This is a genomic window from Acanthopleuribacter pedis, from assembly GCF_017377855.1.
In the GTDB taxonomy this organism is placed as follows: Bacteria; Acidobacteriota; Holophagae; order Acanthopleuribacterales; family Acanthopleuribacteraceae; genus Acanthopleuribacter; species Acanthopleuribacter pedis.
Genome location: NZ_JAFREP010000003.1, coordinates 57,672 through 173,014, shown reverse-complemented (window position 1 = coordinate 173,014; position 115,343 = coordinate 57,672). Strand labels below are relative to the sequence as shown.

Below are 115,343 nucleotides of genomic sequence, written 5' to 3'. Positions count from 1 at the left end.
AACATTGCTCCAGAGGCGGATTTAAGGGATTCGATAAACATAAAAAACAGTTCATTCGAAATGCGTGAATTGAACGCTCACGGCATACGAGAACCGAAATCATGGCGAATACACGGTGTATCAAACAAGGCTACCCTACAGGAAAAACCCGTGAGCGCCAAGGCTTTGCGTTCACCTTGACCCACGATGCAGGCTTCATTGTCCAGACCGAGTCAACCTTCATCAATATTGTGAGGAAGCCGCGGCAATTCAGTGACGGTTGACGCACTATTCCCTTGGTTGGTGATGGGCCGGCGCGCCGAGTTTCCAACCTGACCCTAAAAAATGATGAGACCGGGCGACGATCTTGCAAACCAGACCACAAAACGACACGGAATCCAGGCTAGAATGGGTCCTTTCGTCGGAACCTGTCCGAGGTTTTCTTTTTCCAAGCCACTGGAGGCACCGTGTCACAACCCGCAACCGCGCCCCTGCGTCGCCTTTTGCGTTACACCACCCCCTGGCGCCTGCGCATTCAAGCGGCGTCCCTGTGTTCCTTTCTCAACAAACTCTTCGATCTGGCCCCACCGCTGTTAATCGGCGCCGCGGTCGATATCGTGGTGCAACGGGAAAACTCTTGGTTTGCAAACTGGGGTGTGGTCGCCCTTGAGGATCAACTGGCGCTGCTCACGTTTTTAACGGTGCTGATCTGGGGTTTGGAATCCATTTTTGAATACGCCTTTAAAGTGTTGTGGCGCAACCTCAGCCAAGATATCCAACACGCCGCCCGACTCGACGCCTGGGCCCATCTGCAGAAGCTGGAACTGGCCTATTTCGAACGAACCCATTCCGGGCGCATCATGGCGGTGCTCAACGACGACGTCAACCAACTGGAACGCTTTCTCGACGGCGGCGCCAACGAGCTGATTCAGGTCAGCACCACGGTGATCATCGTCGGCGCGATTTTCGTGGCGGCCTCACCCACCATCGCCCTTTCCGCGATGTTGCCGATGCCGCTGGTCATTTACGGCGCCTTTAAGTTCCAATCCCGCCTGGAACCGCTTTACGGCGAGGTGCGCGAACGGGTTTCCCGCCTCAGCAGCCACCTGGCCAACAGCCTGGGCGGCATCGCCACGGTCAAAAGTTACGTCTCGGAACAGTACGAAATCGAACAACTCGACCGTGAATCGCAACAGTACAAAATCGCCAACGCCGCCGCCATTCGCACCAGTTCGGCTTTTGTGCCGGTCATCCGCATGGTGATCCTGGTGGGTTTCTGCGGCACGCTGTACCTGGGCGGTAAAATGACCCTCGACGGGCAGCTCGACGTGGGCATCTACAGCGTGCTTATCTTCCTGACGCAACGCCTGTTGTGGCCGCTGACGCGCCTGGCGGAAACGGTCGATCAGTACCAACGCGCCATGGCGTCCACCCAACGCATCATGGATTTGCTCGACACGCCGGTCGGCATGGTTTCCGGCACCACGGCCCTCAAACTCCATCCCGGCGACGGCGCGGTGCGTTTCAAAGACGTGGGGTTCGCCTATACCGAGGGCCACCCGATCCTGCGTGATTTGAATTTCGCCATCGAAGCCAAACAAACCGTGGGCGTGGTCGGCGCCACCGGCTCGGGTAAATCGACCCTGGTCAAGCTGCTGCTGCGTTTTTACGACGTCACCGACGGCGCGATTTCCGTCGACGGCATCGATTTGCGCGACGCCGACCTAACCGATCTGCGCCGGAGCATCGGCCTCGTCAGCCAAGACGTTTTCCTGTTTGACGGCACCATCCGCGAAAACATCGCCTACGGCAGTTTTGACAAAAGCGACGCCGAAATCGAACAAGCGGCGCGTTTTGCCGAGGCCCACGAATTCATCACGCGCCTGCCCAACGGCTACGACACGCGCGTGGGCGAACGGGGCCAAAGATTGTCGGGCGGTCAACGGCAACGGCTCTCGATTGCGCGTTCCATTCTAAAGGACCCCGCGGTTCTGATTTTGGATGAAGCCACCTCCGCGGTGGACAACGAAACCGAAGCCGCCATCCAACGCAGTTTGGAACGGGTCGCCCACCAGCGCACGACGGTTGTCATCGCCCACCGCCTCTCGACGGTTCGCAACGCGGATCAAATCCTGGTGTTGGATCAAGGTCGTCTGGCCGAGCAGGGCACCCACGAAAACTTGTTGGCGCAAAACGGGGTCTACGCCAAGCTGTGGCACGTCCAAACCGGGGAACAAACCACGCATGATCCTTCTTGATCCCAAACGGCCATACCACCCGCAACAGCCACGCGGGTGGGTGTGACCGATTTTTGCCTGGCGTCGGCGCAAAAGCCGCTTGATTGCGCATACACTTTTTGAAGGACATGGTGGTGGCTCTGGTTGTCATCATTCCGCGCTGCCCAACCAACCGAAACGAAACGGCCCCTCACGGGAACGAAGCCAGGTTGTGGAAAAAGCGAACCAAGGCACATCAGAAATCCGTAAATGGGGGTTTCCCATCCCAACCCGCCGAGGCCGGCATCACAAAATGCGTCCTTATCTATGTGAGCGGAAGCGACGATACCCAAATAAAATCCGAGGTCTTAACCATGAGTGAAAATCCCTTTCAAGCACCCGATCAGCCGTTACCCAATCGCCGTCAAACGGACGACGCGCTTCAAAATCTGTCGAAAAAAGAACTCAAAAAATTAAATCAACAACATCGCAACGTCATTATCATGGAGTGGCTCATCGCCATCGGCGCCACGGTCATGCTCCTCGTCACGGTGCGCCTGCTCATGGACCAAGAAATGATTGGGGCCGGCCTTTCAAGCATCTTCACGCTCTGGCTGTTCGCGGTTTCCTTTCTTTCAATGAAGCGGCTACCAATCGGACGATACCTTGCCATTACCCACTTTTCGTTGATGATTCTTTCCTCGATCTTCCATTTGGTAACGGGCGCGGGCGGCTTGGGGGGGCTTGTCATTCCAATCGTCTTTCTCGCCGCCTATATTCAAGCCGCCCCTGTTTTTGAACGCGGCGCGCCCAACCGAAAAGAGGTTAAACTTGCGATCAGAAACAAGGACGAATGAACGGATTGACGCCCGAATGTGGCCGCCACAATCGATCTGCACGCCGACAAACCGGGCCGCCGTAGCGAGGACCGGAATATAAAATCATTGCCTCGGCCAAACCGATTGGCCGGCAGAGATGGCACGTTCAAAAGGGATCGCGCGCCGGATGGAATGGGCTGACGTGGTTAAACCAAATGGTTTTGCTACCTAGCCAATCCTATTCCATCCTAAGGAGCGCTAATGAATATAAATAGCTATCATGCGTCCACCACCCAACACCAAACCATGGGTTCCCTCGAAACGTCCACCTCAACCGAGGCAACGCTTCGCCTCGAACAGTTACAGGATGTGCGCAACTACCAAGCACCCACGGTCCAACACCCAACCAAGGAAACCCAGGAGAAATCCGATTTAACTCAGGAATCGCGCGGTCTCACCGATATGTCCCTGGATGAACTCAAAAAATTCAAGTTTCGCACCGGTTTGGTGACCTTAAGTGAACGGCTTACCGTCACCGCATCCGTGGTGACGGTGCTCCTCACGGCAATCATGGCCTTTGAAGGTGGCATCATGTGGGCCCTTTTATTAGCCGCGCTGTCAACCTGGTGGGGCGTGGTCGCGTTCCTCTCCATGAAACGTCGCCCCCTCGGCCGCACCATTGCCATCGTGCATTATGCCGCTATCGCCCTCGCGGCCCTCGGATCGATTCTTTTTGCGAACGGTTTTACGCTTATGATGATGATGCCCTTGCTCTTCCTGGGGGTTCACATCGAAGCCAAAAAGGTTTTCCAACCCAATGCACCCAGCAAAGCAGCACTTGCGGCCGAAATCAAAAAAAGGCAGAAAAGCCTTCAACAGTAGGTTTGTCACCTCAATTTTCACGTGAGCCCACACGCCAAAGGCCTCACGACCGCCCTGGAAAAGTAGGCGGCCGTGGAACCAGAAGAAACGGAACTTAGCCGATAAAGCGTTCGACGACCCAAAACAGGCCGATGCAGCCGATCAGCACGCTGGCGGGCCGAACCAGGTAGGGTTCGTAAAAAGCCTTGGCGCGCCACCAGCCGAACACGGCAAAGGCACCGACCAATACCGCGATCTGGCCCAGTTCGACGCCGATGTTGAAGGCGAACAGCGCCAGAACCAGTTGGCCCTCCGGCAATCCCAACTCGGTGAGCACACCCGCGAAACCCAGGCCGTGGAGCAAACCGAAGGCAAACACAACCAGGGTATGGCGCATGCGGTATTCACGACCCAGGGCGACCTCAATCGCCACGTAACAAATCGACAAGGCAATGAGGATTTCCACCGGGCGGCTGGGTAACTGCACGATACCGAGCACGCTCAAAGCCAGCGTCAGCGAGTGGGCCAGGGTGAAACCCGTGACCATGATCAGCAAGGGTTTGCGGCGGTTACACAGCAAAAACAGGCCCAGTACAAACAGAATGTGGTCGAGGCCCTTGGGCAAGATGTGGAGAAATCCGAGCACGGTGTACCGGCCGAACACCGTGGCCGCGCCTGGCGGTTTCAAGTCGCGGAAGGCCAGGGGTTCGGAGCGTGCGCCTTGGGGCAGGGGCACCACTTGCGCCTCGGCCGGGGCGTCGACGAAGATCAATTTAACCGCCGGGAAACTGCGCGAGGCAAAAAAGCTAAAGGTTTGGCTTTCCGCCGGGACGGTGCCCTCGAATCGAACCAGGGTGCCGAGGAAACTGGGTACCGCCGCTTCCGCTTCAACCTCGGCCGTTGCGAAGCGCGCCTCCGGGGCGAGCACCACGTTAAAAGGAACCGGTTGATCGTCGAAACGCACGCGGATGCGACGCTCGAAATGGCGCGTCAACCCGGCTTTTAATTCGGCCAGTTCCTCCGGCGTTTTGGCGCTGAGCGCGTCGTACAAGGCTTGGTCGTCGCTTTCCTGGGGCACACCCAAGGCCAAGGCGTCCAGGTCACAACGCATTTCGATTTGAAAGAATCCGTCGCGAAAGGCGACGTGGGTTTCGGTCAGGGTAAATGAATGCGCCCACAAGGGCAGGCTCAACAGCAGGCAAAAAACAGAAACAAGGATACGCATAGTCTTTCCTAACGAATAAGGACCACGTTCGCGCGAACACGAACGTGGTCCCTGTTGTATCAACAATGGGGATTACTTCATTTTAAAAGCGAACAGCTTGTTGCGGCTGGCGATGTACAACACGCCGTTGGCGGGAGAAGGCGTGGTGTAGACCGCGCTACCCAGGTTGAACTCACCCAGGACCTTTTCTTCCTTGCCGTGCTTCAAGATGGCGATGTCGCCGTCCTCGTCGCCGATGTACACTTTGCCGTCAACGAGCATGGTGGAGCCCCAAACCGCGGCGAACAGGTCGTGTTTCCACACGGGTTTGCCGGTTTTTTCGTCCAACACGTGCAGGATGCCGTCCAGCTCAGATACGTAAACCAGGTCGTCTTTAATGCTGACGGTCGACATGGTGCGGCCGAAATCTTTGTTGCCGTAGTGCCACTTGGCGCCGGTTTTGGTGATGTCCCCTTTACCTGAGGCGTCGATTTTGTAGAAGTGGCCGATGCCGGAACCGTGTTCAGGATCCTGACCGACCCCAATGTACACGTGGCCTTTGTAGAACACGGGCGTGGAAATCAGGTTGTTGCGCGTGCCGGTACCGCCCAGCTCCCATTTGGAGTCCTTAGGGTTGCAGTCGAATTTCCAGATTAACTTGCCGGTTTTGGGCTCCAGCGCATAAACCCAGCCGTCACCGCCGGGGAACACCACTTGGCCTTTGCCGCCGATCTCGCCGTAGGCGGGCGAAGACCATTGACCGTGAAGTACTTGCTCGATTTCGCCGAATTCCCAGACCAATTCGCCGGTTTCCGCGTTGACCGCGATGAAGGCGGGCGAAAGCGGGGAGGGCAGGTTGAGGTGGCCCTCGTCAACGCCGTTGCCAGTGAGCAGGAAGACCAAACCGTCCTTGACCAGCGGCGAGGAAGTGGCCAGGTTGTGGGGGAACACGCCCAGTTCTTCCATCATGTCGTAGGCCCAGATGATGTCGCCGTGTTTTTCGCCTTTGTAGGTTTCGTTTTGCACGCCCTGGTTGCCGTTGGCCAGGCCTTCCACATCGGCACAAATCAGCTCACAACGGTTGTTGACGTAGTACAAACGGTTGCCGACGACTTGCGGGGTACTGCAAACGCCCTGCAAGGGCCAGTCGTTGACACGGCCGGCTTTGAGCTTGTCGTGAACCATTTGCCACAGGAAGGTCCCGTCTTTTTCGGAGAAGGCCATGATGTTACCTTTGTCTCCTTTGATGTCGGGATGGCGTTCAGCCTGGTTGTTGGTGCCGACAAACACGCGCCCGTCGGCGATGACGGGGTTGCCGTAACTTTGAGAACCAAGCTGGGCAACCCACAACAGTTGGGGGTTGTCCTTGGGATCCAGCTTGGTGGGCATGTTCTTTTCTTTGTCGTTCACCATGTTGCGATCCATGCTGCCGCCCCACAGGGTCCAATCCGCGGCTTGGACGGTGGTTAACAAGGCAAACACCAGGATCGACACAATTACCTTTTTCATGGGTATTCCTCACTTATCATCGCAGAACATCAAATCAAACGGGGGCGTCCGCCTCATCCTAGCAGACATCCGCCCCGGCGTTGGTTTTGCGTTACTTGTTCATTTCGACCACAACGTTGTCGTAGTAGACCGGGGTGCCGGGTGACTTGGCGGTGATGGCCACGGAGTAGCCGTAGAGACCGGGGCTGCCGCCCTCGTTGGGAACGGGATCGGTCATTTCGATGGTCCAATCCTTGGGTTCCTCGGTACCGCGTTCCCAGACCTTGCCGCGAACCAGGCCTTTGCCGTCGACGATGTCGTAGGACATTTTCATGGTGTACCACTTCTCGGCTTCCCAGGCGAAAGGCACGTCCACCTGCAGGCGCGGCATGGGATCCCAGGTCACCAAACGCACAACGCGTTTGCGCACGGTCCCCATCAGCACCATGAAATAACGCGAGTTGATCAGCCCCATGTCGGGCACAAACCGTTTGCGTTTGGCCTCGCCTTTGACGTCGGCCTGAATGGTGTAGCCGGCGGGCAGCGGCGGCATGATGTAGTTGCGCATGCGGGCAAAGGGCGGCGCGGGCCGGTCGGCCAGCTTCTTCAGGACTTTGCCACCGTCTTGTTCAATCACCATGCTTTTGGTTTTGGACGTAATCCAGCCGGCGGGCGGAACCTCGGCTTTTAGGTCTTCAAAATCCTCGTGGTAAGGCAGCTTGGGGAATACGCGTAACCGCGCCTGATGGGTTAAGTCGCCGTATTTGGCGGTGATGGTTCCGCCGCGGGTGTTGGTGGTTTCACCGGCGACAAAGGTTTTGCCGTCTAACTTGCCGGGCAAGCCTTTGGCACTCAGCTCGGCTTCAACCATACCCATGGGCACGCCCTTGGCGTCGAAAGCGGCCACGCGAAAAGCCTGCTTCTCACCGGGCGCGAGCCAGGTTTCCGCGGGCATGATGCGAATGCTCGCCGCCTTGCCGGACGCTTTGCGTTTGCGGGGCGGGATCGCCTCGGCGACAGCCTTGGCTTCGCCGATTTTGGCTTTGTTGCCGATGCAGTAGATGTCCTGGATGGTGGGCAGGATCACCCGGTTTTGCACGACGGCGGGAGACGCGAAGATTTCAATCGGCGAGCCGTCTTGCTGACGGAACACTTCCTCGTGCAGATGCTTGGCGCCGTTTTTGTCGGCTTGAATGATGTGGTAGGCGCCGTTCATTTCACCGATGTAAATTTTGCCGTCGGCGTAGACACCCGAGCCGCGCGCGGCGGTGCCGTAGTTGAGGTGCCACAGTTGTTTGCCGGTTTTGGGATCCAGCGCGTAGAGGTTGGCGCTGTTGTCGGCGACAACCAGGAAGTCGTCGGTGAGAATCGGCGAGGCGTAGCCGTCGGCCAGGCCCATGATGTCCCACTTGGGTTTTTGGTCCGAGGCGTCGCCGCTCATGCGCGCGTCAAGCGCCAGCAAACGACCCATTTGCGGGGTGCCGATGTTTTCCTCGGAGTGGGCGATGTAAACGATGCCGTCGGCGTAAACCGGCGAGACGTTAATGCCGCGGTTGGCGAAGCGGTAATTCCAAACCATTTCGCCGGTGTAGGCGTCGAGGGCTTGGGCCGAACCGTCGGCCATGCCGGTGAAAAAGACCTTGCGTCCGTCGAGGTTGGTCACAAAAGGCACGGAATAGGTGGTGTCGAGCGGTTGCGCGCTGGTGGTGGACCACCACAGGGTTTCGCCCGTTTTCTTGTCGAGCGCCAAAAAGCGGTGGTTGGGGCGCGCGTGGGGTCCCCAACTGCTGTTCATAACGCCGATAATCACGAGATCGTCGACGATAAACGGCGAGTGGACCCGGCCGCCGTAGCCGGAAATACGGCCGAACTGTTCGGTCAGCGAATGCTGCCAAACTACTTTGCCGTCTTTGTTAAAGCAATAGAACAGGCCTTGAACGCCCTGGGCGTAAATGTAACCGGAGGTGGGGTCGCCGGCGAGCACGGCATTGCCGACGCGGTGGGCGACGATATCGGTCAAAAAGACGTTGAAGCGGTACTCCCACACCACTTCACCGGTATTGAGGTCGAGCGCCATCACCCGTTCCTGCGCCGTCTCACCCTCACCGGCCAGGTTAATGATGTACACGTGGCCGTTCATCACCAGCGGCGCCATACGCGAGCCGTAGGGCGCGTGCCACAGCAGGTTCTCCCCTTTTTGGGACCATTTTTCGGGCAGGTTTTCGGCCTCGGCCGTCCCCTTTTGCGTGGGGCCTCGCCAGTGAACCCACTGGTCGGTACCGGCCGTCAGCGGCAGGCAGAAACAGGCCAATGCCAGGAAAAGACCGGCCCGTGCCGGTAAACGCGGCATCATCGTTTGCTTCATAATGCATCTCCTGAATGGGATAAAAGCAGTTTTTTCAAAAGTGTGGCGTTCACAACCCGACGCGGTTGGAATCTTGGGCAACAAGGTGACGGTTTTGGCCGTGTCGGGGTCCGGTCCCGGCCCCCAATCGGGCGGCGCGGGTGCCACGGGTCATCATTCGGTTCCGGGTGGTGTGTTCGGCCGCGTGTTGGTTCCGGTCACAGGGGTCCGGTGGACGCGAAACAAACGGGCCGCGCAATGGCGGCAAACGACAAGCCAACACACGGGCCTCGCCAACAGCGGGTTTCGTGGACAACACCTTGGTTGATGCACGGCTAGGGCCGGTGAAACGAACGCAGCTTGTTAACGAGATGCTTCATCATACCGCGACCGACGCTGGGAGAAACAAGGAATCACGGGAAAGCCGTGGAATCCTTCGTGTTTTCCATGGACCAGGGCCGGAAGCCATAAGGTGCATGAGTTCATTAACCGAGCGAAAAAAGCGACAAAAGGCTCTTTCCGACAATATCTTCAAACCCAGGCACACGCATAACCGTAAGATACGCATGGCGGTGCGAGAAGTTCCAGCTTCCTCGTCGTTAGCCCGCCTTCCCCGCGGCGATCCGCGGGTCGCAGGTGTAACCGGTGCCGATCTTTGCCATAATGAACGGGACCCCACATGCTTCACGCCGCAGGCCACACGCGCCGGTCCGAGCCGAAACAGCCGGTTCCTACCGGGCGCCAGGCCCCAAAGCCATGCGACGAACGCGCCTTCTTGCTGCCGAAATGACCCGTTCGACCGGCGCGTTGAACCCCGAACCCCACGCCATATCGAGGTTTTTTCCATGACATCTCTTGAAACGCGAATCGAACAAGCCAAAAAGCAATTGGACGATCAAGTCCGCGAAGTCGTGAACTGGCACTTTGACCCCGAAAAGGGCACCCCGTTCTGGTTGAAGTACGCCGCGTCGCTGGATTTCGACCCGCGCGACCGCATTCGCGGTTACGACGACCTCAAACTGCTCGGAACCTTCGAGGACGCATGGCTGCGCAAAACGCCGGTACGCGAATGGATCCCCCAAGGATTTGCCGGCCGGCCGGTCAGCGTCTTCGAAACCGGCGGCTCCACCGGGGTTCCCAAGTCACGCATTAATATTGAAGACTACCGCACCGATTACGAGCTGTTTAGCAGCACGCTCAGCGACGAAGCCTTTCCCAAGGGTGCCGATTGGTTGATGGTCGGTCCGAGCGGCCCGCGCCGCCTGCGTTTGGCCATCGAACACCTGGCCCAACACCGCGGCGGCATTTGTTTTATGGTCGATTTGGATCCCCGTTGGGTCAACAAACTGATCAAAGCGGGCAAACACACCGAATTTACGGCGTACCGCGACCACGTGGTGGAACAAGCGTTGGTCCGCCTCAAAACCCACAAAACCATCGAATGCCTGTTCACCACGCCCAAGCTGTTAGAAGCGATTTGCGAAAAAATTGATCTGGCCGACGTGGGCATCAAAGGCATCTTCTGCGGCGGCACCGAAATGAACGCCCAGTTCCACCGCTTCGCCAAGGAAGAACTGGTACCCACCATCGAATTCGTCCCCACCTACGGCAACACCTTGATGGGTCTGGCCTGCCACAAGCCCTACCAAAACGACGGTGATTACACCATTACCTACTACCCGCCCCTGCCGCGCGCGGTATTTGAACTGGTCGATCCCGACCAGCCGGACCGCCGGGTCGCCTACGGCGAAACCGGCCGCGTGCGCCTGACCACGTTGACCAAGGAATTTTTCGTGCCGCGTTTCCTCGAGCGCGATGAAGGCGAACGCGCCGAACCCACCGAATGGTATCCCTGGGACGGCGTGTCCAACCTACGCCTGTTCACACGGTTCTCAGAATCCGTGGTTGTGGGGGTTTACTAATGCTGCACGTTCCCGTCCTGCGCGCCGGCAAAGCCTACCGCAGCCTGAACACCCAAACCCTGCACGACATTCGCAGCGGGGAACCCCTCGCCCTGGTCAGCCAAGCCAACAGCGGCTTGATCGCACGCGATTTGAACCAAACCGCCGCCTACCAGCAAACGCTGGCCGCGATTCCCGCCCAAAAGCTCTACGACATGTCCAACCAAGCGGCCGATCTCTTTTTGGAAGCCACGCTGCCGGTCGATCCCATTGACGGGGTCATGCAGTCACGCGAGGAATTCATTCGGTGCCAGTCGGGAACCACCGGCCTGCCCGCCAACATGTGCGCGGCCAACATGGAAAAAGTGGCCACCGCGCTGCGCATGACCAAAACCATCATCGACGGCCTCAGCCAAGGCGCGAATCAAGATACGCTCAACCGCGCGTACCGCCGCGAGGCCGACGCGCTCGGCGCCATTTTGCCCAGCAACTCGCCGGGCGTACACGCGCTGTGGGTGCCGACCCCGGCCATGCGCATCCCCGTCATGCTGCGGCCCGGCAGCCAGGAGCCTTGGACGCCGATGCGCATTATCCAGGCCATGATCGCCGCCGGTTACCCGCCCGCGGCCTTTGGGTTTTATCCCAGCGACCATGCGGGCGCCAACGAAATCCTGATCCGCTGTGATCGCGCTTTGTTTTTCGGGGACGCGCGCACGGTCGACGCCTGGCGCGGCACGGGCCGCATCCAAATTCACGGCCCCGGCTGGAGCAAAATGATCCTCGGCCCCGACGCCCTGGAAAACGGCGAGCAGCACGTGGATGTGCTGACCCAAGCGATTGCCGCCAACGGCGGGCGCAGTTGCGTCAACACCTCCGCGGTGTGGGCGCCGCCCGGCAGCCGCGCCATTGCCGAGGCCTTGGCGAAAAAATTGGCGGGCATCAAAGCCACCGCACTCGACGATCCCAACGCCCAACTGGCCGGCTTCACCAACCGCCGCCTCGCCCATCTTTTGGACGAACGCATTGAGGCGCAACTGGCCCAAGGCGGCGCGGAAGATTTGACCGCCAAATACCGCGGCGGCCCGCGTTTGGTGGAAATCGACAACACCTTGTTCCTCCAGCCCACCTTGATTTGGTGCGACCACGACCATCCGCTGGCGAGCGCGGAATATTTGTTCCCCTTCGCCGCGTTTGTTGAAGTGGAACCGGACCAAATGGCCGAAAAACTGGGACCGACCCTCACCCTCTCTTTAATCAGCGAGCAGGAATCCCTCATCAACGCCATGCTGGACTCACCCCACATTGACCGCATCAATATCGGCGCGCTGCCGACCAATACGGTTCGCTGGGATCATCCCCACGAGGGCAACCTTTTCGAACTGCTCTACAAAAGGCGCGCGGTCCAATTCGCCGCGAGCTAACCCAACCCCTCCCCCAACACCGACGGTTTTCAGTGTTGGGTTCCATCAGGTTCCCGCCCACCATCTTGTGCGAAAAGGTTGCTATGTCCCACCATCCTCACGAACACCAGCCGTATAACCCCGAAGCCGGTTTTGATTTCGACCCCACCACCCACCTCATTTGCGGTCGCGGCAAGCTCAATCTTTTGCCCGAAACGGCCCGCTCACTCCAAGCCGGACACATCCTGCTGGTGACGGATCCCGGCCTGATTCAGGCGGGCCACGCGGAACACAGCTACCAACTGCTGCGCGACGCCGGTTTTGACGTCACCCAGTTTGACAGGGTCTGCGAAAACCCCACCACCACCACGGTGGAGCTGGGCACCCAATTCGCCAAGGACCAGGGCGATATCGATTTGATCGTCGCCCTCGGCGGGGGCAGCGCCATGGACTGCGCCAAGGGCATTAATTTCTTGCTCACCAACGGCGGACGCATGGAAGATTACTGGGGTTACGGTCGCGCCAAGCAACCCATGCTCCCCTCCATCGGCATTCCCACTACCGCCGGCACCGGCAGCGAGGGCCAGTCATTCGCGCTGATTTCCCAAGAACAGACCCACCGCAAAATGGCCTGCGGGGATCGCAAGGCGCGCTTCTCCGCGGTGATCCTCGATCCCGAACTGCTGACCAGCCTGCCGATTAACGTCATCGCCACCACCGGCATTGACGCCATGACCCACGCGCTGGAAAGTTTCGTCTGCACCCGCCGCAATCCCCTCTCTTCGATGTTCGCCCGCGAGGCCTGGCGCCTGCTTGCAACCCATTTCGAAACCGTCCTTAACGACCAAAACAATATGGACGCCTGGGGTTCGATGCAACTGGGCGCACACTACGCGGGCATGGCCATTGAACACGCCATGCTCGGCGGCGCCCACGCCTCCGGCAACCCGCTCACGGCCTTTTTCGACGTGGCCCACGGCAGCGCGGTGGGGCTGATGATGCCCCATGTGATTCGCACCAACCAAAGCGAGGTCGGCGATTTGTACGCCGATCTGGCGCGCGCCGGCAACCTCACCCCCCGCCCGGATCAAAGCCCGGCCGAGGCGCTTGCCGCCCAATTCGAACAGTTTATGGACCTCGCCGGTTTGCCCAACAAGTTGTCGATGTTCGGCGTGGAAGAACAACACCTGGGTGAATTGGCCGAAAACGCGATGACCCAGTGGACCGGCAACTTCAATCCAATCCCCTTCGACAAAACTGATTTCATTCAGCTTTACCGCAACGCGTTGTAGCGAGGTATCGATGCACCATCAAACCGGCCGTCTTTTAGGCGCGGCCCTCCTGCTGTTTGTTTCTTCACCCGTCTTGGCCGACGACTGGACCATGTACCGCGGCAATCCCAGTTTGACGGGCGCGGCGACGGCTTCCCTGGCCCGCAACCTCAAGGTCAAATGGGTGTTCGAAGCCGAGGACGACGTGGAGTCCAGTGCCGCCATCGTCGGCGACACGGTGTACGTGGGCAGCCTCGACGGCACGCTCTACGGCCTGAAGCTCGACGACGGCTCGATTCGCATGCAATTCAAAGCCAAGGACGCGATTAAATCCTCGCCGCTGGTCCACAAGGGCCGCCTCTATTTCGGCGACGAAAGCGGCACGTTTTACGCGCTCAACGCCGCGGACGGCAAAGAACTGTGGCGTTTTGAAGCGGAGGCGGGCATCGCCGCCTCCGCCAATTTCGACGGCAACCACCTCTACATTGGCGCCTACGACTACAACCTCTATTGCCTGGACCTCGAAACCGGCAAAAAGCTCTGGGCCCGCGAAACCGACGGCTATATTCACGCCACCCCGGTTCTGGTGGGCACCGAGGTGATCATCGCGGGCTGCGACGGGCTGATTCGCGCCTACCACAAAAAAACGGGCGATCCGGCCTGGCAATACGAAATTGGCGGCTACATCGCGGGCAGCCCGGTCAGCGACGGCCGGACCCTCTACCTGGGAACCTTCGGCAACGAGGTGGTCGCCCTGGATCTCACAACCCACAAACCCCGTTGGACCTACCGTCACCCCGAGCGGGCGTTCCCCTTTTACGGTTCTCCCGCGCTGAAAGGCGACATGCTGGTGATCGGCGGTCGCGACAAAATGATTCACGGCATTCAAATCAAGGACGGCAAAGGGTTGTGGACCCACAAAAGCCGCGCCAAATTTGACGCATCGGTCGTCATCAGCGGCGATTTGGCGGTGGTCGGCGATATGTCGGGCCGCCTTGAAATGGTCGACATCAAAACAGGCGAAAAGGTGTGGCGCTACGAAGGCGACGGCGCGATGATCGCCTCACCCGCGGTCGGTCGCGGCCACCTGGTACAGGGTCTCAAAAACGGCCTGATCCTGTGTTTTAGCAAAGCAAAGCCCTAGTTAGCGAGAAGGAGTGGACATGGCAGCCGAGGAAACAACCAAAACCCAGCAAACCGAGGTCGGTAGCGTTTTTATTTCAAATTACCCACCGTTTTCGGGTTGGCACGAACGCGCCGTGGACCCGCTGCGCGACGTTTTTGCAACGCCCCCCGCGCACGAACACCCACTGGGCCTGTACGTCCATATCCCTTTCTGTCGCAAGCGCTGCAAGTTCTGCTACTTCAAGGTTTACACCGACAAGAACAGCAAGCAGATCCAGCGCTACGTGGACGCCTTAATCACCGAAATGGGCCGAATCAGTCAGGTCCCCGCGGTGCAAGGCCGCAAACCGAAATTTTTGTACATCGGCGGCGGTACCCCGTCCTATATCAGCGCCAAACACCTGCGCCGCTTGTTCGAGGGACTGCGGGAAAACTGGTCGTTTGAAGCCATGGAAGAAGTCACCTTTGAATGCGAACCCGGCACGCTGACGGAAGCCAAGCTGGACGCCATTCGCGAGGTCGGGGTGACCCGGCTCAGTCTCGGCGTGGAAAATTTCGACGACGCGATTTTAAGCGAAAACGGACGTGCCCACCTGTCGGGTGAAATCTACCGCGTCTTGCCCTGGATCAAAGCGCGCGGTTTTGACCAACTCAACATCGATCTCATCGCGGGCATGGTCGGCGAAACAGAAGATAACTGGCAACAAAACATTGAAAAAGCAATCGAAGTAGACCCTGATAGTATTACGATTTACCAAATGGAACTTCCTTATAATACGGTTTACTCCAAAGGCTTGTTACAAGGCGCCGAGGGAGAGGTATTTGCCGATTGGCAAACCAAACGGGCCTGGCACAGCGAGGCGATTGATCGGTTACAGGACGCGGGCTACGCAATTTCCAGCGCCTACACCATGGTGAAGAAAAACAGCCCTTCGCGCTTCGTTTACCGCGACGCCTTGTGGCACGGTGCCGATCTCCTGCCCCTCGGCTGCTCCAGCTTCGGCCATCTCGGCGGGATTCACTACCAAAACCATCCCTCAATCGAACGCTACATCGAAGCGGTGGAAGCGGCCGAGCTACCGGTCCGCAGGGCCTACCAAACCAGTGAACGCGACCGCCTGATCCGTGAAACCATCCTGCAACTCAAGCTGGGCGAGCTGGATCCCAAGGGGCTCAACGAGAAGTTTGGTGTGAACCTGCTGGAAACCTTCGACGAGGCTCTGACCCATTGGCAGGCGGCGGACATGCTCAAGGTGACAGACGGACGTATCACCCTAACCCGACGTGGGTTACTCCAGGTAGACAGCTTGCTGCCCGAGTTTTACGATGCGCAATGGCGCACGGCGCGCTACACCTAACTGTTGAGGACAACGCGGCCAGACCCGCGTTGGCGAAACCACCCATCGCTTGCCGCCGGTGTGCGCCGGCCTCGGCAAGCGGTTGTTGGGTGTTCCAATCCCCATCACCCTCTTAAAAACCGCCTCATTAAAATAAAATACACACGTCCAATATTAGAAACTTCAGCAAACCCCCTCCCCCCAGCTACAAAAATAACCAAATCAAAAAAAACCATCCACACACGCAACATCAGTCAAAATCGCACGACGCTTCCATAAAAAAACACTGTTATAGCCACATTTTTCTTGGCAATTCGAAAACGATACGTTGTAATGTCAAGGATCAATTTAATTTTGTTTCATTCTTCACTTGATCTCGCACCAGGAACTTTTGACATGCACCGTGTCCTCATTTTCGAGAATGACGGGTCCGTCGCCCAATTGCTGTCTTACCGGATCCGTTGTCGGCTCTCATTTCCCATTAGCTCCGCACACACACTCGAGGAAGCCGCATCGCTCTTGCAGACCTTCCGCAAGGACTTCTTTGTCTTTTTGGTGGAGTGGCCCGAATCGCGCGCGGCCCAGGCCATTCTCGAAAACTTGATTGACGAACATCAGTTGCCCACCATCGCCTTTACCACCTGCGACACTCAGGAAGAACCCACCACCAAAAGTCCCTGGATCCTCGACACGGTTCACAAAACCTGCATCCACGAGGTCGACCACATCGTTCGACTCATCAACCGGCTCGATAAAAACAAGGGCGTGAAGGTCTTGATCGTGGACGACGCGGCTTATTCGCGGCTGCACCTGCGCAACCTCCTGGAAAAACACCGTCTGACCGTTTTTGAGGCCGCCGACGCCTATGCCGCCCTTGAAATCCTGGGCAAAGAGCCGGATATCCGGCTGGCCGTGATTGACTATTACATGCCCTCGATGGATGGTTTGGCGCTCACCGCCCGCCTGCGTGAAACCTACTCGCGCGATGAACTGGCGGTTTTGTGCATTTCCGCCGCGGACGGCAAAACCATCCCGGATCGCCTATTACGCGCCGGCGCCAACGATTTCCTCGCCAAACCCGTAAGCAACAGCGAATTTCTTTGCCGGGTCATCAACAACCTGGACCGGCTCGACACCATCCTCGAAATTCGCGAGGCCGCCTACCGCGATTACCTCACCGGCCTCTACAATCGGCGTTACTTTATGGAAGCCGGCCACAAACTTTTTGCCAATGCGCAACGGGGCAACCTCAATCTGTGCATCGCCATGATTGATGTCGACTACTTCAAATCCATTAACGATACGTTCGGCCATGACGCCGGCGACCAGGTATTGCGCCAGGTTTCCGCCCTGTTGCAACGCAACCTGCGCAAGGCCGATTTGGTGTCCCGTTACGGTGGGGAAGAGTTTTGCGTGGCGGCCCTCAACCTCAACTACCGCGAGGCCCTGCGCGTTTTCGAAAAAGTGCGCGCCACCATTGAGGAAAACGTCTTTTACATCAACCATAAACCCATTCATGTACGGGTCAGTATCGGCGTTTCCACCTACCTCGCCAACACCTTGGACGAAATGATCCGCGAGGCCGACCGCGGCCTGTACCAGGCCAAAAACAAAGGCCGTAACCAAGTGGTGGTTAACCTCAAATAATTTCTCAGGATCCCAGGACAAAATGAGGATGGGCGTCGGGCCTGTTTACCCTTGCCCGCCCAACAAATGTTGGGCTGGTTGAATCACGCCCGCGGATAAACCCGTCACTTCGATCACCCAAGTCCCCCTGAACCGCAACACGACAAACTATTTAAATCAAAACAATGAAAAACCTAGCCATTATTGCTCACCGAAGTTACGGCTTCATCCGCGGACGGGTACCTGCAAACAAGCGCACCAAAGCCCCAGCCGCATCCTCTATCCATCCTGCCCATCCTAAGACCTAAGAAGCGCGATAACTCGCGGTGGTTTTGACTAAACCTCTGGGCTACAACGGCCTGTGAAAATACGCACCGCACCCAGCGGGTGCGCGTCGTGCGCGACCCCGGCCCGCTTTCCCCAAGCCATTTCGCTCCAGATCTTTAGCCAACCCCTCTCGCTCTTATCGCGCCTCTTAGGTAAGAACGCGTTTTGTTTTCTGCGAAAACCGAACCAGCGGGCATTAAAAAAGGCAACGTGTGGAACGTTGCCTTTCTTGGTTTAGCGATGCGGTGGTCCGCCGGGACCGCCGGGGAAGGGATCGGGATCCGGCAGCGGGTCAGGTCCGGGATCGGACAGGGTCAAGCTGCCGTTAACCATGGCGAAATCACGCGTCTTTAATACATCACGGGCCTCTTGGCTACCCGCCGCAAAACCGGCCGCACGCAGGCTTTGCTCGGGGTTTTGGGCAAAATCGGCTTGCTGCCGGGGGTCGGCGGCGAGCTGGGTCATGAAATCCAAAACGGTGCTCACTTCTCTCTCCTTGTGAATCTTAATCAAAGTGAATTTTAAATCAGGCCGGCTTCCTCGGCGGCTTTGAAACTGGGATCGTCCTCGGGCAGGGTACCTTTCGCAAAACGCAAACCGGCCGCGAAAAAGGCATTGAACGGATCGGCGTTGTCGGCTTCTTCCAGTGCGTAGACCTGACCCTCCACCGGCTTAACCACCTGATCGTGCAAACCCTGGTTGAAGATGTCGGGATAGGTTTTGGCGGCGTGGGCCAACAACAGGTAGGCCGGACGCCACAGCATTGGATCGCGTTTGCCCATGATTTTCAGCGAAATCGAGTTGTAAACCTGTGCCCAAGCGTAATCGGTATTGAGTTCCCGAGCCCGTGTAAAACTTTCCGAAGCTTGTTTGTTAAATTCATAACGTTCGTCAGGCGTAGCGCCCATGTAACGCAAAACACCACCACGGTGGGCCCACGCCCAGGCATAGCAGTTATCGAGTTTGAGTGCTTTGTCAAAAGCGGCCAACGCATCGACAAAGGTTTTTGTCGCCTCGGCCACTTTCCCGGTAGCTAATAATTGAACACCGATGAGACGCAGGCAATCGCCCATATGCGCCAAGCCCCATGGGTAGTTGGGGTTGTGCGCAATCGCCTTGTGGTAACTGTCCATAGCCTGGGGAAAACGCTTGTCCATGCAAAGGGTGTCGCCCTTGTGGGCGTGAACCCACGAAAGGAAGCGATCATTTTTAGGACATTCTTTTTCACCCATTTCCAATGCGGTATCAAACGCTTTTAACGCGAGATCGGTCACCTCACGCTGTTCACTCACCTCAAGTAATTCGTCTCGTTCCAACATGCCGCGGTAGATGTCGCCCTGTTTGGCCCAACCGAACGCGTCACGTTTAATCTCTGCCATGAGATTCCTCCAAGTTACTCAGCCCAGCTTGTTCATCAAAGATTCTGTCGCGAATCTTAATGACACCCGCGGGCTCGGCTATGAATTGTCACGGAAAACGTTAAGCTTCAATTATAACGCATCCGTAGAAAATTACAGCAGAATCCAAACTTATCCTACAGTTAGATCGCCAAACCTATCTGTTACAAGGAGTTGAAACTCCTGGTCGTCGTAAAAACCATACCAGGCAGGATCGTGACGTGCAAATTCAACAGCTTCTTTCTCAAGCGGTAAGGCTCTCCGTAACAACGCCTTAGCTTGATCACCCGCGCCGTACAAGGCCGTCAAACCGGCCAAGCGATACAGGGCGATTCCCTGCTCGGGGCCCGGCTCGAGCGCGAGCGGCTGGAGCAGCTTTTCAGCCCGTTGCCGCCACAAGGCCGCATCGCGCCCGCCGTCGAAACAGGCCGCGATCACGGCGCGTACATAGGTCGCAAAATGGTCGTTTTTTTGGCACCGCAGGGCCTCGTCACACATCACCCGCGCCTCCTGATAGCGCCGGTTAAAACACAGGAGCAAGGCCCGTTCGGAACGCCAAAAACCAATAATGGTGTCGTCCATGGCGATGGCACGGTCGAAATCAACCAAGGCGCGTTGGTAATCACGAAACAGTTCGTACATGCGCGCGCGGAAGGCAATCGCCCATACGTAATCGGGATCGTGTACGAGCGCTTGCTCAAAGTCGGCCAAGGCGGCGCGGTAGTGTTCCTTGCCGCGTTGTCGGTGGGCCGCGCCGCGATGGGCCAGCGCCCAGGCGAACCGCGGTGCCCATTCAAGCGCACGGGAGAATAAGGCCACCGCCCCACTCGGGTCGCCGGCCAAACGCATCTGTTCGCCCTGTTGCGCCAGGCGTTTGGCTTCCATCGCCGCTTTGCGCGGGGTGACCGCGTTGGTTTCCCCCATGGCTTACACCTCGGCGGGTGCGATCAGCGCGCGGTAACCGGCATCGTCGTGAAGGGCATGCCACGCGGGATCGTGCCGTGCCGTTTCGATGGGTTCATGGTGTAAGTTGATGGCCGAGCGCAAGCATGCCAGCGCCTCATCGCGGCGGCCTTCAAGCGCGGCACAGCCGCCCAAGCGGTAATCGATTAAACCGGGATCACCGCTTCCGGCACGGCGCAAACGCTGCAATAAAGCTCGGGTCGCGGCAATCGGCGCGGCGGCGACGCCCTTCAGTTGGGCCAGCGCAACCGTGCGCGTGTAAGCCGCGATGAAGTCGTTTTTGTCCTTGGCCAAGCCTTGATCACACAGCGGCACCGATTCCTCGAATCGGCCCAGATAGTTCAGCAGCATGCCCCGTTCCCCCTCTTGGTTGGGTAACAAGGAGGGGTCCAACGCCAAAAAAGCGTCGACATCGGCAAGGGCTTCATCGTACCGTTTGAGCGCGATGGTGACGTGGGGTCGGTAGGCCAAGGCCCAAACGTAATCGGCCCGTGCGGCGATGACGGCGTTTAAATCGTCCAACGCCGCGTCGTAGCGGCGTAGGTAATAAAAAGCCGCGCCACGATGGGCACGCGCCCAAAGGTAGTCGGGCAAACTTGCCAAAACGCGGGTAAAACCGGCAACAGCCTCCTCAAAACGAAACAACGCCCGCAAGACCTCGGCGCGGTGGGCCTCGGCCCAAAGGTAATCGGGCTGTTTGCGCAGCGCTTCATCAAATAATTGGAGCGCGGCTTCCAAGTCGCCTTGTTTGCGCAAGCGCTCGGCGTTGGCGGCCGTCTCCCGGGCGGAGGCTTGGCGCGGTTCCTCGCGATTCGGCATGGTTTCCTCTTTATTATTAGGTGCTTCGTTCCGGGTGACGCGCGGCGCGGTCCGCGGGCACAGCATGGTTCGCTACCGTCTCATAATAATTGCCTGAGAATCGAAGCCCGGCGCCCGCGTCCCCCGAGGCAGCCCTTTTGAGCAATGGCGACCCATGAGAACACGGGCATCGGCGCTTATTATAGCCGGCGCAAGAAGAGAACGCCACGTCTTGACATTCGCGAATGACGCCGGTGAAAACACTTGCCCAGCACGACCGCTCCCAAGTAGGGTTGGTTCCAGCGCGCCAACCGTGAAAGGTCGTTTATGAATCACCCCACCACCGCCTCCTTGACCATCGTCGGTACCGGTATCCAACTCATCAATGATTTAAGCCATGCCGCACGCACTTGGATCACCGAATCCGATACCTTGTTGTTCCATGTCGCCGACGATTTAAGCGCCCAATGGTTGCAACAACTCAATCCCGCCGCCCGACCGCTGTTGCCGGAAGCGGTTACCGGCCGTCGCGCCGAGGCCCACCAACACATGGTTGGCCGAATCATGGCCGCGCTCCACAACGGCGAACAGGTCTGTGTCGTTTTTTACGGTCATCCCGGTGTCTTTACGGACCCAGCCCACCGCGCGGTTAAGGCGGCCCAAGCGGCGGGCTACCCGGCCCGCATCCTGCCGGCGATTTCTTCGATGGCATGGCTGTTCGCGGATTGTGGGATCGACCCCGCCAAGGGCGGCCTGCAAAGCTACGAAGCCACCGCCTTTCTGCGCGACGAGAAACCCATCGATCCCGGCGCCCATCTGATCCTGTGGCAAATCGCCTTTATCGATAATTTGGAAGGCGAACCCACCACATCGGCGCAAGGCCTCCTGCGCCTACAAAACCGCCTGTTACAGGTTTATCCTCCCGACCACTCATTGACCCTATACCTGGCCGCGGTTTATCCCACCCAACAAGCCCAATGTACACCCTGTCGCACGGGGGATTTGGCCGCGGTAAAACCGCATCCCGCCACAACTTTATATGTACCGCCTTTGCCGGATGCGCGGCCATGATTCCCGAGACCCTGGTTTTTTTAGGTCCCTCCCTTGCGCGCGATCAAGCCGCCACCCTTCTGCCAGGGGCTGTTTTGTTACCGCCGGCGGCCCAGGGCGACATCTACCGATTTCTCGCACTTCCGATTCGGCGTATCATCCTCATCGACGGGGTGTTTCACGGTCAACCCGCGATTTGGCACCGAGAAATCCTCGCCGCCCTTGAAAACGGCATTGAGGTGGTTGGTGCCGCCAGCATGGGCGCCCTGCGCGCGTCGGAAACCGCGCATTTCGGCATGCTCGGCATCGGGGCGATTTTCGCGGCTTACTGTAACGGCCGGCTTACCGGCGACGACGAGGTCGCCTTGCTCCACGGTGACGCCGACCACGATTGGCGCCCGCTCTCGTTGCCCCTGGTGAACATTCGCGCAACCCTGCGCGCGGCACGAGATCGCGGCATCTTGGCCCACGGCCGCGCTCAAGCATTGTTATACGCGGCCCAGGCGATGCCTTTCGAAGAACGCGGATGGTCCGCGATCACCGCGGCGGCCGGCATCCCGGCCCATCACGGGTTCCTCTCTTTTGCCAAATACCACGGTGTCGACCTCAAAGCCCAAGACGCCGCGACCTGTTTGGCCTGGGCGGCGACCCACCCGCCCACACCACCCCACCAACGTTCGGACCGCGTGTTTCAACGGGATCGCTACCACCAAAGCACCCGCGACCGACAAACCGGATGTTTGGGCCGAGACGGTGCCGTCACACCGAGCGCAACGCTTTTACAGCAATGGCGCGAGGACGGTACCTGGTCCGCGCTGCAAGCATCATTCATCAATGATTGGACATGCCGCACCCTGCTGGTCGGCAGCGAGGTCGAACCGGCCGATGATGCGGCGCTCGCGGCTTTTTTGGCCGATTTTACCGAATACAGCCCCGCACCCGACAGCTTGGAACGCGCGCGCCGCGGCGTGACCCAAAACGGCTACCGCCGTGCCGTCGCGGTGCGCATCCAGTTCGCGCGTTTGCTGCGGGAAACAGAAACAAAGGATCATTTGGAAACGGCGGCCGACCTTGCCGCCGATCTATGGCGGCAACCCCAACCCGCGGTGCGCCGGGCCTTCGCGGCGGCATCCCTGCTCGCTAATTGGGCGGCGGGCCACGGCATCCAGGCACCGCCCCAAGAAACCGAACCCTTTCAGCAGCAAACCCTGGCCTTGAAACAGGCCTGGCTTGAGGCGGGTATGGACGGAGAAACAGCCGCCAACCTTCACCGCCAACTCGCTGTCGGTACCTGGGTTTTGCGCAAACAACCGGCGTATTTCGGCTTCATTCACCCCAGTGTGCCATCCGGTATTCTGGAAGAATGTCGCCTGCGCGGCTTCCCAACAGGACAACGCCAACCAACCCACGCCCCACCTTTGGTTTTAAACCAAGCTTCACACCAAGCTTCACACCAAGCCGGCCGCCAAGCCCCGCCCCAAACCCTGGTAAGCCGACAACAACAAGGTGCCACCCCCTTCTTGTTCGGCGACAACCCACCGATGCAAACCCATTCCGCCACCCAACCCCTCGCCCACCATAGTTTCCAGACAGGGGTACCCAGCGGGACGCAACGGGTCCGCACCCCGGCCGCGACGCTTCGCCTGATGCGGCCGCACTGGGCACGCTTCGGAATTACCCGGCTCGCGGACGTAACCCGCCTCGATCTCGACTTCGGGGTGCCGACCTATTGCGCGGTGCGCCCCAACGGCCACGTCCTGCAAACCGCCAACGGCAAAGGGCTGAGCCATGACGCGGCGCGTGCCTCGGCCCTCATGGAAGCGGTCGAACTCTGGCACGCGGAACACCCGCCCGACAACTTGACCTTCACCAGCGCGACCGAACTGGCGGCGGCAGGTCACACAACGATTCCCTGGCCGGAAGACGGCCACCATGCCAAGGCGGGACCCAACCGACGCATCCACTGGGTCAAAGCGGACGCGCTCCATGGACCGGCTCAAGCCTGGATCCCGGCGGATCGCATTTGGTTTATGTTGCCCAGTTTCGGCCGCACCACCACCAATGGGTTGGCGAGCGGGAACCACCGCCATGAAGCGGAAATCCACGCGGTTTACGAATGCCTGGAACGCGACGCCTTGGCGGCACTTGATCACGCGGGCACGCTTCATCTGGCGAATTTCCCCGTGCTCGCGCCAAACTCGCTGCCACCCGGCCCGCTGCAAGACATCGTCAACAGAATCCAAGCGCAAGGCTGTTTCCCGCGGCTAATCCTAGCCCCGACGCGTGCGCGACGGATCACGGTTTGGGCGGTTCTGGTGGATCCCCATCCCGCCGCCCGCGTCTCCACGATCAACAGTGGGGCGGGTTGCCATCACCACCTGGACATTGCCCTCAGCCGCGCCCTGACCGAGGCCGTTCAATCCCGCCTGTCTTTCGTACACGGCGCCCGCGAGGATATCCGCCACAAACCGATTGGCGCGGATCAACCGCAAGCGAATCCGGCCGATTCGGTGATCAACTATTTCCGCGATCTCCGCGCCAACTGCCGCTACGACGAATTCAGCGCCCAATCGCAGCATTTCCAGACACTGGCGGAGAGCCGCCGCAACTTGGTCACCGCGCTTGAGGCCGACCAACTACAAGCCTGGTCGGTGCGGCTCACCAAACCCAAGCTGCCCATCGAGGTGGTAAAAGTGGTGATTCCCGGTCTGCGCCTCAACCGACAATTGGTCTAACCCGCATTTCTCACGAGGCATTCTGCTACCAATCCTTGTGAGCAATGCGGGCCAACTCGGAACGCACCCGAGCAACGCAAAACGGCCGGCGGCATCCCTTGCCGACCGGCCGTTAAAGACAAATCAAATCCGTTGATTATGCAGGGTTAAACGGTTCGCTTTCCTTTTGAGCGATACGCGAAAAAGCAGGACGGGCCGTCATCCGCCCAACGTATTCCGCCACATGGGGTGCGTCCATGTCCATGCCGGCCTTTTGCGCCCAGCCGAGGGTGTGGGTGATGAACACATCCACACATGAAAAGTTTTGGCCGATCATGAATTCACGGCCTTTCAACCAATCGGCCAAAATGTTGAAAGCGCGATCAAACTCAAACTTCACCGCGGGTTTCAATCCATCGACCCGCAAAGCCTCGGGCAAGGCAAACTTGTGTTTGGCCGCGGTCCACAAGGGCTGCTCCAATTCGGACACGGCATAAATCAACCACTGGTGATAATGGGCGCGCTCCGGTGTGCCCAAGGCGGGCATCAAACGTCCGTCGCCATAGGTTTCGGCCAAGTAATTGGCAATCGCGGCCGATTCGTAAATCACCAAATCCCCGTCCCGCAGAACAGGGATCTTCCCGTTGGGATTCAGCGCCAAAAAAGCAGGAGAATGGGTGTCCCCGGCTTTAAAATTCACCTGGCGAAAACGGTAGGGCAGGTCGAGCTCTTCAAGGATCCATTGAACACGGTTACTGCGTGTCGGATTCAATCCGATCAATTCAATCATGGTCGGCTCCTAAAGGAAAAAGTGATGCCCCATTATACATTCAGGATGGGTTGGGGATGGGTGCCGGCGTGGCTTTGGTTGGGATCCGTTATTTCCCAGCAATGATGGTTGCGGGAAGCATTCTCCCGCGGGATTGCTTGGAACGCGTTATTTCTCAGCGAGGATGGGTGCCGGCGTAGTTTTGCTTGGGATTCGTTATTTCTCAGGATCGCAGGACAGAATGAGGATGGACGAGGGACCTGTTTACCCTTGCCCGCCCAACACATGTTGGGCTGGTTGGATCGCGCCCGCGGATAAACCCGTCACTTCGGTCACCCAAGTCTCCCTGAGCCGCAACGCGACAAACTCTTTAAATCAAACCAATGAAAAACCTAGCCATGCTTGCCCACCGAAGTTACGGCTTCATCCGCGGACGGCTACCTGCAAACAAGGGAACCAAGGCCCCAGCCGCATCCTCTTTCCATCCTGCCCATCCTGAGATATAAAAAAGGCTCAAGACAAACCCACTGGAACAACCCAACTCAAAAAATCCTAGCTAGAAGAAGCCCGACCCAGCCGAGGAATAACCCACCGCGGCTTTACCCGCGGCCTGCTCGCCTTGTGCGCCTTCCGCTTGCTCCTCGTACCAATGCTCATTAAAGATTTCGGTTTTGGGGAGGAAGATGCGCAAGATGAGGAAGCCGGCCAAGAAAAAGTCGAAGTAGGCGAACACCTCGATCCAGTTGCCGAACAGGAGTTTGCCAATAAAAAGCAGCAAACCGTAGAGCATGATCACCCCGCCGAACCAGCAGATGAAGAGGTAGGCAACCGGGGGCCGCTGCATGCGGCGGTTGAGGCGTCGGTCAACGGGAGTCCACCAACCGGCGGGCCGGACTTTGACATAAAAATCGACCAGCTTGCTCGCATCGGTGGGTTTGGTGAAGTGGGTGACGAGGAACCACACGAAGGTGGTGAACAAAACAACGGCGACGTAGGTGTAACCCTCGCCCCAGATTTGTTTCATGATGATGCCGTCGGGATGGAACTGGAAATAAGCAAAGGCGAAAAACGGGGCGATGGTGGCGGCGATTTCACTCCAGGCGTTGATACGCCACCAGAACCAACGCATGATCAGCACCAAACCAAGGCCGGCCCCGCATTGGAAAATAAAAACCCACACGTCTTTGATGGCGGTGATTTGGGTCATGACGGCAAGGGACAAGGCCATGATGACAAAGGTTGCCACCCGCGCCCAAACCAAGGTTTTGGCATCGCTGACCTTTTTGCGGGAAAAGCGTTTGAACAAATCGTTGACCAGGTAACCGGAACCCCAGTTGAGTTGGGTCGAAACGGTGCTCATGTACGCACCGAAAAAGGCGGTCAGTAGCAGGCCACGCAGGCCGACAGGCAGGTAATCGCGCATCGCCATCACAAAACCGTGGCGACGCTGGTCGGCACCCAGCTCGGGGTAGAGAATCAGGGTACACAGGGCGACGATGATCCACGGCCAGGGGCGGACGCAGAAGTGAAACAGGTTAAAGGTCATGGTGGCCCAGAAGGCGTCTTTTTCGGACTTGCAGCTCATCATGCGCTGGGCGACATAACCGCCGCCGCCGGGTTCGGCACCGGGATACCAACTGGCCCACCACTGCATGGCCATGAAGGCGAAAAAGGAGCCGAGCGGCAACATCATCAAACCTTGAGCCATCCCGCCGGCATCGCCGATTTGCGGGAAAAAGTTGAGTGCACCGGTGGGTTCAAGCTGTTCGCGCAAACCGCTCATACCACCGACCCCGGGCGCATTGACCACCACCACGGCGAGGATCACACAGGCGATCATGGCCACAAAAAACTGGAACACGTCGGAGACGGCAATACCGGTAATCCCGGATATCGAAGCGTAAACGGCGGTAAACAGCATGGCGCCGCCCACGGCAAGAAGCGCATGGAGTTCGGATAACCCAAAGAAAACCTGAAGGATGGTCGCCATCGCCAAATTGACCCAACCCAGGATCAGCACGTTCATAAACAGGCCGAGGTACACGGCTTTGAAGCCGCGTAACATCGCGGCGGAACGGCCGCTGTAGCGCATCTCGATAAATTCGGCCTCGGTTAGCACCCCGGATCGGCGCCAGAGGTGGGCGAAGAAAAACGTGGTCAGCATGCCGCCGGCGAGCGCGTTCCACCACAGCCAGTTGCCGGCAATCCCGTTTTCGGCGACCAGCTCGGTCACGGCCAGCGGGGTGTCGGCGGCGAAGGTGGTTGCGACCATGGAAATACCCGCCACAAACCAGGGCAGGTTGCGACCACCGAGCAAGAAGGAGGTAAGGTTTTTGTTACCACGCTTGAAGTAGTAAATATTGATGCCCAAAGAAACGATCAACATCGTTGCAAAAACAATCCAGTCGATGCGGGAAAAAACCATGGGCTACTCCGGGAGGACGAATGTCTTTCACGAGGAAGGACAAAGGATTAGGAAGGCAGGCGGCGAATGCGGATGGCGGTTTGTGTTTCTAAAGCGCAGGACGTCATGAAAGGGTGACACAAAAGAGCGGATCGGAGCAAAGCCGGGCATACATCCATCGGCGAAACACGAGCAAGCACCAGGGTGGTTTTGTTGATAAAACCTACACGACGTCAACCCTTTTTTCTGTGACGCAAACCAAATGACATCACCTTTTGGAGAATCGCAAAAAATTAACCGGTGTGCCGTCCACAAATACGCATTAGAAAACTTCTTCACCCATCATAGAGCAAGATCGCTCTTTAAAAAAAGGGATTAAAAACGAACTTCGGCCAAATCCTTCACAAGGATGAACAACCAAAGGTTAACAAAAGACCCTATAGGAGTTCTAACGAGGTCGTCATTTAGACGGCAGGACATTTTTGGGGCGGGATGGCTTGAGGGCTTTGCCGCTTGAGCGCTGCATGGCTTGGTGTTCTTTTATTTCTCAGGATCTCTTGATGATTACAGGATGCGGCCTTGGTTTTTCTCCCCTTTTGCACCATTTCCCGACACGGATGGTGCCGTTACTTCGAATGGTGTCTCCGTGGTTTGCTCCCGTAATCCACCGAGGCACAACCATTGCGACAACGGTAAACAATTAGGAACCAGACACCCATTCAAAAAAAAAGCGATGCCCCATGGATAAACATATTAATTCATGAACGTTAAACAAAAACCATCACATCCCCGTGCGTTCCCACAATCGGAGCGACGGGGTTATCCGCGGGCGCGATCCACCCAGCCCAACATGTGTTGGGCGGGTAAGGGAAAACCGGCTCCCCACCCATCCTCAATTCATCCTTCGATCCTGAGAAATAACGGATTCCAACCCAAGCCAAAAAGGACACCCACCCCATCAAAAACATCCCACCTAGAAGAGGCCCATCTGCGTCGGTTCGGTCAACTCCTGAAAGGACAGGCTCATCAGCCCAAGCAACGGGTTGGCAATCGGTTCAATCTGTTTGTTGATGTACAACTCGTAATCGTAGTCGTTGGGTTTGTGGGCGGCGGGGACCGGACCCCGTTTCGTGAAGACGTAATCGATGTAACGGCCGGGATGGTGGTCCAGCATCCGCGCCGCTTTCACGTGGGGCGGCACGTTTTTGGTGTAACTGTCCAAATCCTTGGTCAACTTTTTGCGGTACACAAGCTGCTCATCCAAACCACCGCCCCGCAGATCGGCCGCCAATTCCTTGAGGTAGGCGCCGATATCTTCCTCCGATAGGAACTTTTGGTACAGCTCCTGCTGGAAGTTACGGGCCAAGGCCGTCCATTCAGAACCCGTGAGCGGCATGCCTTCGATTTCGAGGCTTGGTTGATCGCCCGCCACGCGCAACCCCGCGAAGCGCCGCTCCTCACCCTCACCCGAGACCAACACCAACCGCTGGTAACCGTATTCGAAGCTCAGCACCAATTGCGCATCAATTTGGAAAGCGCGCTTCAGTTGTTGGGTCGCAAAATCGCTGATCTGCTGCACCCAAGACCGTCCTTGCTCCTGGAGATCCCCTCCCTCCGGGACCTGCAGCAGCATCAGGTCGCGGTCGGCAAACAACAAACCCACCCCTTTTTCCTTGAGGAAGGCGGCACACTGTTCGTTAAACCAATTGGAACAAGCGGTCAGCGCCTCGGCAATTTCCGGCTGGTAGAAACGCGAACCCTTGGTCGCCATGGCGTCCAACATCGCTTTTTGGGTGACACGGCAGGCTTTCACCATCTGGGCGTCCTGCTTCCCACGCGCCACTTGGGACCAGTCCATCAAACGTTTCATAACCTCGGGCAACACGTGGTGCTCGCGCGAGAAACGTTGCCCGTCCGGGGTTTGCACCACGGCCTCGCCGGCGGTCAAACGCGCCAAGGGATCGATGTGGAAATTGCGCATCATCGAAAACGCCAAATCGCCCAAATCAACCGCGATTACATCTTGGTAAACTCCTGGCTTTGCTATGAATGCGCGATTTGCTTCGCCTTTGTTTTTCTCCCGTTCGTCGCTTTCACGCGGCGCCACGTAGCCACGACGGTGCAGGCGCGGCAGGTATTGAAAATCGAAAGCGGCCTTGGCGATCAAACTGGTGTCCGGCAACAAACCAGAGGCAGCCGCCCGCTTCAACACGAAATCGATTAGGCCGACCTTTTCGTAAATCTCGGTGACCAACACGCAGTCTTCCAGGTTGTACCGCGCCAACGCGGCCTTGTCCTCGCGGAACTGGCGCTCAATCTCGGCAACCTTGTTGTTGTCCGAGGCAATCAACTTCCCGGTTTGCAAGATGCTCTGGGCAACGGTTTCCAACTTAAAATTTTTGAAGCGGAACCCCGCGGCGCGCATGTTGGGCGGCCCGTCAACCACGACCCGACCCGAAATCGAGGCATAGGCACCGGCGCCCGGCCGATCCACCAAGCTCACCTCGCCCTCCCCACGCGCGAAGGCGAAAGGAACGTTAAAGGCAGCGCATTTTCGCTCTAAGTACATCAAATCAAAGCCGATAACGTGCCAGCCAATCATGATGTCGGGATCCCACTCGCGGAATTCTTTAAAAAAGGCCTCAAGCAATTCCTTCTGCGAGGCGTAGTAGGTGCAATCCTCCGGGCGTTCCTCGTAACGATCCGCCAACATGTATACTTTTTTCTTTTCACCGCTGGGTCCAGTCTGATGCACGGCGATGGAAAACAACATGTCGACGGTCACGCCGGTTTCAATATCAATCGAAGCGACTTCTAATTCAGGCACCACCATCGCGGGCTTTAACTTGGGATTGCGAAAAACCTGCAATCCGTTTTCCTCCACGGGTTCCCCTTCAATTTCAACCCCGGCCTGAATAAAGCGCTCCATTAAGTAACGTTCCGCGGGACGGACTTCCGGTTCGAAGTGACGCACGCCGGTCGCCTTGAACCGGTCGGCGGCGGCGCGCAAATCACGCTGCTTCTCAAAGTAAACCGCATCGACCGGTCGCCCGGTGAGGGTTTTAAGGCCGACGGATTTGCGGTCAAAGGGCACATCCAAGGCGGGCAACTTCTGGTCGCGGTCAATAAAGAAGACCGGCTTGCTGTTGTCGATAATGATGTGAACCGGTCCCAGTTCCTTCGATTTGCCGTAAAAGTGCAACGCGTGTTCGGTGTCGGTGTCCAACCATTCACTGGTCAGCAAAAAAGCGGTATGGGTCGACGGCATAGCCTATCTCCTGGGGAAACCACGAAAACCTTGGTGCATGAAACGCGGTGGGGCCGTCACATGAAGCCCGAAAAAAGGCGTCGCGTTCCTTCGCGGTCGGCGGTCGAAATCGAAAGAACCCCTACGATAGCACAGGAAATTTGCGGCACTCTATCAAATTTTTGCGGGCTTTTGCAGCGGGTGAGGCGCGGGTAACCAGGGGTAAAAAGCACGGTGTTTTTTTAACTTGACATAGCCAACCGATGAGCATATTGCAGCCGCGCCAGGTTTATGGTTTACTGAGACAACGCTCATAATTGATACCTATTCATAGAACTGGCACCGCGCGACGCTCCCCCCCCCCGCTTGCGCGCCACGTCGTATACGAACCGTGGGCATGTTTCCCCGCAAAAACCGCCGACTGCGTTTGGCTTCGCCAAGGCGACAGTTCTCCTTGACGCTCACCCGTTCTCACCGCCTCCCCGGGGAGGTGTCCCCGCAAAGGAGTCTCCAATGGTTTCCAGTTACCAAGGCAAACTGCACGAATTAGAAAAGGAAAAGTACCCAACCGTCGCCGAAATCATGTCGCGTTCTTTTGTCACGGTTACACCCGATACCGACATCTACGCCGCGATGGACATCATCCTCGCCAAAAACGCCAGCGCGGCGCTGGTCGTGGATCCCGATCACAGCAACGTACTCTTAGGGATTGTCTCAGAGAAAGACATGTTGCGGCTGATCACCCAAGACAGCTACGAGAACATTCCCCACGGGGGTGGGGTGATCAACTACATGACCCCCGCCGATAAAGTGGTCCACGCCAGGCCCGACATGGGTCTCAACCACGTGGCCGAACTTTTTATCAACACCCCGTTCAAGAAAGTACCGGTTCTGGAAAACGGCAAACTGGTGGGCATTGTCCGCCGCTGGGAAGTGCTGAGCAAGATCTCGCAAATCTACAAACAGAACATTGAATACCTCAAGGTGCACAACGGCTAGCCGCGGAACACGCCAAGTCTCGCTTGGGCGCGACAACGCGGATGTGGTTAAATGGGCGGCCGAATCGATACCCGAAGGAGTTCGCCAATGTCTGAATGGACCATTTACCACAACCCGCGTTGCAGCAAAAGCCGTCTGGCCCTGGAGCATCTGCGCAACCACGACATTGAACCCACGGTGGTTAAGTATTTAGAAGAACCCCTCGGAGCGGTCACCCTCGACAGCCTGTGCCGCGCCATGGCAATCGAACCCCTGGCGATGATGCGCACCAAGGAACCCCTGTTTAAAGAGCTCGGTCTCAGCGCCAAGGATGAGCGTCCCCGCGCCGAATGGCTCAAAATCATGGCGGACAACCCCAAACTGATCGAACGCCCCATCGTGGTGCGTGACGGGCAAGTGGTGATCGGTCGCCCACCGGAACGGGTGCTCGAACTCCTTTAGGCAGGATGGTTTGGGGATCCGGCTTCGGTTGCGCTTGGTCCTTGGTTTTTGCTTGGTTTCCCTTTTTTATTTCTCAGGATACGAGGATGGCGATTTAGCGCCGTTTGCTTATTGAGGCCGGTTTCCGCTTTTGAAAAGGGCGATTTCTGGTGCCTGCTTGGCGGGGCTTGGTCTCGCCTTTGATAAGTTGGATGGGGCGATTTTTTTGCGCCTGCTTGGCGGAACCTGGTTTCGCCTTGGATAAGTTGGATGGGGCGATTTTTGTCGCCTGCTTTTCGAGGCTTGCGTTCGCCTTTGATGCGGCGTCGCTAGTTTGATCCCCAACCCCACAGCAATGCTGACGCGATGCCGACGGTCGCCGCCAACAGCGCGGCGCCGAAGCCAAGCAGGTGGAACAAGGTCTTGAACCAGGGCGTTTTCTCGATGTGGGCTTCTTGCTCGGGATCACAGGCCAACCAATCGCGGATCCACCATATCTGAAGCAACAGGGTGAGCAGGGCGTCGTCGAGCCATCCGACGCCGAGGATCAGATCCGGCACCAAGTCAACCGGCAGGATGAGGTACAGCCAAGAGACCAGCCAGGCCACGATGGGGCGTAACCATGCGAAACCGCGGTGGAACAACCACACGCGGGTGCGCCACCAACACAGCACCAGGCCGCGTGTGATGTTTTCGCTGATGATTCGGCGCAAACCGTACCAACACGCGAGGACCAAGGTAAAGGGGATCAGAGAACTTGCAATGATCGACCACGGGATTTCGTTCATAAGCGGGGCTCTTTTTGGAAATGGAAGCGGGATTCAAGTCGGCTGCCGTGGCATCCTTCCACGGGAAGTAGGGCGTCACCCAAACGCAAAACCAAGGGGATGTCGGTAACAGGCCGATCCCCCGTTAAGGAATCGAAGGCGGTCTCGAGCCGGGCGAAAAGCGCGTCTTCCGCTTCCGGTGCGCCGTCGGCGCGGCACAACCAGGACAAAACGGTGTCGAGATCTTGGTCAAGCACGTAGCCAAGGCCGTGTTCGCCGTGTAGGTAGAGGCGGCCCTCCTCGTCGAGGACGGTTTTGTCGAAACGGGTTTGGTGACGATCACATTGGTCGCGGAAGCCGAGCTTTGGGTCACCGGTCCAGGTGAGGATGTGGGGCGCCTGCTCAAGAGAGACGAACACGCGCTGGGGTCCGTTTTGAAAAAACCAGCGGCCTGAACCGTCGCGGTCGTAGTTGCTTTTGAGATGGGCCAGGATGAGGGGGTGTTTAATGCGTTGGCCGCGCACGTACCAACGCCCCGTACCGTCGAGGGTCAACCAACCGGTAACGGCGGGTACATCCGGCCAACGCGCCATGGCGCGTAAGGTGTCGGGGTCCAGCAACCTAACCTCCTTGTTTCCGGGGTGCCGGCTGCAATTCTCTCATACTTGGCCGGCCGACAACCAGGGTCGCGTTTGTATGAACAGGCGGTTAAAAAATGAAAAGGTCTTCACTTTTTTACATAAAGCTATCCTTTTTTACAAAACCTATGATAGACTTCGCCGCAATTCACCTGCTCGGTACGCGCCCTTGCGCAACCAATTTTGAGCGCCCTTTATTTTGCCGCGCCCACTGAACAACAGGCCAACGCCTTCTTGGCCCTTCCTGTTTGATTGCTGTCTCGGCATTTGATTGATGCGTTTTTCTACGTCCTTCACCGTCGTCTTTCGCGTTTGTTAGGAACCAAGCGGCGCGCGACACGCCCGTCCCTTTCGGGTAATGCGCTGCACCAGTCGGGTTTGGCAACCATTGATCCACCCGCACCGGCCACCGCGAATGTTTTACGACGGCCCAGGCCCTTCCCGCGTCCTCCCCTACGCCGCCGGCGCCCATCACCCACGGGTTTTTTTGGGTTATGCAGGCTGGAGGACCCAACCCGTTTCCAAAGAAAACTTCATGAGAGACCGGTTCCCACCTTTGGGGAAACCGGCAGGAGATTGTTATGCAGGCCATGATGCAGGGGCCTAAGGTCCCCGTGCGCCCCATTTGGCGCCTCGCCTTGATTCAGATGGTATGTGTGTGTTTTGCGGTAAGCGCATTTGCAGGTGACGTTCGCTTCACCAACGGTATTTTTTACAGCTCCGAGGACGGTACGGAAATTTCGGCCAACCTTTGGGAGCCAACAGGTGTCGATCAGGGCAACCAGTATCCGGCCATCATTTTCGTCAACAGTTGGGCCATCGACAACCGCGAGTACATTGTGCAGGCCGCCAAGTTCGCCAAAGAAGGGTACATCGTGTTCAGCTACAGCTCACGTGGCTGGGGCGAATCCGGCGGACTGGTCAATGTCGCCGGTCCCAAGGACATGCAAGACCTCAGCGCCGGCATCGACTGGCTGCTGGCCAACACCAATACCCAAGCCGAGAACATCGGTATTTCGGGGATTTCCTACGGCGGCGGCATTTCGTTGCTGGGCCTGGCCCAAGAGCCGCGCTTGAAGACCGCGGTGGCCATGAGCGCCTGGGCCGATTTACGCGAATCGCTTTACAGCAACAACACACCGCGTTTGGTGTGGGGCGGCATCCTGGTGGGTTCCGGTTACCTGACCGGTAACATGGACCCCATCATCGCGCGCCAGTACAGCAACATTCTGACCAACACCGACATTGAAGCCACGCTCGAATGGGCGGCGGAACGTTCACCGATCCGCACCATCAACCGCATCAATGATCGCGGTGCGCCGGTCTACATCAGCCAAAACTGGGGCGATGAACTGTTCCAACCCAACTCGTTGATCGATTTTTACAACAAACTGGAAGGCCCCAAACGCCTCGACCTCAACCCCGGCATTCACGCCACGGCCGAGTTGGGTGGTTTGATCGGTATCAGCAACACGATTTGGGATAACGCCCACGACTGGTTCGATTACTGGCTGAAAGGCGAAGACACCGGCATCATCGAGCGCAAGCCGGTCACGATGGTGGTCAAAAATACGGGTCGCCGTGAAGCATTCGATGAAGTGCCCGGCGACCTTTCCCACGAAACCATGTACCTCGGCCCACGCGGTACCTTTAGCAACGGTTCGCTCGACGTGTTCACCAACAGTTGGAGCCGGACCAACAAAATCTACAGCGGTATTCTCAGCGGCGCCACCACGGGCCTGCCGGTGGTAAGCCCGATCTTCGAAGCCCACCTAGAAATCCCGATCTTCACCTGGATTCCCGGCGTCAACCGCTTCCTGGCCACCTGCTACGAATCGGACCGCTTGGCGGACACCATGAAAATCCGCGGCATTCCCGAGTTGGACATTTGGATTACGCCTTCCGACAACCAAGCCCAATTGGTGGCGCACCTTTACGACATGGACTGGGCGGGTACGGCGCGTTTGATCACCCATGGTCCGATCACCCTGCACGACGCGGTACCGGGTCGCGCGGTGAAGGTCAACATCCCTTTCGTGGCCACGGCCTACGATGTACCCGAGGGCAACAAGCTGGTGCTGGCTGTCGACACCTACGATCCCCAGTACGGCCCACCCAGCCTGGAATTCTTCAACGTGCGATTCCCACACTCTGGGAGCCGTCAATCGGAACTGAGCCTGCCCGTCATTGACTAACCCCATTGCGAAAGCCATCCCGGGCCGCGGCAACGCGGCCCTTTTCCCCGAATGGGTGACAAAGATTCAGCTTCTCACGAGCGATCCTTGTAAAAAGTGCGGGTTCCCTGCAAAACGTGGCATGATCCCCCAAGTCCCGCGCGCCAAACACATCAAGCGGAGGTCTTGCTTGGGTTGGTTCAAAAAGTTTGCGTGGTTCGGGCGTCAAAAATCCCCCGACCCAACGCCGGCCCCCAAACCAAAAAAAGCCCCGCTCACCATGACGGAGGAAATGATGGCGGCCATGCTCGCGGACGGACTGAGCGTGGCGGAGATTCGCGCGGTTTACGCGGACATGGACGAGGCCGCGTTCCAAAAATCGATCCGCCGCGTGGTAAAACGGCTGCCCAACTTTTTTTAAACCGGTCGGACTCACTCAAGGTTTCGGGCCAAGCGGAAACCTTGGTCGGGGCCGGTGTAATCGGCGGGGTTGGTGCCGCGCACGGAGACGCGGCAGACCCAAGCGGTGTTTTGATAACTGCCGCCGCGCACGCTGTACTCAAAACCCTCGCTGTCGCCGTGGGGATCACGGGCGGCGGAACCGGGATAACGCCAAGGGCTGTCGGCACACCACTCCCAAACGTTGCCGATCATGTCATACAAACCCCAGACATTGTTTCGCTTACGGCCGACTTGCTGGGCCGTGGTGAGCCCTTTTTCGAGGGTATTGTCCAAAAACCACGCGTATTGGCCGAGGCGCTCGCGACCGTGGCCAAAGTACCAGGCGTCGCTGTGACCCGCGCGACAGGCATATTCCCATTCGGCCTCGGTGGGCAGGCGGTACTGGTTAACCCCTAAGGCGGCATTCAGCTTCAAGGCGTAGTTAACGGCTTGGCGGTGACTGACATGGGTGGCCGGGGCGTTGGGGTTGTCTATGGCACCCGCTTTGCCCGCCCAGGGTTTGGTTTTCATGAGGCTGATCCATTGGCCTTGGGTGACGGGAAATTTCGCCATGTAAAAGGCGCGGGTGAGGGTGACGGGCGTAACCGGGCGCTCATTGGCCTCGCCGTCGTTGGAACCCAACAGAAAGGAACCGGCCGGGATTAAAATGAACGCCATTTTGACTTTTTTGCAGACGTACTTCTTTTTGCCTTTGGTGAGGCGCCCAAATTGTTTGCGACGCTGTTCGTAAAGCGTTTTGTCCGCCCCTTGGTAGGCCTTGAGGAGCCGACCCATTTCATCGAAGTCTTTGACCTTCACGGCCCGCGCCCAAGATTCCTCGGCCTGGGTTAATTGACGGCGCTTCTGGTCCTGTCGTTTGACGGCTTGGTCCATGGCGGCCAACTGACGATCGTCTCGTTCCGCGTGTTGGGCGAAGGTATCGCGGAGCTTTTGCATGTTGGTCAGATCACCCAAAATCTCGGCCTTGCGAAAATGCTCGAGCAAATAACCGAAAATAGGGCCTTGATCATCGCCGTCTTTCACCGCGGCCACGGTTTTAAAGTACCCGTTGCGCCAAGGCGCGATGCGTTGCGGGGCCGCGCCGGGCGTGGTGAATCGGCCGGCGCGACGCGCCAGCAGCACGGCCACCCCACCAAGACCACCAACCCCCATTAAACCCATGCCGCTTCCCACCAAAAGCGGCGTGTTTTGCCAAACGCCGAGAATGGTGGCCATCGCCCCCAGCCCAAAAGCCGGCCAGGGCCAATCGGAAACCATCCACGGCGGCAGCCCGCCCGCTTCGACTTCCTCCGTGGGAACACGCCGCGGCGGCGGCGCCTCCGGCTCTTGCAGTTGGAGATATTCTTGGTAAGCCGGCACGCTGCTGAGCGCGGCGCGCAACTGGTCAATGGTGCGAAAACGCTGTTGCGGATCCCGATGGACAGCTTCCCGCAGCACCGCGACCAGCTCAGCCGAAAGCCAAGCGGTGGGGTCCTCTTCGGCCGCGGCGGCTTCGAGGGCGGCAGCCTCTTGCGCGGCTTTGGCACCCTGGGGCGCGTGCGGTTCGGGTTCCGGCCCGGCGGATTGCGGCGCCTGGGCCTCAGCGGTGACCGCGTCCTGGAGCCGCGCGGTTTGGATGTTCAGCATCCAGGCCAATAAGGTGCCGGCACTGAATACATCGTCGCCGGCGTCGATCTCATCCTCAAAGGCGCCGGAGGCGCGGAAGGCGGCGTTAAAGCCGGCGCGGAGGTCGCCCACAAAACGCGCCTGCTGGTAGAAGGGCGTGGAAAAGAAATCAAGAACCAGGTGGTCACTTCGGCTCACGCGCACCACCCCGGGCTGGATGTTGCCGTGTAACAGTTCCGCCTTGTGGGCCTGGGACAGGGCGGCCAACATCGGCATGACCTGGTGAACGGCGACACCTTCGGTCAAACGACGCATGGCGAGGTGGGCTTTGAGGGAGACACCCAGCACCGGTTCCTTGGCGACATAAAAGGTGCCGTACTCGTGGAAGGTGGTGCGAATTTTAACCAGGCAGGGATGGCTCAACTCCTGCAAAAGGGCGATTTGCGATTCAAAACCTTTGAGCCCGGTATCGAATAACATCTCGCCACGATCATCGCGAACATGGACGCCGAGGCCACGCTCATCGCGGAAACCAATGCCCTTAGGACAGTATTCGAACAGGCGCACGGCGTTGTCAAATTCCTTGTCCCAAGCGCGGTAATGGAAGCCAAAAGGAAGGCTTGGTTCCGCCACGGCCCCGACCGCAAACCGCTCGCGCAGGAGCGTCCCAATCGGTAAGGCGTCGCCTTGCTCGGTCTCGCCGTGGCGAAAGCCGCACTTGGCGCAGGGTTCATCCATCGTAAAGGGTTGTTCAAAACAGGCTGCACAACGGGCCATCGCCACCAGCTTCGGACGAATCCTTGCGAATCAGGGATGGCTAGGAAAGGCTCTTCACCATGCTGAGGTAGTTGGAACCCCGCTCGGTGCGGTAGTCGACCTGATCCATGATTTGCTTCACGAGATAGCGCCCATAACCGTTTTCAGGTATAGATTCAATGTTTTCAATATCGTAACACAAACGAGGTTCGTTGGTGCCACCCATTGGTTCGGCCTCGTCGATGATGATCACTTCCAACCGCCCGTCGCCGACACCAAAACGTACTTTAATATCGTGGCCCTTTTGAAACTTATAACCATGCTCAATAACATTGTTGAGCATCTCGACCACGCAAAGCTCCACCTGGTAGGCAACCTCACTGCCCATCTCAAAATGATTGCAAAGGGCACGCACGGACACACCGGCCAACGCCACGTCCTCGAGGTTACTATCGATTTGAAACTGAATCTGATGGGTCAGGTTGGAGATGAGCGGTTGATGCATAAGACCTCGCATGGACACGCCTTTCACATGGTCAAAGGTGGAAATAAAAATGCAACACGCCCGTGGTTTCCCGCGGTTGAACCGGCGAACGGTGAACCATGGGGACCAGAATCAGACCGTTTACGTGCGATTCAACCTAAGAAACGCGATCCCTCGCGGTGATTCGGTTCAAGGTCTTCGGACCGCCCGTTTTCCGGTTCGCCGCGAGCCCGGAAGAAGCCCGGGTCGGCAAAAAGAGCGCAAATACAAACACGTGGATTATAACGTAAGAATTCTGACTTCCGAGCAGAAAAACGCACATTAGGAAATGATGAACAAGCAGGGGACTTTCAATGATGAGGCGGCGGATGGGTATGGATTGGGGTTGGTTTGGTCTGTGATTTTTTGGTGAGGATGGACGGATTTGCCGGGGTTCCCTCTCTGGTCAGGATGGGCGATTTGGTAGAGGTTCCCTCTTTGGCCTGTTTGCGTCGTGGATGGATGGGTCGCTTCGACTTCTTTTCTCAAGATATTTCGATTTTGAGGATTGCGGTTCCGCCTCGCTCGCTTTTTTGCCGGGGTTACGCCGCGGATGGTGCCGTCACTTCGTTGATCTGGTTCAGGTTTTGATGCGGTGACCCACCGCGCCGAATCCCTAAAAAGTAACCCTTACCTGTCACAACCCTAAAAAGGAAAAACGGAGAGGCGCCATCCTCAACTTATTGCGGCACCTGAGAATGAAGGCTGATCAAGCCATACTTGGCCGGCACGACCGCGGCGTCCCGGAAAACGTCCCGGCTACCACCAATCGAAGCAACGACACCATCCGCGTCGGGAACGCCTAAAAGAGGTCCACGAGGCCCGGCCGCATCCTCATACCATCCTGACATCCTGAGAAATAAGGAAGAAAACACCATGCAGGGATAGACCCACAAGCGATTAAGCCGTCCTCGATCTAATCCAGCTCAGCTAAATCAACCGCGCGCGGTCCGTCCCGATCATCCTCGCGCGGGGCGCGTTCGATGGCCAAAACCGAGAGATCGTCCTCGAATTGGTCGGAAAGCCGCCATTCGTGCAGTTCTTTTTTGGTTACCAGCAACCCTTCCCGCAGTGGTGCCTTGCGATGTTTATCCAAAATGCGCATGAAGCGCTCGGTCGAAAAGGGTTCATTTTTGGGATTAAAACAGGTGGTCACCCCGTCGGAATAAACAAACAAGCGATCCCCCGCGCGGAAGGGGAAACTGTAAACCTCGAACTCGGTATCCGGGAATACGCCCATGGGAAAACCGCCGTCGCCCACCAGTTTCGGGGGGGCGTCGTGGGGTAGATAGATAATCGGTGGGTGCCCGGCCTGGGTGAAGTGAACCTCTTCCATCGCTTTGTCGATGATGCCGTAAACCATGGTGAAGTACTGTTGCCCGTCGGAACGCACCTCAAAAATTTGGTTGAGCCGGCCGGCCAAGGCCATCGGGTTGGTGAAATCCAGGTAACCGTAGGTGGTGTGACCCATCACCACGCCCTGCATCTGGAAGGGATCGGGCGAAATCACATGGGACAGCGTGAAGGAAAGCATGGCCGCGGGAATCCCGTGCCCGGCAACATCCAACAGAAAAAACGCGGTGCGTTCCTCGTTCAGTTTAAAGAAGTTAAAGAAATCACCAGCCACGACTTCACAAGGCACAAACATGGATTCAAAGCGAATGTCGTCAATGGTCGCCGACTCCGTGGGCAGCAGTGCTTTTTGGAATTTGGCGGCCAACCGCAAGTTGCTGGCGGTGGTTTCCAATTGATCGGAGATCTGTTGGTGCGCCCGCTCGAGTTTGCGGTGTTGATCCACCAAGGTTTTTTCGTACTTGAGAACCCGGTCTCCGGCAAGAACCTTTACCTTGAGTTCCAAGGGGTTACACGGCTTGACCATAAAGTCGTCGGCACCGGCTTCCAAGCCGGCGATCAGGTCGTTCTTGTCGCCCTTGGCGGTGAGCAGAATAATATAGATGTAACGGGGGAAATCATGCTGCCGAATACGACGACACAACTCGAGGCCGTTCATGTTGGGCATCAACCAATCGGTGATAACGAAGTTAATCGTTTCAGTTTGAAGGATTTCCCAGGCTTCGGTACCGTCCGCGGCGGCGATAACCTCGTAGCCCATCTGTTGCAATTGCCGCTGAAGAATGGCTCGCGGAAAGGGCGTATCTTCAACAATAAGAATACGTGATAGCGCCAAGCTAATGCTCCCGGTTTAAGTTGAACCAAATCATGCCCATCCATGGGGCGGTTCCAACCACCTCATCAAACCGCACGGGGTAACTGCCTCAAGAGAGGATTTTGTCTTTGCCAATCCAAAGGCCGGGGTTCCGGTGGGGAAAACGGAAGAATGGGTGTTTCCCCAAATCTGTTTCCTTGCCGCGGCGGGCGGTACGAAACGGAATGCCACTCGGAGCAACCACCAGACGGACGCACGGTGCGATGAAAGGTTGCCACATTGTAGCGCAATTCAAGCCGGTGATCGTTTGATTTCGACTGAAGCGAACGATAAAAGCCGGCGCAAACAGGACAAAGAAGCCTAAACAACACCTCGAGGTAAAGTCGCTCAACCTCCAAAATAGCCGCTACGGTATGCCAATTTAACCCCGCGCCGCTTGCTCTTTATCTTGATTTTTCGGTATTTACCGGCTTTTCCAGGCGGCGAGTTGTAACCCAATACATAAAACACCTGATTGGCGGCGATGGTTTTGATCATCGGGCCCCGCAAGGTAAACACGCGCGTGAAGGAACCCCCCGATTCATTGGCCAATTCCCGCAATCCGTAGCCGACATCGTTGACATAAGACCGGTAAAAACCGCGAACCTCGCTCGAAACCCCAGCTTGGTACTTGGCGCTGCCGGCCCGCTTGCTTTCCGCACCGGTGTTGTAAACGTCAAAGGTATGGAAAATAACCCGGTTTTTGATACAGGTATGCAAAACACGTTGCAAGTCTAAATCCTTGCGGTAACTCCGGCCGCGCAACAGCGAGGGTTGTTGTCGTTGGCGGCGTGGATCCACGGTGCCGCTGCGCGCCTCGGTCAAAATATGCACGGCCATCTGGGTCGCCGACGAAGGTTCACTCATGGTGAAACCGGGTGACACAAAAAACATCAGCTTGAGGGACTCGGTATCGGTATAAGTCGCCGCCAAAATTTCCAGTTCGCCCAGCACGCGCTCAGTGCGGAATTGATGCATTTCCATGAATTGGTTGAGGGTATCGTTGAGGCAACGCTCCAAGGCACCGCCACCCATGCCGTTGAAATTCTGGACACATTCGCGAAAAGCCTCTTCCAGGGTTTCAAAATCACCGATCTCGCCACGGGTGCCGCCGGATCCGACCGGTCCACGGGACATCTGAAAGCCGCGATCACCGCCGTCGCCCAGCAAAAGCCCGCGGTTCCCGCCCCGAAACTTGAGGTCCTTCATCCGGTGTTCAAAGGCGTCCAAGGCGGCAATGGCGCGCTTCGGTGAGGATACAAAACCGTCGCTGACCGAACCCCGCTCCAAGCTGTGAATGTTGATTAGATAGGTGAATGGCGGCTCCAGGTTTTTGAGGAAGTCCCGCAACATGGCGAAGGTTTTGGTTTTCTGTCGTTCATCAAGGGACTCAAAATCGAGGGCCAAAATAATTTGGCGTACACCCGGTGGGGTTTTGCCGCGGTCGTAATCGCGCATGCCGGTTTGCACCACGTCCGGCACCCCGACCTGAAAATCCTTCATTTCAAAGAAGGTAACCTCAACGGGTTTTTTGTTTTCAGTGACCACAAAATCTTCTTTTTTGAGATCGTGAACGGGATTGCCGCGCCGGTCGGCGGCTTTGACATCAAGGAGGACGTAGGTGACCCGCAACTCTTCATCAATCACGGGGTTCTGGAGCCACACTAAGGCCAGCAGGTAGATACTCATCCAACGCCTCCATAAGGGTTTCAGGGGAAAGGTGATTAACCATACCATTTCCGTCTTTACACATGAAACGCCCTCGCGGGGCGCCTCCCCCAGGAACGACCCGGTTTTGCAGCCTGCCCGCGAGTGGTGGTGAACCGCCGAAACCGGCCCCTCCCTTCAGTTGGGGTCGCGGATTTAGCGGGCTGCCAAGCGGCGAGTTCGCCGGCTTTTTCCCAACGTATTAAGGGTGCCGATGGGTGAGGCGAACACTGGGTCCCGTTAAAATGCCGGTCCATCGGCCGGCCCCGAAGGCAGACCGTTCCTTCCACACCAGGCTTGCGCTAGAATGGGGACCACGATGCAAGAGAAGTGGGTGTGGCGTGCGGCGTGTTTTTGGCAACATCCAGCGTTTTATTTCGTTAGAGAATCCAACCACGATCATCCCTTGTCGCACGCATCCGATGCAGGGTCCATGACCCGCCGAGCAACCCTTACCCGGCGGCACACCCTCGGCGACCAACCGCCGGCTTTTCGATCACAAACACGAGGAGGACGGAACGTGAGCCAACCGGTGAATCACGATTTCGAATGGAACCGCACATTATTTTCTTTTTTATGCCGCACCCCGGTGGGGGTTTGTTTGCTGCTTTTGGTTTTACTCAGCGCCTGCGGCGGCCCCAAACCTCCCGTTCGCGGGCCGAACCTGAACAGTGACGGCGATACCGTTTACGACAACAACCGCGGCGGCGGCAACGATGACGCAACCCGTATCTCGGAAGACGAGGTCGGTTATCCCACCAGTCCCTACGACGAGGAATCCATCGACTCACAAAAACTCAATGTGATCGATACCTACAACAGCAACTTGCCGGGGAACCTGGATTGGGACCCTGTCTTTTTTAACTTTGATCAGTCCGCCCTAACCGAATCGGCCCGCGATAAATTAAGCCGCTATGCGCAAGCACTCAAAGCGAATCCCGACATGCCGATCCTCCTGGAAGGCCACGCCGACACCCGCGGCACCGACGATTACAACCTCGCCCTGGGTGAGCGCCGTGCCCAAGCGGTCAAACGTTACCTGCTCCAACTCGGTGTTCCAGCCAACCAGATGCGCACCATCAGCTACGGTGAACTGAAACCCCTCGATCCGAGCAAAGGGGAAACCGCCTGGGCCAAAAACCGCCGCGTTTCTTTCACCTTCTAGCAAAATCCGCGGGGCCCTGTTTGCCGGTCCCGAAATCGGGCCGCCACCACCGGCCGCGGCGTCATTTCGTCGTCCGCGCGCCGGGCCGGCACCCTTCCCTCCGCGCCGGCCCCCCCGCGAATACAGCGGGTACCAAACGGGTCAAGGTCCAAATCACAAAGTCTCTCGCGCCGGCCGCAAGGGACGACGCGCTTCGATCCAGCAGCCGTAAGATCTTGATTTTAAAACGTCAGGACAGGAGCCAGGCGTCACACCGGCACCTAAAGCCGTCAACCGGCGCACGTAAATAACCCATGACAGACAGGCCGCCGTCATGGACGATTCGGATCCGTCGGGAGAACTTGGCCCAGCTCCTGCTCTGTTTAAGCTACAATGGGTGGCTTTGGGTCTCCACCCACCTCGCGACCCCGGTACGGCCCCCTCGGCCCGCCGAACCCGATGATAGGATTTGCATGGATATGACGGCACGCGCGTTTTTTCGTCCCGTTTCCCCAAAGATGCTGTTTTGCGGCTGGCTTCTGCTCACCGGCCTGTTGTGTTTGGGACAAAAAAACAACAACTTCATCACGCTTTACCACGGCACCGAAGCCCACCCGATTGAAATCTTGCGGGGCACGCGTCCCCCCTATTTGCGCCTTGACGCCGTACTGACCTCGCTCCAATTAGCGACCCCCATCCTCAGCGAGCGCACGCTCATTCTGAATGTGAGCCAACGGGAATGCCGCATCAACCTCGATACTCAAGACGCTTATTACGCCCGCATTAAAGCACCTTTTGCGATTCAGGAACGCGAGGGTGCTGTTTTTGTGCAAGCCCTCCACCTCACCCGTGTACTGACCGATCTCATGGGCGTGCAGGTCATTTACGACCGCTCCAGCAAAAGCATGCACGTCCCCCTACAGCAAGATATGGTGGCGACCATTCGCACCCTGCGCCGCGGCGGCCAATTCCAAATTTCGATTTTGTTCAATCAGGCGGTCAACCCGCCCAAGGTGGAACAACTCCAACGGGCATTGCTGGTTAAAATCCCACACAGCCCCATTTTGTTTGAAAAAGAAAACTTCATCGCCAACGAAGCCGTCCTCGCCATGGAACCGTTTCACAACCTCCCCGACGGCTCCACCGAACTGTTGTTTAAAATCGGCCCGGATGTCACCAAATACGAGGTCGCGCCTTTTATCTCCAAGGACCCACGCACCCTCATCACCCTGAGTGGTCATTTTCGGCCCGAGGTCGAAACCACCGCGGATATCCAACACGAAATTCAGGGCGGCATCCGCCGTATTGTGATTGATCCCGGTCACGGCGGCATCGACGTCGGCGCCACCGGCCCCACCGGCCTCCTTGAAAAAGACGTGGTGCTGGATCTCTCCAAACGACTCGCGGAGAAACTCAAGGAAGCGGGCGATTTTGAGATCAAGCTCACCCGCGAAGAAGACATCTTCCTTTCGTTAAAAACCCGCACCGCCATCGCCAACCACTTCAAAGCCGATCTCTTCATTTCGGTCCACGTCAACGCGGTGCGCATCGCCAACGCGCGCGGCAGCGAGACCTATTACCTGTCCATGGACGGCGAAAGCAACGCCAGTGTCGACAGCCACAACCGCGAATTTGGCGAAGAAGAAAAGGAACAGGCCAACGGTGAGCCCGACCCCCTAAGCGACGACCTGACCTTGATGCTGTGGGATATGGCCCAAACCAAACACACCGAGGACAGTTTCCGACTGGCCAAACATATTCAGGACCAGCTCAACAGCTTGGCCGGTATTCGCAGTCGCGGCGTAAAACAAGCGCCGCTCAAGGTACTCAAGGGTGCGTTAATGCCGGCGATTCTGTTCGAAGCCGCCTTCATCTCCAACCCCAGTGAGGAACGAAAACTTCGCAGTGATTCGTTCAAAAACGACCTGGCCACGGCGGTCACCGAGGCGGTCCTGCTCTACGATCAAGACGTACGTGCGCGCGCCCAAAAGCCGTCGGAGTCAGAGCCCTTCCCAATGAATGATGTCGTGGAGGATCAGACGCCATGAAGCATTGCGCCCTCCTCCTCTCAGCGCTTCTGCTCGGGTTCCTGGCCGCCTGCCAAAGCACTGAACGGGTCACGGCCCCTATTTCCGACGAAGCGCAAACCCAAGCCGACCTCGCCCTGGTTGAAAACAACGCGCTCGACCAAAATCCGACACCCTCTAACGACCCTTCGCCCTGGTTCGACGAGGACGCGCAGCGCAAGGTTATGATCTATTTTCGCCACAGCGAATACGACGGTCTGATTCCGCTTCAGCGCGCCATCGTGAAAAACAGCCGCACCAGTCAGCTGTTGCAGGTTATCGACCACCTGACCATCCCGCCCAGGGAAGCAGAGGGTCGCGCGATTTGGCCGAAGGACACGTACGTCCGCGAAGTTTACATGGTCGCCGACGGTACGGTGGTCATCGACTTCAAGCAAAAGTTCCTGGCCAACCTTCAGGTCGGCGCGGGCGGCGAAACCTATTTGGTCTACAGCCTGGTCAACAGCATCCTCGACAATTTCGAGGATGCCACCCAGGTCAAAATCCTGGTGGAAGGCAACGGCAGTGAAACCCTCCTGGGACATGTGGACATCGAAACCCCGCTCAAACGCAGCGCCATGGTTTACACGGTCATTCCCGAACCGCGTCTGGAGGACCTCATCACCATTGAGGAACTGGAACCCCTGCCGACCCAAGCGGAATCCAACACGCCAAAAGACGCGCCACAAAATTAAACGCCCCCCCCATCCCCCAGCCCATCGACGAGGTCCCTCATGAGTGAGAAAAACACCAAAATACTGGACGCCATCAAAGGCAAGGACAGCAAAAAAGAAAAAGATCCGGCAGAACTGAGTGTGGTCCGCGACTACACGCAGTTTTTTCTGTGGATGATTTGTTTTTTTCTGTTTTTCAGCACCTACGTGTTCCAAAACTTCAAGATCCCCACCCAGTCGATGGAGAACTCCCTGCTGATCGGCGACCACATCACCCTAAACAGCATGGTGTTTTCGCGAGGCGGCGGCGCCTTGGACCGTGCCCTGATGCCGATTCGTGAACCCAAACGCGGCGACGTGGTGGTGTTTAAGTTTCCACTCGATTCACGGGAACGTTGGGTCAAACGGCTCATCGGGTTGCCGGGCGAAAAGGTCGACATCCACAACGATCAGGTCTTCATCAACGGCGAGGCCTTGGACGAAGATTACATCTACCTGAAATCGCGCTTAACCGGCAGCGAACTGGGCGACCGCGATCCCAACAACAGCAACCTGCCGATGCATTACGACACCATGAAACCCGGCCTGGAAAACGCCGACCCCAGTCATATTTACAACCGCACCATTTCCACGCGCATGCTGATCAACCAAACCAAAATACAGGTTCGCCAAATGCGCAAGGAGTTTCCTGAAACAGATCAAACCTTCATTGACCAACTGGAAAAACGTCTCGATGAGGCAAGCGGCGAAACCATCCCCGAGGGGTTTTACTTGGTGATGGGCGACAACCGCAACCGCAGCCGGGATTGCCGCGAATGGGGCTTGCTGCCGAGCGAGTTGGTCGAGGGGCGTCCCTACTGGGTTTGGTGGAGCTACGGCGAAGAAGCCAACACCCACGAGGCCCAAGGCCTCGGCTTTTTGTGGGTTTACGCCCGCGTTCCGCTGCGCTTCTTCACCCACACCCACTGGGACAAATGCCTGACCCGGATCAAATAAGGTTGGGATTCGAAGCGCCGGTGGCGCGCCATCCCGGGTTCCTCGAAATTCACCAAAAACCACCGGCCACTTTTTGGTTTTTTCTCCGTTTTTCACCAGAAAGAACCCAACTTTCTATCGAATTTCATTCGGGCGGGAAAGAGCCAAAACACACATCCCCCTCAATTCAAAGTACTTGCCAAAACTTGACACCTTTGGCACCGGGGTTGCTCTACTCCCTTCCTGAAAGCGGGAATACCTAGCCGGTATGCGCGCCCCTGAGCAAGGCGCCCATGCAAACAAAGCTACGAATTATCCCACGAGCAGCAATAGCAAATAGACAGAACGCTTCAAACCCACGAGTGAAGCTTCAGTCTCCTCTGAATAAAGTTGATTTTGCCCGGCAATTGCCGGGCATTTTTTTTTGGCGAAACGCCCCATCGCCGCGTCTGTGAACCTCACCCACGCCGGCGGCGTCCAACCAAGGCAATGATCGCAATTCCCTACCAGCTCACGAAAACGCATGCCGGTCGTTTTTTTTCCGGGCATGCTCGGTTACAATCAAGCTGTCCTCATGCCTTTCACTTTATTCGAACCTGGAGGCCCCACCGATGAGCAATACCGGTCACACTGTCGGATCCCCACTTGAACTGCGTATGGGCGCGGTTCGCGTCTTGGCAAAAATGGCCCTATCGGACGGAATCATCACCAGCGAAGAACGCACCCTGATGGAAGAAATCCTTCAAGAACTCCAGGTCAACCTAAGTGCGGACGTCCTCTTCGAAGAAGTCAAACAAAAGCCGATTCACGAGCTCATCGCCCAAGTCGACAAATACGAGGACCGTTTTTTCATCGCCCTGCGCGCCTACGCCATGGCCCACATCGATTTCGACTTCGACCCGGAGGAACGCAAATTCTTTAACGACCTGGTCGGCATGCTCCAAATCAAGACCGAGGACCTGGCCCTCATCGAAGCAACGGAGCAAAACGAAGGCGCGGGCTTCACCCCTGAATTCGATACCCGCCTTCGCGCCCATTACGAAAATTCTTCGTTTGCGGTTTAACCTCATCAAGCTACGCGAATTTATTCAGTGCGCGACTGGGCCCCGATCTATCCCAATAAGGTAATTTACAGCGAGCCTCAAATCACGCCCACACGCGAAATTAGCGTAGACCATTATCTTTATTTCGGATAAGCTGTGACTTTACGCTTTGTAGCCGCGATCCGTCGCGTTCCTAAATCACGGGCCCATCCGGTGGCCGCATGCCGGCACCCTCCCGCCTCAAGACGGAACGCCGCCACGCGCATCATTGCCGTTCCACCTCTCATTGCCGGTGCGCCGTCGCCTTAACTCGTGCTTTACATTTCCTTCCCTACCAAACTTTTTTCCCGCTCTCTCCGTAAAGCTCGTGTGCGTGATGACGTTCTACTCGCGATGAAGATCCTGTTTCGATGTGATTGAACCATTTCTATTTCCACCATGGTTTCGCAGACCAAGCATCCTTGGCCGGCTAGCCTTTTCCCCAGGATCCCGAGGGCCATGCACCCACTCCAGCGGAAAAGCGAGGGTATCTTGTTGAAAACAAACCGTGAAGCTGAACAAAAAGCGACTCAGGCGATTCAGCGACTCCAGGAACAAACCGATCTTTGGCTCGTCGAACGCGACGATCTACAGCGCGACAGCGACCTGATCGACGGACAATACCAACAGACTTTTAACCACGTGGCCTCGATCCTCCTCCCCACCATCAACCGCACGGTTGTGGAAGACGTCGCCAAGGTGATGGGCGCCCCCCTGCTCCTGGAAACCTACGAACGCTGGGAAACCGGTTACCACGAACACAGCAGCGCGGTGGCCGCCATCACCCAAGATCGCGAGTTTGCCTACCGCGACGCCCTGATCGACCCCGATACCGGCTCCTACATCCTCAAAATCGAACGTCTTGAGAACAAAAAGCATTCGATCACGCCGCGCCTTTCCGAATACGATTTCCCCGAATTTCAGTACCTCTACCAACGCCGCTTCGGCGACCAATCCCAGGAAAGCAATTTTTCGCGATTTATGCGGGTGGTCACCCTCTCCGCCCAACGGGAAACCAAGGCGATGCAGGTGATCGAAGCCAACCTCGGCAAAGGCTCCTTTCCTCGGGCGGCGGAAGAGTACGGTGAACTCCAGCAAACCCTCGACGAAATCAACGAGGATTTGGCCGTAACACAGGCCAAAATCGAACATATCCAGGCTGTTACCGCCAAATACGACAAACACCAAGCCTGGCTGGACCACTTCCCTGAAACGGTTAAAAAAGAGCTGCTCGACATCCTCGCGGAACACTTGCGCGCGGCCAATTTCGACGAAATCTTTACCCGCACCAACGACTCCGTACGCGTTTTGCTCGCCCACTGCCAAGCCCTGCGCAAAAAACGCGGTTACCTGCGCGACCTGATGCGGTTCGTGGAAAAACAAATCAAAGATCGCGAGCAAATCATGGCCGAAATGGAACGCAACCGCGAACGCTGGGCCGCCGAACCGGACGAAACCCCGGCCTCGGATCCCACCAACTGGCTGGTCGACCAAGTCGAAGCCAAAAAACGCGGCACCCTGCGCTGGATTCGCTTCATCGGCCTCGCCCGCCGGAACTTCCTCGCCTTCCACCGCTTCAACTGGTACAGCGCCTACATGCAAGCCGGCCGCTTTCTCGCCTTCGACGCCTTCACCTTTAGCACCCCGGAAGAAATGCCGCCCGACGAAGCCTGTCGCAAGTTGTTTCCCGAGGTCAATGTCTGGCGCCAACGCCACAAACAGGACAAACCCGATTTCAGCTTCTTCGAGCAAGCACTGGCCAAGGTCCCCGACGGCCACGAATGGCACGACATCGCCGCGGCCCGAGCCGGCCGCAACGAACCCTCGTTTACCTAGCCCGCATTTCTCACTAGGAATTCTGCTACGAAGCCGAAGCCCGTGCGATTATAGTAACTTGTAGCTCTCGGGATCGGCCTTGAGCATCCACCAGTCGTCCAACCGCACCAATTCACCGGTAACCGCCACCGGCTCGGCCACCATCGGCAACACCGCCTGGTTCACCTGACCCTGGTTGCGGTCGACCAACAAAAAAGTTTTGACCGTCCCTTCCCCGTCGCGCACCACCAACACCGGCGGAATGCCGCCGCTGATGCAACGCACCGCGCAGGCCTTGTGGGTCTTGAGTTCGCCCGGATTCATCACACCCAAGAAACACTTGCTGTCGACAATCTCGCCCTTCAGGGTGACCTCCCCGAATGAAACCGGCTTGTCACCGACGCCGCCGCCGATTTCCCGAAGCGCATCCTCGGCCGCCAACTCGATCATGGTTTTGTTGTCGCGGTAAATCAAGGTGCCTTTCAGCGAAACCTTTTTGCCGTCAAACGGCGCAACAATCGGATCGGCCCCAAACTTAAACGGCGCCACCAGCAAATACCGCGAGAAAGCCTCCGCGTCACCGGCGGCATCCGGTCGCGCCACGCGCAACATCGGGTAGGGTTTGGCGGCAATCACGCCTTCAAACTCGCGCACCACGCCGAATTCAAACAAAGCAGCGGCGATGTCTTTCTGCTCGCGCACAATAAGGAAGGCCGCGACCGCGCCCAGCAGCAACAGCAGCACCACGGTGCCCCGCACCGCGCCGGCAATGCCGGCCGGCGCCTTGGGTTGATAACCCACATAAAATTCGTCCTGGTCCTGCTTCATGCGACGCCCTCCCCTTGAATCAGCGCGGGTTCGACCTCGGTACCCGGTGGCAACGGCTTGGGATCCACGTAGATCTTGCCCTCCGTCACCTTGGCGCGGAAGGTCGGGATCTTTTCGGTGAACGGGGGCGGTGAGGCACCGTCCTTGGGCCGGTACTGATAACCATGCCAGGGGCAGGTAATGCAACCGTCGACGATTTTGCCCTCACCGAGCGGACCGTTCTGGTGCTGACACACGTTGGAAACGGCCGAAACCTTGCCCTCATATTTGAAGACCGCGATGCGTTCGCCGGCGGCACAAATCATGCGCGCCCGATTTTCCAGAATCTCATCCACCCGGGCCACATACACCCAGCCGTTGTCCGCCTCGGCTTCTTTGTCGGTCGCGCCTTCGCGCAAGGCCGCGGCCGCGTGCAACCCAAACAAACCCAACACGCCCAAACCGAGCAAGGCCGTGGTCACCGGGGCGGCGTGGTTTTGCAGGTAACCCAAGGCCACATGGGCAACGAGCAACGCGTAAGCCACATACACCAGCATGTGCAGCGCCTTCCAGACCGGGGCGGTCAAGTTGGCCAACCAAAAATCGTGGCTGGTGGCGGCCATTAAAAACAGAATACCCAAGGCCAAAAAGCCAAGCAGTTGGAAAGGAAAGTTCACCACGCTTGCATAGTCGCCGTTGCTGGTTAACAAGCTGACCAAGGGGAACTGGTCCCCTCCAACGTGGTATTGAATCAGCGCCAACACCCCGTGGGCCAACCCCAACACAAACATGGAAACCCCCATGTGGCGACGGTTGTACAGCAGCGGCAGCAAACGCGGGAACAAACGGGCGGCGGGCCCGATGTACAGAATCACGTGCAGCAGCACAAAGGAAGCGGTGCCAAAACCGCGGATCAGCAGGGTTTCGGCGGTGATGCTGGGAAACAAGACGGCACCCAACACCATGAACACGGCAAGGTACAACAAGATGCCGACCGCCAACCAGCCGTCATAGACCTTCTTTTGGCGGTTCCATCCCACCGCCTGGTAGGCAAGACTCACGGTGACCCCCCCGCGCCCGCGGCGGACGCCCTTTTCACTTGCGGCAACGCAAACGCCAGCACCGCTTCGCCATGGGCGAGGCTGTGGATCACAATGCGACCGGCCTGTTGCCTGCCCGCCTCCGGTAGGAAGAAACGGCTGTTGGGACCGGACTGCAGCGGCCCCAGTAACAACCGCGTTCCATCTTCGCCGTCGGCCTGCCAATACACCAAACCGTCGGCGATCAAGGGCGTCTGTTCAAAGGCCAACTCCAGCCGCGCGGCGGCAGCTTGGTCGTAAACCCTGGCCGTTAGCGGCGGGTTTGTGGGCACAGCCTGCTCCCAGACGAGCGTGCCTTGGCCCGAATCACCCTGCAAAGGTCCCGGTAACGGCGATTGGGTCGGCACATTTCGCTGTTGGCTCGCACCAAGGATCAGCACGACCAGCGCCGCCGGGAAGAGCACGAAGGTCATCAGTTGATGCCGTTTGCGCAGGGGACGGATCACGGGGCACCCCCGGCCCGTTCCCGATGGGGATTGGTTTCTATCGGGGGCTGTTGTTGTCCCTGCAACAGCCGACGCAACAACAACGGCCACAAGGCCGCGGCCCCGGGAAAAATTAAAACGCGAAAACCAGGCGAGCCGTCGCGCGCGTTGGGGTCGATCTGGTTGCAGCCCTTGGTTACAAAATACGCGGCAAAAACCACACCGACAATCACATAAACACCGAAAACCAGGACGATGACGGTCGCAACCGTTTCATTCACGGACGGCCTCCCTAGTGCTTGCCCAAACTCGGCGCGACGGCCAAGCGGCAGAAAAACGTCTCGCAACGCAATTCGAACAGGACGAATCCGCGTGAGGGATCACGGAGATTTTTGTGGAAAAGTGGTGGAACGATTAACTAACTATACCGCGACTCGTCCCGTGTTCAAAAACAACGTTCGCTAAGTGCATACAACGCGGGACCAGGCAGGCTCATTCCCAAAAATAAAAAAAGCCCGATTACACTTGGGCAATCGGGCGCGAATTCCGCCATTGTGGCGAAACTGGTGTTATGTCTTTGTAAAAAATGCCTCGTGTGCCACGCCGTCAGCAAATACCGACGCTGTTCGCGGGCAGCTAGCTTTAAATGTTGTCGCTAAAATTCCGCGACGCAAGTAAAAAATCACACATAACACAAAAAAACCCGAGCCACGGTACTGCACCGCAACTCGGGTTTGTTTTCTTTCAGCGAGACGGTTTTTAGGCGTCGCTTTCGGCACCCATCCCAAAATGCTCCAGGAGGAAGGGCAGGTTCAGTTCGGGATAGAGGGGGAAGCGCTCCAGCAAGGCGCCCATGCGTTGCTGTGCCTGGTCGATAACGGCTTGATCCAGCTCGTACTTAACCTGGCTGGGCTGCCCCTTGGCTTTGCCTTTGGTTTTGAGGGCGGCTTTGGTGTTGCTCAGCACCAGGTGCAGAATGGCGGCGATTTCTTTCATCTCGGCGACGCCCATGCCCAGGCTGGTCACAGCCGGGGTCCCAAGACGCAGGCCGCTGGTGTACCAAGGACCGTTGGGGTCAAAAGGTACGGTGTTGCGGTTGAGGGTAATCCCACAAGAGCGCAGGGCGGTTTCGGCTTGGCGGCCGTTGATATTGAAACCCTTGGCCACATCGATCAACATCAGGTGGTTGTCGGTACCGCCGGAAACCACGGGCATGCCCAGTTCGGAACAGGCATTGGCCAGGGCGTCGGCGTTGTCGACCACATGCTGGGCGTAGGTTTGGAATTCGGGCGAAAGCGCTTCCTTAAAGGCAACGGCTTTGGCGGCCATCACGTGGGCCAAGGGACCGCCCAGAACCATCGGGCAACCCTTGTCGACGTATTCGGCGAATTCGTCTTTACACAACACAATCCCACCGCGTGGACCACGCAGGGTTTTGTGGGTGGTGGAGGTACAGATGTGGGCGTGGGCGACCGGGTTGTAATCACCGGTAAACACCTTGCCCGCGACCAAACCGGCGAAGTGCGCCATGTCGACCATCAGCACAGCACCGACCTCGTCGGCAATCTCGCGCATTTTGGCAAAGTTAATTTTGCGGGGGTAGGCGCTGTAGCCGGCCAAAAGAATCAGCGGCTTGACCTCACGGGCTTGGGCGGCAATGGCGTCGAGATCGAGTTCCCCCGTTTCGGGGCTGACGCTGTAGGAATGGGCTTCGAACAACAGGCCCGAAATATTCAAGCGATAGCCGTGGGTCAGGTGCCCGCCGGAATAGAGGTCCAGACCCAACAACCGGTGGTTCTGCGATTTGGCGCGCAGGTCGCGCCAGGCTTCTTCATCCAAGGCCATCACACTTTTGGCCTCGCGTTTCGCCAGTTCGGGGGCTTGAACGCGGGCGGCCAAGATGGCGAGGAACGCCACCAGGTTGGCGTCGGCACCGGAGTGGGGCTGAACAAAGGCGTGGTCGGCGTCAAACAATTCGCACGCCAAGCGGCAGGCCTCTGCTTCGATGGTGTCGACGTTGCCGCAACCGGCGTAGAAACGGTGGCCGGTAAAACCCTCGGCGTATTTATCGGTGAACAGGTTACCGTGCGCCAACTGGGTCGCCAGCGATGAATAGTTCTCACTGGCGATGAGCTTGAGGTTGCGGCTCTGGTCGCGGTATTCGCGCACAATGGTTTCAGCGACGACGGGCATCGTTTGGGAAACTTGATCTAGGGCGGCATAGAAACCGGCCGCGGCGCTGTTGGGGGCCTCACCGCCGAGGTTCTGCAAATAGGTTTGTAATACGCTGTTTTGGGGCGAAGTCATGAAACCTTCCTTCAATCTTACTGACACCTGAGCGAGTGGCACAGCCGAGGAAACGCGCGAGGCGCGGGAAACCGGAGCCACCACCCACATGGGTCGTGCGTTATGGAACGTGGTGGACGGCGGCAACAGCCCCGACCCGTGGGTGACGTTTGATAGAACAGGTCCACCCTGTTGTGGCCGCTCGGTTCTGCGACCGCGCGGCACGCCGGCCGGGCGAAAACCGTACTCCCCCGCACGGGTCGCCGACGGAACCAAACGGCCCCCCGGCAATCATCCCCAACGAGGGTTCAGCGAGTCATGCATGGGCGGGCGTTTCGTGCCGTCTCACTTTACCATTCCTGTTGGCTTAACCCCATAGCGGAAAACGATTTTTTGCTGGGGACCGAACCGGCGGATCAGTTGCCGCGACGGCGGCGGCGACGGCGACGCGGTTTGCCTTTATGACCGGTGTTTTGACCGGGTCGGCGCTCACCGCCGCCCTTGCGACGACGGCGACCACCGCCCGCATGGTGCTTAAAAAAGTGTTCGAGTTGTTGGCTTAACTGAGGTTCGAAAGAGCCCACCCAAAATTCAAGCATCCCGGCAACTTCGCTGCTGATCGGGGCGCCGCCGTAGGCGCCTTTTTGTTGGCGCAACGCACCCAAACAGGCCAAGGCCTCGATGATCGGCGTACGGAACGGCATCCCAAGCGACCCCAGAAACGCATCCAAGGCAGGCCGCTCCTCCTTGCTGGAGGTGGTGGGCTGGTGATCCGTCAATAAAAACAAACTCATCCACAGCTTGGTGTGGGTTTCCTTGGCGTAACTCCCGCGGGAATAGTGGATCGGCACGGCGTGGATACACTCGGCCACGGCCCCAAACCCCAATTTTTCGAGGAGTTGGTCACCGGAAGGCCACAACCGCCGCAACAAACCCATTTGCCGCAGACGAACCAACACATCCTCGGCATCTTCGCTCAACAAAATCCGGGTCAGTTCCTCATATTTTCGACCGGGCCCAATTTCGTTGACCGTGGCCGCCATCTCTTGAATAACTTTTTCCAAGTCGCCGGCAATGGTAAAACCGTGGCGCTCCGACAACTTGAGCGCGCGCAACATGCGCACCGGGTCTTCCTGAAAACGCACGCGCGGGTCACCGATGGGCACCAAACGACGTTGCTCCAGGTGTTCAATCGCACCCAAGGGGTCAATCACCTCGAAGTTGCGAATGTCGTAATAAATGGCGTTAATCGTAAAATCCCGCTGACGCGCATCCACGAGCAGCAACTGCCGTTGCTCGTCGCAGGTAAACGAGGCCTCGCGCTCGTCCGTGTCCTCGTGATCATCGCCGAGTTCGGCTGCATCCCCGTGGTTGTCTCCGTCATCTTCATCGGCCGGTTTTAAACTCGAAATTTCAATCACATCACCGGCAAAATAGGTGTGCACGATGGGAAAACGTTTGCCGATGGTTTTCGAGTTCCTAAAAATGTGGCGAATTTGATCAATCGAGGCGTTGGTCACCACATCGTAATCGCGCGGCTGAACCCCTCTCATTAAATCGCGTAGTGCCCCACCGACAAGCAGCGCCATATACCCTTTGCTTTTGAGGCGATACAACACCTTGAGCGCGGGTTGCGAGATATTTTTTCGAGATATATCGTGTTCACTTCGGGGAAGGACGCGGTAGGCTGACACCAATAACCTCTTTCACAATAAACGAAGCCGATTATAACCGAGCAAACGGCGGACGGCGAAATGATTCGCAACCAACTTTCGGCCCCACGTCCAAATTCCCGCGTCCGCGCCGGGTGGGCCGGTTGCCAAAACAAACCCGAACCCCTCCCATTGTGGCAAATCCAATCCTCGGCGACCAGCACCTTTTTCAAGAAACGCGCAATGCCCGCGGTATCCAAACACCATGCAAACTGCTAGAGTGACAGGCATTACCAAAAAAATGACGGCCACCGCGTCACCCTGTAGTACGACAGGAGCCCTTTTCATGTTCACCACGCTTGATACCTTCGCCTTAATCGCCTACTTGGGCGTGATCGTGGCCATGGGTTTGTACCTGTCCCGCAAAAACCACGATTTCCACGATTACATGTTTGGCGGCGGCCGCATGCCCTGGTGGAGCATCGGCATCTCGCTGATCGCTACCTCCGTCAGCGCCTCCACCTTTCTGGGTAACCCCGCCGAGACCTTTCAGGGCGACATGACCTACCTGATGTTTAACATCGGCAGTTTGGTTTCCATTATGATTGTGGCGGTTTGGTTTATTCCCCGCTTCCAGCGCATGAAGGTCGTCTCGGCCTACGAACTTTTGGAAATCACCTTCTCGCGGCCGGTGCGTCTGCTGGCGGCAAGTTTTTACACGGCCCATTTGCTCCTGCGCACGGGCATTTTGCTCTACGGCCCGGCCCTGGTCCTGTCCCAAATGCTGGGCCTCAACATCTACCTGGCGATCTGCATCACGGCGTTCATCGCCATTGTCTACACCTGGTTCGGCGGCCTCAAGGCGGTTGTTTGGACCGATGTGTTGCAATTTTTCGTACTGGCGGGCGGCGGCCTGTTGGCGCTCTGGACCTGTACCGAGGCCGTCGGCGGCTGGGCGGAACTGAGCGAGGCGGCCATTGAAGCCGGAAAAACCAAATGGTTTGATACCACGGTCGACCCCAGTCAGGCGGGCAACTTTCTCTCCGCCGGCGTGGCCTATATCGTGTTCGATCTCGCCATTCGCGGCTGTGACCAACAGTTTGTGCAGCGCTACATGTCCTGCCGCGACGCCTTCGAGGCCAACCGCGGTTCCTACCTCTCGCTCCTCCTCGGCGCCCTGATCGGCCTGCTGTTTTTCTGGGTCGGCGCCGCGCTCTACGTCTATTTCGAGGTCACCCGCGTCACCTTCCTCCCGCCCGCCCTCGGCGTCAATGAAATTTTCCCCTACTTCATCCTGCACGTGCTGCCGCCGGGTTTGACCGGCTTGTTGGTGGCCGCCATTTTCGCGGCGGCGATGAGTTCACTTGATTCCGCGGTGACGGCCTTGGCCAACACCACGGTCACCGATTTCCTGCCCCACAACGAGGACGTCAAAAAATGCCCGAAGGGAACCCTGCTGCGCGCGCGCATGTGGGTCCTGTTTTGGGGTGTGATCGGCACGCTCGCGGCCTTTGTATGCGTGGCGGGCGAGCAATCGCTGCTCACCAAGGCGCTGTTTTTTACCAGCCTGTTCATCGGCCCCCTGCTCGGGCTTTTCCTCTGCGCCTTTTTCTTCCCCTACCTCGCCTCACGCGCGGTGATCATCGGCGCGGTGCTCGGCATGGCAAGTCTGTTGCCCTTTTCCACCATCCCCGTGATTCCCGCCGAATGGTTCCAACCGGTATATCCGCTTTCGTGGACATGGAAGCCCTTGGTTTCAATGTCCTTTTGTTTGATCACCGCCCATATTGCAAATCTGTTCGTGAGATCGAACGGGGAAGAGACCGTCCCTTAAGCGCGGTAGGTTCCGCGCAAATATGCGATAATCGCCCCCGATTCAAACAAGGCGGTATCGGTGTTGGGATCCACCAAATAAGGCACCTGCATTTTGCCTGACCGCGCCACAAAAGCCTGGCGCGCCCGGCTACCGCGCGCCACATTATGCAGTAAATAAGGCAGGCCCAGCTCGCTCAAAACCTCGCGCACCAGCCGACAATATGGTGAAGCCTCGTAGCTGTAGAGTTCCAAAAGCTGCTCCGGCTCCACGGTGCCCCGGTAAAAGGTCCCCCGCCCAAGGCGCGGCAACGAGGCCATTTGCGAGGAAAAGTTCCCAATCGGACCACTGGCCAACAAAAAGGGCCGCCTGCCCGCACCGTAGGTGCGAAACAGGTAACGCACAATATCGCCCGATTCGTACATCGCGGTGTCGGTGTTGGGATCCACCAAATAGGGGAACATCCGCTTCCCGCCGTTTTCGATGACCCAAGCACGGTAGCGCGAGGGTCCCTTGGGACAGGGATGAACCACAACGGGTAAGTCCAACACGGTCAATGCCTCACGCACCTTGCGGCAAAAAGGACAACCTTCAAATTCGTACACTTCTAACGGCTTTTCGGGGCGTGGCCCCAACGCGGAAACCCGCGAACCCAAACCAAAACGCGCCCAAGTCGCCACAAAGGCTGTTGCCGTATTTATCGCGTGTAAAACCATCACCCTTCTCCTCGGTACGCTTGCCGTGTCCTTCTTCCCGGCGGACGACACGGGAACAAGGTGACACGGTTTGCTAAAGACCGGCTTTGTCCTGCAGATAGGTTACCGCTTTTTTAATGCCGCCCAAAGAAAGGTCTTCCATGTGGAAAACCTCGCGAATGGCGTTGAGCGTGTACTTGCCGTAGGTAATGTCCCACTCCCCCGCGGGGATCGGGTTGAGCCACACCGAATACTTAAAGCGTTCGCGCAGATGTTTGAGGCGCTCAATGCTCGGCAGCGCATCTTCAGTACCCCATTCGATGGCGCCGTAATCCGAAAACAACTCTTCCGGCGCCATGCTCGCGTCGCCAATGAAAAAGACCCGCGCCTCCGGCGATTCCTGCAACACCTTCTCCAACGGGACGGCATCGGTCCGGCGCGGGTTGCGGTACACATGCCCGTAAATGGTGTTGTGGAAGTAATAGGTTTGGGTGTCTTTGAAGCGATCACGCACCTTGCTAAACAACAACTGCACGTGCTTCACAAAGGGCAACATCGAGGTGCCGCCGTTGTCGATGAACAGCAGCAGCTTGATGCGGTCCAGCTCGCGCCGCTTAAACACCAGCTCAATTTCACCGCCGTTGCGGCTGGTCTCGCGGATGGTTTCATCTAAATCCAAGGCGTCGTGCGGACCCACGGGTACCATGTGCTTTAGGGTCCCCAATACCTGGCGAATGTTGGCGCCGGTTAAGGTTTGGTGGTCGTCGTAAGCCAGGTAACGGCGGTCGCCGATGACTTTAATGGCGGAGCGGTTTTTCCAGCCGCCGTGCACGCGAATCCCCCGTTCCGAAAAACCGGAATGGCCGAAGGGCGAAGTGCCGCCGGTACCGATCCAGCGGTTGCCGCCGTGGTGGGCCTCCATCTGTTCGCGGACCCGTTCCCAAAACATCTTCATCAAATCGTCGCGGTTCATGCGCCACAGTTGGCTCTGGGGAATTTCGCCCGATTCGACGGCCTGCTCCAACCACTCGCGAAATTGTTTGGTGTGCAACAGATCGCGATCCCCCTCGGCGACCGCGGGTAAATCGATATCGAAAAAGTACAGGGCGAAGGCACGCTCGAAACTATCGAGGTGCTCGGGGCGTTTCACCAAGGCCAAACGCATGAAGAGAAACAGTTCGTCCAAGGTTTTGACAAGCCCTAGCTCCAAACCTTTGTAGATATCAATGATTTCGGTCAAGCTGACGGGCACATCGTAATCGCGCAACAGGTAGAAGAAGTCGAGAAACAACGGTTCGGCGTGCAGCGAAAACGGATCAGCACTGGTGGTCATAAACCCTCCCCAAGAAAAACCGGCCAAAGCCGGGTTCGGTTAAACCTAAGAAGCGCTGAAGCGAGGGATTTTGGCTAAAGATCTGGAGCAAAATGGTTTGGAAAATGCGAGCCGGGGTCGCGTCCGACCGCACCCACTGGTCCTGAGCACTTTTACAGGCCGTTGTAGCCCAGAGGTTTAGCTAAAATCACCGCGTCAGCGCTTCTTAGGTTACAAACCACCGCCCCAGCCACGCTTGCGACCGCTGTCTTTTTTGCCTTTGTTGCGGAAGCTGAGAATGTCGTTGGTGCGTTTGAGCAAGGTGCCGGGGAACGGCAAGTCCTCGGTTTTCCCCGGGGCGACCCCGGCATGAATCATGGCGCCCAACCAGTTCAACAGCTCACTGGTCGCGGGCGGTTTCTCGAAGCCCCGTTCGCGCAGTTCGTAAAAAATAGTGAGCGCGGGTTCCATCAGCGACGCTTTCATTTCAGGAAAGTGCAGGGCGACGATTTTGCGCATATCCTCAACGCTCGGGAAGGCAATGTGGTGGCAGAAACAACGGCGCAGGAAGGGATCGGACAATTCGCGTTTGGCGTTGGAGGTAATAATGATGATCGGCGGGTGTTTGGCGGAAACAAGTTCGTTAATTTCGCGCATGACAAACTGGTTGTCTTCCAAAACGTCCAACAGGTTGTCCTGAACGTCGGATTCGGTTTTGTCAATTTCGTCCAACAGCAGGACCACCCGTTCCTCCGCGCGGAAGGCACGGCCGATGGGCCCCCAAATGATGTAATCGTGGAAACGGTTCACATCGCGGTCGCTCTGTTCGGTACCGAATCGGGCGTCGTTGAGGCGCAAGACGGTGTCTTGAACGTAACAGGCCTCTTCCCCTTTAATGGTTGATTTGGCGCGCAAAATTTCGAGGCGCGTGCCCAGCGAACGGCTAATTTCAAAGGCGAGCTGGGTTTTGCCGGTACCGGGTTCACCGGTCAGCAGCAGGGGTTTTTCCATCTTGATCGCCATGTTGACGATCGCCTCAAGTTCGGGATCAAGGTAGTACTTTTCGGTGCCGGAAAACTGTGTCACATGTCTCTCCACAACAGGAATCGAAGCGCGGACAGGAGCAATGCGGGCTAGCAGGACCGACTCCCGTCGAACGAGATTCCATTATAGCGGAGCGACGGGATGGACTACAGCGCTTGATTTGCTTTTCTGAGGCCCCATTCATATTTCGGATGGGTTTGGATGAGTTTGGTGGCGCCGAGCTTGGCTTGGTGAACCCGGGCTTGGCTTGGGTTCCGGTATTTCTCAGGAAGCCATGATGATTAGACCTAAGAGGCGCGATAAGAGCGAGGGATTTTGACTAAAGATCTGGAGCGAAATGGTTTGGAAAAAGCGGGCCGGGGTCGCGCACGACGCGCACCCGTTGGGTGCGGTGAGCATTTTTGCAGGCCGTTGCAGCCCAGATGTTTAGCCAAAATCACCGCGAGTTATCGCGCTTCTTAGGTTAGAGGATGCGGATGTTCCAATCACCCTCGGCTGCCGGTTCCCGACGCGGATGGCGCCGTTACTTCGATGATTAGCTTAGCGCAATGTCCCCACATAACACCCATTAATCCAGTTCATTACCTTTGACTGTCACTGTTTCTTCCTATCCAGGGTTCCAGCAGAGGCGGAAAACCGCCCGCCTGATACCGAAGCAAACGGAAGGAAAAATGGGAGGGCCCCGCCGCGGCGAAGCAGCGGCGGGAGGGACCTATTTTTCCTGGAGTGGTCCTTGAGGAATCGGCGTTGGCGCGATTATCAAGCCTGCCGACGAGGCTCCTGTTTCGAAGTTCCAGTAATTCCTCGTCGGCGTGAGCGCCAACCAGCGCCATAAGCCGATTGGTCAAGGATGCTGTTGATCCCATGGGAACAACATCCCGGAAATCGATTTTGGGCTTGATCCCCCACCCCGTTCATGGAAACGGTAAAAATACCAGATACCAAACCTCCCCCCAGCATCCCAAACATCTTATTCGCAGGTCGATTCGTCCAGGTTGAGGTAGAGGAAATCGCGCACGTCGATGAAGTTGTCACCGTTGGCGTCGGCGCGTTGCGTGCGCCACCACTGGCTCAAGAAACGCAAGTCGGCGACTGTGTTGCACCCATCGCCGTTCAGGTCTTCAAAGGCGGTGTCGCTTGGAACCAATACCTCGATGAACGCACGCACCACGGCGTTGGTCTGCACGTCCTGCACCCGCAGTTGCACCGAGGTCGTCTCCTCGTAGCGGAACGGCATCGTAAAGGCCAAGGTGTCGCGGCCGAGCACGTTGCCGGTGGCCACATCCTGCCAAGTCCAGGAAACCTCGCGGTTACAGCTAATTGCGCCGTCGAGCCGTACCGGACGCAGGCCTTGCACAATATGCGTCCCCTGGCGAATCTCGGCGGCAAAGGCGGGGTCTAAGGTCACCACGGCGGCGTCGCTTTCGACCGAGGCACAATCGTTGGTTACCACACAGGTATAGCTGCCCGCCGTTTCCGACCCGGATACATTCAGCACCAGGTTCGCGTTGGTTTGACCGGCCAGGGTTTGGCCGTTCCGGCGCCATTGGTACCTGCTGCCGAAGGACTGGCTCACGCTTAGTTCGACCGTGTCGCCCACACAGGCCGAGGTGGACACGGGCGATTGGTCGATGCTCGGCGAGAAGCAGGCCTGGGGCAAACAGTCGGGATTGTTGGCGGCGCGGTTGATGACGTGGGCGTTCATGCGCTCGGGCACACGGTCGGGCAACACACCGAAACCATGGTTCATCCCGAAGGTGGGCGCGATGTTGCGGATGCCGCCGCCGCGAATGTGGCAGTAGGACATGATGGTACCGCAGCCGCCTCCGGCGGTACCGCAGGGCAATTCGTTCGGGCCGTCGTGGCAATCGCCGGCACCGGCACACTTATCAACAGGTTCCTCGCTGCCGCCGATCCCACCGTAACAATGGGTATGTCCCGAATTGAAGTTGTGCCCGATTTCGTGGGCCACCACGGTGATGTCCCAGACAATCACCGGATTGTCCACATTAAAACGGTCCGAAATACCGGCACTCACGCCGTAGGGACCGCCGAACAAATCACGTTCGGTGCCCAGCTCAGGACAGCTCGAATTGGGGTTCGACATCCAAGGGCCGCGACACAAAACACCGACCCAGGCAACCCCGCCACCGGAATTTTTGCCACTCAGAAAGTGAGCGATGGTGCGCGGGCGATCAGCGCGGTTGCGGCTCCAGTAACGGCCAAACTCCGACAATTGGCAACCGGTCGAGGTACTCTGCCAGGGATCGTTTGCCGTCGTCCAAACGTCCGTGTCGGCAATCACCAGGTGGGTATCCACCTCGGCCTCGTAAATCGCCGAGATGTAGGCGAACAGGTCGCTGATGTAGGTCATCATGTGGTTGACGTCGTCAAATTTTTGGAACAATTCGTAGTCCGTCGCCAAACCGACGGATGCGTAATAGGTCGCGTTGCCGCCGCGAATCCCGCTAAACCGCGCGGGTGGATGTTGAAACTGTTTGGCGGGTTCTGGATCCAGGTCGGCCGGATCGGGAAGCTGATCGGCGGCGCAGGAAAAACCCCCGTGTTCCTCGGGCAGCGGTGCCGCGCTGAGGTCGATCTCGGCCAAAACGGGTTCACCGGGTTGACGGGTGGCGGGCGGCTCCAAACGGTAATAACGGCCTTCATGGCCGACCAAACCGGAAACCCGACCGTCCTCGCGTACACTGAGAAAGGCGCGCGAGCCGGTTAGGCCTTGGATTTCGCCGCGAAAATAATGATGGCGCGGCGGGGCGACAATCTCGGTGCCTTGATCGCCGTGAACGAACACCCGCGCGCCGTCTTCAAACACATCGAAACGCCGCAGGGAAAGCGACTCGGCGGCGAAGGAAGCGCCGAGCGTCAAGCCATGGACCATGAGTTCTTGCTGGTAGGGAACAGCTTGCAACTGGGACGCCAGTTCCGGGGAATAAACGTCCAGTTCAACCGCGTCATTTTGGGCCAAAAGCCCCGTTAATACACAAGGGAAAAGCACCAAAAAAACACGCAAAATTCGTTGCAAAACGTCCTCCAACCATCGGTCGTTAATCTGTTAAGCGGTCCTCATAAAAAGAGAACCCCGTGGGTAGCCCGAGGCATGCCGTGTCCCGCGGAACGAGACAGGGCACCCCTCGGAACCTAGCTTATTGTGGGCAGTTATCCGCGCGGGTATCGATGAACAAGAAGTCGCGGACGTCCATGATGGTGTCGCCGTTGGGCGTCATCTCTTGGCTCGTACGCCACTGTTCGGCGAGGAAATGAAGGTCTTGGATGCTGTTGCAACCATCGCCGTTGGCATCCACGTAGGTGTCGTCTTCCGACACCAGCACGGTGACATAGCGACGAATGACCTGACCGCCGGCGTCTTCCACGCGGAAGATCACCACCGAGGTTTCGTCGTAAAGGAACGGCATGTCGAACACCAGTGCATCGCGACCCAGGACGTTACCCGTCGCCAAATCCTGCCACAGCCAGGACATGCCGTCGTCGCGACAACTAATTTGACCACTGACCTGAACCGGGGTCAGACCTTGAGCGACGGAAGAATAGGCGACCTCAACCGCGAAGGCGGCGTCAAAATCAACCTGAATCCCGCGCGTCCCCACGGAACCGCAGTCGTTTTCGAGCAGGCAGTCGTAAACACCTTCCTGGTCGAAGTCCTGCAGGTCAAGCGTCAGCGAGGCCGAGGTTTGGCCGGCCAGGGGTTGACCGTCTTTGCGCCATTGGTAACGGGTCGCGTGGTTGCCTTCAACCGTCATGGTTACCTGGTCGCCGATACAGCCAAACACATCGCTGGGTTCGCTGATGATTTCCGGGGTCGCGGAAACGTTCAACGCCACGGATTCGGTTAACACCGAGCCACAATTGCTGTTCCACACGACACAGAAGTATTGACCGGCGTCGGCAAGGCTCACGGCGCTTAGGTTCAGGGTGGCGCTGTTTTGACCGTCCAGATTTTGACCGTCTTTACGCCACTGATAACGCAAGGGTTGTTCGCTGTCGGCGCTCACCGAGAAGGTGGCATTGTCACCGGCACACACCTGCTGGGCCCTGGGTTGGTTACGGATGACGGGGAGATCGGCCAACGCCACGCTTACGGTTTCGGAGTTAAGGGTGCCGCAGTCGCTGGTGATGCGACAGCGATAGGAAGCCTCACTTCGGATATTGGTAAGGTTGAGGTCGGGTGAGGTTTGACCTGGCATGTTCTGCCCGTTTTGCTGCCATTGATAGGTCACATTGCTCCCACTCGCGCGAACCGACAAGGTACGGTCGTCACCGGTACAGACCACGGCGCCGGTAGGCTGTTGGGTCACCACGGTGGCCGGGTTCACGGTCAAGCTGCCCGTGCCGGAAGTGGAACTGCCGCAATCACCGGTCACGATGCAGCGGTAGCTACCCGCATCGGCGACGCTCAAACCACTCAGGGTCAAGGTAGAGCCTGTTTGACCGGCCAGGTTTTGCCCGTCCTTCTGCCATTGGTAGGTCAGAGACCGACCCTCGGCGAACACGGCGAAAAACGCTTGGCCGCCAATACAGCCGATGGTGTTTTCGGGCTGTTCCTGAATATCGGGAACGTCGCTGACAACCACCGTCGCGGTGTTGGTGTTGAGGGTGCCGCAATTGGCCGAGCTAATCACACAGCGGTATTCGCCGGCGTCACCGCTCACGGCGCCCGTTTTGCGGTAGGTCGCGCCGGTAGCGCCGTTGATGTTTTGCCCGTTGCGCTGCCATTGATAGCTCAAGCCGCTGCCGCTAACCGCAACGGACAGTTCCAAGGTTTGACCGGCACAGATTTCGGCGCCGCTTGGTTGCTGGGTCACAGCCGTTCCGGCATCGACGGTGAGGGTCACCGCGTTGGAAGTTTCGCTGCCGCACTCGTTGGTAATCACACAATCGTAGCTACCGGCGTCGCCGGATTGGATGCCGCTAAAGGTTAGCGTGCTGCCGGTTTGGCCGGAAATGGGGCTGCCGTCTTTGCGCCATTGATAAGAGAGTCCGGTGCCCTCGGCTGTAACCGAAAGGGTCACATTGGCGCCGACACACTGGGTGGAGGAGCTGCTTTGATTGCTGATGGAAGGCGCGTTACAGGTTTGCGGCAAACAGCTGGGGTTACTGTTGGAACGCGATTCGACGTGGCTGCGCATACGAGCGGGTACCCGTTCGGGCGCGACGCCGTGGGCGTGGTTCAACCCAAAGGTGGGGCCGATGTTGGCCGTACCGCCGCTCAGCAAGTGGCAATAACTCATGATGGTGCCGCAACCCGCGCGCGATTGACCGCAGGGCAAAGAGGTGCCGCCGGAATAACAGCCGCCTTCACCGGCGTAACACTGGTCAACGGGACTGGCGTTCCCGCCGATGCCGCCGTAGCAGTGGGTGTGGGGCGAGTTAAAGTTGTGGCCGAGTTCGTGGGCAACCACCACCACATCCCAAACCATGCTGGGGTTGTTGATGTTGAAATTGCCGGACAGGTTGGCACTGACGCCGTAATCGCCGCCGTAGCGACCGCTGCCGCTGAGGCCGCCGCAGCCTTGGTCGGGATAGTTGAAGCCGCTGCCACACAAAACACCCAGCCAGGCCACGCCGCCACCCGTCCGTTTGCCACTCAAGAAGTGGGCGGCCGTGCGCGGGGTGCTCGTTTTATTGCTGTTCCAGTAGTCACCCATTTCGAGCAATTGGCAAATGGTGGAGTTCCCGGACCAGGGATCGTTTGAGGTGGACCACAAGGTGGTGTCGCCAACCAGCAAAGCCGTCCCCAAATCATTTTGGTAAATGGTTGAAATGTAACCGAACAGATCGCCGATGTAGGTCAAGGCATCTTGTTCGTTGCCGAACAGGTTGTAAAACTCGTGATCGGTATCGATCGCGATGGTCGCGTAGTAATCGGCGGTCGGCATGCGCGAGGGCGGCAAGGCCTGTGCGTGGCGCAACAGGGCGGCGTCTTCCTCTGAAACCGGGGTTTCGTCCGGCTCGGGCAATGCGTCCAGACCGCAGGTGTAGGGATCGTTTTGAACCGCGTTGGTGACTTCAACATCCAACAAACCAATGGTTTGGTTGCTCCGGTCCAGACGTTCCTCGATGATCCAGTTCCGCCCTTGCCAAGAGACGAGGCCGCGCACCTCGCCGTTGTCGCGCATCGACAGGTAGGCGGCGGAACCCGGCATCCCGGAGACGGCACCTTTGAAATAAGCGTGCTCGGGCGCGCCCACCACGCGAGGGCCGTTGTCCCCGTGAACCGTCATCACGGCCTCGGGGTGGAATACGTCGAAACGCTCCAGTTCCATCGGGGTAAAACCGCGACGTTCGTCGAAAGAAAACCCGTGCAGGGTCACTTTTTCACCATGGGTCACGCTGTTCATTTGCGCGACCAAATTAGGCGAGGAAATATCGAAATCTTGTGTTTGCGCCACGACAAAGGAACTGAGCACGAAAAACAGAAACAAACTACAGCAGACTTGGTTCACCATAGCGGTAAAGCCCCCTCTCAATCTTGCGGAAATCACCCAGGCGATTCACGGCCGAATCGCAAAAAAATAACTGTCCAACCCTCATGTGGGGTCAGCTTAACCATCTCCCGGTCAAGGGGATGTTCGTTTGACGTTCATGAATTCAGTTGCATGGTTTCCCGCACTGCTCAGCAGGGCTTCCGCCACGTGGCTGAACCCTTTGTAAGCAATGCCGGTTAACGGATAAAAAACCGTTTCGAATGACGCGGCGATGTGCCGCAACTATGTCCCAACAGAAAATGCAATGAAGAAGCAACTGATAACGGCTTCATGAAAGTTGGTGGCCGACCCGCGGCGACCTCGACCCTTTTCCTAACTTAAGGGACGAAGGCAAAGACGCACCGTGCCGGGATCTTGTAAAAATCACCGGCACCTGTCTCAAGCCATGGGGCAGAAACACCTTTTCTAAAATAACCTTTTTTCAGAGCCGAGGCGTGCCACGCGGGTCGCACTGTGAGCAGGGTCACCCAGCGCTGATGCATGCTGTGATTTCTTACACCTTCTGGTCGGCTAGTGGTATTTGTCACCTCGATTCCACTCAGGAACCACCAGCTTCTGTCGCGCTCAAGCCCGCATCATTCCCCAAAAAACGCGACATAAAGACGACGCACCCGTCAATTTCCCGTCACAAAAGCGACAACGGCGTGCATGATTCCTCGATAACCAAACCTCCAGCCTCGGAACCAACGGCGGCGGGGCGGAACAAATCCGGGCAACGCCAAAAATCTATGATACTTATTTCATCGCAACCCAACCATTTCCTCACTTGACAACGACCGCGAAAAGGCATCTAATCGGGTTAATCTTCAAAAGTGTATCAGTGCAACCTTTTCACCGGTGCTTAGCCATCGAAGCGCGGTCAGGTGAATAGGTGCGCCCATTTTCACGCCAGGTAGGTCTGATGTGTCTGCCCAGCCACCCAAACATCGTGCGCCCATTCCGGTCCATTTCATCAAGGGCCGTCGCCTAGAGGCGGCGCAAGACGATTGTTTCCTGCACCAGACCCAGCACAAGGTGCTGTTGGTCGTGGTGTTGGCCTGCTGCGTGTGGATGGGTTCGCACCAACAAGAACCGCCCCTGCTCCAGACCGGCGTTCAAGAAGTCGTTTCCTGGGTCAAGCGCCAATGGCGGCCCCAGACCCACGGGCCCGGCATCATCCCGGCCGAGGCGCACGACCCGCACGCGCCGATCACGGCCCGGTCGCCGGCGCCGTCCCAAGCCGCCTCAATCAAAGCTTACCCGCCTGGCACGCGGCGGCGCCCTTAGCGCCGGGCCGCATCCCTTCTCCGCAACCGGTGGGAGACGATCCTCGCGAGAGGCGTCTCCCCCTTTTTTTTCGGGATAGGTGGGATGAGGCGGTGGTGGTTGCCTGGGTGATTGTTGCCTGAGTCCTCGTCCGTTTTTTTTACAAGGATGGTTTGGGGATGACAGGCCTGGTTTTTGGGTTTTGCCTGGGTTTGTTTCCCAGCATTTCGGTGTGGGCTCCCGAGAGAGCTGGATGGGCGATGAACCATGACCCACTTAGTGAACCTGATTCCGCCCTGGATGAAGGGTCGATGCGATTTAGCAGCCGCTCCAGATGCCGCCCACTTCCGCTTTGGATGCGGGCTCGCAAGAACTAAGCGGTGACAGTCACATGCAAACATCTTGCTCTATGCGCCTTCTTCCGAAAGAACCAGGTAACATTGATTTCTGATAACCGAAGCTACGGCCTTTTCCGCACGCGCGATCCGTCACACGTGGGAACGCCCGCTCCCCGCCATCCTGGATCCATCCTCCTATCCTGAGAAATCATGGGCCTTACCCAGCCAATGGACTTGAAACACATCCGAAAAATCAAAAGCGGTGACAGTCACATGCAAACATCTTGCTCTATGCGCCTTCTTCCGAAAGAACCAGGTAGCATTGATTTCTGATCGCCGAAGCTACGGCCTTATCCGCATGCGCGATCCGTCACACGTGGGAACGCCCGCTCCCCGCCATCCTGGATCCATCCTCCTATCCTGAGAAATCATGGACCCTATCAACACAACGAGCCCGAAACACACACGAACAAAACCAAAAACCCAGCCCACCATCCCCAAGCCATCCTTGTGGTATGATGGGGGCCATCTAGAATTACGTTCTAAAACCATCGGCCGCCGCTTGCGATCCTCATCCGGGGCGGCCTTGTAAAGGAAGGATCATGGCAGATCTTAAGGGAAAAACACTGTTTATCTCCGGCGCTTCGCGTGGGATTGGGAAAGCCATCGCGCTGCGCGCCGCCCGTGACGGCGCCAACATCGTCATCGCCGCCAAAACGGCGGAACCCCACCCCAAATTGCCAGGCACCATTTACAGCGCTGCCGAGGAAGTCGAAGCCGCGGGCGGCAAAGCCTTGCCTTGTGTGGTCGATATTCGCGACGAGGCGATGGTTGCCGACGCGGTCAACAAAGCCGTGCAAACCTTTGGCGGCATCGACATTTTGGTGAACAACGCCAGCGCCATTAATTTGTCCGGCACGCTGGAAACCAAAATGAAACGCTACGATCTGATGCACTCCATTAACACGCGCGGCACCTTTTTGGTTTCCAAAACCTGTTTGCCCCATTTGCTCAAAGCCGAGAACGCCCACGTGCTTAACATTTCACCACCGCTCAATATGGAAACCCGCTGGTTTGCGCCCCACGTGGCCTACACCATGGCCAAATTCGGCATGAGCATGTGTGTCTTGGGCATGGCCGGTGAATTCAAAAAGGACGGGGTCGCTTTTAACGCCTTGTGGCCGCGTACCACCATCGATACCGCCGCGGTCCGCAACCTTTTGGGCGGCGACGCCATGTGCTCCAAATCGCGCACCCCAGAAATTATGGCCGACGCCGCGCACGCGATTTTCTGCCGCAACAGCCGCGAGGCCACCGGCAACTTCTATATCGACGAGTCGGTCCTGCGCGAGGAAGGCGTCACCGATTTCGCCCCTTACCGGGTCAGCCCCGAGGTGGCCGAGGAAGACTTGATCCCCGACTTTTTCCTTTAACCGAGGCGCGGTGAACCCGGGAAGCCTCTGGGCGACAACGGCCTGTCATTGTGCTGAAAAAGACCGAGCACCGCGGGTGCTTGGTCTTTTTTACCTAAAGTGTGCGATTCGGGTGGATGCAATCGCGCAGATATCGGCGCAGAACGCGCCGATACGTGTGCGAGGGCGCCGCCAAGAATCGCTCAATTTAGGTTTAAGGCACAGGACCTTTTTACCGAACCGCCTCATCCTCTAGCGCTTCTTGCGGGGTCGGCAACCTTTGGTAGGCAGCCAAACGCGCCATTTGTTCCGCGATCACCGAGGGCGCGTAGTAATAACGATCCAACCAACTGTTGGGATTGTCCGTGACACGCCCACCGCGAATTTCGCGCGCCCATAGCCATAACTGATGGCCCAAACCGGCCTCAATCGTGCGCTGGTCCGTATCCCGTTCGAATTTTTTGTGGAACTTGCGCGATACAAAAGAAGCACCTATCGCAATAAATTGATACCACCGTTTGGTTTCGTAATAGTCGGTGTGCGCGATTTCGTGACCGAGCGCGCCAACGCGCGCGTTAAAACTCATATTTTTGAGTAATGCCGGCGAATTCCCGAAACGATCACTTTCATCAATGCCGATGCGGTACACCCGCAAACTTTTTCGACCCCGTAACAAGGTCCAAACAAAAGGTCGCGACGAAATCGGCGCGCGCGACCGTGTCACAAAACGAATTCGCGTATCTTTGAGCGCCGGGAAATGGGACAACGCCAACAGCGTTTCCAATTCGTACCGCGGGGGAATTTCCTTATTGCGGCCGAAGGTGCGGCGCAATTCATCCAAACGCGGTAACCAATCCTCGCGCTGGTACAACACCCGTGGGGCACCGTCGGCGACATGGGCGGACAGGGTTGCGGGCGTCATCGCAAAAGGCAACACCCAAAAAGGTGGGGCCGGTTGCGGCAGCAAAGAACACAACAACATCCAAGACAGCACCATGATTTCCTCCAGTTCGGGTTCGGAAAACGTTCATACCGCACGCTTCGTTTCAAAAACCCGAGGCCGCTTCATCGTTCGGGTTGGCTCATTCTAAAAAAAGCGCACGACGGCATTGGTCATTTTTACGTGAGCATTACCACTTATAATAAACCCACTTTTCCCGCGAACCATTCCGGTGCCACGACCATCGCCCCACACCCCACACCAAAGGACGATCCCATGACTGACTTGCACGGTGTTCAGCGAGACGCCCTACCCTGCTCCGCCAATTGCAGCGAAACCCCAAAAATCGAAAGTTACCCCGCCAAAGAAGCCGAACTCGGGGGCGGCCTGAAAATTCGCCGCGCCCTGCCCCTGCGCCAAAAACGCATGATCGGCGCCTGGTGCTTCCTCGACCATTTCGGTCCTCTCGACTTCGAGGGCAAAGCCATGGATGTCGCCCCCCACCCCCACATCGGTTTGCAAACGGTCACCTGGCTGCTCGAAGGTGAAATCCACCACAAAGACAGCCTGGGTTACAACCAGGTAATTGGTCCCGGCGCGGTCAACCTGATGACGGCCGGCAAAGGCATCACCCATTCGGAGGAAACGCCGCCCGAAAACAGCGGCCGGGTTCACGGCGTCCAATTTTGGATCGCGCTCCCCGAAAGCGAACGCCGCCGCGAACCGGACTTTCAACACGTGGCCGAGGCACCCAAGGTCACCGTCGGGAACCTAGTCGTCCAAGTATTTTTGGGCGAGGCACTTGGCCAAAAGGCCGAACCCAAGGTGTACACACCCATGGCCGGCCTGGACGTCACCGCAAAGGCCGACGGCGAGCACCGCCTTGACCTCGACCCCACCTGGGAATACGGCCTGGTGCTTGTCAACGGCGAAATCCAAGCCGAGGAGCAAACCCTGACCGGCGGCCACCTGCACTACCTCGGTCAAAACCGCGCCGACTTTGCGTTTCAAGCCGCGCGCGGTAGCCACTTTGTGCTCGTCGGCGGTGTCCCCTTCGGTGAGGAAATTTTGATGTGGTGGAACTTTGTGGCACGCACCGGCGAGGAACTCCACAAAGCACGTAGCGATTGGGAAAACGAGGTTCACTTCGGTCCTGTCACCGACTACGCGGGCGGGCGCCTCACCGCGCCGCCGCTGAATGTTAACTTGAAATGAGTTTTAGCCGACAAAACCTATAGCCCCCAGGCCCAATCGCTCAAACCGAAGAGGCGTGATAAGCGCGTGGGGTTTTGGCTAAAGATCTGGAGCGAAATGACTTGAAAAAAGCGAACCGGGGTGCCACGACCACACCCACCGGTCCTGAGCATTTTCACAGGCCGTTGCAGCCCAGAGGTTTAGCTAAAATCACCGCGGATTACCGTGCTTCTTAGGTCAAAGGGATGTCCCATTTTGTCGCATTCTTCTGGATCTCGTTTCATGCCACCCCCGGGGGCCCGTCTTTTGGGTGGGCTCATGGGGTGCCTCGTCCTGATCTTGGCCACCCCGCCCCTTGGTGCGCAAAGCGAGGCCGACACCGCCAAAATCGAAGCATTGCTGGAACAGGGCGACCAATGGGTGGACCAGCAGCCCACCAAGGTTTTGGAAACCGTTCTCCCCGAACTACGGGAACACCTGCGCCGGTTTCCCAACCCAAACCATGAACAACACGCGCTGAAACTCGCCTTTTGGGCCAACCTCAACTTAGAACACGAGGACAAGGCGCGCGTGCTCCTCAAGGAACGGCTCAAAGCTTCGTCGGCCATGGGTGCAGACGGCAGTTTTTGGTATGCCGAGGCGCTGACCGACCGCGCCATCCTTTCGTTTTACGCCGGTGAATACCGCGCCGCCATCGACGACAACCGCGCCGCACTCGGCCTCATGGAGTCGCGCGCCCCACCTGAAGAAATCGCCGAAACGCTGAACAACCTCGGCGTGTTCCACCGACGCCTCGGCGAATTTGAAATCTCGCTGGATTACAGCCTGCGCGCGTTGCAACGCTACCAGGCGGCCGGCATGGAAAAAGCCCAAGCCCGAACCCTCAACAACATCGGTATGGTGTACCAAACCCTCAAACAGCACGAAAACGCGCTCGAATTTTTTCATAAATCGCTGGCGCTCAAGGAGAAGCTAAACATGCAGGCTTCCCTTGCGCAAACGCTCAACAACATCGGCTTTGTTTATATGAACAGGGACGATTTGGAACAGGCGCGCGTTATGTTTGATCGCGCCCTCGACATTCTCATCGATTACGGCGATCCACGCGATTTATGCCAAGCCCATCTCAACGTGGCGCGCATTTACCGCCTCCTCGGCGATCTCGAAAAAAGCAAACTCTACGGCGACCGCGCCACCGAACTCGCGCGGGAATTGGGTCACCCCGAATTTATCGGCGGTACCAAGTTGGAAGCCGCGTTACAGGCGTATCAGGCGGGCCAACCCAAAATCGCCCTGGAACGCATTGAGGAAGCGGTCGAAATCATCAGAAACTCCCAAAATACCGAGGACGTGAGCATCGCCTACCACAACTATGCCGCCATTGCGGCCGACAACGGACTTTGGGAAAAAGCCTACCTCGCCCACCAAATCCACAAGGATTTGCAGGACAAACTGTTTAACGCCGAGGCGACCCGTGCCGTAACCGGCTTGCAGGCCAAGTTTGAAAACGACCAACGCGAGGGTGAAATCGCGCGCCTGAAGAAGGAGAACGAACGCAAGGAAAAACAAGTCATCGCTCAAAAGCGGTTACGCAATGCCTCCATGCTCATTTTGGTACTGCTGTTTTCGTTTATTTTGGCGTTGGTCGCACGCAACATGGCGAGCCGTAAGTATGATCGCGAAAAACAACTGAACGAACACCTCCTCCGCTTGGACCGCATGAAAGACGCCTTTCTCGCCAATACCTCCCACGAACTGCGCACCCCGCTCAACGGGATTATCGGCCTTGCCGAGTCACTGGCCGACGGCGCGACCGGTGAACTCAACCCAGCCACCCAGCGCAACCTCGGCATGATCATCGCCGGTGGCAGACGGCTTAGCACCCTCATCGACGACCTCCTCGATTATTCGAAAATCGCCAAACAATCCTTGGATATCCAAACCCAGCCGGTCCAACTCCACGCCGTGGTTGAAATGGTGCTCGACTTCACGCGACCCACGCTTGGGAAAAAAACCTTGGAAATCACCAACCAGGTCCCCGTGGGCCTGGCCAAGGTCCAAGCCGACGAAAACCGCTTGATCCAAATCCTCCACAACCTCATTCACAATGCCGTCAAGTTCACCGACACCGGCTTCATTCGCGTCAGCGCCCGAGCCGGCGATCAGTTTGTGACCGTTGCCATTGAAGACAGTGGGATCGGCATTCCCGAGGCCCATTTCGAATCCATTTTCAAGGCTTTTGAACAGGTTGACAGCGCCCTCTCGCGCCGTTTTTCCGGTACCGGCTTGGGATTGGCGATCACCAAGGAACTGGTCACCCTCCACGGCGGCGACATTTGGGTTGAATCACAGGAAGAAAAAGGAACCACCTTCCGCTTTACGTTGCCCATCGCCACGGGGAACACCACACGAGAAACCGCCACCCCGGCGGTTGAACCCAAACGGTCCCACATTTGGGAGCCGCTCGCGCCGCTCCCCGCGCCCGAGGCAACCCCACACGCCGTGGACGATTCAGGGATGTTTCGCATTTTGGTGGTAGACGATGAGGAAGTGAACCGCCAAGTATTGGTCAACCACCTTTCCATTCACGATTACGAAATCGTCCAGGCCGGCTCGGGCGCGGAAGCCTTACAGAAATTAGCCGGCCCCGAGGTATTCCATCTGGTTTTGTTGGACATCATGATGCCCAACATGTCGGGTTACCAGGTTTGCGAGGTCATTCGCGAAAACCACCCTCCCAACGAACTGCCCGTGCTTTTTCTCACCGCCAAATCACGATTGCAAGATTTGGTGCGCGGCTTTAAGGCCGGCGCCAACGATTACCTGACCAAACCCGTCACCAAGGAAGAGCTGCGGGCAAGGGTCGATGTCCACGCCCAACTGAAACGCGCCACCTTGGATCTGGAACGCAAAGTCTCGGAACGTACCGCCGACTTGAAGATGCAAAACCAGGAATTGGAGACCTTGAACGAGGTGGTCAAAACCGTCAACCGCGAGGTCGAGATGAAAGCGCTCGCCCAAGCCCTGCTCTCGCAAGCGATAAACCTGCTGCCCGACGTCAAAAGCGGCGGTTTGTTGTTGCGTGATCACCAAACCGATCACTTTACCTTTGCCGCCCTTGCCGGCTACGAGGCCCAAACGGTGTCGCCGATTCGGTTTGACTTCCAGGAAGCAACCCGCCGTTACACCGGCCAGGTCGGTCTCGCCGACGGGGTTTGGTTGATCAGCAACCCCGCCAATCAGCCTGGGCGCGAAAAGTTCGCCGGCCTGCCCATGCCCGGTTCGTTGCTGACCGTCACCCTTCCCGTCGACGATCATTTGCTGGAGGGCGTGTTGGTCTTCGACCACGAATCCAGTCGCGAACTGATCGACGACGGCGTGGTCGCGCGACTCGTTCGCTTCCGTGAGCATGCCATCACCGCGCTGACCAAAGCCTGCCATGTGGAAAAAATCCTCAAAACCACCGAAAATCTGCGCCAAACCCAAAGGCGCTTGATCGAAACCGCCCATCTGGCGGGCCGTGCCGAAATCGCCGCCAGCGTGTTGCACAATCTCGGCAACGCGTTGAACTCGCTTGTGTCCTCCGCCGTCGTCCTGCAAGAGAACATCAGCACCGAGCGCATTCGGGCGACCTTGCAACGCATCGCCGACCATCTGTCCGACACGGACGACCAACAACCCGAAATCACCCGCGAGCAACTGGCCAAAGGTGTGGCCACCATTATTCAACTGATTCGGGAAAACGAAAACGCCGCCCGCGAGGAAGCCGATCACCTGCTACAAACCATTGAAGGGATTCGCGACATCGTCTCGGCCCAGGAATCTTACGCACAGGTCGCGGGTTACTGCGAAGAAGTGGATTTACAGGAGTTACTCCAGGAATTAATTCAAGCAGAGTCGGGCAACCTGGCCGGAATGAACATCCCCATCACCGCCGATATATCCGCGCGGAAAAAAGTCCCTTTGCAGCGCTTCAAACTGATCACCGTGTTGCACCACTTGATTGGCAACGCGGCGCGCGCCGTGGAACATCAACCAGGCGGCGCGATCCACATTACCGACGAATGGACGGGCGACGGTCGCTTCCGCATCATCGTCAGCGACAACGGGGTAGGTCTGGCCAAAGAGGAACTATCGCTCATCTTCCGCCGCGGTCATTCCAAACAGGGCGACGAACACGACCTCAGCCTGCACCTCACCGCCAACACCATCGCCGACATGGGCGGGCGCCTTTGGGCGGAAAGCGAAGGTCGCAACCACGGCGCCCGCTTCATCATCGAACTCCCCGAAGAAAACGCCGTCCCGGAAGCCCGCCTGAACACCGCTTAACGCCCGCTCAAACGTTCACCAATTTATGCGGCAGTGTTACCTAACCCGCATTTCTCACAAGGAATTCTGCTACGAAGCCGAAAGCCATGCGATTACGAGGGGGCGGCCTTCCGCCCGACTCGGTCGAGCCGACTTCGCCGTAGCACGACACGCGTGGTTCAGGTCGGTACCGTGTTTCCCTGGAGTACGAGGCGCTTGGCCGTGTGTCGGCGATCCGACATGCCAACATCTCGGTCTTGGAGTTGCGTGCTTCGCCGCGGCACCTTGGCTCTGCTGACGCACACCGCTTGCCCCCTTCCTTGAAATGGTTTAGTTTGTTTCGGTTGCACCGATTCCTTCTCCTGAGGTGGTTTATGCGCGCACTGATCTGTCTCGCTCTGCTGCTGGGTTCCCCTTCCCTCGCCGAAACCGCGGTGATTGACGGGCGGCTTGATGAGGATCATTGGCAGGACGCACGGGTTTTCGACCAATTCGTCACCACCCAACCGCTCACGCTGGCCACGCCCCAATACCCCACGCGCGTTCGCCTCGTCGCCACCGCCGACGGGCTCCTGATCGGTTTTGAGAACAGCCATCCACCCGAACTCAGCCGCACCCGCGCCAAGAAACCACGCGACCAAAGCCTCGAAGCCGACCGCGTTTCGGTCATGATTGATTTCCAGAACAACGGCAGCACGGCCTACGAGTTCACGGTCTCCCTCGCCAATTCCATCCAGGACGGCATCATCGCCGATCAAAAACGCTTTTCCTACGATTGGGACGGCTTTTGGGAACACGCGGTCAGCGAAAGCGACACCCATTGGTATGTGGAACTCCGCGTTCCCTGGTCAGCCGTTCCCGCCGCCAAAGGCCGCGGCGATCAGCGCAACATCAACGTTTTTTTCTCCCGTGTCATCCACGAACGCGGCATTCGCTATTCGTTTCCCGGCGCCAGTTGGGAACGCCCCACCTTTGTCGCCGATTTCCATCCGGTCAGCGTGCCCAACTTCAAAAGTTCCCTGCTCGACTTTTTCCCTTATGCCACCGCCATCCGCGACGAACGCAACGGGGACGAGGACTTCGACGGCGGACTCGACCTTTTTTGGAAACCCAACGGCAACCACCAGGTAACCCTCACCATCAACCCCGACTTTGGTCAGGTGGAAAGCGACGATTTGATCGTGAACTTCTCGGCGGTGGAAGCCTTTTTCTCGGAGAAACGACCCTTTTTTACCGAGAACCAGGCCCTGTTCGACATGAGCACCACCAAAGGCGGTCGCCTGATTCATACCCGCCGCATCGGCGCGAGCCACGACAACCCCGAGGCGGGCCCGGCCGATATCCTGGCGGCGCTTAAATACACGGGCCAGGCGGCGAACTGGGAATTCGGCGTGTTCGGTGCGGCCGAGGACGACGCGGACACAGCCCAAGGCAGCGACTTTTACGTGGCACGCGCCCGCTACAACGGGCAACGCATGCGCATCGGCGCCGTGGCGGGCTGGACCGACCGCCCCACCTTGGACCGCGACGCGCTGATGACCGCGGTCGACCTGGAATTCAAACCCAAACCCGGCGTATTGGTGCGCGGCCAAATCATTAACACCCGCGCGGAGGAAGCGGGCGAAAAAGAGGACGGCCGCGGTGCCTGGGTGCGGGCCGACTGGTCACCCAACGATAGCTGGTCCATCGGCGGCGAAATGTCCCGTTACGATGCCTCCTACGACATCAACGATTTGGGGTTCATGAGCCGCAATGATGTTGAGGACATGGAGCTTAACCTGACGCGCCGCAAGCGCACCTTTTCAGCGAAAAGTCCCATTCAAGAACAAGAACTGGAGGGCGAGCTGGCCTTTTCGCAAAATACCGCCGGCGATCACCTTCCTGTCGCGGTAGAACTGGCCCATACAACCCAATTCAAGAATACGGCCGAATTAGAGATCGTGATGGAACACGAAACCACCGGCATGGACGATCGGGTAACACGCGGCAACAACCTGGTGCGTTATCCCAAACAAACCTTGTTTTATGTGAATTACGTGGGCCCTTCGGTCGGCGTGTTTCGCTACGACCTTTCCTTCCTGCTCACACCCGAGGCGATGAACGAATACGCGTGGGAAGTCGAACCCTCGTTCGCCCTCTTCATCAACGACAACCTCAACCTGTCGCTGCAACCCAACTTCCGCAAGGGCGATGAATGGTTGATCTGGGAACGCGACAACGATTTAGCCAGTTTTCGCCACGAAACCTGGGACACCGCGCTCAACCTGGACTGGTTCCCGGCTCGGTCCCAAGAATTACGCCTCAAATTCCAGTGGATCGGTATCAGCGCGCGTGGTCGTGACCGCTATCGCGCGGCGGCGGACGGCACCTTAAACCCGGTCGCGGGTCCGGTCGATGATTTTGTGGTCAGTAACTCCGGTTTGCAAATTCGCTATCGCTACCTACTGGGACCGCTCACGGAAATTGCGGCGGTTTATTCACGGGGCGGTGATTACGCCGAAATGGAACGCACCCTCGGCTTTAGCCGCTTGTTCGCGGCGGGTTGGCGCGAGACCATCGCCGACCAGTTTTTCCTAAAAGTGCGCTACCGCTTGTAATGCGGTTAGCCCGCATTGCTTACGAGGATTCGTCGCGAGAAGCTGAAAGCCTTGTGCGTGCGAAGATGACGAGCAAGCCACGGCACAGGGGCCCGACCTTTCGCGGGGCCGACCATTCGCGGGGCCGACCATTCGGCGTAGCAGCTGAGGCCAAGGCGGCTCGACCGAGTAATGCGGATGGCCGCCCCGCGGAAGGCAAACCCTCGTAATCGCATAGGTTACCCCGTAGCAGAATTCCTTGTGAGATAGGCAGGTCAGGCGGTGATGTCGAGCGGGCCGTTGCCACCGTCGCCGCCCACGGAAGTGGGGCCGGTCGTCGCGGCGGCGTTCTCCTCGGCTCGGGTGTCGTCACCCTCGGAATCGGCGCCGTGGGCTGCTTGCCGTTCTTGGAACGCCTCGCGTCTTTGGTCGGCGTCCTCACCGTTGGCCGATGCTTGCTGTTGGCCGTTTTGGCGTTGGTGCTCCTCCGGGTCTTGGCGCTCGCGTTCCTCGCGCACGTCAAAACGCTCGAACTCCATGCCGCGCTCACGCATCGACTGCTCCAACTCGGCCTGATGATCGCGGATCAACTTGGCGGTGCGGCTTGATTGGGTTTCGATTTGGGCCTGCATCTGGTCGCCCTCACGTGTAATGGTGATTTTGACCTCGCCCAACTCGGCCGGTTTCAGTTTGACGGTCACCGATTTGGGTTTGATCAGATAGGCTTCTTCCATACCGTCTTCCAGCATGCTGAAGGCGGGTTGCGGAAGGTTGCTTTCGCCACTCGCGGCGGATTCACCCATCGCGGCGGCGCGTTCCACGGCCTGCGCTTGTACCGCGGCAAAGGAGGTTTCGACGCCGCGACCGCCCCCGTTGCCTTCCATGGCGGCACGTCCCATCATGGCGCCCCGTTGGAATTGGAAGCCGCCACCTTGGTCCTGATCCACGCCTGCCTGCAGCATGTCACCCGCCTGCCAAGCCGTTTGCCGCACCTCGGCCCCGCCGAGTTGTTGATCGAGCTTTTGGCTACTTGCCGGATCTTGTGCTTTGACCCGCGCCAAGGATTCACGTAAGGCGCTCAGGCCACGCCCGCTTTCCGACCGGCTTTGTTCGGTCACGGTCACCTTGGTTTCCGATGTCACGGATTTGGTCTCAACAGCTTTGGCTTTTTCCTTCGGCTTCTCGGTTGCGGTGACCTTGGTTTCTTTTTTGCCCGATTCCGCAAGCTGGTCTCCGTTCACCCGGGGTCGTTCCCGCTCCACCACCGGCGCGGCTTGCTTCGAACGCCGCGGTTGGGGAACGGCCACCTTCTCCCGCGATTCCCGCACGTCAACCTGAGCCTGCCATTCACGGGGCACGCTCACCTTACCCGCCGCGGCCTTTGGCGCGGTGGCGGCCGAAGCTGCGGCGGCGGCGTTGGCTGCACCTTTCTTTTCGCCGGCGGCGGCTTGGGCGTCGCTTAGCGATGGGGCGGGCGCGGCCGCTTCCTTGGATGCGGCCTTTTTCGCCTCAGCTTTTTCCGGCACCGGCTGCACCGCACGGGCGCGTTTTTGAGCATCGCCGCTACCCGTGTCGGCCTTTGCCGCGTTGGCTAGGGCGGCACCATGCCGGGACCCTTTGGTTGTTTCGCCGCCAAGATCACCGACGAAAAGACCGGCTTTGGCCGCGTGTTTCTTTTCAGGCGCGGCCTTGTTTTTTTGAGCGACGGCGGGATTGAGGGACGCAATCTCCGCGGACCGCTTGATCGGCGCCTGTGCCTCGGCGCCTTGAAGTTTCAAGCTCTCAAGCGACATGTTGGCGGCGCCTTTTTTCAAACCGTCGGTTTCCCGACCCCTGTTCGTTCCTTTACCCTGCGTGCCATTCAGGCCGGCAACATCGGCATCAGCGGCCGGTTTCAACAAGCGCACCCGCGATTTCTTGCCCTCGGCAACGGGTAAAGACTCACCTTGGGCCAACGCCTTTCCTTTGCCGTCCTCGCTTTTCTCCAGCAAGGCTCGGCCGTGTTTGCCTTTGCTCGTTTTGGCCTGCTTGTCGGCAACGACGGCGGCGCCCAAGTTCCAATCCTCGGCCGCGCTCAGCAGGGGTTTGCGTTTGCGCCCCGTGCCGTTTTCCTCCTCCCCTTTTTCGCCTTTTAGGTAGGCCAAAGCTTCGCCGACCAAGCGTTCATGGTCACCTTCACCGGCTTGTTTCAAGCGGCCGGGTGTGACGCCGACGGCGGCGGCGCGTTCTTTAACGGCATTGGCACTCACCTTGGGAATCAGGGCGCCTTTTTGGGTAACCTTGTGGCGGGTGGATTCGCGTCCGGCACGTAACTGTTCGAGCAACCCCGACTGTTTGGGATGCACCCCGGCGATGCGCGCAGATTTTGCCGCGGCTTTGCCCAGCGCGGCAAATTTTGCCGAGCCCATCTGGGCCTTATCGAGTAGGGAGAAAAAAAGCGATTTACCGGTTTTTTTCCCTTTTTTACCGACACGCCTGCCGGCCGTTCCCGTTTCCACGCCAAGGGTCGATACGTTCATAAGTCACGCTCCCACCGGGCCTCGTTTCGTCCAACCGCACCTCGACATCGTCCCAGCGACATCCGCCCACAAGCACAGTTTCAACAGACACTTACATCTCTTCATCTTCCCTGATGAAGCATCGCAACAAACCATTGATTGCGACCCAATCAAAAACTTCCGATCCTTGGTTACCGGCGGGCACAGCGCGGCGGTCCGACCCAGCTAAAAAGCAGCTGATCGGCGCGGCGTTGCCCCTTGATAAAAAGGGCATACCCTGTTCAAACTCAATCAAACCAATTAATTGGTTTCTTCGAGTTTGCCGGTTCCAATGGCGGCGTGAATACTAGCAGCAATTCTCTTGCCATTCTCACTGAGCTTGGCCACCTCATCGATGAGTTTGGCCGACTTCTTCTTTTTCATGCGGCGAACCAGGGTGACGGCAACCATGGGTTCCTTGTTGTAAAGCTTGATAAAGTCCGGCGCGGCCACGGTCGCACGTCGTGATTCGTAGTGCTGCACCAACTGGATCGGGATCTCGAATTCATCCTGACCACTGCGAAACGAGGCAATCGTTTGTTGAATTTGCTCTTCACGCGCGCCCAAGGCCTCGTCCTGGTTTTTCAATTCTTCCAGCAATTGTTCAATGCGGCGTTTCTGCTTGGCGGCGGTTTCGCGCTCGGCCATGATCGTCTCGCGCGCGTATTCCAAATCGGCAAGCGACACGGCCTTGGTCGCTTCCTGCTCCTCGCTCAAGGGTTCATCGGCCGCCGCCGCGGTTTGTTCCGCTTGCGCGGGCGGATCGGCGGGCGGCGGATCCTCCTGGGCAAACACCCATGCGGCGGAAACAGCCACCGACACCCAAAGTCCCCAAACCACAAAACGCTTGATGTTCATCGCTTCCCCCGCTTGAGCAGATCCAACTCCTCAATTTCCTTCTGAAACTGGGCGTCGACCTCGGCCTGGTGGCCGGCGCGCCGGCCTTCCTTGAGTTTTTCCATCGCCTTCTCCTCTTTCATACGAAGGGCGAGGTTCTCGCGTTGTTGTTCCAGTGCTTTTTCTTGTTTGGCCAGTTGCTCGGTGAGTTCGGCCTCGCGTTGTCGCAACCCTTCGCGGTAATGCTCGGCGGTTTGGCGCCAAAAATGCGGGTTGATGCGGGGATCAGCCGGGGTTAGAAACGAATGTTGGTAATCCTGTTGGGTTTCCTCCAGTGCTTGCCGGGTGCGCGTTACCCGCGTTTGGGCAATCGCCAAGTCCCGTTCGGCCTGTTTGCGGTGGATACCGCGCACTTTTAACACGCTTTCCAAGCGGAATTGAAACTTCTTCATAGGTCCTCAGCGCCCTTAGGTGGTAGCAATCGGGCCGTCGCCTTGGACGAACTGGTTGATGTCCAGCCCGAAAATTTCGGCGAGGTGCGCCAGCGCCTCAGGATGGCTGGAGGCTTCCTCAACGCTTTGCCGCAAAAAAGCCTCGATGGGTTCGTTAAAGGCAATGGCCTGGTCGATGTTGGGGTTGGAACCGGCGGCGTAGGCGCCGATGTTAATAAGGTCTTCGGCATCGACGTAGGTTGCCATGAGGTCGCGTACCTTGCCGGCGAGCTGGACCTGCTCGTTGGTGACCAAACTTTTCATAAGCCGCGAGAGCGAGGCGAGGATGTCGATGGCGGGATAGTGGTTTTTGCCGGCGAGTTTGCGGCTGAGCACCACGTGGCCGTCGAGGATCCCGCGCACGGCGTCGGCGATGGGTTCGTTCATATCGTCGCCCTCCACCAACACGGTGTAAATGGCGGAAATGCTGCCTTCCTGGAAGTTGCCGGCGCGCTCCAAAAGTTGCGGGAGTAGGGCAAACACGGACGGGGTGTAACCCTTGGAGGAAGGCGGCTCACCGGCGCTGAGACCGACCTCGCGTTGGGCCATGGCGAAGCGGGTTACCGAATCCATCATCAGCAACACGTTTTGGCCTTGGTCCTTGAAATATTCGGCGACGGCGGTGGCGGTCAACGCGGCGCGCATGCGAATCAGCGGCGGGCTGTCGGAGGTGGAAATCACCACCACGGAACGGGCCAAGCCATCGGGGCCGAGATCGTTTTCTAAAAAAGACGTAAGTTCGCGGCCGCGCTCACCCACGAGGGAGATCACGTTGATGTCGGCCGACGAACGCCGCGCAATCATGCCCAGCAAGGTCGACTTGCCCACGCCCGAACCAGCGAAAATCCCGACCCGCTGGCCTTTGCCGCAGGTCAACATGCCGTCGATGGCGCGAATCCCGGTGGAAAACACCTCGCGAATCGGCTTGCGCGACAAGGGATTGATGGGCGCGCCCTGAATGGGATAAAAACTGTCCGCTTTGATCGGCGGCCCATCGTCTATGGGTTGCCCCTGCCCGTCCAGCACACGCCCCAGTAAATCAGCCGACACACCGACGGTCGGCAAGGTGCCGGATGCCTCGACAACGTCGCCGAGTTTGATGCCGGTGGTGGTTCCGAGCGGCATGAGCAGCACCCGGTTCTCTTGGAAACCGATCACCTCGGCCGGATAACCGCCGACACCCTCATGGGAGGCAATACTGCACAATTCTCCGATGCGCGTGCTCGGCCCCTGGGATTCGACGACCAACCCGGACACGCGGGTCACCCGCCCGACCAGGCGGTAGCTGGGCGCCTGGTCGATGAGCTGTTTGAGCCGCGCAATTTCGATCATGAAGGTTTCTCGAAATGTTGCTGTACGTGCTGTTGTAACTGCTGAAACTGGACCTCAATGCGGGCGTCCAATTCGCCGGCGACGGTGTCAATGCGAAAGCCACCGCGAGAAAGCTGCGGATCGATTTCTAAATGAACCGAGGTGCCCAACCAGCTTTGGCGTTCATTTTCGGAAAGTGAGTTGATGAAGGTGTGGTCGACGGGATTGAGAAAAATGGTGATATTACGCCGGTGTTTGAGGGTGTGAATGGCGTCCTTAATCATGGGCAAAATGGATTGAGGGTTGGATTTTAGCTCGGCCTTGAGGACTTTCTGGGCGGTGTGCCACACCAAGTCCAACACATCGAGCTGCATTTGATCCAACAGGAGCGCGCGCATTTGGTCGATTTGGGTCAGCGCGAACTGGTAATGGTTGAGCATTTGCTGCAGTTGTTGGTCGGCCATAATCTCGCCGGTTTTGCGACCTTCCTCCAAGCCTTTTTCGTAGGCGTCGCGTTCGATGGCGCTGGCGTGTTCTTGGGCGCCGCGAATGATGAGATCGGCTTCCTCGCGCGCCCGCGCGATCAGCGATTCCACATCCACATGTTGGGCGGCGTTGGCCGTCCCGGCCGCCCCACCCATGAATCCACCCGGCGCGCCACCCTGACCGCCAAACGCGTTTTCCTGGAAGGCGTCCAACTCGGCGTCGGCCTCCAAGGAATTGGGCGGCGGAGAATAGGGATCGCCCTCCTCGGACTCGTGACGCACGGCGTCAAACTGAAAACCCTCGGTTGAAATGGTTTGCCGGTTTTTGATGATCCTACGTGACATACTCGTCGCCTCCGCCGGATCCACCGATGGTGATAATACCTTCTTCTTCCAACTGGCGTACGACCTCGACCACCTGGTGCTGTGCTTTCTCAACCTCTTTGAGTTTGACGGCGCCCAGGTATTCCATTTCTTCTTTCAACATCTCAACGGCACGCGAGGACATGTTGCGGAAGACCTGTGCCTGCAACTCCTCGGACGTTCCCTTGAGCGCGTAACTGAGCACCTTGCGGTCCACCCGCTTGAGGATCTCGGAAATGCCCTGATCGTCGATGAGCAGGATGTCGTCGAACACAAACATCAGATCGCGAATCGAGGCGGCCAAATCGGGGTTGATGGATTCGATTTTTTCCAAAACCTGGCGGCCGACGTTGCGTTCCATACGGTTGAACATTTCGGCAACGGCCCGGACACCACCGTACTCTTCCACGTTGAACCCCCCGATGGCTTCCAGCTTTTGCTCGAGGATCAGCGAGATCCGGCGAATAACCTGTGGCGAGATCTCTTCCAGCGAGGCCATGCGCATGGCAACCTCGGCGCGCAAGCTCTCGGGCAAGGCGGCGAGCACGTCGGCCCCATGCGAGGCGTCGAGGTGGGCCATGATCAGGGCGACGGTTTGCGGGTGTTCGTTCTGAATAAACTTGGCCAACTGCTGCGGGTTGGCGCGTTCCAGGGAGGTGAAGCCGGCCGATGCTTCCAAGGCGCGGGCCAAACGGTCGACGATTTTCCGGGCCATGTCGGGGCCGACGGATTTAATCAGCAATTTCTTGGCGAACTCGATACCACCCTGGGTGATGTATTTTTTGGCCATGGCCATCAGGTGAAATTCTTCAATGACCTGATCGGCGATTTCGGGCTGGATGTGTTTGAGCATCGCAATTTCGCGCGACACTTCCTGAATCTCGTCCTCTTCCAAACATTTAAAGATTTCAGCGGCAATGTCGTCGCCCATCGCGATCATGAGGATGGCGGCTTTTTGGACCCCTTTGAGATCTTTGATATTACTGACGACAACGCTCATGACCACCTCGGCGAGACGAAGGAAACGAAGGGCGCTGCAGCGCCGGTTGGTGTTGCGAAACGGTTGCCGTTATTGTACCTGAGAAAACCGGGAAAAACCGTCATTAGTCGTCCTCCAGCAGCCAGGTGCGGACCAGGCCCGCCACCGCCTCGGGATCTTGTTGGGTCATTTCGACCAAACGTTTCTTCATGATTTCGGTCTTCGACAGCTGTGCGTTCGGAATCGCGGATTCGATTTCGGCTTCCAGTTCGGATTCCAGCTCGGCCACGGTTTTCGGCGGGCCGGACGGCAAGGCGGCGGCAATCGCCGGTTCTTCCAACTGGGCTTGTTGCAGGATGGGCGCCACGAAGCGGCGGAACAAGGAGATCCCGAGCATCATAAACAACACAAACATAATGAACTGGAGCACAAAAGGTGTCCAACGGTTGACGTAGTCCAGCAGCAGGCCGGTGTTCATGGATTCGCGTTCGCGTTTGCTGATGATGGGTTTGAAAGGGAAATTCTGAATACTGAGGTAGTCGCGACTGTTGACAAAACCGGTGGCGCCGACGACGAGATCGCGCACCTTGTTGATTTCGTCTTGGGTCAGCGGCACATGTTTGGTTTCAATCCAGTCCGGTTCGCTTTTGGTAAATTTGTCCAAAAGATTGGGTTCGCGGATCTCTTCCTCGGTTTCCTTGTAGTCCAGTTGCAAGGCAATCGACATCTTCTCGACGTTGAAGGGCTGCACCCGCGTGCTGGTTTTTTTACTGTCCACAAAAAACTGGTTGGTGGCGTTGTCACGTTCGATGTTGGAGCCGCCGTCATTGGCGGCGTTTTGCGGTAAACCGCCCTGGACGGTGTTGGCCCCGGCACCGACATTGCCCTGAACCCCGGCATCGCGGTTGATGCGTTCTCGCTTGGTTTGGGTGTTGTAAAGCTGGGGCTCACCCTCGGCGTCGGGACCGCCGTAGGTGGTTTCAACCTGCTCGATTTGGTCGAAATTGACATCCAGGGAAACCTTGGCGACGGCTTTGCCCTGACCGAGGAAGGATTCGACCAACAGATTGATTTTGCTTTCGAGGTCTTTTTCCATTTTGGCGCGAATGTCCAGGTTGGACTGGGTAAAGCCAATGTCGTCGTCGTCGGCGGTGGGCGCGGTGAGCAGGTTCGAATACTGATCGGTAATGGTGATGTCTTTGTGGCTCGCGCCTTCGATTGCGGCGGCAATCTGTTGCTGCATACCCCGAATTTGCGCCTTGGAAAACTTGGCGTTGCGTTTGGTCACCAGCAAAATGCCGGCTTTGGCCGGGGTCGATTCGTCGGCGAAAGGCGAATCCTTGGCCGGTGTAATTTGCGCATTGACCTTAAGGATCATCGGGTTTTGGGTCAACATTTGCTCGATGTTGGTCTCCAGCGCGCGAATTTTCTGGAGTTTCATCATGGTGGCGCCGGACTTAAGCGGGTTGGTATCGTCCAACAATTTCCAGCCGTCTTGGGCGTCGGGCCCGAGGTCGAGTGCTTCGAACTGGGTGCGCAACTCCTGCGCCCGTGATGCGGGCACCAGTATGCGGCCGGTACTGGAAATCTCAAATTCGATCTGGCGGGTACGCAGTTCTTCTTCAATTTGGACCTGGGAACGCGCATCGAGCTTTTGGTTAAACAACGGCTGCTTTTCTTCCTGGGTCGCGTAATGAAAAACGCTGAATAGAAATACCAAAGACGCCGCGACAATTATGCCGACGGCGACCATTTGACCGGCGTTCATTTGGGCCAAGATACCGCGAACGCCGCTTACGCCGCCGCCGGGTTCTTGGTTGGGTTCTGCAGCCATTGTCGCCGTCCTCCTTGGGTTTCGCACCGCGGGCGCCGTCCGTGACGCACGCGGCCCGGAACCACCATCCTTGGCGACCCCGGGCGATTAAGGTTGCGCCGTTAAATGGCGCTTTTGGAAATCTCTTTGTAGGCTTCCACAATTTTGTTGCGCACCGCCATCATCATGCGAAATGAGGAATCGGCGCGTTGCACCGCCAGCACGGTGCCGTGTAAATCTTTGCTTTCGCCTTTCATCAGACCGGCGATTTGATCGTCGGCGGCGTTTTGCAGTTGGTTGACCTCGCTGATCGCTTGTTTGAGCACACCGGCGAAATCACCGGATTCCTCCGCCTTGGGTTTGGGTTTGGCGGCCTGAATGAGTTCGGGATTGGAAAGAATGCGTTCAATGCTCATGGATGCTTCCTCAAGCCGCGGGCTTAACCGCGCAGTAAGTCAATGGTCCGGTCAATCATACTTCTCGCGGAACGAATCGAGGCCAAATTGGCTTCGTAGGAGCGCTGCACGCCGACCATGTCCACCATTTCCACGGCTGGGTTGATGTTGGGATAAGAAACATAACCGTTTTCATTGGCGTGGGGGTGATCGGGTTCGTATTTGAGACGCAGCGGCGAGGGATCGAGGCTGATCGCGGTAGCGCGCACGCCCTGAATTTCCTCATCGTGTTCGTCGCCCATTGCCCGTTGCAGCGTGGTTTCAAACTCGCTGCGCGGCACCGCTTCCACCACCAACTGACGACGAACGTAGGGCTGATCCGTGCCCTCCACCCGCGTGGTATTGATATTGGCGATGTTGGAGGCGACCAACTGCATGCGCTTGCGTTGGACACTCAGCCCTTGCGCGTTGATATCGATGGCACCGTATAAGGACATGTCATTCACCTTCTTACCAATCTGGGTTCATTGTCGCCGCGATGCAAGCCTTAGCGCATCAACTCGGTGAGCAATTTCGCTTTGCGGTTCATTAACTGGGTGGCCAGCGTGAAGCGACCGCTGTTGTGGGCCAACTTGGCCATTTCTTTGTCCATGTCGACGTTGTTGCCGTCGACCCGCATGGTGATGTTGCTGTCTTCGTCTTCAATTTGGTAATCGCCGTATTGGATGATTTGACCGCGACCTAGATAAGGTGTTCCGTCCGGGCGGGCTTTCGGGGTCATTTCCACCTGATCCTCGTAATCGCGCATGATCGCGTGAAAATCCAAATCTTTGGCTTTGTAGCCGGGCGTGTCGACATTGGCAATATTGCCGGCAAAGAGTTGTTGACGCAGGGCCCCGACGTCCATGGCGGTTTTTAATAAGCCGTATTTGCGTTCATTACCCAAGGGATCCAGCATCGCGTTCCTCCGTCTGTCGTGCCCTCTAGAAAGCAAGTGTCGTACCAACCCAAAACACCACCTATCTCTATTATTTTCAAGAAGATATTTTTGTAACCCAGACGGAATCAAACGCGACAACGGAACAAAGGCAACATTTGCCGCCGCACTCGGCAATTTTTGCCCCATCGCCCAACAAGGCCACTTTTGCCGGTTAGACGGGTTAGCGGTGATTGCCGCCCTGGTCCCAGCGTTTGAACCATGCCACGACTTGGGGAAAATGATCGTCGACCGCGGCCGGCTCGGTGAGGATATCGATGTGCCCGTAATCCTTGTGGTTGCCTGCGTCGCGGGAGAGCACCCGCAGTTCCGAATCGCGCCCGCCGTATTCGACCATAAATCGGCGAATATCCCCGGCCTCGGCCATCACCCGATCACGAACCCCGGTGAAATGCAACACGGGCAGCGGCGAGATCGCCTGTAACCGCTGCAGGTAATCGTAGCCGTCGTCGCTGTCGATCCAAGGCGCACCGCGCAGCCAGGATCGCGTTTGCCGATAAAACTTTTTGGACTCGGCATCGTCACCAAAACCGAGGTGGCGGCCGTGAAGGTAGCCGACAACACGGGCCAGCAAGCTACCCAGGGTGTCGAACCCCAAATTGAGGATGAGTTTTTTGCCCAAACTGTCGCGGCGAATGACGCGTTTTGAACCAAAAAAAACCGCGGCGGCCAAATGGGAACGCAACGCGGGAAAACGCGCCAAAAAACTCATCAGCATGGCGCCGCCCCAAGAATGGGCCACCCAAAAGCGCGGGTAGGCGCCGTTCATCTGTTTGACCGCGGCACAGGCGGCGGGCAGGTCCTCGAGCAAAGCCTCGGTTTGCCCGTAATCGGCGCGGCGGGAAACCTTGGGGCGGCTGCCGCCGCGACCGCGAAGGTCGACGCTGTAGGTATCAAACCCTTGGCGTGCCAAAAAAGGGGCTAACCCTTTGCCCGATTTGGCGTAAAAAACGCGACCGTTGCCCAGGGAACCGTGCAATAGCAAGACGGGCGGGCCCGGTAGCGGGCCGTGGATTCGTTGTACGTGGACGGTGACCCCCGGCGCGACGGGTACATGCAGGGCTTGGTAGAAAATATCGGCAACGGGAACGACGTCCCGTGCTTGCTCGGCGGCATCGAAAGCAAAAGAAAACAAAGATAACCTCTAACGATTCACACAATGAGCAAAAAGTCACTCTAGCGCAAACCCGGAAAGCAGCGTTAAAATTCAAAAAGAAGAAGCGACACTAAACATTAACAAAAGAGCGCATTACCCCAAAACCACTTAACATCAAAACCAAAAACAAACCTAGGTACCTCATGAAAACTTGTACCTAGGTGATTTTTGTCAATTGAAACCGTGGCGATTTTCTGTAAAAATAGCCGCGTTGACACTGTAGGCAGGCGCCCAGGCGCGTTTGCGGCTTCACTGCATTGCTCAATCGCGGCTGACTTAAAGGCACATTTTATCGCATTCTTGGCAAGGTCGGAACGCGGCGCCCTAAATTTTCACACTTCATTGATTAACCCTCCCCGAGGTTCTTAGCGCTACCGTTCTTTTTCTTACACTTGCTACCGACGAACATCCCGCCCGCAAGTGCCGCGCTTATCATCATTCACTTCCTCATACGGAAACCCTTTTGCGGGAACTGTTGTTTTTGCTGAGTATCCGGTTCTGTTAAACCATTGATCGATTTTCATCGTGGGCCCTCGCCACTTTTTCGAACACCGCATCTCATCAATCATTGCTAGTTAGCCACAGTTTTCATAACCGTTGTCCTTGCAACTCGCCACTGCAACGCTTTTTTGAAAGCCGCGCAAACGATACTTGGCAAAATACGGCTTCCCCATACGATCGTCCTTACGCTTCCACTCGTTAGTCGCCAATGCTTCGAGAAACCGTTCCTGTCTCCATGGCTCCCTAGGCCCGTGCCCGATGCTCTCCCAAAACCGGCGTCCTTTATCCGCAACCCGATTTGCGGGCCGGCACATCTGCGCGACCTTAGACAACGAAACTGATCGGGCGCCCCGATCAGCCGCTAACGAGTAGGTTTGCCTCTAAAACAAGGAGAACCTCGTTGTCTTACTTGATCATCGTCCCTACCTACAACCACGCTCACACGGTTGAAAGCCTTGGGATCGGCGTTCTTCACGCCCATTCCGAAACCGAATTACTCTTTATCGATCAAGGCTCCCACGACCAAACCACCAAAAAAATCCTGCAATTGGAAGAAGTCTTCCCAGACCGCGTCCACCACCTTGTTTTGCCCAAAAGCAACGGCTGGGGTCACGCCCTCTTGACCGGGTACAAATGGGGTGTCAGCCGCGGCTATCCCTGGATCTTCCAAATGGCGGCAGATTTCAGCCACCACCCCGTCGACCTGCAGCGCCTCATCGTCGCAACCCACGCCGCCGCGGCCGTGGTGGGCTCGCGCTTTATCGAAGGCTCGGTTTACAACGATCCGTCACCCATGTTGCAGCTCAAACACCACTGGGCCCGTTTCCTCAAAAACCGGCTCGGCTTACCGATGATGGACGTCACCAGTAGCTTCGTGGGTTATTCGCGCGATTTGTTGGAACGCATGCCGCTGGGTCAGATCCAAACCCAAGGGCGGGCGTTTGATCTCGAAATGAAAATCATGGCGTCGCACCAGGGTGCAACCTTCTGGGAAGTCCCGATTTCCCACGGCCGCACCAAACAAAACCACAAGGGAAGTCGCGGCAAACACCACCGCGAATGGCTGTGGGTTTTGGCCAACAGTGAGCCCGTCCCCCAAACCGCAGCCGGCGGTTTCGAGGGCGCCCACCAACGACGTTTACACGATTATTAACATGCCCGGAACGGTCGTCGCGAGACGGCCGTTCCAGCTAACCCGTCATTCTCAAAAGGAATTCTGCCACGGGGCAACCCATGCGATTCCGAGGGTATGCCTTACTCGGTCGAGCCGCCTTCGCATCAGCTGCTACGCCGATTGGGCGGCCCCGCGATTGGTCGGCCCCGCGAATGGTCGGCCCCCTGTGCCGCGGCTTGGTCGTCATCTTCGTGCGCACAAGGCTTTCAGCTTCTCGGGACGAATCCCCGTGAGAATTGCGGGCTAGGTGTTTAACCCGCGAGCGTTTCCGGCAACGTAAATTCGCCGTCAGGCCGGGCTTGCAGGGGATGGATGCCGACGACCGCGTTGCGGTTGAGCGGCCCGTAGATGTGGGGAAACGGCTCTTCGCCCTCCCGTGCATTTTCAAATACAATAGTGGGAATCACCCGATTGGGATCCACCGTCAGAACCAATAAATCGGTGCGCCCCTTGTAGTATCGCGAGGCGGAACCCAACAGTTGTTTGAGTTCAGAGCAGTGAATAAAGCCCTCGTCACCGAGACTTTTGGGGGTGTAAACCATTTGATCGCCTTGGGATTGCCATTCACCACGAGGAACGATATGGTAGATCATAGTGTGCCGCCTTTGAGACGCCGTGCGTCTCTGCTGGATTCGTCGCACGGGGATGGACCGTGCCGCCCGCCGAACGCGGGCTAGGACAAGCTTCGCCGAACCGACGGAATGCGCCGGTACGTCGTGCCCGCGTTGCCAATGAGGGTGGGTCGCGAGTAACGCAACGCCTTGTGAGCGATTCGGGCTAGAACATCAAAGAAGCAGGAAGGCTAAGTTCCACCCATCATAGTGATTTTTCGAGGGAGCGATGTGAGCTTGCACATGCTTTTTCAGAAAAGCCCCGACCGCTGTCAATAACCGCCCCTTTGATTTATAACCCGGACAACCACCTTTTCAAGGATACCGACCTTTACCTCATGAAACCCGATACCAACCCGTGTTTGATCGCTGTCTTTGGGGCCAGCAATGTCACCGTCAGCCTGCCGACCATTGTCTCCACGGCCTTCCGCGCACAAACGCCCCCCAGCGAAATCGCCGTCGGCCATGGGCCGGGGCGTTCCTACGGCACGGTTGCCGGTTGTTTTTTGTACAGTTATCCCGGCCTTTTGAAATGCGGTCTTCTCGACCACTGCCGTCGTTTCCGCCAGGCGAATCCCCACGCGCCCATTCAGGTGCTGCTCACCGATATCGGCAATGATCTCGCGCTCACCGGCCAAAACCGCGCGCTGCATTTTTGGCTCGACAAGCTGATCAGCCGATTGGAGGCGCTGAACGCCCGCATCATGGTATCAAGGCTCCCAGTCGCCTCGGTGACGGCCATGCCCCGCTGGAAATTCAACATCTTGCGCCATATCTATTTCCCTTTCGCCGACACCGGCTTCGACCAAATCAAAACCCTGGTCACGGAGACCCAAACCCAACTCGACGCCTGGGCGGCGGCGGGCCGTTTCACATCCTTGGCAACCGAACCGCACTGGTACACCATCGACCATTTTCACCTAGCATTTTTTCGCCGCAAACGCGTTTTTCACAACTGGCTGGCGCAACTGCTCGGCCCAATCGATCCCGCTCGCCGCTTGGGCGTTTCGTCGTTAAAGCTGCGTCTGCTACCGATGAAACGCTATTGGCGCATGCGAACACGCAAATACCCGGCGTCCCATTCGCTGGAACTCGATCAAAACTGCCACCTTTTCTATTACTGAAACTTTACGTACTTTCTACATTGATCATGCGTCTCGTCCTGGAAAACGCAAACAAACGTGCGTTATCCAGATGGTTTGGTGTGCTCTGAGAAGCGCGCACTTCACACAAAAATCAATTTATACCAGTACGTTCCATAATCCCAATCACCTTCGCTGGATATACCGGCAAAAACCAGAACTTTACCGGGCTGGATCACAGAACGGCGACAGTTGCGAGTTATTTATCAATTTTGACGCTTTTTCGCTTGCAGCCTTTTACGTTTGCTTTACAATGAGACTCGTTTAAAGTCCTATCACATTTCCAGGGATGCCCAAGAGCGCCCTCTGCTATTTTTCTCGATTGCCAAAGTAACCGACCCTCGAGTGTCGGTCAGGCATGCGTCGTCGCCACGCCCGGTCGCGCCTGCACAGGCCTTTTTCGCCCGGACTTGTCCTTTCTCGCGACGGCACCTCGTCCTTTTCCTTGGTGTTTCTAGATTTTCATTCGTTGAGAGGAGATTCTTCCATGAAGAAGTCAATGCTTCGCAATGTCCTGTGTACATTGTTTTTGTGTGCCGCCCTGTGCGTCACCAGTTTGGCCGGTGAAGGCCGTCCCCAGTCGGTTCGCGTGGCCGATCTGGTGGATCTTGATTTGAATTTCGAAACGCGCCGCACGCTGGTCGCGGAAAGTACGTCTTACGAAATTCACGCTAAAGAAGCGAGTTTCATTAAAGTTCACTTCGATTACATTCACCTGCCCGAGGGTGTTCAGATCGAAGTCGCCAGCCCCGACGGCAGCGAATCCTACACGTACAGCGCCGCGGATCGCGACGATTTCACGGTCGACAAGTCCATGGGCCAAAACGGCATCACCAGCTTTTCGGCCATGTCCATCACCGGTGATACCGCCGTGGTTACCTTGCACAACAAACGAACCGGTACCTTTGCACCCGATAGCGAAGACTACGGTGTGTTTATTTCCCAGTACTCCGAGGGTTATCCCGAGGGTGTCATCGAAAACCTGATTGGCGAGCCCCTCACCAAATCGACCTGCGGCGCCATGGAACGTCGCGACGTCGTTTGCTGGCAGAACTCCCACCCCACCGAGTACGACCGTGCCCGCGCCGTCGCCCGCCTCTTGATCGGCGGCAGCAGCCTGTGCACCGGCTGGCGCGTAGGCTCCGGCAACCACCTCTTCACCAACAACCACTGCACCAGCAGTGCCTCCGGCGTTGCCTCCACCGAAGTTTGGTTCGACTACCGTCGTACCGGCTGCGGCAGCGGCAGCACCACCGCGGGTACCAAAGTTTCCGGCGCCACCATGTACGCCACCGACTACACCCTCGACTACACCCTTTTCTCCGTGAACAACTTCAACAACATCACCCAGTACGGCAACCTCGGCCTGGATGTTCGCGTTCCCAACCAAGACGAAGAAATTTACATCCCCCAGCACGGTGCCGGTAACCCCAAAGAACTGTCTATCGAAAGTGACCAAAACGCGGGCGGCATCTGCCGTGTTGACCAACCGGTTGCCAACGGTCGCGGCAACGGTACCGACATCGGTTACTACTGCGACACCATCGGCGGCAGCTCCGGTTCTCCCGTCCTGGCACGGTCCACGCACCGCGCCATCGCCTTACACCACCTCGGTGGCTGCACCAACAAAGGCGCCCAAATCGCCCAAATCTGGCCCGAGGTTTCTTCCTACTTCGGCGGCACCATCCCCGGTGGTGACGGCGGCGACGGCGGCGACGGCGGTGATGGTGGCGACGGTAGCACCGGCGGTGACGGTGGTGACGGTGGCGACGGTAGCGACGGCGGCGACGGCGGTTCCGGTGAACTGAACAACGGCGACACCGTTGCCAACCTGAGCGGCAATACCGGCGACTGGGTTCACTACTTCATCGACGTCCCCGCGGGCGCTTCTAACTTCGAAGTTGCCATGTCCGGCGGCAGCGGCGACGCCGACCTCTACACCCGCTTCGGCGCCCAGCCCACCTCTTCCAGCTACGATTGCCGCCCCTACCGTAGCGGCAACAGCGAAACCTGTGGTGAGTCTTCACCCCAAGCCGGTCGCTATTACATCAGCATCCGCGCCTACAGCAGCTACAGCGGTGTTTCCTTCACCGTTAGCTACGACACCGACACCGGCGGCGGCCCCGGCGGTTTTGAGTTGACCAACCTCTCCGGCTCGACCGGTAACTGGGATCGCTACACCATCGACGTCCCCGCGGGCGCCACCAACCTGGTATTCCAAACCAGCGGCGGCAGCGGCGATGTTGACCTCTACATCCGTCGCGGCAGCGCGCCCACCACCAGCAGCTACGACTACCGCCCCTACCGCTGGGGTAACGCCGAAACGGTCACGGTGTCCAGCCCCCAAGCGGACACCTGGCATATCGGCCTGCGCGCTTACTCGGCCTACAGCGGCGTCACGCTGACGGTATCCTACGAGTAAACCACCCCATCTTTGAGCATGAACCCGGGTCAACCGACCCGGGTTTTTTTATGGGTTCGGTCATGACAAACAGCTAAGTTCTAAGGTTCTGGGTCAAATGGGCGACATACTATAAAGAAACGGCCGATTGCGCCCCGAACGAGATCCATCATGTCCATGCCCCCCAACGTGGCCCCCTGCAACTACCAGCAGCGACTGATTCTGCAAACCCCCCAGGGCCGCCAAACCATCAAAAAACCCTGTCCCCACCTCAACGCGGTCAACGATGTCTTTTGCATTTTCCACAGCAAAGATACCAAACACAAGGCGCCTACCTTTCGCCGCGAATTCCAACAACTGTTCCTCGCCGAGGACGGCAAAAAAGTGATCGGCAGCCGATTTGCCGGATTTGTCTGGCCCGCCATTGATTTCAGCGACATGTTGTTCCCCGAGGACGCCGACTTCAGCGACAACGTCTTTACCGGGACCGTCACGTTCAAAGGAGCTTCCTTCCAACGGGGCGCCTCCTTTAACGGCAGTCTCTTCGAACAAGACGCCTTTTTCAACCACACCCACTTCCACGGGCTGACCACCTTCACCGAAACCCAATTCGACGGCAATGCAACCTTTGACGACGCCTTCTTCGAAAACATCTCCCGCTTCGAGAGCACCCTGTTCAAAAAACAAGCGCTGTTTTTCTTCAGTGTGTGGGAACAAGAAGCCGGTTTTCACCAATGCCGCTTTGGGGCCGAAGCGGGCTTTAACGGTTCCCGTTTCAAACACATCGCCAACTTCAGCGGCTCCCATTTCGAGGGGCCCGCCCTATTCCGCGAGTGCCACCACAAGTTAGGAACCACCTTTGCCGGGGCCAGGTTTCGCGACTCCATTCACGCCGAGGCCGGCCACTTCCGCTACCTGCGCATGCAAAACCTACCCGAGGCGGGTTCGCCGCGCTGGACGGTCGATCTCTCCAACAGCGTGCTGGACGGCGCCATTTTTCCCGCCCAACAAAACTTGGAACGGATCAACTTTCGCAACAGTTTTTTGCTCGGTGTTTCCTTTTCCGATTGCCGCTTGCTCGACTGCGATTTTACCGGCGCGGTCCTGCACGGAACCCACCTCCGCCTTAGCCATTGCGACGACCGCACCCGCCACGCGACGCGTTTCATCTACACCGATTACGCGATCCAGGCGGTGAACAACGACGGCAAACGGGGGCAGGTTCTGATTCCCCGCGCCGCAACCCGCGTTCCGGTTCGCGGCGAATTTGGCAAAGAAGCTTATTACCATTTCGATTTTACCCACCTGTTTGCGGGGAAATACCAGTGGTCGTTGTCGCTGGAAACGCCGATGGCGATTCGCCTCACCCTCATTGATTACCTCAACCTGTTTGTCGAGACCATGCAGGTTTGCTTCGGGATCCAGGTCGACCTACAGATCTACCACGAGGGCCGTGCCCTGCGTTTTGATTTCACCACCGACAGCGACGACCACATCGCCACACTGCGCACCACCTTTGCCGAATATACCGAGGCCGGCTTCGAACCACGCGAGATTCTCTTTCACAACGACCGCCTCACGGAGATGGACCGCAACCTGTTTCGCAATCGGCTCAACAACCGGCTTTCCCATTTACGCCACGAGGCCTTGGCCGCCAAAAAACTGCTGCAATCGGTGTTCCGCGAACTTCAGGACCAGGGAAACGTCCACAAATCGAAACGCTTCCCGCAAGCCTACCAAACCGTAAAATTGTTCTCCGAATCGCCGGGAAAAGTGTTTAACGCGCCGAGCCACGACCCGGCATAAAGGCGGGAAAGATCAGGCGAAAACAGGCCCCGTGACCGATACCCTCGCTGCTGACCGCAATCGAACCACCCAGCTGGTTCATCGCCTCGGCACTGGTGTACAAGCCAAACCCGTGTCCGTCCGGCTTGGTGGTAAACCCGTAACTAAACATTTTGTCCAAATTGGCCTCGTCGATGCCCGCCCCATTGTCGCGAACCGTTACCTCTACTTTGTTTTCCGGCAAACTTTGAATCCCAATTTGCAAAAACGAGTCCTCGTGGTCGGTAGAGGTCATCGCCTCCTTGGCGTTCTTGAAGAGGTTGAGGAAGACGTGCAACACCTTCGACTTAACCCCATATACAAAAAAACGAGCCTGGTATTTCTTTTCGATGCGAATCCCCCGCTTGGTCATCGACGGCAGCTCAATTTGTAAGGCGCGATCCACCACATCGTTTAGCGCCAACTTCCGCGTAACCGACTCGGATTTGGCATAATCCTGCTGGGTACTGATCATTTCTTTAATGAAGGCGACTTTTTCCGCGATATCAGCCAGCTCGGTATGCAATTTTTCCAAATCTTCTTTGAGAAAATCGCCGACGGAACGATAAAACTCGGGCAAATAACGGCCCGCCGGATCCTTGGTCACATAGTCGCCGATGTTGTCTAAATTGCGCAAAAACAACCGGTTCGCCTTCAACAGCTCGGGGATTTTAGAATCCCGCACAACTTCAACCAAGGTTTGGGTGGAAATATTGATGCTGTTAAACAAGTTCCCCAAATTATGAATTAAACCGTTGGCTACCTTAGAAACTTCCGCCTGGGCGGCCAACTCTCGCAAATCGCCGCCACCCAAGTTGGCGCTTTCACGATCCTCGGTCTGTTGCGTAACCGCAACCACGATGAGTTCCCGCGATCCAGCTTGAACCAGCCAGCTCTTAACCCGACAGGCAGTGGTGGCGCCGTCTTTAAAATCCGCGGCCATTTGGTCGAGATGGGGCGAGTTTTGTCGGGCCGCCTCCCTGACGCGATCCAAAAAAATAGCCGCATCAACCCGGAACACCGAACCAAAAGCGCGATGGCAACAGCTATCCCATGAGTTGGTACAAAACTGGGCCAACGCGGGTTCGTTCGCGGCCACAAGCCGAAAAGCCTCATCAAACAAGAACAAACGTTCCTGGGAATAGCGAAACAATGCCGTAAATGCCGGCCCCAGCATTTCTTCAACTTGGCTATCAATCATTTAAGCGCCACCATTCAAGGGTTTTATGCGTTAGAGGCAGATTCCGAAACGGCGCGGGGCCGGTTCAATAACCCCACTACTCTCTCTATCGGCCAAACCTGGCAATGCTTTGAAAAATTTTTAGCGGCGCGCCACGGAAAACCAGTTATTCACCAGGCCTTTAACCTGAACCACGCGGTTTTTGGTACCCAGCTTTGCGACATTTCAGCCACGGCAAGTGCACCCTTCAGGTTGAACCGACCTCGTTCGCCAGGCCTTGTCGTCAATAGTAAGAACTCTCCACCGGTTTGGTCGCCAGAATCACCAAGGCAATCACCAAAGGCAGCAAGGCAACGCCACAAACCAAAGCGCCCCGCTTCCAAACCGCCCAATCTTTAACGCCGGGCACCCAATAGACCAACAGGGCGAACGGCACCAAGGCTGCCAAAATAAGGGTGGTGTGTCCCGCTTCCACATAGAAATAGCCGTTAAGTAACATTGCCCCGAACACGATCAAAACCGTGCCGCGCAAGGGCGCACCCACGCCCAAATGGGGAACGAGCAAACGGGCGAGGAAAATACCGCCGCAAGCGGCCGCCATGGAACCCGCCGCTTGACCGATGGAAGCACTGCCGTCCATCACAATCACCAAACTCGCCGCGGTCATCGCAATCACCAACAACAGGGGTATCTCCGGCAGGTTTTTGTCCGAAACCACCCCACGTCCCACAAACAGCAGGAGCAACCAGACCCCAAACAAAGGCACCAAATAGGCTGCCGCTTCGGCGGTTTCCCATTGATTCATAATGTACGGCCGCAATTTCAAAAACAAACAACCCGCGACCAATAGCGCCATGGCGATGCCTTCCGCGATCAAACCGAGGCGGGCCGCGCCACTTAACAACACAAAACCGGCCAACGCAAAATAAGGAAACCAGTGTTGGACCAACAGGGGTGGAAACTCGTTAAAACCGTTCAAAGCCCAGTAACCGGCGCTAAATCCAAGCGCCGCGGCCAACGCGGTCGCCCCTTGGCGTAAGAACGGCGGTTTCTCCGGGGTTAGCACCCATTTACCCGACAACAGCGTCACCAGACCGGCGACCAACAGCGGCAATGCGGCGATTTTGAACAGGGTCACCATAATGATTGTATTGGGATCGGCTTGGGGCGACATAAATACCTCGGCATTCGGCGCATCGCTCCCTGACCGGGATGCAATCAAGGCCGTAAAACGCACTGTGCCGCGCTCATCACGCGGCACAGTTGGTTTCGATTTAGAAAAACGAATTACACTTTTTTGGTTTCAATGCTGATGACGATTTTCACTTCGTCGGAAAGCGCGCCGTTGCCGACACCGTAGTTCATGCCGAAATCACTGCGTTTAAAGGAGGCTTCGCCGTGGAAACCCACCAACTTGCCACCGTCCATACCGGTACCTTCACCTGACTTGGCCAGGGTCACGACCACGTTTTGTTTTTTGCCCAGCATGGCCAACTCACCGTGGATTTTCATGGTCTCACCGTCCACTTCAACCTTGGACGATTTAAAGGTGATGTCGGGGAATTGGGCAGCGTTGAAAAAGTCGGGGCTGCGCAGGTGTTTGTCACGACGTTCATTGTTGGTGTCGATGGATTTGGCCACGATTTTCACGTCGACCTTGGTGGCCGCGAGATTGGCTTCGTCAAAAACCACCGTGCCTTCGAAGTCATTGAAACGCCCGTAGTTCCAGGCGGCGCCAAAGTGTTTGGCGGCAAACATAATGGAAGAGTGAGAGGTATCAATTTTAAACGTGTCGGCACCCAAAGCCGGCATGATGCAGAGCGCGGCTACCAAAACCAGGGTCTTCAAGCGATTTAAAAAATTCATGATTTTGCTCCTTCGTTTCGCAAAACGGTTCAAGATCACCCGCCGTCGGCACTTGCCGAAAAACGTGCGGGTGGCGGATCGATTCAACAGGCTTCAGCAACTTCCACACCAAACCGGTGTGGGGTGCGGCGGCTGACGATCCCGCGATAAAACAGCCAAAAAACACCCTGCCCTTGAGGGGCGATGCGTCGGCCGAAAAACCGTGAAAGTCATTCAAATTCAGGATGGTTATACCACTGTTTATCAACTGGCAGAAAAGAATCTTACGGCGTTGCGAGCGCCGTATCCCCACGCCACAGAACGCCCTTGGGTACGCGCGCACGACAACCGCGGAAGCTCCTCGTCCATAAATCCTGCTAAAACACACAAATCGTTAGGCTTACATCACAAAATGGGCACATCTTTCAGCGCGAGGTCGCCCCGTGAAATAACCCGATGCGCTTTGTCTCAGCGGGTTTCAAACAGGGCCGGCGGCCGTGTCTCGTAGCGACGGCAAAAAGCTGTGATCATGCCCTGGTAGGCGCCAAACCACCGCGCGGCCAAGCCCAACCGAAAAGCCTCTAAACCCTTCATACGGTATGCTGTTAATAACATGTGCCGCGCCATGTGCGGTTCGATTTTTTGCGGTAACCGCACCGTTCCACCAAACCCGGTCATCAAGCCCAAAAATGCGCCGGGATGACAAAAAGTCGCGTTTTCGGCCACCCAAATTCGTTGACAGGCGAGTGCTAAATCAAAACCACCGCCGAAGCAGGGTCCACCGACCAGCGCATAACTGGGAACGGGAAAATCGGCCAGGGCATCCATGACAGATTGGCCTAATTGTGCGTAACCTACAGCAGTTTCACTGTTTAACCGGAGCAACTCACGCATATCGGCGCCCGCGGCAAAAATAGTGGAAGCGGCGCTGTGAATCACAATCGCCTGTAATTCGGTCTTCCGTTCGTGGTTCCGGCGCAGGGCGTCCAAAGTATCGCGTAACTGTTCAAGCAAGGCCGTGGACAGTTTGTTTTTCTGGTGGGGCGCATCAAGCGTCAGCCAGACAACACGCCCGCTTTGTCGGCAAGTCAGCAAGGTCCCAACTCCATTAAATGGTGAACCTAAATAAAAAACAAGGTACCCGGCGGCACGAGGCCGACGGATTGGCAATCAGCCGATCAGCCTTCATCCGGCCGACGCCCGGATCGAACTTTTCAACCCGAGGCTGAACGCCATGCCACTTGGAAAAATCGCGCAACCGCGGCCACATCATGAACGAGAATGAAGGGCCTACCGGAGGCCAGGACAGGAGAGGGTGCAAATCTTCATCCGCATCCTCTTTTCCGATCATCCTGAGCCATAAAAGAAGTTCGGGCAAAGCGCAACCAAGGTTAAACTCCGCCGCGACATCTTTTAGGCAGAAGGAAAGGCCTTGTCCATGCCCTCTTTAATGATGATGTCCTTGCCGGAAATTTTGATGTAATCATCCCGGCTCAGATCACCGATCATGCGCGAAACCGTTTCACGCGAGGTACCAACCATGCTGGCAATCTCCTGGTGCGTTGGGCGGCGGAACACAATGGAACCGTCGAGCAACTTACGGCCCTCTTTTTTGGCGAGGTCCAAAAAGAGGCGTGCGATGCGTCCCAGGACATCAAGAAGCGCAAGGCTTTTAATCTGCGCGTTGGCGTGACGGAGACGGCCGCTCAGGGTCGCCAAGAAATTCGACAGAATCTCTTTGTTTTCCAACAACTGCAAAAAGTCCTTGCGGCGCAAAACCATCATTTCGGTTTTGGCCAGCGTGATCACCGTCGCTGAGCGCGGTTCACTGTCCAACAAGGCCATTTCCCCGAAAAACTCACCCGGACCCAATACGGACAAGATGACTTCCTTGCCGTCCTGGGCGATATTGGCCACTTTCACACGTCCCGAAAGGATCATGTACATCGAGTCGCCAATCTCATTTTCCTCAACCAGCGTCGTATCCTTTGGAAACGTTTTCCGCGTTGTCAATTGAATGAGATTTTCGAGGTTCTCGTTACTCATGCCCTTAAACAGGGGCACGCTCTCTAATATCTTGATATCCACAACTCACCTCACCGGAGAAATCCGATCATTAATCCAAAGAAAAATGCTGCCGCTGCTTCATGTACTTGGCAGGCGTCATGGATGAGATCGCATGCTTGAAGACCAGTTGCTCCTGTTTGTTGGCCAACTCCAGCAGAATTGTGAAGCGGTCAAAGTTCTTGATTTTTCCAATGATTTTTTTTCCATTGGTGAAAAACACCGCAAGAATGATCTTGTCCTTCCTCGCGTTGTTCAAGAAATCATCTTGAATATTCATTACAGGTTTATCAGACATACAAGACTCCTTGAAACCAAATGCTCACCAAAATTGATGTGATTTAATGCAATCTTTGATTAAGAAACGCAATGATCCTGGCGGTATTGTATCCCGAATAGGGATCAAAATGGAACCATTGGATATACGGAACTTTACGAAACCAAGTCACTTGCCTTTTGGCATATTGCCTGGTCTGAATTGCGATCTTGGTCGCGACATCATCCAGCGTGCGACGGCCGTTTAGGTGTGCGATAATTTCGTCGTATCCAATGGGCGCCAGTTGGAGCAAAAACTCTTGCAGCCCAGCCTGAAGGAGCAATCGGGTCTCTTCAATCCACCCGTTTTCCAACATTTTTCCGGCGCGAAGCTGAATCTGTTCAACCAAAATTTCGCGCGCGACAGCACAACCTATCACTATCGGAACCGGCTCGCATTGCGTTTTCTCACGTTGCGCCCATAAGTCCAGGATACTCTTTCCCGACAACAACCGCACTTCCAAAAAACGCTGAATTCGCTGGCGATCATTGGCATGCAGACGGGCGGCACCCGCCGGATCCAAACGCTGCAACAAACGATACACATGGGGCAGTCCTTTCTCTGTCACGGTCCGATTCAGTCGCTCACGCAACTCGGGCGGCGTCGCGGGCATGGGATCCAACCCTTCGACCAAGGCCTTGAGGTACAAGCCGGTGCCCCCAACCAAAATCGGCAAGTTCCCGCGCGCTTGAATTTCAGCCAACACGGCCCGCGCTCTTTCCACGTAGGCCACGCTGCTCAACGGCGATTGGATGTCGGCAAAGCCAAACAGATGATGGGGGACCCGCGCGCGCTCAGCCGCATCGGGACCGTTGGTGCCGATGGTGAGGCCCTTGTAAATTTGCATCGAATCCATACAAACCAGTTCTCCGCCGAACTGTTCGGCCAGGGTTAATGCAATCTCGGATTTACCCGCGCCGGTCGGTCCAACCACGGCGACACAACGCGACAGTTCCAATTCCAAACTTCCTTCCCCATCCAAAAAAACCGGTCGTCCCATCGAGACAAGACGCCCCCGGGATTTGCCAACATTATATTAATGAATCCCCGGGGTGCGATCCCCGGACAACATTCTCACGTTTAACAACAACCAGAAGCGAATCAAAAACCAAAGCCGCGGTGCCAAACCTCGGCCGGCCTATTTATGCCAACTGCTCAATGTGGCGCAGAACCTCGCCCTCGTGTTCGGCCCCCAACATTTTCTTAACCGCCAAGATTCCGGCAAACAAGTACTCGTCGAGGGCTTCTTCCATGGCCAACACCCGTTGTGCTTCCGCACCTTCCATTTCACTGAGCCGTTCTTGCAAAGCAAAGGGTTGCGGGGCCCCGTCGGCGCTGAGATCAATGCCCTCATAAACCGCCGGGTAGTTACGCGCCGTTTCCTCAAAATACTTGCGCAAGAGCTGGGTGCCCATGGCACCGACGCGCTCCGATAAATACTGTTGGATGTATCGGTAAATGTCGCAGTAACGCACAATAACGGGATGAATGTTATGCCCGGGCGGCGGCGGTGCCGCGGGCTCAACCACGGGTTCCGGCTCGGGCACGACCTCGAGCGGCGGCACTTCCTCCAGCGCGACAGGCTCAATTAAACCCAAACAATGCAGCAGGTAAACCACCCGCAAGCTCTCTTCTTCACCGATATCACTCAGGGCACAGAGCTGCTGCAGCGGCGTCTCGCCGTCAAGGAAATTAAAAATGTATTGCTCGTAGGGTTCCAGCGCGGAAAGACCGTCGCGCTCCGCTTCGTTTGCCTGATAACAAAGATCGCGGTTTTTGAAATAGGCGGCAAATTCCTCGCGTTGCGGGTAACCGCGAATCAGGTCGATCACCATCTCCGAAATCGAAAGCTGCAGGGTAATCGATTCCTTGTGTTTAATCTGCTGGCGAATAAATTCGAAAGACCCGTGTTCCAAAGGAACCAAGGAACGCACGATGGTGTGAATCTGATTTTGAATCGCTTCCCACAGCAGTTTGGGCGAGATCGCGCCGATCTCCACCAAGGCGCGACCGTGACGATAACCCTTCTCATATATAAGGTGGGTCGCCTCATCGTATTGCTGTTGATTAATCATGCCGCCGGCCAACAGCACATCGCCCAATCGGTCTTGGGTCTGGTTACTGCGCGCAAAAATGATGAATCCGCGGTGTACGATCACGCTTTTTTTGATCTCGTCACAGGTCACATTCAAAATGCCTGTTTCTTGATGGCGGCCCAAATATGCGAACACTTCAATTAGTGCTAAGGGTTCAATTTTGCCGCGAAGTACTTGGGTACTCATGCAACCGTCCTTGCGATCAGCAACCTATCGTGCGGGGCTAAAGCAGAGAATATAACCTGAAGTGAGCGATTCGGGTGGAGGAATTCGCGCGAGATAACGCACGAAACATGCCGCGGGTTACGAAGGCGCACGCGAATCGTACGGCCCTGTCTCCCTGGATACGTTGCAGCCCAAGCGCTTGTGCGAGCCGACCACGAAGAATTGCCGACTACAGGTACAGCCGAGGGGGCGTCTTATTCTGTGGCAGGTTTCGCCATCATAACCGATTTCCGCGGCGAAGAAAAGCAACAGCCGCCGCGCCTCCGCCAAAGCGGCACCGCAACTAACAACCGAATTCTCAGCATGATTCAGCGTTCCGGCATGCCACGCAAGGATCTGTCTCAGCCGGCGGCGCCAAACACCACCGCGGCCGGCCCGCGAACAACGCGGTCGGGGTTTTTGGTGGGAACGCCGTATCCGTCCATGCGAGCCGCCGGCCAAACCCAAAGCGCTCACGCGCCCCAGGCCCCCTCGTATCGCCTAAAAAACCTAGATTTTTCTGATCGTGACCGATGTCCGCTACCGACAGAACACAGGCTGCGTTAGAATCTGGTCTAGATCCTGCTAATTAGCCCGAACCGACGCCCAGGACCGGTGCTCCGCTTACACGGAACCGTGCGTCGCCTTCGGCCCGGCGCTATGCCGGCGTTCTCGCATCGAAGCATGGGCACCCATCGAACGAAAACGGCGCCCGTCTTACCCACCATTCATTGTTGCTACTTAATCAATGGCATCCCAGGAGGATTTTGCATGAAACGAACCATCGCAGCGCTTTTTTTCAGTGCTGCTCTCGCAGTAGCGGGTCAACCCCAAGGACAACCCGAATTGCCGCGGATGATCCACAAACCGGTTTCCAAGGTTGGTCTTAGCGGAGAAACCCAAGCCCGTGCTTGGCTCGCCGACAACCACGACGCGCTCCAACTCGCCCAGAGCGATCTGGTCCTGATCCGCACCCAAGAAAGCCTCCTGGCCCATCACTACACCTTTGCCCAAATGGTCAACGGCGTCCGTGTTCAGGACGGCGAGGTCGTGGTTTCAGTCGACAAAAAAGCCGGTACCATCAACCGCGTTTCCCAACATGTGATTGTGGCCGATCTTCCCCTGGCCGTCGAGAAATTCACCCTTTCCGGCGACGACGCCCAAGAAGTTGCTTGGCAACACCTTGAGGTTCGCGGCGAATTGCGCGGCATGCCCAGCGATGAACAACGTTGGGTTGATGTCGACGGCACCCTGCGCTTGGCCCATCGCGTCAGTATTTTCTGCGACGAACCCAGCGGTGATTGGGTCGTTTTGGTCGACGCCGTCTCCGGTGAAATCCTCGATACCCAAGACATGTTGCGCGATCACTACCGCGGCGAAGCCAAGCCACCCGCCACCGGTCCCCTCACCGCGCGAACCGAGGCCATTGCCCGTTATCAGGAAAAACAAAACCGCGTGAGCAAAAATCAAGCGGTGGGCAAACGCGCCGACGGCCGCGCCATGGTGTTTGATCCCGATCCGGTCACCACCCGCCAACAGGCCGGTTTGCAGGACAACTCGCCTTCTTCCGAATTCGACGGCACCTATTTCGAGCGAACCCTGCAGGACATCACCGAAAGCGGCGGCACTTACAGCCTCACGGGTCCTTGGGTCCGAATCCTCGATTTCGATTTCCCCGATGTGGCACCGTCCACGACAACGGACGGTTTTTGGAACTTCACCCGGGAAAATGTCGCCTTTCACGACGCCATGACCTACTACCACATCGACGAAAACCAGCGCTACATGCAGCGCCTCGGTTTCACCGGCACCACCGGCATCCAGTTCGGCTCCATTGAAGCCGACGCCAACGCGCTTAACGGTGCCGATAACTCGCAGTTTTCACCCTCCGCAAACCGCGTTTTCTTCGGCCACGGCTGTGTTCCCGACAACGAAGACGCCGACGTCATCATCCACGAATACGGTCATGCCATTCAGTTCAGCATCGTTTCCACCTGGAACCGCGGCGGCGACGAGTTCATGCTCGGCGAAGCGTTCGGTGACTACTGGGCCGGTAGTTGGAGCGTCCGCACCAACGAAGGCCTGTTGTTTGAACCGGCTTGGGTGTTCCACTGGGACGGCCACAACTTCTGCTGGGACGGTCGTCGCATGGATGATCGCGGCCAGCAGTACAACCCCAACGCCGTTTACGACCGCCACAGCCACGGCCAAATCTGGTCGACCGGCGCCTTCCAAGGTTTGCTGGAGCTGATGCGTCAGGGCATTCCCCGCGAGGAAGTCGATAAAATCATCCTCGAGAGTATGTTTGGTTTGGGTCGCTCCGTGACCGCGCCGGTTTGGTGTGAAGCCATCATTTCCACCGCCCAAAGCCTCTATCCCGACGGACCCCACGCCCAAGTCCTGCGCAATTCATTCGCCGCCAACAACATCATCGACAAGGTGAGCGCGTACACCTACCTCAGCGCCCACGTGCCCCCTTCCACGGCCTCTTGGGCAAGCGGTGTCGAAATTGCCAACCCCAACAGCAGCGCCACCAACGTCTCGATCACAACCTATGAAGACGAAGGTTCCGGCACCTTCCGCGCGGTCAGCACCGAATCCATCACGCTGAGCGCCAACCAAACCCGTAGCGTGACCCCGGCCGGTAGCGGCCAGCGCTGGCTGCAAATCACCAGTGACCAACCCCTCAGTGGTTTGTCTTCTTTCACCCGTCAAATCGACACCACCGTCGGACGCGAAACCGCGGCCATTCCGCTAATTGCCGAAACCGAAACCGGTACCAGCTTGGTGTTCCCCCACATTCCCGCCGACCGCAATCAGTTCTGGTCCGGTTTTGTACTGGTGAACCCCAACAGCGGCGCCGCAAGCCTGACCTTCGAATTGATCGGCGAGAACGGCTCCGATTTGAGCAACTTGCTCAGCGGCGGCGCGCGCGCTTCACTGGCTGCCCGTGACAAATGGGTCAACTTCCTCGCGGAAGGTCCCGCGGGCGAAGCCGGATTGTTCGACGACAGCGGTTCCAGTGAAAAAGTAGCTTGGGTTCGCGTTTCATCCGACCAACAATTGGCCGGTTTCCAACTCTACGGATACCGCAGTGACCGCGGCGAAGCGGCCACCGCCGGAATCATCGCCACCCCGAATCAGAACCGCGAGTTGCAACCCATTCGCGTATCGGTTGAAGGCGTAGATTGGAATGGTTTCGCGGTGGTAAACCCCAGTGCCGAAGCGGCCAACCTGACCATGACCGCCTACGGAACCGATGGTTCCATCATCACCCAACAAAACACGAGCATCGGCGCCCGCGCTAAAACCTTGGGCCTCAACCTGGCCGGCGGCAACTTCGTGTACCCCACCACCAACCCCGTGCTCAATCTGGACGGGAACTCGGTTCATACGGTGGTCGTCCAATCCAACGCGCCCCTACGCATTTTCGGCCTGACCGGGGACAGCGGCAACACCACCCTCGACGGTGCCGCCGCCTTGGGTTTAACCACCAACACCGTGTTCACCAATCCAAGCGGCACCTTGCAGATTTTTAAAGCCAAGGTTCCCGGTACGCTGACGATCTCCCGCACCGACAGCCGCGGCGACGTCACCACCCAAACCCTGGAAATGGCCGCCGGCGCGAACCAAAGCATTCAGTTGGAAGACGGCTTGCAATCCGTTCAAATCCAAGGTGATTACTTCACCTCGGCGTTGATCAGCAGCGACCCCGAGCGCGCCTTAACCGTGATTGAAGGCAAACAGATCGCCTACAACCCGTAACCCATCACCAGGGCGACGTCCTGATCGCCCAAACCGAGTCTCTTAGATTTAAACCGGTCGTGGACCCAAGGTGGTCCCGGCCGGTTTTTTTGTGTAACAATGAGCCGCTTTGCATTTGCATCCAATGCAGCTTGATTTGAAAGGAGTCGGCTTGGCTAAAAAGAAAAACAATGTGTATTTGGTGGAAACCGCACCCGGCCAAATGAAAAAGTTCACCAACTGGCCCGATTGCCAGGCCTTTGTGAAGGGCAAACCCTACCGTTTTGCGGGCGGTGTGGATGAAGCCGAAGCCCGCGCCAAAATAAGCGGCGGCGCCCCCGCCAAGCAGGCTAAAAGCAGCAAGGGCGGTTGGTCGGGTGGCGGCAAAGCCACATCCGACAAACCCAAAAACAATTACTACTTGGTGGAAATCGAACCCGATCAATATAAAACCTTCACCCGCTGGTCCGACTGTCAAAGCTTCCTCAAAGGCAAAAAATTGCCCTACGCCGGCGGTGTCACCGAGGAAGAAGCCAAGGCAAAAATCGAACGAACCCGCGACATGCAGTTGAAGTACCGCGACCGCGAGCCCCAAGGCGGCGGCAAAAAAGGCGCGGCCGTGGGTTCGCGACCCAGCGAGGGAATTTGCAGCGACGCGGGCACCCACGGCAACCCCGGCCCTTGCGAGTACCAGGTTTGTGATCTCAAAGGAAAACGACTGGCCTACAAGCATTTGGGGGTACACACCAACAACTACGCCGAGTTGGCCGGCATTGAAGCCATGATCGAGGTTGCGGTAACCCGCGGCGAAACCATCCTCTGGACCGATTCTCAGATCGCCATGGGCTGGATTAAATCGGGCCGCTTGGGACCCACGGTAAAAGAGCCCGAGGCGATTATGGTCTTTGTCCGCTCGATCCAAGCCCTGCTCAAAAAACACCCGAACCTCGAACTCAAAAAATGGCACACCAAACAGTGGGGTGAAATCCCCGCCGATTTCGGCCGCAAAGGATAGGAACATGGCGCAAAACGTGGAGATCAAAGCTCGGGTCCGCGACTGGGCCCAACTCACGGAGAAGACGGTCGCCCTCGCCACCCATGGACCGCGCGAATTACGCCAGCGGGACGTATTTTTCGGGGTCCCGCAAGGTCGCCTCAAGTTGCGAACCTTCGGCGCCACATCCGGCGAATTGATCGCCTATCGCCGCCCGGACCAGAGCGGCCCCAAGGTCTCCCAATACCAAATCTGCCCCATCACCGACGCCAACGCCCTGGAAATCACCCTGTCCACATGCCTGCCGGTTTTGGGCGTGGTGGAAAAGAAGCGGGTGGTTTACTGGGTCGACCACACCCGCATCCACCTGGACGAAGTCTTCGGCCTCGGCTTTTTTATGGAACTGGAAGTCGTTCTGGAAAAAGGCGAATCGCCGCAACAGGGCCGGGTCATCGCCGAAAAACTCATGACCCAACTGGGCATCCCCCCGGATGATTTGTTGGCGTGCGCCTATTTGGACCTCATCCTCGCCCGCGGTGGCGCCCAAAAGTGAAGCCGCCGGGCCCAAATGAAGAACTTACTGAACAATCGGCAAGGGATCGGTTAGAATGGGTGGTTTGTCCGGCCGCGGCTGATCGCGCCCCGGCTCTTTTTGCCCGCAGGGCAGGCGCCCCTACCGAACCCCTGCTTTTAACCGCGATAAAGACGCGGGTCGGCGCCACCCCATCCTCGCCTGTTTTACGGAGAATGCACGCTCATGATTAATATTGCTTTGGCGGTTGCCGCGCTGGTGATCACCGCGTTGGTTTTTACCCTGTTACAAGTTAGCTGGTTCATTTCAATTCCTACCGGCGTCATCGTTGGTTTTTTGGTGTTGATGATTTTGGCGCGCCGCGTCCAGGTCAAGCTGGAAACCCTTATGCAAGCCATGCAGAAGGAAATCCAAGCGGGAAAAATTGATCGCGCCATCGACATCCTCAAACAGGGTTACGCGCTAAAAAATCACCAGCTCTTCGTCGAGGCGCAAATCAACGCCCAAATCGGCATGCTGTACTACCTCAAAAAAGACCATGACCAAGCACTGACGTACCTTAACAATGGGTTTAGCAAACACTTCATCGCCCAGTGCATGCTCGCGGTTATCCACTACAAGCGCAAGAATTACGACGACATGCGTAAGGTCATGGACCTCACCGTCAAACGCAACAAAAAAGAATCTTTGGTTTACGGGATCTACGCCTATCTGTTGTCCCAAATGAAGGAAACGGACGCCGCCATCGCCATCTTGCAGCAAGGCCGCGACAAGTTGCCCAAGGACGACCGCATTGCCGCGAACCTCACCAACCTGCAAAACGGGAAAAAAATGAAAATGAAGGTCTACGGCGACATGTGGCTTCAGTTCATGCTGGAACGCCCGCCGCGAATCCAACAAGAACCGCCGCAACACCTGCGTCAGCGCCGCAAGGCCATGTTCCGTTAACCATCCCCGGGGTCGACGCGGCCGTCTTGGCGAAAGGCGCGGGCTGTGTTAACGTACTGAAGCTTTTCCTCGCCAATTTATCTCGGGCAGCGCGACCGGCTCGCCGACCGCGGCCGCCCCTGCATCCCGTTCCCTGTCGATCCCGCCTCGGGAGGTTCGCATTTGATCGATCTCAGCCAACAAGTGGCGCTCATCACCGGTGGCACGCGCGGCATCGGCCGGGCAACCTGTGAAATGCTCGCCCAAGCCGGCGCCGATATCGCCTTCAGCTATTTCCAAGACCACGCGGCCGCCGAAGAAACCGCCGCCGCCGTTAAAAACCACGGCCGCAAGGTTTACTTTCAAGCCGCCGACATGCGCAACCAAGAACACTGCAACGATTTTTTTGAAAAAAGCATTCAGTCCCTGGGTGACATCGACATTGTGGTCGGTAACGCGGGCATTTGGCGCCGCGCACCCATTGACGAAATGACGGTCACCGAATGGCGCGAGGTCCTGGAAGTCAATCTCCACAGCATGTTTTTCCTGAGCCAACTGGCCACGCGCCACTTCAAGCATCGCAAAGCAGGAAAAATGGTGCTGGTCAGTTCAACCGCGGGTGTACGCGGCGAGCCGTACCACGCCCACTATGCCGCCAGCAAAGGCGCCATCGTTTCGCTGACCCGCTCCCTTGCCGGTGAATTGAGCTACTACAACATCAACGTGAACTGTGTGGCGCCCGGCTGGGTGGAAACGGACATGACCCGCGATGTTTTCGCGGACAAAACCCGACGCCAAATCATCGAGCAATCGATTCCCCTGCGCCGCATCGCCGCGCCTCGGGATATCGCCGGCGTCATTTTGTTTTTGGTTTCGCCGCTGTCCCGCCACATCCAGGGCGAAATCATCCACGTGAACGGCGGCTCCCTGATTCGCTAACCCTTTTTGAGCGGAACCCGTGTAGACTTGGGACTTCCGGTTCGGAACCTGTCATTACGTCGCGATTTGGACGCGTCGTCGTGGTGATCACCGAAAAACGCGGCTTCCGTCCGCTTCTATTACCGCCACCCGCCAACACCCGAACCGCACCGATGACGGTCATTCTTCGCCATCCCAGGTTTCAGCGCGATTTTAGGGTACCGAGCCGGGGTTAGGCAACGATCTTGCTACAACCGTCGTGTCCGGGCCTTTTCCGAATCCATCCTCCCACCAACGGAACCTATGAGCAACACCACCTCCACCTACCAATTCCGCGAGGAAGCCAAGCCGCGTTTTACCTTCAAAAAAGCGATGGTTCCGTCGTTGCTGGTCCTTTTGCTGTTGTTTCTTGGGTTCGAACAGGCGCAGCCTTTTGCACTTAGCAAAGCCGAACAAGCGCGGTTACAGGAAGAGGCGGAGGAACTGTCTCGCGAGATGACCTTTCGTTTTGTTGACGCACCAGCCGACCCGCTCCCCGAGAATCCCGAGGCACGTTTTTTTTCAGACGCCAACCGCGAACTAAAGT

85 protein-coding genes (1 of these 85 only partly in view) are annotated in these 115,343 nt (G+C 57.4%); 37 read left to right on the top strand and 48 right to left on the bottom strand.

All coding sequences use genetic code 11. The features are described from left to right. Nucleotides 1-446: 446 nt before the first annotated feature. The 3 genes from J3U88_RS04135 (at nt 447) to J3U88_RS04125 (ending at nt 3,895) form a co-directional block, all read left to right on the top strand. Complete coding sequence (locus tag J3U88_RS04135) at nt 447-2,237, top strand: ABC transporter transmembrane domain-containing protein (protein WP_207856996.1); 1,791 nt, start codon at nt 447-449, stop codon at nt 2,235-2,237. A 332-nt stretch (nt 2,238-2,569) separates the two neighbouring features. Further along, a complete protein-coding gene (locus J3U88_RS04130; protein ID WP_207856995.1) occupies nt 2,570-3,052 on the top strand; it encodes a hypothetical protein in 483 nt (160 codons plus the stop codon). A 222-nt stretch (nt 3,053-3,274) separates the two neighbouring features. Beyond that, nucleotides 3,275-3,895: a hypothetical protein gene (locus J3U88_RS04125; protein ID WP_207856994.1), complete on the top strand. Its 621-nt coding sequence runs from the start codon at nt 3,275-3,277 to the stop codon at nt 3,893-3,895. 94 nt (nt 3,896-3,989) lie between these two features. On the opposite strand, the gene J3U88_RS04120 is transcribed toward J3U88_RS04125, so the two are convergent. The 3 genes from J3U88_RS04120 to J3U88_RS04110 form a co-directional block, all read right to left on the bottom strand. Then, nucleotides 3,990-5,099: a HupE/UreJ family protein gene (locus tag J3U88_RS04120; protein ID WP_207856993.1), complete on the bottom strand. Its 1,110-nt coding sequence runs from the start codon at nt 5,097-5,099 to the stop codon at nt 3,990-3,992. Nucleotides 5,100-5,171: 72 nt separating this feature from the next. Then, nucleotides 5,172-6,587 carry an outer membrane protein assembly factor BamB family protein gene (locus J3U88_RS04115; protein ID WP_207856992.1) on the bottom strand — a complete coding sequence of 472 codons (1,416 nt, stop codon included), beginning with the start codon at nt 6,585-6,587 and terminating at the stop codon, nt 5,172-5,174. 91 nt (nt 6,588-6,678) lie between these two features. Then, nucleotides 6,679-8,931, bottom strand: a complete 2,253-nt coding sequence (locus tag J3U88_RS04110) for an outer membrane protein assembly factor BamB family protein (protein ID WP_207856990.1) — start codon at nt 8,929-8,931, stop codon at nt 6,679-6,681. Nucleotides 8,932-9,755: 824 nt separating this feature from the next. Here J3U88_RS04110 and J3U88_RS04105 point away from each other — a divergent pair. From J3U88_RS04105 to J3U88_RS04080, 6 genes are all read left to right on the top strand, one after another. Beyond that, nucleotides 9,756-10,832 (top strand): hypothetical protein, encoded by a 1,077-nt coding sequence (locus J3U88_RS04105; RefSeq protein ID WP_207856989.1) that lies wholly within the window; start codon nt 9,756-9,758, stop codon nt 10,830-10,832. After that, nucleotides 10,832-12,232, top strand: coding sequence for an aldehyde dehydrogenase family protein (locus J3U88_RS04100; protein WP_207856987.1), 1,401 nt, complete (start codon nt 10,832-10,834; stop codon nt 12,230-12,232). The genes J3U88_RS04105 and J3U88_RS04100 overlap by 1 nt, the downstream gene beginning before the upstream one ends. 83 nt (nt 12,233-12,315) lie before the next feature. Then, nucleotides 12,316-13,503, top strand: coding sequence for an iron-containing alcohol dehydrogenase (locus J3U88_RS04095; protein WP_207856985.1), 1,188 nt, complete (start codon nt 12,316-12,318; stop codon nt 13,501-13,503). A 10-nt stretch (nt 13,504-13,513) separates the two neighbouring features. Beyond that, nucleotides 13,514-14,626: an outer membrane protein assembly factor BamB family protein gene (locus J3U88_RS04090; RefSeq protein ID WP_207856983.1), complete on the top strand. Its 1,113-nt coding sequence runs from the start codon at nt 13,514-13,516 to the stop codon at nt 14,624-14,626. Between the two features lie 19 nt (nt 14,627-14,645). Further along, nucleotides 14,646-15,965: a coproporphyrinogen-III oxidase family protein gene (locus J3U88_RS04085; RefSeq protein WP_207856981.1), complete on the top strand. Its 1,320-nt coding sequence runs from the start codon at nt 14,646-14,648 to the stop codon at nt 15,963-15,965. A 375-nt stretch (nt 15,966-16,340) separates the two neighbouring features. Further along, nucleotides 16,341-17,591 (top strand): GGDEF domain-containing response regulator, encoded by a 1,251-nt coding sequence (locus J3U88_RS04080; RefSeq protein ID WP_207856979.1) that lies wholly within the window; start codon nt 16,341-16,343, stop codon nt 17,589-17,591. Between the two features lie 540 nt (nt 17,592-18,131). On the opposite strand, the gene J3U88_RS04075 is transcribed toward J3U88_RS04080, so the two are convergent. The 4 genes from J3U88_RS04075 to J3U88_RS04060 all read right to left on the bottom strand — a co-directional run bounded on the left by J3U88_RS04075 (nt 18,132) and on the right by J3U88_RS04060 (nt 21,076). Further along, the gene (locus J3U88_RS04075; protein WP_207856978.1) at nt 18,132-18,383 is read right to left on the bottom strand and encodes a hypothetical protein; all 252 of its coding nucleotides are present in this window, start codon (nt 18,381-18,383) and stop codon (nt 18,132-18,134) included. A gap of 35 nt (nt 18,384-18,418) precedes the next feature. Next, entirely contained in the window at nt 18,419-19,276 is an 858-nt protein-coding gene (locus J3U88_RS04070) for a tetratricopeptide repeat protein (protein ID WP_207856977.1), read from the bottom strand. Nucleotides 19,277-19,426: 150 nt separating this feature from the next. Further along, on the bottom strand, nt 19,427-20,218 hold the full coding sequence (locus J3U88_RS04065) for a tetratricopeptide repeat protein (protein ID WP_207856976.1): 792 nt from the start codon (nt 20,216-20,218) through the stop codon (nt 19,427-19,429). 3 nt (nt 20,219-20,221) lie between these two features. Beyond that, entirely contained in the window at nt 20,222-21,076 is an 855-nt protein-coding gene (locus J3U88_RS04060) for a tetratricopeptide repeat protein (RefSeq protein ID WP_207856975.1), read from the bottom strand. 306 nt (nt 21,077-21,382) lie between these two features. Here J3U88_RS04060 and J3U88_RS04055 point away from each other — a divergent pair, with 306 nt between their 5' ends. Continuing rightward, nucleotides 21,383-22,126, top strand: coding sequence for an SAM-dependent methyltransferase (locus J3U88_RS04055; RefSeq protein WP_207856974.1), 744 nt, complete (start codon nt 21,383-21,385; stop codon nt 22,124-22,126). Continuing rightward, nucleotides 22,123-24,840 (top strand): YcaO-like family protein, encoded by a 2,718-nt coding sequence (locus tag J3U88_RS04050; protein WP_207856972.1) that lies wholly within the window; start codon nt 22,123-22,125, stop codon nt 24,838-24,840. The genes J3U88_RS04055 and J3U88_RS04050 overlap by 4 nt, the downstream gene beginning before the upstream one ends. Before the next feature lie 136 nt (nt 24,841-24,976). Here the strand turns inward: J3U88_RS04050 and J3U88_RS04045 are convergent, their stop codons facing one another. From J3U88_RS04045 to J3U88_RS04035, 3 genes are all read right to left on the bottom strand, one after another. Further along, nucleotides 24,977-25,609 (bottom strand): glutathione S-transferase family protein, encoded by a 633-nt coding sequence (locus tag J3U88_RS04045; RefSeq protein ID WP_207856970.1) that lies wholly within the window; start codon nt 25,607-25,609, stop codon nt 24,977-24,979. 535 nt (nt 25,610-26,144) lie between these two features. Beyond that, on the bottom strand, nt 26,145-28,013 hold the full coding sequence (locus J3U88_RS04040; RefSeq protein WP_207856968.1) for a sodium:solute symporter family protein: 1,869 nt from the start codon (nt 28,011-28,013) through the stop codon (nt 26,145-26,147). Between the two features lie 952 nt (nt 28,014-28,965). Further along, nucleotides 28,966-31,260: a DNA polymerase II gene (locus tag J3U88_RS04035; protein WP_207856966.1), complete on the bottom strand. Its 2,295-nt coding sequence runs from the start codon at nt 31,258-31,260 to the stop codon at nt 28,966-28,968. Nucleotides 31,261-31,752: 492 nt separating this feature from the next. Between J3U88_RS04035 and J3U88_RS04030 the strand changes: the two genes are divergently transcribed. Next, on the top strand, nt 31,753-32,238 hold the full coding sequence (locus J3U88_RS04030; RefSeq protein ID WP_207856965.1) for a CBS domain-containing protein: 486 nt from the start codon (nt 31,753-31,755) through the stop codon (nt 32,236-32,238). Nucleotides 32,239-32,325: 87 nt separating this feature from the next. Continuing rightward, a complete protein-coding gene (gene arsC / locus J3U88_RS04025) occupies nt 32,326-32,679 on the top strand; it encodes an arsenate reductase (glutaredoxin) (RefSeq protein WP_207856963.1) in 354 nt (117 codons plus the stop codon). Between the two features lie 308 nt (nt 32,680-32,987). Here arsC and J3U88_RS04020 read toward each other — a convergent pair whose 3' ends face one another. Both J3U88_RS04020 and J3U88_RS04015 read right to left on the bottom strand, forming a co-directional pair. Next, nucleotides 32,988-33,446 (bottom strand): DUF1232 domain-containing protein, encoded by a 459-nt coding sequence (locus tag J3U88_RS04020; RefSeq protein ID WP_207856961.1) that lies wholly within the window; start codon nt 33,444-33,446, stop codon nt 32,988-32,990. After that, complete coding sequence (locus J3U88_RS04015; protein WP_207856960.1) at nt 33,443-34,045, bottom strand: DUF2946 family protein; 603 nt, start codon at nt 34,043-34,045, stop codon at nt 33,443-33,445. Before J3U88_RS04015 ends, J3U88_RS04020 begins: the two co-directional genes overlap by 4 nt. 599 nt (nt 34,046-34,644) lie before the next feature. On the opposite strand from J3U88_RS04015, the gene J3U88_RS04010 reads away from it, so the two are divergent. Both J3U88_RS04010 and J3U88_RS04005 read left to right on the top strand, forming a co-directional pair. Beyond that, the gene (locus J3U88_RS04010) at nt 34,645-36,258 is read left to right on the top strand and encodes a CocE/NonD family hydrolase (protein WP_207856959.1); all 1,614 of its coding nucleotides are present in this window, start codon (nt 34,645-34,647) and stop codon (nt 36,256-36,258) included. A gap of 169 nt (nt 36,259-36,427) precedes the next feature. Next, the gene (locus J3U88_RS04005) at nt 36,428-36,658 is read left to right on the top strand and encodes a patatin-like phospholipase domain-containing protein (protein WP_207856957.1); all 231 of its coding nucleotides are present in this window, start codon (nt 36,428-36,430) and stop codon (nt 36,656-36,658) included. 11 nt (nt 36,659-36,669) lie between these two features. Here the strand turns inward: J3U88_RS04005 and J3U88_RS04000 are convergent, their stop codons facing one another. The 4 genes from J3U88_RS04000 to J3U88_RS03985 form a co-directional block, all read right to left on the bottom strand. Further along, nucleotides 36,670-39,081, bottom strand: coding sequence for an SUMF1/EgtB/PvdO family nonheme iron enzyme (locus J3U88_RS04000; RefSeq protein WP_207856955.1), 2,412 nt, complete (start codon nt 39,079-39,081; stop codon nt 36,670-36,672). 40 nt (nt 39,082-39,121) lie between these two features. After that, on the bottom strand, nt 39,122-39,565 hold the full coding sequence (locus tag J3U88_RS03995) for an ATP-binding protein (protein ID WP_207856948.1): 444 nt from the start codon (nt 39,563-39,565) through the stop codon (nt 39,122-39,124). A gap of 934 nt (nt 39,566-40,499) precedes the next feature. Next, nucleotides 40,500-41,771, bottom strand: a complete 1,272-nt coding sequence (locus J3U88_RS03990) for a PP2C family protein-serine/threonine phosphatase (RefSeq protein WP_207856946.1) — start codon at nt 41,769-41,771, stop codon at nt 40,500-40,502. 366 nt (nt 41,772-42,137) lie between these two features. Next, complete coding sequence (locus tag J3U88_RS03985) at nt 42,138-43,478, bottom strand: VWA domain-containing protein (RefSeq protein ID WP_207856944.1); 1,341 nt, start codon at nt 43,476-43,478, stop codon at nt 42,138-42,140. Between the two features lie 538 nt (nt 43,479-44,016). Between J3U88_RS03985 and pal the strand changes: the two genes are divergently transcribed. From pal to J3U88_RS03955, 6 genes are all read left to right on the top strand, one after another. Next, nucleotides 44,017-44,661 (top strand): peptidoglycan-associated lipoprotein Pal, encoded by a 645-nt coding sequence (gene pal / locus J3U88_RS03980; protein WP_341535171.1) that lies wholly within the window; start codon nt 44,017-44,019, stop codon nt 44,659-44,661. Nucleotides 44,662-45,119: 458 nt separating this feature from the next. Next, a complete protein-coding gene (locus J3U88_RS03975; RefSeq protein ID WP_207856940.1) occupies nt 45,120-46,688 on the top strand; it encodes an N-acetylmuramoyl-L-alanine amidase family protein in 1,569 nt (522 codons plus the stop codon). Further along, on the top strand, nt 46,685-47,401 hold the full coding sequence (locus tag J3U88_RS03970; RefSeq protein WP_207856938.1) for a GerMN domain-containing protein: 717 nt from the start codon (nt 46,685-46,687) through the stop codon (nt 47,399-47,401). The genes J3U88_RS03975 and J3U88_RS03970 overlap by 4 nt, the downstream gene beginning before the upstream one ends. A gap of 39 nt (nt 47,402-47,440) precedes the next feature. Beyond that, a complete protein-coding gene (lepB, locus tag J3U88_RS03965; protein ID WP_207856936.1) occupies nt 47,441-48,376 on the top strand; it encodes a signal peptidase I in 936 nt (311 codons plus the stop codon). Nucleotides 48,377-48,966: 590 nt separating this feature from the next. Continuing rightward, nucleotides 48,967-49,419 carry a tellurite resistance TerB family protein gene (locus tag J3U88_RS03960; RefSeq protein WP_207856934.1) on the top strand — a complete coding sequence of 151 codons (453 nt, stop codon included), beginning with the start codon at nt 48,967-48,969 and terminating at the stop codon, nt 49,417-49,419. 510 nt (nt 49,420-49,929) lie between these two features. Then, on the top strand, nt 49,930-51,273 hold the full coding sequence (locus J3U88_RS03955; protein WP_207856933.1) for a hypothetical protein: 1,344 nt from the start codon (nt 49,930-49,932) through the stop codon (nt 51,271-51,273). A 48-nt stretch (nt 51,274-51,321) separates the two neighbouring features. On the opposite strand, the gene J3U88_RS03950 is transcribed toward J3U88_RS03955, so the two are convergent. From J3U88_RS03950 to J3U88_RS03925, 6 genes are all read right to left on the bottom strand, one after another. Continuing rightward, entirely contained in the window at nt 51,322-52,080 is a 759-nt protein-coding gene (locus J3U88_RS03950) for a hypothetical protein (RefSeq protein WP_207856931.1), read from the bottom strand. After that, nucleotides 52,077-53,120, bottom strand: a complete 1,044-nt coding sequence (locus tag J3U88_RS03945) for a Rieske 2Fe-2S domain-containing protein (protein WP_207856929.1) — start codon at nt 53,118-53,120, stop codon at nt 52,077-52,079. The genes J3U88_RS03950 and J3U88_RS03945 overlap by 4 nt, the downstream gene beginning before the upstream one ends. Further along, complete coding sequence (locus tag J3U88_RS03940) at nt 53,117-53,605, bottom strand: hypothetical protein (protein ID WP_207856927.1); 489 nt, start codon at nt 53,603-53,605, stop codon at nt 53,117-53,119. The genes J3U88_RS03945 and J3U88_RS03940 overlap by 4 nt, the downstream gene beginning before the upstream one ends. Next, nucleotides 53,602-53,865, bottom strand: coding sequence for a hypothetical protein (locus J3U88_RS03935; RefSeq protein ID WP_207856925.1), 264 nt, complete (start codon nt 53,863-53,865; stop codon nt 53,602-53,604). Before J3U88_RS03935 ends, J3U88_RS03940 begins: the two co-directional genes overlap by 4 nt. A 478-nt stretch (nt 53,866-54,343) precedes the next feature. After that, a complete protein-coding gene (locus tag J3U88_RS03930) occupies nt 54,344-55,891 on the bottom strand; it encodes a glycine hydroxymethyltransferase (RefSeq protein WP_207856923.1) in 1,548 nt (515 codons plus the stop codon). Between the two features lie 395 nt (nt 55,892-56,286). After that, nucleotides 56,287-57,564, bottom strand: coding sequence for a tRNA nucleotidyltransferase/poly(A) polymerase-related protein (locus J3U88_RS03925; protein WP_207856922.1), 1,278 nt, complete (start codon nt 57,562-57,564; stop codon nt 56,287-56,289). 304 nt (nt 57,565-57,868) lie between these two features. On the opposite strand from J3U88_RS03925, the gene J3U88_RS03920 reads away from it, so the two are divergent. Further along, a complete protein-coding gene (locus J3U88_RS03920; RefSeq protein ID WP_207856920.1) occupies nt 57,869-59,356 on the top strand; it encodes a sodium:solute symporter family transporter in 1,488 nt (495 codons plus the stop codon). Here J3U88_RS03920 and J3U88_RS03915 read toward each other — a convergent pair. The 5 genes from J3U88_RS03915 to J3U88_RS03895 all read right to left on the bottom strand — a co-directional run bounded on the left by J3U88_RS03915 (nt 59,353) and on the right by J3U88_RS03895 (nt 68,868). Next, entirely contained in the window at nt 59,353-60,051 is a 699-nt protein-coding gene (locus J3U88_RS03915) for a glutathione S-transferase N-terminal domain-containing protein (RefSeq protein ID WP_207856918.1), read from the bottom strand. The two genes, J3U88_RS03920 and J3U88_RS03915, sit on opposite strands and share 4 nt — an antisense overlap. 73 nt (nt 60,052-60,124) lie before the next feature. Beyond that, entirely contained in the window at nt 60,125-61,363 is a 1,239-nt protein-coding gene (locus tag J3U88_RS03910) for a hypothetical protein (RefSeq protein WP_207856916.1), read from the bottom strand. Nucleotides 61,364-61,573: 210 nt separating this feature from the next. Further along, on the bottom strand, nt 61,574-62,428 hold the full coding sequence (locus tag J3U88_RS03905; protein ID WP_207856915.1) for an AAA family ATPase: 855 nt from the start codon (nt 62,426-62,428) through the stop codon (nt 61,574-61,576). A 928-nt stretch (nt 62,429-63,356) separates the two neighbouring features. Next, nucleotides 63,357-65,426: a M12 family metallo-peptidase gene (locus J3U88_RS03900; protein WP_207856913.1), complete on the bottom strand. Its 2,070-nt coding sequence runs from the start codon at nt 65,424-65,426 to the stop codon at nt 63,357-63,359. Between the two features lie 121 nt (nt 65,427-65,547). Continuing rightward, nucleotides 65,548-68,868, bottom strand: coding sequence for an immunoglobulin domain-containing protein (locus J3U88_RS03895; protein ID WP_207856911.1), 3,321 nt, complete (start codon nt 68,866-68,868; stop codon nt 65,548-65,550). Between the two features lie 942 nt (nt 68,869-69,810). Here J3U88_RS03895 and J3U88_RS03890 point away from each other — a divergent pair. Next, nucleotides 69,811-70,173 carry a hypothetical protein gene (locus tag J3U88_RS03890; RefSeq protein ID WP_207856909.1) on the top strand — a complete coding sequence of 121 codons (363 nt, stop codon included), beginning with the start codon at nt 69,811-69,813 and terminating at the stop codon, nt 70,171-70,173. A gap of 919 nt (nt 70,174-71,092) precedes the next feature. Beyond that, the gene (locus J3U88_RS03885) at nt 71,093-71,923 is read left to right on the top strand and encodes an SDR family oxidoreductase (RefSeq protein ID WP_207856907.1); all 831 of its coding nucleotides are present in this window, start codon (nt 71,093-71,095) and stop codon (nt 71,921-71,923) included. A gap of 211 nt (nt 71,924-72,134) precedes the next feature. Here the strand turns inward: J3U88_RS03885 and J3U88_RS03880 are convergent, their stop codons facing one another. Next, nucleotides 72,135-72,899 (bottom strand): hypothetical protein, encoded by a 765-nt coding sequence (locus tag J3U88_RS03880; RefSeq protein ID WP_207856905.1) that lies wholly within the window; start codon nt 72,897-72,899, stop codon nt 72,135-72,137. Nucleotides 72,900-73,118: 219 nt separating this feature from the next. Between J3U88_RS03880 and J3U88_RS03875 the strand changes: the two genes are divergently transcribed. From J3U88_RS03875 to J3U88_RS03865, 3 genes are all read left to right on the top strand, one after another. Continuing rightward, a complete protein-coding gene (locus J3U88_RS03875; protein WP_207856903.1) occupies nt 73,119-74,057 on the top strand; it encodes a pirin family protein in 939 nt (312 codons plus the stop codon). Nucleotides 74,058-74,354: 297 nt separating this feature from the next. Next, on the top strand, nt 74,355-78,365 hold the full coding sequence (locus tag J3U88_RS03870) for an ATP-binding protein (RefSeq protein ID WP_207856901.1): 4,011 nt from the start codon (nt 74,355-74,357) through the stop codon (nt 78,363-78,365). A gap of 353 nt (nt 78,366-78,718) precedes the next feature. Beyond that, nucleotides 78,719-80,941, top strand: coding sequence for a DUF5916 domain-containing protein (locus J3U88_RS03865; protein WP_207856900.1), 2,223 nt, complete (start codon nt 78,719-78,721; stop codon nt 80,939-80,941). 254 nt (nt 80,942-81,195) lie between these two features. Here the strand turns inward: J3U88_RS03865 and J3U88_RS03860 are convergent, their stop codons facing one another. The 11 genes from J3U88_RS03860 to J3U88_RS03810 all read right to left on the bottom strand — a co-directional run bounded on the left by J3U88_RS03860 (nt 81,196) and on the right by J3U88_RS03810 (nt 92,263). Then, nucleotides 81,196-83,439: a flagellar hook-length control protein FliK gene (locus J3U88_RS03860; RefSeq protein WP_207856898.1), complete on the bottom strand. Its 2,244-nt coding sequence runs from the start codon at nt 83,437-83,439 to the stop codon at nt 81,196-81,198. A 279-nt stretch (nt 83,440-83,718) separates the two neighbouring features. Further along, complete coding sequence (locus J3U88_RS03855) at nt 83,719-84,315, bottom strand: hypothetical protein (RefSeq protein WP_207856896.1); 597 nt, start codon at nt 84,313-84,315, stop codon at nt 83,719-83,721. Beyond that, nucleotides 84,312-84,746 (bottom strand): flagellar export protein FliJ, encoded by a 435-nt coding sequence (locus J3U88_RS03850; RefSeq protein WP_207856894.1) that lies wholly within the window; start codon nt 84,744-84,746, stop codon nt 84,312-84,314. The genes J3U88_RS03855 and J3U88_RS03850 overlap by 4 nt, the downstream gene beginning before the upstream one ends. A 15-nt stretch (nt 84,747-84,761) precedes the next feature. Further along, on the bottom strand, nt 84,762-86,117 hold the full coding sequence (gene fliI / locus J3U88_RS03845; protein ID WP_207856892.1) for a flagellar protein export ATPase FliI: 1,356 nt from the start codon (nt 86,115-86,117) through the stop codon (nt 84,762-84,764). Then, nucleotides 86,114-86,926, bottom strand: coding sequence for a FliH/SctL family protein (locus J3U88_RS03840; protein ID WP_207856891.1), 813 nt, complete (start codon nt 86,924-86,926; stop codon nt 86,114-86,116). The genes fliI and J3U88_RS03840 overlap by 4 nt, the downstream gene beginning before the upstream one ends. After that, nucleotides 86,916-87,944, bottom strand: coding sequence for a flagellar motor switch protein FliG (fliG, locus tag J3U88_RS03835; RefSeq protein WP_207856889.1), 1,029 nt, complete (start codon nt 87,942-87,944; stop codon nt 86,916-86,918). The genes J3U88_RS03840 and fliG overlap by 11 nt, the downstream gene beginning before the upstream one ends. A 103-nt stretch (nt 87,945-88,047) precedes the next feature. Beyond that, nucleotides 88,048-89,757, bottom strand: coding sequence for a flagellar basal-body MS-ring/collar protein FliF (gene fliF, locus J3U88_RS03830; protein WP_207856888.1), 1,710 nt, complete (start codon nt 89,755-89,757; stop codon nt 88,048-88,050). Nucleotides 89,758-89,858: 101 nt separating this feature from the next. After that, nucleotides 89,859-90,152, bottom strand: coding sequence for a flagellar hook-basal body complex protein FliE (gene fliE, locus J3U88_RS03825; protein WP_207856886.1), 294 nt, complete (start codon nt 90,150-90,152; stop codon nt 89,859-89,861). Between the two features lie 23 nt (nt 90,153-90,175). Continuing rightward, a complete protein-coding gene (gene flgC, locus J3U88_RS03820) occupies nt 90,176-90,628 on the bottom strand; it encodes a flagellar basal body rod protein FlgC (RefSeq protein WP_207856884.1) in 453 nt (150 codons plus the stop codon). A 50-nt stretch (nt 90,629-90,678) separates the two neighbouring features. Then, a complete protein-coding gene (flgB, locus tag J3U88_RS03815) occupies nt 90,679-91,089 on the bottom strand; it encodes a flagellar basal body rod protein FlgB (RefSeq protein WP_207856882.1) in 411 nt (136 codons plus the stop codon). 202 nt (nt 91,090-91,291) lie between these two features. Beyond that, nucleotides 91,292-92,263, bottom strand: a complete 972-nt coding sequence (locus J3U88_RS03810) for an alpha/beta fold hydrolase (protein ID WP_207856880.1) — start codon at nt 92,261-92,263, stop codon at nt 91,292-91,294. Between the two features lie 922 nt (nt 92,264-93,185). Between J3U88_RS03810 and J3U88_RS03805 the strand changes: the two genes are divergently transcribed. Then, a complete protein-coding gene (locus J3U88_RS03805; RefSeq protein ID WP_207856878.1) occupies nt 93,186-93,938 on the top strand; it encodes a glycosyltransferase in 753 nt (250 codons plus the stop codon). Nucleotides 93,939-94,210: 272 nt separating this feature from the next. On the opposite strand, the gene J3U88_RS03800 is transcribed toward J3U88_RS03805, so the two are convergent. Further along, nucleotides 94,211-94,552 (bottom strand): DUF952 domain-containing protein, encoded by a 342-nt coding sequence (locus J3U88_RS03800; RefSeq protein ID WP_207856876.1) that lies wholly within the window; start codon nt 94,550-94,552, stop codon nt 94,211-94,213. A 356-nt stretch (nt 94,553-94,908) separates the two neighbouring features. Here J3U88_RS03800 and J3U88_RS03795 point away from each other — a divergent pair, with 356 nt between their 5' ends. From J3U88_RS03795 to J3U88_RS03785, 3 genes are all read left to right on the top strand, one after another. After that, nucleotides 94,909-95,694, top strand: coding sequence for a hypothetical protein (locus J3U88_RS03795; RefSeq protein ID WP_207856874.1), 786 nt, complete (start codon nt 94,909-94,911; stop codon nt 95,692-95,694). A gap of 505 nt (nt 95,695-96,199) precedes the next feature. Next, complete coding sequence (locus J3U88_RS03790) at nt 96,200-98,134, top strand: serine protease (RefSeq protein ID WP_207856872.1); 1,935 nt, start codon at nt 96,200-96,202, stop codon at nt 98,132-98,134. A 150-nt stretch (nt 98,135-98,284) separates the two neighbouring features. Further along, nucleotides 98,285-99,919, top strand: a complete 1,635-nt coding sequence (locus tag J3U88_RS03785) for a pentapeptide repeat-containing protein (protein ID WP_207856870.1) — start codon at nt 98,285-98,287, stop codon at nt 99,917-99,919. Here J3U88_RS03785 and J3U88_RS03780 read toward each other — a convergent pair. From J3U88_RS03780 to J3U88_RS03745, 8 genes are all read right to left on the bottom strand, one after another. Continuing rightward, nucleotides 99,891-101,138, bottom strand: coding sequence for an ATP-binding protein (locus tag J3U88_RS03780; RefSeq protein ID WP_207856868.1), 1,248 nt, complete (start codon nt 101,136-101,138; stop codon nt 99,891-99,893). The genes J3U88_RS03785 and J3U88_RS03780 overlap by 29 nt on opposite strands. Before the next feature lie 262 nt (nt 101,139-101,400). Beyond that, the gene (locus J3U88_RS03775; RefSeq protein WP_207856866.1) at nt 101,401-102,291 is read right to left on the bottom strand and encodes a hypothetical protein; all 891 of its coding nucleotides are present in this window, start codon (nt 102,289-102,291) and stop codon (nt 101,401-101,403) included. Between the two features lie 113 nt (nt 102,292-102,404). Beyond that, nucleotides 102,405-102,983: a YceI family protein gene (locus tag J3U88_RS03770; protein ID WP_207856864.1), complete on the bottom strand. Its 579-nt coding sequence runs from the start codon at nt 102,981-102,983 to the stop codon at nt 102,405-102,407. 447 nt (nt 102,984-103,430) lie between these two features. Next, the gene (locus J3U88_RS03765) at nt 103,431-104,057 is read right to left on the bottom strand and encodes an enoyl-CoA hydratase/isomerase family protein (protein WP_207856862.1); all 627 of its coding nucleotides are present in this window, start codon (nt 104,055-104,057) and stop codon (nt 103,431-103,433) included. Between the two features lie 318 nt (nt 104,058-104,375). After that, nucleotides 104,376-105,050, bottom strand: coding sequence for a cyclic nucleotide-binding domain-containing protein (locus tag J3U88_RS03760; RefSeq protein WP_207856860.1), 675 nt, complete (start codon nt 105,048-105,050; stop codon nt 104,376-104,378). Nucleotides 105,051-105,078: 28 nt separating this feature from the next. Next, nucleotides 105,079-105,324 carry an RNA chaperone Hfq gene (gene hfq, locus J3U88_RS03755; RefSeq protein ID WP_243435782.1) on the bottom strand — a complete coding sequence of 82 codons (246 nt, stop codon included), beginning with the start codon at nt 105,322-105,324 and terminating at the stop codon, nt 105,079-105,081. Between the two features lie 43 nt (nt 105,325-105,367). After that, nucleotides 105,368-106,306, bottom strand: a complete 939-nt coding sequence (miaA, locus tag J3U88_RS03750) for a tRNA (adenosine(37)-N6)-dimethylallyltransferase MiaA (RefSeq protein ID WP_207856858.1) — start codon at nt 106,304-106,306, stop codon at nt 105,368-105,370. Nucleotides 106,307-106,484: 178 nt separating this feature from the next. Further along, nucleotides 106,485-107,624, bottom strand: a complete 1,140-nt coding sequence (locus J3U88_RS03745) for a DUF4388 domain-containing protein (protein WP_207856856.1) — start codon at nt 107,622-107,624, stop codon at nt 106,485-106,487. 789 nt (nt 107,625-108,413) lie between these two features. On the opposite strand from J3U88_RS03745, the gene J3U88_RS03740 reads away from it, so the two are divergent. The 6 genes from J3U88_RS03740 to J3U88_RS03715 all read left to right on the top strand — a co-directional run. Continuing rightward, nucleotides 108,414-111,407, top strand: coding sequence for a DUF5719 family protein (locus J3U88_RS03740; RefSeq protein ID WP_207856854.1), 2,994 nt, complete (start codon nt 108,414-108,416; stop codon nt 111,405-111,407). A gap of 151 nt (nt 111,408-111,558) precedes the next feature. Further along, nucleotides 111,559-112,401, top strand: a complete 843-nt coding sequence (locus J3U88_RS03735) for a ribonuclease H family protein (protein WP_207856852.1) — start codon at nt 111,559-111,561, stop codon at nt 112,399-112,401. Nucleotides 112,402-112,405: 4 nt separating this feature from the next. Beyond that, nucleotides 112,406-112,933, top strand: a complete 528-nt coding sequence (locus J3U88_RS03730) for a class IV adenylate cyclase (RefSeq protein WP_207856850.1) — start codon at nt 112,406-112,408, stop codon at nt 112,931-112,933. Between the two features lie 204 nt (nt 112,934-113,137). Continuing rightward, nucleotides 113,138-113,860: a tetratricopeptide repeat protein gene (locus tag J3U88_RS03725; protein WP_207856848.1), complete on the top strand. Its 723-nt coding sequence runs from the start codon at nt 113,138-113,140 to the stop codon at nt 113,858-113,860. Between the two features lie 162 nt (nt 113,861-114,022). Beyond that, entirely contained in the window at nt 114,023-114,778 is a 756-nt protein-coding gene (locus J3U88_RS03720; protein ID WP_207856846.1) for an SDR family NAD(P)-dependent oxidoreductase, read from the top strand. A 282-nt stretch (nt 114,779-115,060) separates the two neighbouring features. Further along, nucleotides 115,061-115,343, top strand: partial view of an energy transducer TonB family protein gene (locus J3U88_RS03715; protein WP_207856844.1) — the start only. It continues 794 nt past the right edge of the window; the window shows 283 of its 1,077 coding nt (coding positions 1-283); its start codon is at nt 115,061-115,063; the stop codon falls past the right edge of the window.

Bases quoted from the DNA above. Each gene is read 5' to 3' on its own strand.
- J3U88_RS03740 (WP_207856854.1), top strand. From the start codon at position 108,414: ATGAAACGAACCATCGCAGCGCTTTTTTTCAGTGCTGCTCTCGCAGTA.
- J3U88_RS03910 (WP_207856916.1), bottom strand. From the start codon at position 61,363: ATGACCACCAGTGCTGATCCGTTTTCGCTGCACGCCGAACCGTTGTTT.
- J3U88_RS04065 (WP_207856976.1), bottom strand. From the start codon at position 20,218: ATGGGGGAAACCAACGCGGTCACCCCGCGCAAAGCGGCGATGGAAGCC.
- J3U88_RS03995 (WP_207856948.1), bottom strand. From the start codon at position 39,565: ATGCATCAACCGCTCATCTCCAACCTGACCCATCAGATTCAGTTTCAA.
- fliE (WP_207856886.1), bottom strand. From the start codon at position 90,152: ATGAGCATTGAACGCATTCTTTCCAATCCCGAACTCATTCAGGCCGCC.
- J3U88_RS03880 (WP_207856905.1), bottom strand. From the start codon at position 72,899: ATGGTGCTGTCTTGGATGTTGTTGTGTTCTTTGCTGCCGCAACCGGCC.
- fliF (WP_207856888.1), bottom strand. From the start codon at position 89,757: ATGGCTGCAGAACCCAACCAAGAACCCGGCGGCGGCGTAAGCGGCGTT.
- J3U88_RS04130 (WP_207856995.1), top strand. From the start codon at position 2,570: ATGAGTGAAAATCCCTTTCAAGCACCCGATCAGCCGTTACCCAATCGC.
- J3U88_RS04125 (WP_207856994.1), top strand. From the start codon at position 3,275: ATGAATATAAATAGCTATCATGCGTCCACCACCCAACACCAAACCATG.
- lepB (WP_207856936.1), top strand. From the start codon at position 47,441: ATGAGTGAGAAAAACACCAAAATACTGGACGCCATCAAAGGCAAGGAC.
- J3U88_RS04000 (WP_207856955.1), bottom strand. From the start codon at position 39,081: ATGGCCCGTTGTGCAGCCTGTTTTGAACAACCCTTTACGATGGATGAA.
- J3U88_RS03725 (WP_207856848.1), top strand. From the start codon at position 113,138: ATGATTAATATTGCTTTGGCGGTTGCCGCGCTGGTGATCACCGCGTTG.
- J3U88_RS04060 (WP_207856975.1), bottom strand. From the start codon at position 21,076: ATGCCGAATCGCGAGGAACCGCGCCAAGCCTCCGCCCGGGAGACGGCC.
- J3U88_RS03930 (WP_207856923.1), bottom strand. From the start codon at position 55,891: ATGACTTCGCCCCAAAACAGCGTATTACAAACCTATTTGCAGAACCTC.
- J3U88_RS03895 (WP_207856911.1), bottom strand. From the start codon at position 68,868: ATGGTGAACCAAGTCTGCTGTAGTTTGTTTCTGTTTTTCGTGCTCAGT.
- fliG (WP_207856889.1), bottom strand. From the start codon at position 87,944: ATGAGCGTTGTCGTCAGTAATATCAAAGATCTCAAAGGGGTCCAAAAA.
- J3U88_RS04055 (WP_207856974.1), top strand. From the start codon at position 21,383: ATGAATCACCCCACCACCGCCTCCTTGACCATCGTCGGTACCGGTATC.
- J3U88_RS04080 (WP_207856979.1), top strand. From the start codon at position 16,341: ATGCACCGTGTCCTCATTTTCGAGAATGACGGGTCCGTCGCCCAATTG.
- J3U88_RS03865 (WP_207856900.1), top strand. From the start codon at position 78,719: ATGCGCGCACTGATCTGTCTCGCTCTGCTGCTGGGTTCCCCTTCCCTC.
- J3U88_RS04070 (WP_207856977.1), bottom strand. From the start codon at position 19,276: ATGGCAGAGATTAAACGTGACGCGTTCGGTTGGGCCAAACAGGGCGAC.
- J3U88_RS03775 (WP_207856866.1), bottom strand. From the start codon at position 102,291: ATGTCGCCCCAAGCCGATCCCAATACAATCATTATGGTGACCCTGTTC.
- J3U88_RS04035 (WP_207856966.1), bottom strand. From the start codon at position 31,260: ATGCCGTCGACCCATACCGCTTTTTTGCTGACCAGTGAATGGTTGGAC.
- J3U88_RS03915 (WP_207856918.1), bottom strand. From the start codon at position 60,051: ATGGTTTTACACGCGATAAATACGGCAACAGCCTTTGTGGCGACTTGG.
- J3U88_RS03875 (WP_207856903.1), top strand. From the start codon at position 73,119: ATGACTGACTTGCACGGTGTTCAGCGAGACGCCCTACCCTGCTCCGCC.
- arsC (WP_207856963.1), top strand. From the start codon at position 32,326: ATGTCTGAATGGACCATTTACCACAACCCGCGTTGCAGCAAAAGCCGT.
- J3U88_RS04105 (WP_207856989.1), top strand. From the start codon at position 9,756: ATGACATCTCTTGAAACGCGAATCGAACAAGCCAAAAAGCAATTGGAC.
- J3U88_RS03730 (WP_207856850.1), top strand. From the start codon at position 112,406: ATGGCGCAAAACGTGGAGATCAAAGCTCGGGTCCGCGACTGGGCCCAA.
- J3U88_RS03885 (WP_207856907.1), top strand. From the start codon at position 71,093: ATGGCAGATCTTAAGGGAAAAACACTGTTTATCTCCGGCGCTTCGCGT.
- J3U88_RS03860 (WP_207856898.1), bottom strand. From the start codon at position 83,439: ATGAACGTATCGACCCTTGGCGTGGAAACGGGAACGGCCGGCAGGCGT.
- J3U88_RS03950 (WP_207856931.1), bottom strand. From the start codon at position 52,080: ATGAAGCAGGACCAGGACGAATTTTATGTGGGTTATCAACCCAAGGCG.
- J3U88_RS04095 (WP_207856985.1), top strand. From the start codon at position 12,316: ATGTCCCACCATCCTCACGAACACCAGCCGTATAACCCCGAAGCCGGT.
- J3U88_RS03850 (WP_207856894.1), bottom strand. From the start codon at position 84,746: ATGAAGAAGTTTCAATTCCGCTTGGAAAGCGTGTTAAAAGTGCGCGGT.
- J3U88_RS03970 (WP_207856938.1), top strand. From the start codon at position 46,685: ATGAAGCATTGCGCCCTCCTCCTCTCAGCGCTTCTGCTCGGGTTCCTG.
- J3U88_RS04010 (WP_207856959.1), top strand. From the start codon at position 34,645: ATGCAGGCCATGATGCAGGGGCCTAAGGTCCCCGTGCGCCCCATTTGG.
- J3U88_RS04045 (WP_207856970.1), bottom strand. From the start codon at position 25,609: ATGATTGAATTGATCGGATTGAATCCGACACGCAGTAACCGTGTTCAA.
- J3U88_RS03800 (WP_207856876.1), bottom strand. From the start codon at position 94,552: ATGATCTACCATATCGTTCCTCGTGGTGAATGGCAATCCCAAGGCGAT.
- flgB (WP_207856882.1), bottom strand. From the start codon at position 91,089: ATGCTGGATCCCTTGGGTAATGAACGCAAATACGGCTTATTAAAAACC.
- J3U88_RS04110 (WP_207856990.1), bottom strand. From the start codon at position 8,931: ATGAAGCAAACGATGATGCCGCGTTTACCGGCACGGGCCGGTCTTTTC.
- J3U88_RS03870 (WP_207856901.1), top strand. From the start codon at position 74,355: ATGGGGTGCCTCGTCCTGATCTTGGCCACCCCGCCCCTTGGTGCGCAA.
- J3U88_RS03770 (WP_207856864.1), bottom strand. From the start codon at position 102,983: ATGAATTTTTTAAATCGCTTGAAGACCCTGGTTTTGGTAGCCGCGCTC.
- fliI (WP_207856892.1), bottom strand. From the start codon at position 86,117: ATGATCGAAATTGCGCGGCTCAAACAGCTCATCGACCAGGCGCCCAGC.
- J3U88_RS03840 (WP_207856891.1), bottom strand. From the start codon at position 86,926: ATGTCACGTAGGATCATCAAAAACCGGCAAACCATTTCAACCGAGGGT.
- J3U88_RS03785 (WP_207856870.1), top strand. From the start codon at position 98,285: ATGTCCATGCCCCCCAACGTGGCCCCCTGCAACTACCAGCAGCGACTG.
- J3U88_RS03920 (WP_207856920.1), top strand. From the start codon at position 57,869: ATGTTCACCACGCTTGATACCTTCGCCTTAATCGCCTACTTGGGCGTG.
- J3U88_RS04040 (WP_207856968.1), bottom strand. From the start codon at position 28,013: ATGGTTTTTTCCCGCATCGACTGGATTGTTTTTGCAACGATGTTGATC.
- J3U88_RS03795 (WP_207856874.1), top strand. From the start codon at position 94,909: ATGAAACCCGATACCAACCCGTGTTTGATCGCTGTCTTTGGGGCCAGC.
- J3U88_RS03790 (WP_207856872.1), top strand. From the start codon at position 96,200: ATGAAGAAGTCAATGCTTCGCAATGTCCTGTGTACATTGTTTTTGTGT.
- J3U88_RS03745 (WP_207856856.1), bottom strand. From the start codon at position 107,624: ATGAGTACCCAAGTACTTCGCGGCAAAATTGAACCCTTAGCACTAATT.
- J3U88_RS03855 (WP_207856896.1), bottom strand. From the start codon at position 84,315: ATGAACATCAAGCGTTTTGTGGTTTGGGGACTTTGGGTGTCGGTGGCT.
- J3U88_RS04085 (WP_207856981.1), top strand. From the start codon at position 14,646: ATGGCAGCCGAGGAAACAACCAAAACCCAGCAAACCGAGGTCGGTAGC.
- J3U88_RS03780 (WP_207856868.1), bottom strand. From the start codon at position 101,138: ATGATTGATAGCCAAGTTGAAGAAATGCTGGGGCCGGCATTTACGGCA.
- flgC (WP_207856884.1), bottom strand. From the start codon at position 90,628: ATGTCCTTATACGGTGCCATCGATATCAACGCGCAAGGGCTGAGTGTC.
- J3U88_RS03975 (WP_207856940.1), top strand. From the start codon at position 45,120: ATGACGGCACGCGCGTTTTTTCGTCCCGTTTCCCCAAAGATGCTGTTT.
- hfq (WP_243435782.1), bottom strand. From the start codon at position 105,324: ATGTCTGATAAACCTGTAATGAATATTCAAGATGATTTCTTGAACAAC.
- J3U88_RS03985 (WP_207856944.1), bottom strand. From the start codon at position 43,478: ATGAGTATCTACCTGCTGGCCTTAGTGTGGCTCCAGAACCCCGTGATT.
- J3U88_RS04115 (WP_207856992.1), bottom strand. From the start codon at position 6,587: ATGAAAAAGGTAATTGTGTCGATCCTGGTGTTTGCCTTGTTAACCACC.
- J3U88_RS04090 (WP_207856983.1), top strand. From the start codon at position 13,514: ATGCACCATCAAACCGGCCGTCTTTTAGGCGCGGCCCTCCTGCTGTTT.
- J3U88_RS04120 (WP_207856993.1), bottom strand. From the start codon at position 5,099: ATGCGTATCCTTGTTTCTGTTTTTTGCCTGCTGTTGAGCCTGCCCTTG.
- J3U88_RS04020 (WP_207856961.1), bottom strand. From the start codon at position 33,446: ATGAACGAAATCCCGTGGTCGATCATTGCAAGTTCTCTGATCCCCTTT.
- J3U88_RS04050 (WP_207856972.1), top strand. From the start codon at position 22,123: ATGATTCCCGAGACCCTGGTTTTTTTAGGTCCCTCCCTTGCGCGCGAT.
- J3U88_RS03960 (WP_207856934.1), top strand. From the start codon at position 48,967: ATGAGCAATACCGGTCACACTGTCGGATCCCCACTTGAACTGCGTATG.
- J3U88_RS04030 (WP_207856965.1), top strand. From the start codon at position 31,753: ATGGTTTCCAGTTACCAAGGCAAACTGCACGAATTAGAAAAGGAAAAG.
- J3U88_RS04100 (WP_207856987.1), top strand. From the start codon at position 10,832: ATGCTGCACGTTCCCGTCCTGCGCGCCGGCAAAGCCTACCGCAGCCTG.